Source organism: Paenibacillus flagellatus, assembly GCF_003217775.1.
In the GTDB taxonomy this organism is placed as follows: Bacteria; Bacillota; Bacilli; order Paenibacillales; family NBRC-103111; genus Paenibacillus_AB; species Paenibacillus_AB flagellatus.
Window position 1 is genome coordinate 57,512 of sequence record NZ_QJVJ01000003.1, and the last position, 115,343, is coordinate 172,854.

103 protein-coding genes and 1 pseudogene (2 of these 104 running past the window's edge) are annotated in these 115,343 nt (G+C 58.4%); 52 read left to right on the forward strand and 52 right to left on the reverse strand.

Translation table 11 applies throughout. From position 1 onward, the window contains the following. From DLM86_RS06885 to DLM86_RS06905, 5 genes are all read right to left on the reverse strand, one after another. Positions 1 to 22, reverse strand: the 5' portion of a protein-coding gene (locus DLM86_RS06885; RefSeq protein WP_211326492.1) for a hypothetical protein. The gene continues 293 nt to the left of window position 1, outside the view; 22 of the gene's 315 nt are visible here — the first part of the coding sequence; it begins with the start codon at positions 20 to 22; its stop codon lies off the left edge, out of view. After that, on the reverse strand, positions 22 to 234 hold the full coding sequence (locus tag DLM86_RS06890; protein ID WP_110839258.1) for a hypothetical protein: 213 nt from the start codon (positions 232 to 234) through the stop codon (positions 22 to 24). Before DLM86_RS06890 ends, DLM86_RS06885 begins: the two co-directional genes overlap by 1 nt. Before the next feature lie 11 nt (positions 235 to 245). Continuing rightward, entirely contained in the window at positions 246 to 758 is a 513-nt protein-coding gene (locus DLM86_RS06895) for an Hsp20/alpha crystallin family protein (RefSeq protein ID WP_110839259.1), read from the reverse strand. Positions 759 to 883: 125 nt separating this feature from the next. Beyond that, positions 884 to 2,047, reverse strand: a complete 1,164-nt coding sequence (locus tag DLM86_RS06900; RefSeq protein ID WP_110839750.1) for a pyridoxal phosphate-dependent aminotransferase — start codon at positions 2,045 to 2,047, stop codon at positions 884 to 886. Positions 2,048 to 2,090: 43 nt separating this feature from the next. Further along, positions 2,091 to 3,548, reverse strand: a complete 1,458-nt coding sequence (locus tag DLM86_RS06905) for an aminotransferase-like domain-containing protein (protein ID WP_110839260.1) — start codon at positions 3,546 to 3,548, stop codon at positions 2,091 to 2,093. A 262-nt stretch (positions 3,549 to 3,810) separates the two neighbouring features. Here DLM86_RS06905 and DLM86_RS06910 point away from each other — a divergent pair, with 262 nt between their 5' ends. Beyond that, positions 3,811 to 4,272 (forward strand): DUF2269 family protein, encoded by a 462-nt coding sequence (locus DLM86_RS06910; protein ID WP_110839261.1) that lies wholly within the window; start codon positions 3,811 to 3,813, stop codon positions 4,270 to 4,272. 349 nt (positions 4,273 to 4,621) lie between these two features. Continuing rightward, positions 4,622 to 5,245 (forward strand): class I SAM-dependent methyltransferase, encoded by a 624-nt coding sequence (locus DLM86_RS06915; RefSeq protein WP_110839262.1) that lies wholly within the window; start codon positions 4,622 to 4,624, stop codon positions 5,243 to 5,245. A 90-nt stretch (positions 5,246 to 5,335) separates the two neighbouring features. On the opposite strand, the gene DLM86_RS06920 is transcribed toward DLM86_RS06915, so the two are convergent. The 3 genes from DLM86_RS06920 to DLM86_RS06930 form a co-directional block, all read right to left on the reverse strand. Then, positions 5,336 to 6,691: a sensor histidine kinase gene (locus DLM86_RS06920; protein ID WP_110839263.1), complete on the reverse strand. Its 1,356-nt coding sequence runs from the start codon at positions 6,689 to 6,691 to the stop codon at positions 5,336 to 5,338. Beyond that, positions 6,688 to 7,374, reverse strand: coding sequence for a response regulator (locus tag DLM86_RS06925; protein ID WP_110839264.1), 687 nt, complete (start codon positions 7,372 to 7,374; stop codon positions 6,688 to 6,690). Before DLM86_RS06925 ends, DLM86_RS06920 begins: the two co-directional genes overlap by 4 nt. Before the next feature lie 237 nt (positions 7,375 to 7,611). Beyond that, positions 7,612 to 7,905, reverse strand: a complete 294-nt coding sequence (locus tag DLM86_RS06930; RefSeq protein WP_110839265.1) for a hypothetical protein — start codon at positions 7,903 to 7,905, stop codon at positions 7,612 to 7,614. Between the two features lie 255 nt (positions 7,906 to 8,160). On the opposite strand from DLM86_RS06930, the gene DLM86_RS06935 reads away from it, so the two are divergent. From DLM86_RS06935 to DLM86_RS06995, 13 genes are all read left to right on the forward strand, one after another. Then, positions 8,161 to 9,222 (forward strand): M20/M25/M40 family metallo-hydrolase, encoded by a 1,062-nt coding sequence (locus DLM86_RS06935; RefSeq protein ID WP_110839266.1) that lies wholly within the window; start codon positions 8,161 to 8,163, stop codon positions 9,220 to 9,222. Positions 9,223 to 9,259: 37 nt separating this feature from the next. Continuing rightward, positions 9,260 to 10,357 (forward strand): metallophosphoesterase family protein, encoded by a 1,098-nt coding sequence (locus DLM86_RS06940; RefSeq protein ID WP_110839267.1) that lies wholly within the window; start codon positions 9,260 to 9,262, stop codon positions 10,355 to 10,357. A gap of 243 nt (positions 10,358 to 10,600) precedes the next feature. After that, positions 10,601 to 11,107, forward strand: a complete 507-nt coding sequence (locus tag DLM86_RS06945) for a hypothetical protein (RefSeq protein WP_146250167.1) — start codon at positions 10,601 to 10,603, stop codon at positions 11,105 to 11,107. Then, positions 11,104 to 11,490 (forward strand): hypothetical protein, encoded by a 387-nt coding sequence (locus DLM86_RS06950; RefSeq protein ID WP_110839269.1) that lies wholly within the window; start codon positions 11,104 to 11,106, stop codon positions 11,488 to 11,490. Before DLM86_RS06945 ends, DLM86_RS06950 begins: the two co-directional genes overlap by 4 nt. A 149-nt stretch (positions 11,491 to 11,639) precedes the next feature. Next, positions 11,640 to 12,155, forward strand: a complete 516-nt coding sequence (locus DLM86_RS06955) for a hypothetical protein (protein WP_146250168.1) — start codon at positions 11,640 to 11,642, stop codon at positions 12,153 to 12,155. Positions 12,156 to 12,469: 314 nt separating this feature from the next. Next, the gene (locus DLM86_RS06960; protein WP_245954388.1) at positions 12,470 to 13,810 is read left to right on the forward strand and encodes an extracellular solute-binding protein; all 1,341 of its coding nucleotides are present in this window, start codon (positions 12,470 to 12,472) and stop codon (positions 13,808 to 13,810) included. 129 nt (positions 13,811 to 13,939) lie between these two features. Then, positions 13,940 to 14,746, forward strand: coding sequence for a sugar phosphate isomerase/epimerase family protein (locus DLM86_RS06965; RefSeq protein WP_110839272.1), 807 nt, complete (start codon positions 13,940 to 13,942; stop codon positions 14,744 to 14,746). A 61-nt stretch (positions 14,747 to 14,807) separates the two neighbouring features. Further along, positions 14,808 to 15,938, forward strand: a complete 1,131-nt coding sequence (locus DLM86_RS06970) for a Gfo/Idh/MocA family protein (RefSeq protein ID WP_110839273.1) — start codon at positions 14,808 to 14,810, stop codon at positions 15,936 to 15,938. Continuing rightward, on the forward strand, positions 15,935 to 17,116 hold the full coding sequence (locus tag DLM86_RS06975; protein WP_110839274.1) for an MFS transporter: 1,182 nt from the start codon (positions 15,935 to 15,937) through the stop codon (positions 17,114 to 17,116). The genes DLM86_RS06970 and DLM86_RS06975 overlap by 4 nt, the downstream gene beginning before the upstream one ends. An 18-nt stretch (positions 17,117 to 17,134) precedes the next feature. After that, entirely contained in the window at positions 17,135 to 18,016 is an 882-nt protein-coding gene (locus DLM86_RS06980) for a carbohydrate ABC transporter permease (protein ID WP_110839275.1), read from the forward strand. Further along, positions 18,013 to 18,840, forward strand: a complete 828-nt coding sequence (locus tag DLM86_RS06985; protein WP_110839276.1) for a carbohydrate ABC transporter permease — start codon at positions 18,013 to 18,015, stop codon at positions 18,838 to 18,840. The genes DLM86_RS06980 and DLM86_RS06985 overlap by 4 nt, the downstream gene beginning before the upstream one ends. 118 nt (positions 18,841 to 18,958) lie before the next feature. After that, positions 18,959 to 20,749: a cache domain-containing sensor histidine kinase gene (locus tag DLM86_RS06990; protein ID WP_110839277.1), complete on the forward strand. Its 1,791-nt coding sequence runs from the start codon at positions 18,959 to 18,961 to the stop codon at positions 20,747 to 20,749. A 2-nt stretch (positions 20,750 to 20,751) separates the two neighbouring features. Further along, positions 20,752 to 22,383 (forward strand): response regulator transcription factor, encoded by a 1,632-nt coding sequence (locus DLM86_RS06995; RefSeq protein WP_245954467.1) that lies wholly within the window; start codon positions 20,752 to 20,754, stop codon positions 22,381 to 22,383. 107 nt (positions 22,384 to 22,490) lie between these two features. Here DLM86_RS06995 and DLM86_RS07000 read toward each other — a convergent pair whose 3' ends face one another. Beyond that, positions 22,491 to 23,615 carry an RluA family pseudouridine synthase gene (locus DLM86_RS07000; RefSeq protein WP_245954389.1) on the reverse strand — a complete coding sequence of 375 codons (1,125 nt, stop codon included), beginning with the start codon at positions 23,613 to 23,615 and terminating at the stop codon, positions 22,491 to 22,493. A 174-nt stretch (positions 23,616 to 23,789) separates the two neighbouring features. Here DLM86_RS07000 and DLM86_RS07005 point away from each other — a divergent pair, with 174 nt between their 5' ends. The 21 genes from DLM86_RS07005 to DLM86_RS07105 all read left to right on the forward strand — a co-directional run bounded on the left by DLM86_RS07005 (position 23,790) and on the right by DLM86_RS07105 (position 49,190). Then, complete coding sequence (locus DLM86_RS07005; protein ID WP_158289366.1) at positions 23,790 to 24,263, forward strand: helix-turn-helix domain-containing protein; 474 nt, start codon at positions 23,790 to 23,792, stop codon at positions 24,261 to 24,263. Positions 24,264 to 24,290: 27 nt separating this feature from the next. Beyond that, positions 24,291 to 25,079 carry a Cof-type HAD-IIB family hydrolase gene (locus DLM86_RS07010; protein WP_110839280.1) on the forward strand — a complete coding sequence of 263 codons (789 nt, stop codon included), beginning with the start codon at positions 24,291 to 24,293 and terminating at the stop codon, positions 25,077 to 25,079. Further along, positions 25,076 to 25,630 (forward strand): ribonuclease FAU-1 family protein, encoded by a 555-nt coding sequence (locus tag DLM86_RS07015; RefSeq protein WP_110839281.1) that lies wholly within the window; start codon positions 25,076 to 25,078, stop codon positions 25,628 to 25,630. The genes DLM86_RS07010 and DLM86_RS07015 overlap by 4 nt, the downstream gene beginning before the upstream one ends. Positions 25,631 to 25,812: 182 nt before the next feature. Further along, positions 25,813 to 26,790, forward strand: coding sequence for an RluA family pseudouridine synthase (locus DLM86_RS07020; RefSeq protein ID WP_110839282.1), 978 nt, complete (start codon positions 25,813 to 25,815; stop codon positions 26,788 to 26,790). Positions 26,791 to 26,962: 172 nt separating this feature from the next. Further along, on the forward strand, positions 26,963 to 28,711 hold the full coding sequence (locus tag DLM86_RS07025; protein ID WP_158289367.1) for a sensor domain-containing diguanylate cyclase: 1,749 nt from the start codon (positions 26,963 to 26,965) through the stop codon (positions 28,709 to 28,711). A gap of 211 nt (positions 28,712 to 28,922) precedes the next feature. Continuing rightward, on the forward strand, positions 28,923 to 29,534 hold the full coding sequence (locus tag DLM86_RS07030) for a carbohydrate-binding family 9-like protein (RefSeq protein WP_146250169.1): 612 nt from the start codon (positions 28,923 to 28,925) through the stop codon (positions 29,532 to 29,534). 16 nt (positions 29,535 to 29,550) lie between these two features. Continuing rightward, a complete protein-coding gene (locus DLM86_RS07035) occupies positions 29,551 to 31,506 on the forward strand; it encodes an alpha/beta hydrolase (RefSeq protein WP_110839285.1) in 1,956 nt (651 codons plus the stop codon). A 148-nt stretch (positions 31,507 to 31,654) separates the two neighbouring features. Further along, positions 31,655 to 32,383, forward strand: a complete 729-nt coding sequence (locus DLM86_RS07040) for a ZIP family metal transporter (protein ID WP_110839286.1) — start codon at positions 31,655 to 31,657, stop codon at positions 32,381 to 32,383. Between the two features lie 146 nt (positions 32,384 to 32,529). Further along, complete coding sequence (locus DLM86_RS07045) at positions 32,530 to 33,474, forward strand: MsnO8 family LLM class oxidoreductase (protein WP_245954469.1); 945 nt, start codon at positions 32,530 to 32,532, stop codon at positions 33,472 to 33,474. 23 nt (positions 33,475 to 33,497) lie between these two features. Further along, positions 33,498 to 34,226 (forward strand): NAD-dependent protein deacylase, encoded by a 729-nt coding sequence (locus DLM86_RS07050; RefSeq protein ID WP_110839288.1) that lies wholly within the window; start codon positions 33,498 to 33,500, stop codon positions 34,224 to 34,226. A 171-nt stretch (positions 34,227 to 34,397) separates the two neighbouring features. After that, a complete protein-coding gene (locus DLM86_RS07055; RefSeq protein ID WP_110839752.1) occupies positions 34,398 to 35,075 on the forward strand; it encodes a response regulator transcription factor in 678 nt (225 codons plus the stop codon). After that, entirely contained in the window at positions 35,072 to 36,448 is a 1,377-nt protein-coding gene (locus tag DLM86_RS07060; protein WP_110839289.1) for a sensor histidine kinase, read from the forward strand. The genes DLM86_RS07055 and DLM86_RS07060 overlap by 4 nt, the downstream gene beginning before the upstream one ends. Before the next feature lie 286 nt (positions 36,449 to 36,734). After that, positions 36,735 to 38,435: a hypothetical protein gene (locus DLM86_RS07065; RefSeq protein WP_110839290.1), complete on the forward strand. Its 1,701-nt coding sequence runs from the start codon at positions 36,735 to 36,737 to the stop codon at positions 38,433 to 38,435. Positions 38,436 to 38,664: 229 nt separating this feature from the next. Continuing rightward, entirely contained in the window at positions 38,665 to 40,377 is a 1,713-nt protein-coding gene (locus DLM86_RS07070) for an efflux RND transporter periplasmic adaptor subunit (protein ID WP_110839291.1), read from the forward strand. Positions 40,378 to 40,379: 2 nt separating this feature from the next. Beyond that, entirely contained in the window at positions 40,380 to 41,090 is a 711-nt protein-coding gene (locus DLM86_RS07075; RefSeq protein ID WP_110839292.1) for an ABC transporter ATP-binding protein, read from the forward strand. Beyond that, positions 41,087 to 42,268, forward strand: coding sequence for an ABC transporter permease (locus DLM86_RS07080; protein WP_110839293.1), 1,182 nt, complete (start codon positions 41,087 to 41,089; stop codon positions 42,266 to 42,268). The genes DLM86_RS07075 and DLM86_RS07080 overlap by 4 nt, the downstream gene beginning before the upstream one ends. Positions 42,269 to 42,291: 23 nt before the next feature. After that, entirely contained in the window at positions 42,292 to 44,451 is a 2,160-nt protein-coding gene (locus DLM86_RS07085) for a hypothetical protein (protein ID WP_110839294.1), read from the forward strand. Positions 44,452 to 44,569: 118 nt separating this feature from the next. Then, positions 44,570 to 45,346: a stalk domain-containing protein gene (locus tag DLM86_RS07090; protein WP_158289368.1), complete on the forward strand. Its 777-nt coding sequence runs from the start codon at positions 44,570 to 44,572 to the stop codon at positions 45,344 to 45,346. A 161-nt stretch (positions 45,347 to 45,507) separates the two neighbouring features. After that, the gene (locus DLM86_RS07095; protein ID WP_110839296.1) at positions 45,508 to 46,215 is read left to right on the forward strand and encodes a sulfite exporter TauE/SafE family protein; all 708 of its coding nucleotides are present in this window, start codon (positions 45,508 to 45,510) and stop codon (positions 46,213 to 46,215) included. Positions 46,216 to 46,275: 60 nt separating this feature from the next. After that, positions 46,276 to 46,920, forward strand: coding sequence for a phosphatase PAP2 family protein (locus DLM86_RS07100; protein WP_110839297.1), 645 nt, complete (start codon positions 46,276 to 46,278; stop codon positions 46,918 to 46,920). Between the two features lie 206 nt (positions 46,921 to 47,126). Beyond that, positions 47,127 to 49,190, forward strand: coding sequence for a transglycosylase domain-containing protein (locus DLM86_RS07105; RefSeq protein WP_158289369.1), 2,064 nt, complete (start codon positions 47,127 to 47,129; stop codon positions 49,188 to 49,190). A 113-nt stretch (positions 49,191 to 49,303) separates the two neighbouring features. Here the strand turns inward: DLM86_RS07105 and DLM86_RS07110 are convergent, their stop codons facing one another. Next, the gene (locus DLM86_RS07110) at positions 49,304 to 50,734 is read right to left on the reverse strand and encodes a PASTA domain-containing protein (protein WP_110839299.1); all 1,431 of its coding nucleotides are present in this window, start codon (positions 50,732 to 50,734) and stop codon (positions 49,304 to 49,306) included. Positions 50,735 to 50,891: 157 nt separating this feature from the next. Here DLM86_RS07110 and infC point away from each other — a divergent pair, with 157 nt between their 5' ends. Beyond that, complete coding sequence (infC, locus tag DLM86_RS07115; RefSeq protein ID WP_110839300.1) at positions 50,892 to 51,365, forward strand: translation initiation factor IF-3; 474 nt, start codon at positions 50,892 to 50,894, stop codon at positions 51,363 to 51,365. A gap of 42 nt (positions 51,366 to 51,407) precedes the next feature. Here infC and xerS read toward each other — a convergent pair whose 3' ends face one another. Next, positions 51,408 to 52,493, reverse strand: a complete 1,086-nt coding sequence (gene xerS, locus DLM86_RS07120) for a tyrosine recombinase XerS (protein ID WP_110839301.1) — start codon at positions 52,491 to 52,493, stop codon at positions 51,408 to 51,410. Positions 52,494 to 52,708: 215 nt separating this feature from the next. Between xerS and DLM86_RS07125 the strand changes: the two genes are divergently transcribed. From DLM86_RS07125 to DLM86_RS07165, 9 genes are all read left to right on the forward strand, one after another. Continuing rightward, positions 52,709 to 54,322, forward strand: coding sequence for a plastocyanin/azurin family copper-binding protein (locus DLM86_RS07125; protein WP_110839302.1), 1,614 nt, complete (start codon positions 52,709 to 52,711; stop codon positions 54,320 to 54,322). Between the two features lie 206 nt (positions 54,323 to 54,528). Next, a complete protein-coding gene (locus tag DLM86_RS07130; RefSeq protein ID WP_110839303.1) occupies positions 54,529 to 55,080 on the forward strand; it encodes a DUF1697 domain-containing protein in 552 nt (183 codons plus the stop codon). A 79-nt stretch (positions 55,081 to 55,159) separates the two neighbouring features. Further along, positions 55,160 to 55,519: a hypothetical protein gene (locus tag DLM86_RS07135; RefSeq protein WP_110839304.1), complete on the forward strand. Its 360-nt coding sequence runs from the start codon at positions 55,160 to 55,162 to the stop codon at positions 55,517 to 55,519. A gap of 204 nt (positions 55,520 to 55,723) precedes the next feature. Next, entirely contained in the window at positions 55,724 to 56,722 is a 999-nt protein-coding gene (locus tag DLM86_RS07140; RefSeq protein WP_110839305.1) for a beta-ketoacyl-ACP synthase III, read from the forward strand. Between the two features lie 58 nt (positions 56,723 to 56,780). Further along, the gene (locus DLM86_RS07145) at positions 56,781 to 58,010 is read left to right on the forward strand and encodes an ATP-grasp domain-containing protein (protein ID WP_146250170.1); all 1,230 of its coding nucleotides are present in this window, start codon (positions 56,781 to 56,783) and stop codon (positions 58,008 to 58,010) included. Further along, complete coding sequence (locus DLM86_RS07150; protein ID WP_342773057.1) at positions 58,007 to 59,008, forward strand: NAD-dependent epimerase/dehydratase family protein; 1,002 nt, start codon at positions 58,007 to 58,009, stop codon at positions 59,006 to 59,008. Before DLM86_RS07145 ends, DLM86_RS07150 begins: the two co-directional genes overlap by 4 nt. 69 nt (positions 59,009 to 59,077) lie before the next feature. Further along, positions 59,078 to 59,983 carry an MBL fold metallo-hydrolase gene (locus DLM86_RS07155; protein WP_245954390.1) on the forward strand — a complete coding sequence of 302 codons (906 nt, stop codon included), beginning with the start codon at positions 59,078 to 59,080 and terminating at the stop codon, positions 59,981 to 59,983. Beyond that, entirely contained in the window at positions 59,980 to 61,335 is a 1,356-nt protein-coding gene (locus DLM86_RS07160) for a F390 synthetase-related protein (protein WP_110839308.1), read from the forward strand. The genes DLM86_RS07155 and DLM86_RS07160 overlap by 4 nt, the downstream gene beginning before the upstream one ends. Further along, the gene (locus DLM86_RS07165; protein ID WP_110839309.1) at positions 61,307 to 62,467 is read left to right on the forward strand and encodes a GNAT family N-acetyltransferase; all 1,161 of its coding nucleotides are present in this window, start codon (positions 61,307 to 61,309) and stop codon (positions 62,465 to 62,467) included. The genes DLM86_RS07160 and DLM86_RS07165 overlap by 29 nt, the downstream gene beginning before the upstream one ends. 12 nt (positions 62,468 to 62,479) lie before the next feature. On the opposite strand, the gene DLM86_RS07170 is transcribed toward DLM86_RS07165, so the two are convergent. The 3 genes from DLM86_RS07170 to DLM86_RS07180 all read right to left on the reverse strand — a co-directional run bounded on the left by DLM86_RS07170 (position 62,480) and on the right by DLM86_RS07180 (position 64,582). Beyond that, on the reverse strand, positions 62,480 to 62,911 hold the full coding sequence (locus DLM86_RS07170) for a hypothetical protein (RefSeq protein WP_110839310.1): 432 nt from the start codon (positions 62,909 to 62,911) through the stop codon (positions 62,480 to 62,482). A 99-nt stretch (positions 62,912 to 63,010) separates the two neighbouring features. Beyond that, positions 63,011 to 63,961, reverse strand: coding sequence for a magnesium/cobalt transporter CorA (gene corA, locus DLM86_RS07175; protein ID WP_110839311.1), 951 nt, complete (start codon positions 63,959 to 63,961; stop codon positions 63,011 to 63,013). Positions 63,962 to 64,258: 297 nt separating this feature from the next. After that, positions 64,259 to 64,582 carry a hypothetical protein gene (locus DLM86_RS07180; protein WP_110839312.1) on the reverse strand — a complete coding sequence of 108 codons (324 nt, stop codon included), beginning with the start codon at positions 64,580 to 64,582 and terminating at the stop codon, positions 64,259 to 64,261. 223 nt (positions 64,583 to 64,805) lie between these two features. On the opposite strand from DLM86_RS07180, the gene DLM86_RS07185 reads away from it, so the two are divergent. Continuing rightward, positions 64,806 to 65,525, forward strand: coding sequence for a YebC/PmpR family DNA-binding transcriptional regulator (locus tag DLM86_RS07185; protein ID WP_110839313.1), 720 nt, complete (start codon positions 64,806 to 64,808; stop codon positions 65,523 to 65,525). 151 nt (positions 65,526 to 65,676) lie between these two features. Further along, a complete protein-coding gene (locus DLM86_RS07190; protein WP_110839314.1) occupies positions 65,677 to 67,392 on the forward strand; it encodes an ankyrin repeat domain-containing protein in 1,716 nt (571 codons plus the stop codon). 177 nt (positions 67,393 to 67,569) lie between these two features. On the opposite strand, the gene DLM86_RS07195 is transcribed toward DLM86_RS07190, so the two are convergent. Next, positions 67,570 to 68,601 carry a DJ-1/PfpI family protein gene (locus tag DLM86_RS07195; RefSeq protein WP_110839315.1) on the reverse strand — a complete coding sequence of 344 codons (1,032 nt, stop codon included), beginning with the start codon at positions 68,599 to 68,601 and terminating at the stop codon, positions 67,570 to 67,572. Positions 68,602 to 68,698: 97 nt separating this feature from the next. Continuing rightward, positions 68,699 to 69,325 (reverse strand): DUF2306 domain-containing protein, encoded by a 627-nt coding sequence (locus tag DLM86_RS07200; protein WP_245954391.1) that lies wholly within the window; start codon positions 69,323 to 69,325, stop codon positions 68,699 to 68,701. A gap of 220 nt (positions 69,326 to 69,545) precedes the next feature. On the opposite strand from DLM86_RS07200, the gene DLM86_RS07205 reads away from it, so the two are divergent. Beyond that, positions 69,546 to 70,094, forward strand: coding sequence for a TetR/AcrR family transcriptional regulator (locus DLM86_RS07205; protein WP_425453946.1), 549 nt, complete (start codon positions 69,546 to 69,548; stop codon positions 70,092 to 70,094). 260 nt (positions 70,095 to 70,354) lie between these two features. Beyond that, on the forward strand, positions 70,355 to 71,860 hold the full coding sequence (locus tag DLM86_RS07210) for a copper amine oxidase N-terminal domain-containing protein (RefSeq protein WP_158289370.1): 1,506 nt from the start codon (positions 70,355 to 70,357) through the stop codon (positions 71,858 to 71,860). A 314-nt stretch (positions 71,861 to 72,174) separates the two neighbouring features. Here DLM86_RS07210 and DLM86_RS07215 read toward each other — a convergent pair whose 3' ends face one another. The 8 genes and pseudogenes from DLM86_RS07215 to DLM86_RS31715 all read right to left on the reverse strand — a co-directional run bounded on the left by DLM86_RS07215 (position 72,175) and on the right by DLM86_RS31715 (position 77,636). Continuing rightward, positions 72,175 to 73,005 (reverse strand): NmrA family NAD(P)-binding protein, encoded by an 831-nt coding sequence (locus tag DLM86_RS07215; protein ID WP_110839318.1) that lies wholly within the window; start codon positions 73,003 to 73,005, stop codon positions 72,175 to 72,177. Next, positions 73,002 to 73,412, reverse strand: a complete 411-nt coding sequence (locus DLM86_RS07220; protein WP_342773058.1) for a MerR family transcriptional regulator — start codon at positions 73,410 to 73,412, stop codon at positions 73,002 to 73,004. Before DLM86_RS07220 ends, DLM86_RS07215 begins: the two co-directional genes overlap by 4 nt. Before the next feature lie 299 nt (positions 73,413 to 73,711). Next, positions 73,712 to 74,068, reverse strand: a complete 357-nt coding sequence (locus DLM86_RS07225) for a VOC family protein (RefSeq protein WP_342773066.1) — start codon at positions 74,066 to 74,068, stop codon at positions 73,712 to 73,714. Between the two features lie 68 nt (positions 74,069 to 74,136). Then, positions 74,137 to 74,694, reverse strand: coding sequence for a nicotinate-nucleotide diphosphorylase (locus DLM86_RS07230; protein ID WP_245954393.1), 558 nt, complete (start codon positions 74,692 to 74,694; stop codon positions 74,137 to 74,139). Between the two features lie 36 nt (positions 74,695 to 74,730). After that, on the reverse strand, positions 74,731 to 76,344 hold the full coding sequence (nadB, locus tag DLM86_RS07235) for an L-aspartate oxidase (RefSeq protein WP_110839320.1): 1,614 nt from the start codon (positions 76,342 to 76,344) through the stop codon (positions 74,731 to 74,733). Positions 76,345 to 76,433: 89 nt separating this feature from the next. Continuing rightward, positions 76,434 to 76,562 (reverse strand): annotated as a pseudogene (locus DLM86_RS33175) (HD domain-containing protein); the annotation flags it as partial. 82 nt (positions 76,563 to 76,644) lie between these two features. Next, entirely contained in the window at positions 76,645 to 76,962 is a 318-nt protein-coding gene (locus DLM86_RS07245) for an NIPSNAP family protein (RefSeq protein ID WP_170143696.1), read from the reverse strand. A gap of 371 nt (positions 76,963 to 77,333) precedes the next feature. Beyond that, complete coding sequence (locus DLM86_RS31715) at positions 77,334 to 77,636, reverse strand: MFS transporter (protein ID WP_146250171.1); 303 nt, start codon at positions 77,634 to 77,636, stop codon at positions 77,334 to 77,336. Between the two features lie 102 nt (positions 77,637 to 77,738). Between DLM86_RS31715 and DLM86_RS07255 the strand changes: the two genes are divergently transcribed. Further along, positions 77,739 to 80,309 (forward strand): helix-turn-helix domain-containing protein, encoded by a 2,571-nt coding sequence (locus DLM86_RS07255; protein WP_110839324.1) that lies wholly within the window; start codon positions 77,739 to 77,741, stop codon positions 80,307 to 80,309. 726 nt (positions 80,310 to 81,035) lie between these two features. Here DLM86_RS07255 and DLM86_RS32975 read toward each other — a convergent pair. The 25 genes from DLM86_RS32975 to DLM86_RS07375 form a co-directional block, all read right to left on the reverse strand. Then, positions 81,036 to 81,170: a hypothetical protein gene (locus DLM86_RS32975; protein ID WP_281272083.1), complete on the reverse strand. Its 135-nt coding sequence runs from the start codon at positions 81,168 to 81,170 to the stop codon at positions 81,036 to 81,038. Beyond that, positions 81,167 to 81,562, reverse strand: coding sequence for a cytochrome P450 (locus DLM86_RS07260; RefSeq protein WP_281272097.1), 396 nt, complete (start codon positions 81,560 to 81,562; stop codon positions 81,167 to 81,169). Before DLM86_RS07260 ends, DLM86_RS32975 begins: the two co-directional genes overlap by 4 nt. Positions 81,563 to 81,601: 39 nt before the next feature. Then, positions 81,602 to 82,758, reverse strand: a protein-coding gene (locus DLM86_RS07265; protein ID WP_110839326.1) for an IS3 family transposase whose coding sequence is annotated in 2 segments (ribosomal slippage) — positions 81,602 to 82,506 and positions 82,506 to 82,758 — 1,158 coding nt in all. Because the reading frame shifts where the segments join, the coding sequence is not laid out codon by codon here. A gap of 56 nt (positions 82,759 to 82,814) precedes the next feature. Continuing rightward, complete coding sequence (locus DLM86_RS07270) at positions 82,815 to 83,600, reverse strand: cytochrome P450 (protein ID WP_110839327.1); 786 nt, start codon at positions 83,598 to 83,600, stop codon at positions 82,815 to 82,817. Positions 83,601 to 83,926: 326 nt separating this feature from the next. Continuing rightward, positions 83,927 to 84,490: a hypothetical protein gene (locus tag DLM86_RS07275; RefSeq protein ID WP_146250172.1), complete on the reverse strand. Its 564-nt coding sequence runs from the start codon at positions 84,488 to 84,490 to the stop codon at positions 83,927 to 83,929. 312 nt (positions 84,491 to 84,802) lie between these two features. Further along, positions 84,803 to 85,075 carry a CD3324 family protein gene (locus DLM86_RS07280; RefSeq protein WP_110839329.1) on the reverse strand — a complete coding sequence of 91 codons (273 nt, stop codon included), beginning with the start codon at positions 85,073 to 85,075 and terminating at the stop codon, positions 84,803 to 84,805. A 116-nt stretch (positions 85,076 to 85,191) separates the two neighbouring features. Beyond that, the gene (locus DLM86_RS07285; RefSeq protein WP_110839330.1) at positions 85,192 to 86,226 is read right to left on the reverse strand and encodes a Cfr family 23S rRNA (adenine(2503)-C(8))-methyltransferase; all 1,035 of its coding nucleotides are present in this window, start codon (positions 86,224 to 86,226) and stop codon (positions 85,192 to 85,194) included. A gap of 552 nt (positions 86,227 to 86,778) precedes the next feature. Further along, positions 86,779 to 88,860, reverse strand: coding sequence for a discoidin domain-containing protein (locus DLM86_RS07290; protein ID WP_158289372.1), 2,082 nt, complete (start codon positions 88,858 to 88,860; stop codon positions 86,779 to 86,781). A 289-nt stretch (positions 88,861 to 89,149) separates the two neighbouring features. Next, positions 89,150 to 89,599: a VOC family protein gene (locus DLM86_RS07295; RefSeq protein WP_110839332.1), complete on the reverse strand. Its 450-nt coding sequence runs from the start codon at positions 89,597 to 89,599 to the stop codon at positions 89,150 to 89,152. A 164-nt stretch (positions 89,600 to 89,763) separates the two neighbouring features. Beyond that, positions 89,764 to 92,382 (reverse strand): phosphoenolpyruvate synthase, encoded by a 2,619-nt coding sequence (gene ppsA, locus DLM86_RS07300; protein WP_110839333.1) that lies wholly within the window; start codon positions 92,380 to 92,382, stop codon positions 89,764 to 89,766. Between the two features lie 273 nt (positions 92,383 to 92,655). Next, positions 92,656 to 92,871, reverse strand: a complete 216-nt coding sequence (locus tag DLM86_RS07305; protein ID WP_110839334.1) for a hypothetical protein — start codon at positions 92,869 to 92,871, stop codon at positions 92,656 to 92,658. Positions 92,872 to 92,952: 81 nt separating this feature from the next. Then, positions 92,953 to 93,399 (reverse strand): DUF5662 family protein, encoded by a 447-nt coding sequence (locus tag DLM86_RS07310; RefSeq protein ID WP_110839335.1) that lies wholly within the window; start codon positions 93,397 to 93,399, stop codon positions 92,953 to 92,955. Positions 93,400 to 93,591: 192 nt separating this feature from the next. Beyond that, entirely contained in the window at positions 93,592 to 94,032 is a 441-nt protein-coding gene (locus DLM86_RS07315) for a DUF5946 family protein (protein WP_110839336.1), read from the reverse strand. A 189-nt stretch (positions 94,033 to 94,221) separates the two neighbouring features. Beyond that, complete coding sequence (locus DLM86_RS07320) at positions 94,222 to 95,331, reverse strand: M14 family metallopeptidase (RefSeq protein WP_110839337.1); 1,110 nt, start codon at positions 95,329 to 95,331, stop codon at positions 94,222 to 94,224. A 22-nt stretch (positions 95,332 to 95,353) separates the two neighbouring features. Continuing rightward, positions 95,354 to 96,886 (reverse strand): extracellular solute-binding protein, encoded by a 1,533-nt coding sequence (locus DLM86_RS07325; protein ID WP_110839338.1) that lies wholly within the window; start codon positions 96,884 to 96,886, stop codon positions 95,354 to 95,356. Between the two features lie 50 nt (positions 96,887 to 96,936). After that, complete coding sequence (locus DLM86_RS07330) at positions 96,937 to 97,797, reverse strand: carbohydrate ABC transporter permease (RefSeq protein ID WP_110839339.1); 861 nt, start codon at positions 97,795 to 97,797, stop codon at positions 96,937 to 96,939. Then, positions 97,791 to 98,651 (reverse strand): ABC transporter permease, encoded by an 861-nt coding sequence (locus tag DLM86_RS07335; RefSeq protein ID WP_110839755.1) that lies wholly within the window; start codon positions 98,649 to 98,651, stop codon positions 97,791 to 97,793. The genes DLM86_RS07330 and DLM86_RS07335 overlap by 7 nt, the downstream gene beginning before the upstream one ends. 232 nt (positions 98,652 to 98,883) lie before the next feature. Continuing rightward, positions 98,884 to 100,392, reverse strand: coding sequence for a response regulator transcription factor (locus tag DLM86_RS07340; RefSeq protein ID WP_110839340.1), 1,509 nt, complete (start codon positions 100,390 to 100,392; stop codon positions 98,884 to 98,886). Beyond that, positions 100,392 to 102,161, reverse strand: a complete 1,770-nt coding sequence (locus tag DLM86_RS07345; protein ID WP_110839341.1) for a sensor histidine kinase — start codon at positions 102,159 to 102,161, stop codon at positions 100,392 to 100,394. The genes DLM86_RS07340 and DLM86_RS07345 overlap by 1 nt, the downstream gene beginning before the upstream one ends. A 231-nt stretch (positions 102,162 to 102,392) precedes the next feature. After that, positions 102,393 to 104,654 carry an ATP-binding cassette domain-containing protein gene (locus tag DLM86_RS07350; RefSeq protein ID WP_110839342.1) on the reverse strand — a complete coding sequence of 754 codons (2,262 nt, stop codon included), beginning with the start codon at positions 104,652 to 104,654 and terminating at the stop codon, positions 102,393 to 102,395. 214 nt (positions 104,655 to 104,868) lie between these two features. Then, the gene (locus tag DLM86_RS07355) at positions 104,869 to 105,291 is read right to left on the reverse strand and encodes an SRPBCC family protein (RefSeq protein ID WP_110839343.1); all 423 of its coding nucleotides are present in this window, start codon (positions 105,289 to 105,291) and stop codon (positions 104,869 to 104,871) included. Further along, the gene (locus tag DLM86_RS07360; protein WP_110839344.1) at positions 105,288 to 105,617 is read right to left on the reverse strand and encodes an ArsR/SmtB family transcription factor; all 330 of its coding nucleotides are present in this window, start codon (positions 105,615 to 105,617) and stop codon (positions 105,288 to 105,290) included. The genes DLM86_RS07355 and DLM86_RS07360 overlap by 4 nt, the downstream gene beginning before the upstream one ends. 157 nt (positions 105,618 to 105,774) lie before the next feature. Then, positions 105,775 to 108,027 (reverse strand): ABC transporter permease, encoded by a 2,253-nt coding sequence (locus DLM86_RS07365; protein ID WP_110839345.1) that lies wholly within the window; start codon positions 108,025 to 108,027, stop codon positions 105,775 to 105,777. Continuing rightward, positions 108,021 to 108,719: an ABC transporter ATP-binding protein gene (locus DLM86_RS07370; protein WP_110839346.1), complete on the reverse strand. Its 699-nt coding sequence runs from the start codon at positions 108,717 to 108,719 to the stop codon at positions 108,021 to 108,023. The genes DLM86_RS07365 and DLM86_RS07370 overlap by 7 nt, the downstream gene beginning before the upstream one ends. 15 nt (positions 108,720 to 108,734) lie before the next feature. Beyond that, positions 108,735 to 109,406 (reverse strand): TetR/AcrR family transcriptional regulator, encoded by a 672-nt coding sequence (locus DLM86_RS07375; protein WP_158289373.1) that lies wholly within the window; start codon positions 109,404 to 109,406, stop codon positions 108,735 to 108,737. Positions 109,407 to 109,581: 175 nt separating this feature from the next. On the opposite strand from DLM86_RS07375, the gene DLM86_RS07380 reads away from it, so the two are divergent. Beyond that, a complete protein-coding gene (locus tag DLM86_RS07380; RefSeq protein WP_110839348.1) occupies positions 109,582 to 110,769 on the forward strand; it encodes a DHH family phosphoesterase in 1,188 nt (395 codons plus the stop codon). A gap of 122 nt (positions 110,770 to 110,891) precedes the next feature. On the opposite strand, the gene DLM86_RS07385 is transcribed toward DLM86_RS07380, so the two are convergent. The 3 genes in view from DLM86_RS07385 to DLM86_RS07395 are tightly spaced (at most 27 nt apart) and all read right to left on the reverse strand, a layout consistent with a single transcriptional unit that may run on beyond the window. Further along, entirely contained in the window at positions 110,892 to 112,094 is a 1,203-nt protein-coding gene (locus DLM86_RS07385; RefSeq protein WP_110839349.1) for an enolase C-terminal domain-like protein, read from the reverse strand. Next, positions 112,091 to 112,930 carry an SDR family NAD(P)-dependent oxidoreductase gene (locus DLM86_RS07390; protein WP_110839350.1) on the reverse strand — a complete coding sequence of 280 codons (840 nt, stop codon included), beginning with the start codon at positions 112,928 to 112,930 and terminating at the stop codon, positions 112,091 to 112,093. The genes DLM86_RS07385 and DLM86_RS07390 overlap by 4 nt, the downstream gene beginning before the upstream one ends. A gap of 27 nt (positions 112,931 to 112,957) precedes the next feature. Next, positions 112,958 to 115,343, reverse strand: the 3' portion of a protein-coding gene (locus tag DLM86_RS07395; protein ID WP_110839351.1) for a sugar-binding protein. It continues 893 nt past the right edge of the window; 2,386 of the gene's 3,279 nt are visible here — the last part of the coding sequence; its start codon lies off the right edge, out of view; its stop codon occupies positions 112,958 to 112,960.

The following is a 115,343-nucleotide window of genomic DNA, read 5'->3' on the forward strand; positions in this document are numbered from 1 at the left end:
GGGAGAAGAGCGACGCCGCCATCAGTCCGCACCTTGCGTACGTGGTGCCGGCCGGCCCGTCCGGACGGCGTGTCGACCGCCCTCCGCCCGGTTGCCGCAGCCGCCGATCGAGCCGAACCCTTCGTTCGTTTCGTCGCGGCTCGTACGTCCGACGATGACGTTCACGCCCGACTGGATGGACGAGCTGTCGGACAGCTTTTCGACTTCGATCGATTCGAAACGGATACGTACCATGAGCCGCCTCCTTATTCGGAATAGAAGCCCGCCGGATCGGACGGTTCCGAACGGACCGGCTCGGCGTCCCGGGCCTCCGCCGCCGGCTCCTCGGACTCGATCGCGATGTCGACGGCGTTATCGGGCTCGGTTCGGCGGACGAACTCGACCGTCAGCAGCCCGTCGCGGTATCGGGCTTTCATCCCTTCCGCCGAAATGCCGGAAGGCAGGTCGATGACGCGGTGAAACTGCCCGAAAAACCGTTCGGCCACGATCCGGTCGTCCTCCTCGATCGGATATCGGCACGGGATGTCGCCCCTGACGTGCAGCGCGTTTTTGTGCACGGACAGCTTGACCGATTCCTCCGGCCTGCAGCCCGGAAGCTCGATGACGACGTACAGCCGGTCCGCGGTGGCGTATACGTCCGTTCGCGGCTGCTGGGTCGGCAGCAAGCCGGACATATCTTGCCAAAATTGCTCCCCCAACGTCCGGTCGGCCTGGGAGCGGAGCTTCTTCCAAAACGTCCGGTCGCGAAAATCGTTCACGGAAGCCTCCTTCCGGCGCTTCGGCCGATGATGGCGATAATGGTGCTTCTACCTTACCATCGTATGAGCATGCCGGTTCGTCCCATTCGCGCCCTCTTGCAAGCGGGGTTATCGGGCGGTCGATATTATCGGGAAGAAGCTTGTTCCGGTACGCTAACGAACCGTTCCATGCGCGCAAGCGCTTCGGCAAGCTGCGGTGCGGAAACCGCATACGAACATCGGATATGGCCTTCTCCTCCCGTTCCGAACACATGACCCGGAACGACCGCTACTCCCGCTTCCTCCAGCAGCAGCCGGGCGAATCGTTCGGAGGTTAGCCCCGTGTGCGCGATGGAAGGGAACGCATAGAAGGCGCCTTGCGGCTCGTGACACGGCAGTCCGATTGCTCTCAAACCGCCGACGAACGTCCGCCTGCGCTCGTCGAACGCCGCTTTCATCGCTTCCTTCGCGGCCTGTCCGTTGCGCAGCGATTCCATGGCGGCGATTTGTCCGAGAACCGGTGCGCACATCGCCGTGTATTGATGGATTTTGAGCATGCCGCCGATCAGCTCCCGGCCGCCGCACGCATAGCCGATCCGCCATCCCGTCATCGCGAACGCTTTGGAGAAGCCGTTAATGACGATCGTCCGCTCCTTCATGCCCGGAAGCGAAGCGATGCTGACATGCCGCGTTCCGTAAGCGAGCTCGGCGTACACTTCATCCGAGATGACGATCAGGTCGTTTCGCACGGCCAACTCGGCAACCGGCCGCCAATCGTCCTCCGTCATCACCGCGCCCGTCGGGTTGTTCGGGAAATTGACGACGAGCACCTTCGATCGGGGCGTCAACGACTCGGCCAGCGCCCTAGCCGTCAGCTTGAATCGCTCCTCCGCGGTCGTTTGCACTTCCACGACTCGAGCGCCATGAAGATGGGCGAGAGGGGAGTAGGCGATATAACAGGGAGTATGAATCAGCACTTCGTCGCCCGGCTCCACCAGTACCCGAAGCGCCAAATCGACCGCTTCGCTCGTGCCGACCGTGACCAGCATCTCGTTCGCGGGTTCATAGTGCAGACCGAAACCGTCATGCAAATACGAAGCGATTTCCTCCCGCAGCTCGTACAGACCGGCATTCGGGGTGTACTTCGTTTTTCCTTCATGCAGGGCGCGAATGCAGGCCGCCCGGACATGCTCCGGCGTAACGAAATCCGGTTCTCCGATCCCGAGCGAAATCGTATCCGGATTCTCCCCCGACCGTTCGAAAAAGGCGCGAATGCCGGAAGGCGGAATGTCCCGGACGCGCCGCGTCATATAGTTCTGGCTCACAACAAGTCACCATCCGTTCCGAGTTTCGTTATTCCAACATCCGTCTGGCCGTTCGGCCGATGATGGCAAGCCCTCTCGCGATATGCTCATCGCTCACTCTCGAAAATCCGAGCCGCATCGTATGCCGGCCCCCGCCGTCGGTGTAGAACATATCCCCCGGCGTAAAGATGACGCCTTGGTCCGCGCAGGCGCGAAGCAGCGCCGTCGTATCGAAATGCGCCTCGAATTCGACAAACAGATGCAAGCCTCCGTCCCCCGATAGTCGTTTGTAAGGGAGATGCGTTTCGCAGCAAAGCTTCGTCCACTCGTATTTTCGTTTATATTCGGAGCGGGCCTTTTTCAAATATTTCTCGAAATTGCCGTTTTGCAAATATTGATAAAGCAGCGACTGATCCAGCGTCGAGGTGTGGATGCTGCGGGAGCGTTTGATGCTTTCCAGGCTGTCGACGAGCCGGCGGTCCGCCAGCACCCAGCCTACCCGGAGGCCGGGGAAGAGCACTTTGGAGAAGCTGCCGAGATAAATGACGCCGTTGCCTCGCCCCGCCGTTGCGATTAAAGGAGAAACGTGCGAGCCCGAATATCGCAGCTCTTCGTTAAACCCGTCTTCGATGACCGGAACGCCGTGGCGGGCCATCAGCTGCATGACCGCCATTCGTTTGGCGGGGGACGTTACGATTCCGGTAGGATTGTGATAGGACGGGATCAAATAGGCGCAATCGTACGTCCGTTCCGATAAGGCGCGTTCCAGCGCGCTCAGATGAATGCCGTCTTGCTCCATCGGAATGCCGGTAATGTCGTAGCCGTTCAGCTTGAAGTTTTTGATCGCGGTGTAGTGGGTCGGGTTTTCGCATAGGACCGACCCGCCTTCTTTTCGGCGCAGGGCGGACAGGACGATGTCGAACGCTTCCGTGAAGCCGCTCGTAATCAGCATATCTTTCCCGCTCAGATCGACGCCCTTGCGCTCCATGTAGGTCAACAAATAATCGATAAGCGGCTTATAGCCTTTCGCGTAGCCGTAATTGAGCAGAACGTTCCCTTCGATCGCCATGCGGTCAAGAAAAGCGCGCTTGACTTGCTCCAAATCGAACAACTTCTCGTCGGGCGCAATGCTGGTGAACGATATCACGTTTTTGTCCGCGCGAATGCCGTTTTTCATTCGGTCCAGCTCCACGGCTTGCCGGGCGTATCCGTTAATGCGGGAAAGCCAGTCGATTTCGAAGGGCGGAGCGGCTGCTTCCGGGGGTGCGGAAACGGCCGCGACATAGCTGCCTTTTCCCCGTACGGCATAGACGAACCCGTCGCTCTCCAGCTCGGCGTAGGCGGCGATCACGGTGTTGCGGCTGACGGAGAGCAGCAAGCCGAGCTCGCGCGTGGAGGGCAGCTTCTGTCCGGGTCGCAGGGAGCCCTTACCAATCAGACGTTTCAAGTAATCTTTCACCTGGATATAGACCGGCCGGTCGTCCGTGAGCTCGAAGTCGTTAAACATAAGCATCCCCCCGCCTTCATCATGACACAGACCGGGGAGGGAAAGAAAGAACCACGCTCCGGCGTTTTTCGTCGGGAGGTGGTTCCGACATCGGTTCCGGAACATCCTGGAGGAGGGACCGACGCGTTCGTCACGGCTCATCCGGCTCGAACGAAGCGAAGGTGACTTTGGTCACCGCGTCCCGCTGACTTGCTTCACCTTCCCGCGGCTGCCGTTTCGATTATAATGGGAATAAATCGACAATAGGCAGGGAGGAACTCATATGAAATGGCTGCTGCTTCTTCATGTGCTTGGGGCGGTGATGTTCATCGGGAACGTAGTGACGGCCGCGTTTTGGAAAATACGGGCCGAACGGAGCGGAGAGCTGTCCCATATTCACCGGACGGCGAAAAACGTCATGATCGCGGACTACGCGTTCACGCTGCCGGGAATCGTGCTCCTGATCGGTACGGGAGAAATGATGGCGGGCCAGCTCGGCTATTCCCACGCCGACTGGAACTGGATGACCGTGTCGCTCGCCCTGTTCGTCTTGACCGGGCTGCTGTGGGCGGCGGTGCTCATCCCGAATCAGCGGATCATGATTCGGGAGAGCGAGCGGTCGCTCCGCGAAGGAAAGCTGACGCCGCGATACCGGAAAGCGTCCCGGACGTGGGACAACGTCGGGCTGCTTGCATCGCTGATGCCGCTGGCCGTACTCGTCCTGATGGTCGTGAAGCCGTTCTGAGGACCACGGCGGACGCGGTTGCATGCGGAGAAAGGCAAGGCGTCGTCCGCCTTGCCTTTTCGCTCGTTTCGGGGAGCGGCGTGACGTTGACACATTCGAAATGTAATGATACCGTAGTAAACAAACTCCTATGTTAACGTTTACAACCGGACGAGGGCTCCTTGCCGACAAGCGCTTCGGCCGGCTCGCGGTCCCGATCGATCGGGGTTGCGGCCGCTCGCCGCGCCGACGGACCGGGGGCCGGAAAGCCGTATTCGCCGGCCGCGTATTCGTCTTCATCCGGCGCCGTGCTTCGCTTCCTTTTTCGCCATCTACTCTTTGTTGGAAAAGAAAGTAGGGATCGATTCGAATGAAGAAGCCGTCGTTTTTCAGCGAATTTTTGGCCAATGCGGGGCAAGTGGGCAGCATCGTGCCGAGCTCGGTTTTTTTGACCCGCACCATGCTCCCGGCAACGCTGCCGTGGGACAAGATGCTCCGGATCGCGGAGCTGGGACCGGGGACAGGCGTCTTTACGCGCCATCTTCAGCTTCATCGCAGCCCCGACAGCCGGCTTTACCTGTTCGAGCAAAACGAATCGTTCCGCGAAAGCTTGCGCCACCGCTATCCCGGCCTTCCCGTGCTGGACGATGCGCTCCGGTTGGACGAGGTCGTGCGGGAGGAAGGCCTCCCCTTCGATTTGATCGTATCCGGCCTTCCGTTCGCCAACTTCTCCGACGACCTGCAAAGTCGGCTGCTCCAAGCGATTCACGATGCGCTGGCGCCGGACGGATCGTTCGTCGCCTTCCAATACACGCCGCTGCTCAAAAAGAAATTCAAGACGTACTTCCCGTCGATGGAGACGGATTATACGTGGATGAACGTGCCGCCGGCCTGGGTGTTCCGCTGCAAAAAAACGGACGACGCCCGTCAGCCGGTGCCCCATCGTTCGTCTCGTCCGTTCGGCCCGTTCGGGAGCCGGCCGGAGTCGGAATGAAGGCCGGCTTCCGGTACATATCGCCCGTCGACGCTATTGGCGCACCGCCACCGATTGGATTCGGCAGGGGCGCTTTTATTGTGCAATAAATTATTGGGGCCGAGTCTGCGGCAGCCGGACGACGAACGTCGTCCCGCGATCCGGGACGCTTTCCGCCTCGATCGTACCGCCGTGCAGCTGCACGAGCTCCTTGGCGATGGCGAGTCCGAGTCCCGTGCCGCCGCTGTTGCGGGCGCGGGCTTCGTCGGTCCGGTAAAACCGGTCGAACAGGAGGGGGAGATGCTCGGGCGCGATGCCGATGCCGGTATCGATCACCCGGATTTCCAGAAAGCCGCCGCCTTCATTCGGCAGCCGTTCGATCGCGATGCGGATGGAGCCGCCAGACGGGGTGTATCTCACGGCATTCATGAGCAAATTGAGAAACACTTGCATGATCCGGTTCGGATCGACCCATATCGGCTCGCCCTCGTCCGTACCGGAAAGGGTGACGTCGATCCGCTTGCTTTCCGCCTCCGGAGCGATTCGGTCGACGACGCGCCGGAGCAAAGCCGGCATTGAGGTCGGCTTCCGTTCGAACGGAAGCTTCCCGGCCTCGGCCAGCGACAGCTGATGCAGATCGTCCACGAGCCGCGTCAGGCGGATCAGCTCGTCCTGCAGCGGAAGCAGGTTCTCCGGCTCGACCGGTCGGCCGCTTTGCTGGACGAGCTCGAGCTTGCCGCGCAATATCGTGATCGGCGTCCGCAGCTCGTGAGCGACGTCCGCGACGAGATGGCGCCGCGCCTTCTCGGTCCGCTCCAGCTGCCGCGACATCAGGTTGAACGCGGCGGCGACTTTTCCGTACTCGTCGCCGCTCCGGACCGGTGCCTGCACGCCGAATTCCCCTTTGCCGAGCCGTTCGATGGCAGGCAAAAGCCGGCGGAGCGGAGCCGTCAACGTTCTGGACAGCGCGTAGGCGACGATCAGGGAGACGAGGACGAACGCGATGCCGCCCGCTGCGAGCAGAAACGTCATCGAATCCCGGACCCCGGTTCGCAGTTTGGACAAGTAGGCGACGTCCGGATCGTAGTAATAAAGCAGGCCGATCGACCGATCCTCCAGGCTCAAAATCGTTCTGCCGCCCCATCGTTTGACGATCGCCGCGCTTTCGCCGCCACCCGCGTACAGCACTTCTTGACCCGTGGAAAGGAGAAGGAAGGAGGCGTTTCCTTCGGCGTTCCACGATTCGTCGGCCGGCCGGAATTGCTCGACGCCTGTCCAGGAACGGCCGTTATGCTCGTAATAGTCGATGAGCGAATCGGCCAACGCTTCGGCTTTTTTCCATCCGACGGCGCCGACCATGACGTCGAGCACGTCTTTTTGGACGACTTGCGTCACGAAAGCGAACAGCAGCGTCATGGCGGCGATGAACGAGGCCATGGCGACGAACAGCTTGCGGCTGACGCTCATCGGCGGTCACCGAACCGGTAGCCGAACCCGTACACGGTTTGGATATAAGCGGGATTCGAGGGATCGTCGTCGATTTTTTTGCGAATCCGGCTAACGTGGGCGTCCACCGTTCGTTCGTCGTTCCACAGGTCGTCCTCCAGTGCGGCCTGCAGCAGCTGCAGCCGGCTGTAGACGATGCCCGGCTTGGCCGCCAGCGTCAGCAGCAGCTTGAATTCCGTCGGCGTGAGCGACAGCTCCCGGCCGCCTTTCCAGACGCGGCACTCCGATTCCGAGATCGTCAGCTCGCCGCGCCGGATGTGCCGCTCCGGCTCGTCCCGGCCTTCGAGCCGGCGAAGCACCGATCGGATGCGGGCCGACAGCTCCCGGAGCGAGAACGGCTTCGTCATGTAGTCGTCGGCGCCGACCTCGAGTCCGACGATTTTGTCCGTCTCCTCCGCCCGCGCCGTCACCATGATAATGCCGACGCGGCTTGTCGCGCGAAGCTCCCGGCACACCTCGATACCGCTCGTCTCCGGCAGCATCCAGTCGAGCACGACGAGATCCGGCTTTTTGTCTTTCGCCAGCCGGAGAGCCTCCTTGCCCGTCGTGGCCGTATGAATCGCGAACCCTTCCTGGCGCAAAAACGACTGCATCACCTCGAGCACTTGCTCCTCGTCGTCGACCAGCAATAACGTTTGCGGCATGCCGCCCATCCTTTCCGTTTGCGAATCGTAATGCCTTATTTCCCACATTATACACGGCTTAGGGCGGGAGATGAAAAAAGTCGTCAAAGTCGCAGCGAATCGCAACAAGTTCACAACAACTAGCGGCAGGCGGCAGGGGGAACGGTCCGACCGTCCCGGCCGTAGCAACTTCAAAAAAAGGGAGCCCCGGCATCGCGCCTTCAGGCTCCCTTTCGCTTCGGTAAGGCCGTTCTTTCGTCAAATCAGCTTGACCAGATGAACGATCTGCGACTCCGTCCACACTTTGATAATATGGTTGGACGGATCGTACTGCACCTTGCCCTCGCCGACCTCGATGGAAGGCTCGGTGCCGAGTCCATAGAAGATGTCGTCGGCCAGCGTGCGCATGAACTCGATCTGCTCCTCGCGGTCCAAGGCGTCCCAATCCGCGCGCTCCATCTCGAACGCTTCGTAGCAATTGTCGATTTGTCCGATCGCATGCCCGAGATCGCGGACGATATCCCGGTATTCGCGGTTGTACTTGACTCCCATCGGTTTTCACGACCTTTATCAGCAATGTATTCCCATCTTACCAAAAGTTCGGTGCCGGGCGCCACCCGCGATTCGCCTTGTTCCAGTCCGAATTCGCGTCCGGACAGTGGCAAAACGAACCAAATGCGGCTATGATGGGGATAATGCATAGGAGATCCGTCCGCCTCCTGTGAACAATACCGCCATGCCGGCGGCTGCGCCGGCGTCGGGCGGGAGGACGATGAATTCGGGCAGAGGAAAGGAAGTATATACGCGATGAACGAACAAGCGAAACAATTTTTGCTCGACTTGCTGGCGACGCCTTCGCCGTCGGGGCAGGAATGGGGCGTGCAGCGGAAATGGATCGAATACGTGAAGCCGTTCGCCCACGAAGTGCGCACCGATTTGGCCGGGAACGCGATCGGCGTGCTGAACCCGGATGCGCCGTTCAAAGTGCTGCTCGCCGGCCATTGCGACGAGATCGGTCTTATCGTCAGCCGCATCGACGACAAAGGATTCGTCTACGTCGACGCGCTGGGCGGCATCAGCCAAAAGCTGGCGGTCGGCATGAAGGTGGACATTCTCGGAACCGGGGGCCGGATCGTCGGCGTCATCGGCGCGAACGCCCAGCATCACGGCGGGTTGAAGGACGATTTCGAATTCGGCGATCTGTGCATCGACTGCGGCGCGAAAAGCAAGGAAGACTTGGCGGGCATCGTGCAGGTGGGCGATTTGGCGGTATACAAGCGGGAACCGGAGCTGCTCCTGCACGACCGGGTCAGCGGCCGCGGCCTCGACAACCGGACCGGAGCATTCATCGTGGCGGAGACGCTGCGGCGGGTGCGCGAGCGCGGCGCCCAGGTCGGCGTCTACGCGGCGAGCACGGTCAACGAGGAGACGAACATGGGCGGCGCCTACTTCGCGGCCGCGGGCTTGAACCCGACGATGGCGATCGCGACGGACGTCACGTTCGCGACCGATTATCCGGGGTCGACGTCCAAGCACGAGACGATCGAGCTGGACGGCGGGCCGGTGCTCGCCAAGGGGGCGCCGATCAACCGGAAAATCAACCGTCTGCTCGAACGGAGCGCGGCTCGGCTCGGCATCCCGCTGCAATACGAGCTGACGCCGCGCAAAACCGGTACGGACGCGGACATGATCCGCACGACCGGCCGCGGCGTGCCGATCGCGCTCGTCTCGCTCCCGCTGCGTTATATGCACGCGCCGGTGGAAACGGCGAGCTTGCGCGACATCGAGCAGGAGATCGAGCTGCTGGCCGATACGATCGCGCATTTGACCGGACGCGAAAACTTGAACCCGATCGACGACGAGCTGTGATCGAATCGGTCGGACGATCGCCCCGGAGGAACGGAAGATGAACAGACGCACCTTTCTAAGACGAATGCTGGCCGGGTTCGTCGTCGCGGCCGCGGCCGCCGGCGGATGGTGGAAGTTCGGCGGCAAGCGGCCCGAGCCGGACGAAACGGCGTCTTCCTTGCCGGGAGGCGGGGAAGACGGACAGACGCCTTCGAAGCAGCCGGTCGTGCTGGGCAACAAGGACGACGCCTCGGGCGCGCTGCTGTCGTTCATGATTTTGAGCGACCTGCATATCAGCGGCGGCGTATCGTACCCGAGCGAGCATTTGCGCCAAGCGTTCGACGACATGCTCGCGTTCGAATCGAAGATCGAGTCGATCGTCATTACGGGAGACATTACCGAGGCGGCCACGGACAGCGATTATAAGGAATTCCGCAACGTGCTGAAGGGATACAAGCTTCCGCCGATCTACGCGAACATGGGCAACCACGATTACTACAACATATGGATCAGCCCGGATAAAGGGTGGAGCAAGGAGACGATGCCGAACAGCAAGACGGACGCCGGCTCGCGCGAAACGTTCATGAAGCAGTTCAACCTCGAGAAGCCGTATTCCGAGGCGACGCTGAACGGATATACCGTCCTGCTGCTGTCCCAGGAGGCGTATGTGCAGGAGAAGCCGGAGGTGGGCGAAGGCGCGTGGTATTCGGACGAGCAGCTGGCGTGGCTGAAGGAGCGGCTTGCGGCGCGCAAGGACGACAAGCCGGTGTTCGTCATGATCCATCAGCCGCTGCCGCCGGCGGGTCAGAACGGCGGGAACCATACGTTGATCCGGGCGAAGGAGTTCCGCTCCATCTTGAAGCCGCATGCGAACGTATTCGTCTTTTCCGGCCACAACCATCAAGATTTTCAGAACGGCCGGGCGCATTACTTCAAGGAGACGTTTCACTGGTTTCATAATTCCTCGGTCGGCCGGGTGCTCAATACGAAGTACGAGCACGTCCGTCAGGACGCGGCGCAAGGACTCTATGTCCAGGTGTTCGCCGACAAAGTGGAGCTTCGCGGGCGCGAGTTCAGCAACCGGACGTGGATCCGGGAAGCGAACTGGACCGTGCCGCTGCAGCGCAAGCAGACGGCCGACTCCGCGCGGAGCTGAACCGGCGTAAGCCGGCTCGCCTCGTCGAGCGTGAGCGGAATCGGAGCTTGTCGCAACGTGGATGCGTTCCGGATTTTCGACGCGGCGTTGAACGTTTTCCCGGTTGGCCTTTGGCCGGCCGGTTTTTTTTGCATGGAGCGGGTAGGAGCGGTTGGGATTATATGGTATGGTATCGTAGAATGGATCGGAAGAGGCGGCGGATCGAACGCGGCTCGGGGAAGACTCGTTAAGCGAGTCAATGCGATGCGACAATACGTGAAGGTTTTCGGCGTCCTTACGGCGATTGCGATCGTTTCGCTAGCCGTAGTCGGACTCGTCCACAAGATGACGACGGCAAAGGCGGGGGATAACGCCGCTCCGCGGTACGACACGATCCTCGTCCAATTCGACCGATTCGACTTTGAGCGGATGAACGGTTTCATGAAGCGGTTCGCGGACGGGAGGGACGGTTATCTGATGCTGATTCCGCCGATCGTCGACGGCGGCTATTCGATTCATGACGTTCGTTCCGACGGTGGAACGATCGATTGGACGATAGACCGTTCGCGGGACGACGGCATGCGCGGCGGCGATCCGGACAGCAAGCAAACGCTGCGCTGCAGATCGCTCGAGAGGACGGAGGACGCCGAACGGTATTGGTTCGTCTTGAGCAAGTGCGACGGTTATGAGGAGCATGCGGAATTGCCGATCGTGTCGTTCGAGAAGGAGCGCGTGCGGAAGCGAATCAAGGAAGGCGGGGGACGGGAATGACGTTTATCGGCTTTATTTTGGCGGTCGTATTGTCTTTTTTGCTCAGTTGGCTGGCGGGAGAGTTCGGGCTGTTGCTAATGGGTGCGCTGCTGTTCGGCATGATATTCAGCATGTTGATGAAGCTGAACCAATTGACGGCGGACATTCGTCAGATCAAGCGCCGGCTCGGTTTGGAGCCGGACGTCAGCCGCGATTACGAGCTGTCCGACGCGGAGATTGAAGAAGAGCTGGAGCGGGAAGGCGGCTCGCACGACGAGGTGTCCGACGAAGATATCGAGCGGGAGCTCGATCTGCTGCTGGAACGGGAAGAGGAACGAAATGAGGAACGGGAGAAGGGGCGGCGTCTGCCGAAGGACGGGAACCAACCGGACTCCGATCCGTAAAGGAGCGAGCTATGAATAAATGGTCGATCGCAACCCTAGCGATACTGGCAGGCGTTAAGGCTTTTTCCCTGGGCTGGAATCCATTCGCCGCCGCGTCCGCCGACAAGCGATTGGAAGAAAAGTTGGCCGCCCTCTACGAAAAGAATGATATGTCGGTCAGCTCCAACCCGTACGACGCCACAAAGAACAACCCGGATTTCGAGAGCATCGTCGGTTTGGGAATCGATGCGCTTCCCGGCCTGCACGACAAGCTGGCCGTCAGCCCGGACAACGGCTTGCATGCCTATATGCTGGCCATCGCCATCGAGACGATCGCGAAAGTGAACCTGAAGCGGGCGGAAGCCACCCGCTGGGCCACGGCAAAGGAGTTCGAAGCCGTTTGGACCGAGCATCTCCGATCCGTCCCCGCCTCGGTGGAGGCGATTGCCTCCGACCTTGCGCTCGAGCCGGAGCAACGAAGGAGCAAGCTGGTCGATTTGGGCATTCCGGCATTGCCGTTCCTTATGGACCACGTGGAATCGGGGGAAGAACCGTTCTTTTCGGCAGTCGTCGAACTGACGAAGCATACGGCTTTCGAAGCGTCCCCGGAAACGGATCCGAAGGAATGGGCCGCTCGTCACAAAGCCCGGCTTTCCGATCTGAAGCAGTATGTGTTAAGCCGGTAATCATTCGTCATCCCTAGCCATCCGTGCGGAACGGATGGCTTTTTTCTTTAGGTCGATCGGTCCGCACGCGAAACCTAGTCGAAAAGAAGCGTAACGTGTCGCGAAATCCGAAACCGTATCGACTTTTGCGCTTGCCCGGGAAATGGGAAAAGGGCGATCGGGCGAATATCCGTTAAAAATTTCGGACATTTTTAATATTGAATCGGATGGTATCGCTTTCATGTAAGCGTTTATAATGGGAGCAACACGGCAAACCCTGCAGGCAAGCGTGGAACCGGAACGACTACGGAATATCGAGAGAAGAGGGGATTCGATTGGCAAAACGGTGGCTCAAAACGACTCTCATAGCAAGCGTCGCGTCCGTGCTGGCGCTGACGGCGGCCGGCTGCGGCTCGTCCGGCACGACGGACAAAGGCGCGACCGGATCGACTTCGGGCACGACCGCTCCGGCGAACAACGCGAAGAAGGAACCGGTTACGCTGTCCATCATGTACAACTGGTCGAGCCCGAACGTGGATAACGGCATTTATAAAGACCGCATCAAAAAGTTTATGGCGGACAACCCGGATATCAAAATCGAAGAGGAAAGCGTGCCGTCCGAGCAGTACCGGACGAAGCTGCGTACGCTCGCGGCCGGCAAGAAGCTGCCCGACATGTTCATCCTGTTCCCGGGCGTCGATATGGATCCGCTCGTATCGGGCGGCGTGCTCATGCCGATCGACGACATCATGGATACGTGGAAAGGAATGCTGCCGGAGGACGCGATCGCGGGCTTCAAGGTGAACGGCAAACAATACGCGATTCCGACGAAGCAAACGTTCGTCGACATCGTGTACTACAATAAAGAGCTGCTGGCGAAGGTCGGCTACACCGAGTTTCCGAAGACGTATGCAGACCTGCTCGAGCTGATCAAAAAGCTGAAGGCCGCAGGCATTACGCCGCTCGCGCTCGGCAACAAGGACCGGTGGCCGCTGCAATCGTCGTGGATGTCGGCGATCGCGGACCGGTTCACGGGCAGCGACTTCCTGTACAAAGTGAACAAGGGCGAAGCGAAATATACCGATCCGGAATTCGTCAAAGCGCTCGGCGTCATCGAAGAATTCGCCAAGCTGGACGCGTTCAACCCGGACATGAACACGATGGACGTCGTTCAAGTGCAGGATTACTTCATGCAGGGGAAAGCGGCCATCCACATTACGAGCTCGACCATCGACGCCAAGTTCCGTCACGAGAATCCGAAGGGCGACAACATCGGCATCGCGCTGTTCCCGGCGGTCGAAGGCGGCAAGGGCGATCCGAAGAAGAGCGCCAGCGCGGTTCAGTACGGCATCGGCTTGAACAGCCAGCTGGAAGGCGCGAAGAAGGAAGCGGCGCAAAAGTTTCTGAAATACTTTTACAGCAAAGAGCTGTACCAGACGCTTCTGTCGAAAGGCATCGTCGTTCCGGCTCGCGTCGAGATGCCGGCGGACGCGAACAAATACTTACGCGAAATGATCGAGCTGACGAACAAAGGGACGTCCCCTGTATTCGACGCGGTCGCGCTCATTCCGGTCAAGGACGTCATCGAGAACGGCCTGCAGGCGATTACGACAAAGCAGAAGACGGCCGAGCAGGTCGCCAAAGAAATGCAGGCCGCGCAGGAGAAAGCGAAGTAAGGCGAAGCCGGGTTATCGACTCGCCCGTACGCCAATCAATCAGGCGCCGGTTCCGCCGGCCGAATCCGATCACCGCGCGCCGCGCCCGATTCCGGGACGGCGCGCGGGCACGACGGGAGGAAACGAACGATGAACGTGTCGCTTGGCGGCTTTTCGTTTTACGGCTTGTTGATCGACGGAACGATGGATGTATTCGGCTACCTCGAAACGGCCAAATACCGGTACGGGCTCGATACGGTCGACTTGTGGAACGGCTTTTACGAGGACCGGGCCGAATTCGTATGGAAGCCGGCGGACGAACCGCTCGTACGCAAAATCAAACATGCGCTGGACGAGCGGAAGCTCTCGGTCGCGAACGTGGCGGTCGACCGTGCCCATATCTGGGACCCGGACCCCGAGATGCGCGCCGCGCTGCGCCGAAACGCGCTGGCGCAGCTGAACGCGGCTGCCCGGCTCGGGGCCCGTACCGTGCGGATCGACGCCTGTTATCGCGGTACGGACGACATGTCGGAGGAAGCGTTCGCCTATACGGTCGAAACGTACCGCGAATATGCCGCCATCGCCGACGCGATGGGGATGAAGGTCGGCCCGGAAAACCATATGGGCGTCTCGCTCGACGCCGCATGGATGAAGAAGCTGGCCGATGCGGTCGGCCATCCGGCGTACGGGATCTTGCTCCATGCCGGACGGTGGAAGGAAGGAACCGGCGGCGACGCGGACGCCGTTCCATATGCGTACCATGTCCATGCCGATGCGAAGCTGCTCGGGGCGCCCGATGCGGCGGAGCGAATACGGGCCATTGTGGACGCCGGATACGCGGGCGATTGGGCGGTCGAATACAATCCGCCGTCCCGTCCGTATTCGGAAATCGGCTGGGCGCTCGCATCGCTGCGGCGGCTGGTGGAAGCGGCAGCGGAGCCGACGTCAATGAATTAACTATATTAAATATTAATGAGATGAAGTAGTAGAACCGTTCGATCGGAGGGAGAGAATCGGGATGGAGCGAATTCGGGTAGGCATCATCGGTGCGGGCATTATCGGCAAAACCCATATGGACAACTACGCGGCGATTCCGGCCGCCGACATCGTCGCCGTCTGCGACATCGACGAAGCGGCCGCGCGCCGGTCGGCGGAGCAGTACGGCATCCCGCACGTCTATACGGACATCCGCCGCATGCTCGAGCGGGACGATCTGGACGCGGTGGACGTCTGCTTGCACAACAACTTTCATGCGCCCGTCACGATCGAGGCGCTTCGGGCGGGCAAGCACGTCTACTGCGAGAAGCCGATCGCGGGCTCGTACGCCGACGGGAAGGCGATGCTCGACGCCGCCGCGGAGACGGGCAGGAAGCTTCATATTCAACTGAACACGCTATACAAAAAAGAGACGAAGGCGGCGAAAGCGCTGATCGACGACGGCGCGCTCGGCAAGCTGTATCATGCCCGCTCGAACGGCTTCCGGCGCCGGGGACGGCCGTACGTCGACGGCTTCGGAGCCGCTCCGTTCACGCGCAAGGCGACCGCCGGGGGCGGCGCGCTGCTCGATATGGGCGTCTACCATATCGCCCAGCTTCTGTATTTGCTCGGCTGTCCCGAAGTCACCCGCGTCACCGGCAAGCTGTATCAGGAGATGGACATGGACGCGGCGCGCCGGCAGGCTAGCGGCTTCGACGTCGAGGAGCTGGCGCTCGGCTTCGTCACGTTTGCGAACGGCGTGACGATGGACATCCAGGAGGCTTGGTCGATCCAACTCGGCGGCATGGAAGGAAGCAGCATCGTCGGCTCCAGGGGCGGCATCCGGCTGCCGGCCTACGATTCCGCCAAGCCGACGGCGCCGTTCAGCTTCCATACCACGGTCGCCGATCTCGATCTCGACAGCACGCTCGATCTGGACCGGATGGACGTCCGCCGCCACCGGATGAACCCCGACGAGGACGCCTACGATTCGTCGCAGCAGCATTGGATCGCCGCGCTTCAGGGTCGTGTAGAGTTGCTGCCGACGGCGGACATCGCCCTGCTGACGATGCTGATCAGCGAAGGGGTTTACGTCGCGGACGCGCTGAGCGGCGAAGTGACGGCCGACGACATTCGCGCACGCTCGGTCTCGACGGCGGTACCGCTCGGATGAACGTCCTGAGAGGATTTACGTTCGCCGTTTACGGGGCGATGGCGGTGCTGTTCACGTTTTTGCCGCTGCACTTCAAGGAAATCGGGCTGTCGAAAATCGAGATCGGGCTCGTCATGGCGGGAGGACCGCTCATTTCCGTCATCGGCAACCCGTTCTGGGGGTATTGGAGCGATCGGCTCCAGCATATCCGGCTCGTCCTGCTGCTGATGCTCGCCGGCAATTTCGCGGCGGCGCTGCTCGTCTTTCGGGCGGACGGGATGCTCGGCGTCGCCTTCGCGATGCTGCTCTTTTTCTTCTTCCAAAGCTCGCTGTTCTCGCAAAGCAACAGCCTCATTCTCAATGCGATCGAAGGGACGGCGCACCGGTTCGGCTCGTTCCGCTCCTGGGGGTCGCTCGGCTGGGCCGTCATGGCGGCGGCCGCCGGCCCCGTGCTCGCCTCGCTTGGCATCGGCAAGCTCGGCATCGTATACGGCGTCATGCTGCTTGCGGCGATCGCCGTCGCGTTATGGCTGCCGCGAGGCGGCGCGAAAGGGGCGAAGGGCGGTTTCTCGTTCCGCGATTACGGACGGCTTTTCGGCGACCGGACGCTGCTCGCCTTTCTCGGCCTCGGCGTCCTCATCTCCGTGCCGAACTCGGTCAATTCGACGTTCGTCTCGCTGTACATGGCGGAGCTCGGCGGATCGGAGACGTTGATCGGCTGGTCGGTGTTTCTGTCCACCGCGTTGGAGGTTCCCGCCTTTTTGTTGTACGACAAATGGTTCGGGCGGAAAACGTCCGCGCTCGTCGGCACGCTGTCCGTCGTCAGCGTCCTGTTCGCCGTCCGATGGCTGTTGATGGCGACGGCCGGCGGGGCGGCGACGGTCATTTGGATCCAGATGACCCATTGCCTGACGTTCGGCGCCTACTATTACATCGGTACGCAGCTGACGGCCAGACTCGTGCCCCCGCAATACCGGGCGTCCGGCCAGGCGGCATACGCCTTGACGTGGAACGGGCTGTCGGGCATCGTCGCCGGACTGATCGGCGGCTGGATGTTCCAGTCGCTCGGACCGGGAACGGCTTATACGGTAGGAGCGGCCGTATCCGCCGCCGGGGCGGTCGGGTTTTGGCTGCTGTGGAGAACGATGAAGCGGGCCGAATCGCCGTCTCGGGACGGATCGATGGCGGCCAATCCGTAATAACAGGGGGAGACGGTCATGCATACGTTGAAACGCACGTCCTGGGCGATCGCCGTCGGCTTGCTGCCGGCGCTCGTCATCTACATCGGCATCGCCGTCGTCCCGATAGCGATGTCGGTTTACTACTCGCTCGTCGATTGGGACGGATTGTCCGACGTCCGTTACGTCGGGCTGGACAATTTCAAGGAGATTTTGACGGACCCGGTCTTTTGGAACGCGGTCAAAAACAACGTGATCATGATGGCGACCGGCTTGGCCGGCCAGCTGCCGCTCGGTCTGCTGCTCGCCTTGGCGCTTAACCGCACGATGCGGGGCATCCCGTTTTTCCGGACGGTCGGGTTTTTGCCCGTCGTCATCTCCGCGGTTATCGTCTCGCTCATTTGGAGCAAAATGTACGGCGTCGAAGCGGGCTTGATCAACCAGTTTCTCGGCCTGATCGGCCTGGACGCCTGGAAGCAGAACTGGCTCGGCAGCGCGGCGTGGGCGATGCTGTCGCTCGGCGTCACGTATATTTGGCAAAACTGCGGGCTGTATATGGTCATTTACTTGGCGGCACTGCAGAACATCCCTTCCGAAATCAACGAAGCGGCCGTCATGGACGGCGCCACCGGCTGGAAGCGGGTATTGTTCGTGACGATCCCGATGATCCGGCCGACGATTTGGGTGACCGTCGTGTTCGCGATCAGCAACAGCTTCCGCGTATTCGACCTCATCTACGTCATGACGGCCGGCGGCCCGGCCCACAATACGGAAGTGATGACGATCTACATGTACATCAACACGTTTACGAACATCCGATTCGGCTACGGCAGCGCCGCCTCCGTCTTGATCCTGCTGTTCAGCCTGATCGTCATCTACGCGGCCAACAAGCTGACGGGGAAGGAGGGGAAGACGGCATGACCAGTAAACGACTGAAGACGTTCGCGATCGTCCTGTTTCTTGCGGCAGGAAGCGCCGTCAACCTCGTCCCGCTGCTCTGGATGGCGATCAACTCGTTCAAGTCCGAGCAGGAGTATGCGACGCACCCGGTCGGCCTTCCGCGCGTCTGGACATGGAGCAACTTTTCCAAGGCGTGGGAGATCGCCCACCTCGGCACGTATTTCTGGAACAGCGTATTCGTGACGCTGGCTTCGGTTGTGTTGACGGTATTTTTGGGAGCGCTCGCGTCGTACTTCCTGTCCCGCTTCGAGTTCCGCGCCCGCAAATGGGTATACGGCTCGTTCATGCTCGGCATGGTCATTCCGATTCACGCGACGCTCATTCCGATCTTCCTGCTCATGCAAAAAATCGGCCTGCTCGACACGCGGCTGTCGCTCATATTGCCGTACACGGCGTTTCATCTGTCGATCACGATTTTCATCCTCGTCGGCTTCATGAGCACGTTTCCGAAAGATATCGAGGAGTCGGCGGTCATGGACGGCAGCGGAGTGTTCCGCATCTTCTGGTCGATCATTCTGCCGATGACCCGGCCCGCGCTCGCCACCGTCGTCATCTTGAATTTCATCTACAACTGGAACGAGTTTTTGTTCGCGCTCGTGCTCATCAACGATTCGGCGCTGAAGACGCTGCCGCTCGGACTGGCGAACTTCGCCGGCCGGGAGACGACGAACCAGACGCTGCAAATGGCGGCGCTGACGATGGCGCTCGTCCCGATTATCGTCTTCTATCTCGCGCTGCAAAAGCAGCTCGTGCAGGGGATGACGGCGGGAGCGGTCAAAGGCTGACGCGCTTGCCGGCTGTTGGCGGCAGTTTCCAGCCCGGCCCGCCCCCGGTTTAGGCGACAGCGGAGGACGATCTGTATTATAATCGACTTGAAAGCGCTTGCCGGAGGGGCGGTCCACGATGCGGTTTTTCAGCCTGAAATGGAAATCGACGGCCATCTTCATTTTGCTCGTCACGTTGCCGACGCTCATGGTCGGCAACTTCGTGCTTTCCGAGTACGATCGCATATTGCGGCGCCAATTCGCCGATTCGATGGACAAAAACTTGAACACGGTCGAGATGAACTTGTCCGAAAAAATCAAAACGGTCGAAGATATTTCGGATTACATGATCTACAAGGACATCTTCCGCGAATTCATGACGACGCCGCAATCGCCCGAGACGCTGAAACGGATCGGGGACATCAAGAAAGAAATCGAAGGGTTCGTCACGTTTCAGCTGATGTCCAAAAAGGATATCAAGTCGATTTCGATCCGCGGCTTCGGCGGCAACGTCTACGACTTGGGCGAGCCGGTCGCGGGCGAGGAAGGCCGATGGACGAACGAAGCGAACGGGCGCAAGGGCGCTCCCGTATGGAGCGACGCTTACCCGATCCATAGCGGCTGGTCGGGCGACAAGCGGGTGCTGTCGATGTTCCGCGTCATCAATTCGTACGACGACGGCTATACGCCGCTCGGCATGGTGACGATCCGTCTCGACGAGGCGGATATCGCCCATCTGCTGGAGGTGGCGGTGCCTCCGGAGCTCGGCACGGCGTTTTTGCTGCGAAAGGACGGGCGGGTGCTGCTCGACCGCGACGCCGCCAACGTCGGCCGGCCTTACCCGGATGCGGGCTTGACGGAGCGTCTCGGGTCGGCTGCGAATGCGCCGTTTCGGTACGAAAGCGGCGGCGAATCGTATCTCGTCTTCGCGAGAAGCATGAAAGCGACCGGCTGGAGCGTCGTGGCGATGATCCCGGAAGGCAGCATCGTCGGCCAGACGCAGCACGTCAAGTCGACGCTGCGCACGCTGCTGATCGTCATGCTTCTGCTCGGCCTGATCGCGCTCGTCGGGTTCGAGTTCGCCATCATCCGTCCGATACTCGAGCTGCGCAAAGAGACGCACCGGCTGAAAAAGGGCGATTTCACCGCCAGGGTCGAAGTGCGCTCCCGCGACGAGATCGGCGAGCTCGGCCGCCAGTTCAACCATATGGTGCAGACGATCAAGGAGCTCATCGACAACAAGTACAAGCTGGAAATTCGCCAGCGCGAATCCGAGCTGAAAATGCTGCAGCAGCAAATGGCCCCGCATTTCCTGTACAATACGCTCGACATGATCCGCTGGACGGCCCGGCTCGAGAAAGCGATGGAGACGAGCCGGATGATCGAGCTGCTGTCGCGGTTTTTCCGCACCGGGCTCGATCGCGCCTCGACGTGGACGTCGCTCGAGCACGAGCTCGAGTTCGTCCGGTCGTACTTGGATTTGCAGCAAAAGCGGCTCGGCGACAAGCTGACGTACACGATTTATATGGAGGCGTCGCTAGAGGCGGCCGTCGTGCTGAAAAAAATCGTCCAGCCGCTCGTCGAGAACAGCGTCAAGCACGGCTTCACGCCCCGTCGGGGCGGCAGCGTCAACGTGCGCTGCTTCCGCGAAGGCAACGACTTGCGGATCGAGGTGTACGATTCCGGCTCCGGCTTCGCGCCGGAGACGGTCGACCGTTTGCGCCATATGTTCGCGACGGGCAAAGCGGCGGACGATCTGCTCGGACACGCGCTGTGCAACATTCACGAGCGCCTCTCGATCGTATACGGGCAAGGCTACGGCGTCACCTTGATCGAAAACCGCGGCGCCGGTGCCGGCGTACGGCTGACGATGCCGCTGACGTTCCCGCTTCCGTCCGGCGGGACGCCGGAGGAGGAGCGCGTCTCTTGAGCGTGAACACGAAAACGATGACTTCGACCGGAGGGGGCATGAGGATGAACGTCAAGGTGCTGATCGTCGACGACGAACCGATCATATGCCGCGGGCTACGGGAAACGGTCCCATGGGACGAAGCCGGCGTGACGGTCGTCGGGGAAGCGTACGACGGCGAGGAGGCGCTTCGCCTCGTCGCCGAGCTGGACGTCGATCTCGTGCTGACCGACATCTGTATGCCGGAGATGGACGGCTTGCGGCTCGCGGAAACGTTGAAGGAAACGATGCCGGACGTCCGGATCGCCATTTTGAGCGGATACGGGGAGTTCGAATATGCGCGGCAGGCGGTACGGCTCGGCATCGAAGATTTTTTGCTGAAGCCGGCGGACATCCCGGAGCTGCTCGCCATGGTGTCGCGCATGGCCGAGGATATCCGGCGGGAGAGACGGCAGGCGGCCGATCGGTGCCGGGAGAAGCGGCTCGCCTGGCTGCACGAGCTGCTGCTCGGCTGCACGGACGCGTCCTTGCCCGAGCCGGCCGGGTTCGGCGAAGGGCGGACGCGCGGCTGCCGCTTCGTCGCCAGCGCGATGGCGCACGGCGCAGACTTCGTGGAGCGTGCCGAAGAGGTGCCCGACGCCGAATCGATGGAACGGTGGAGACGGCGCGTCGACGAGTCGCTCGGCGGAGTGCCGGGCGTCGAGCCGCTGTCGGTTTACGTTCATACGAATGTGCTCGTCACGTTTTGCCGCGAGACGGAGCCTACGCCGGACGACCGGTACGAAGCGGCGCTGGCCGCGGCGGCCGATGCCGGTTCTCCGGGGGAGCCGCTCGTTTTCACCGTATCCGATCGTTTCGTCGACTTGAAGGAAGCGCGTCGTCACGGCATCTCGGCGATGCGGTCGCTCCCGTTCTGCGCGAACGATCCGGGGCGACGGGTGTGGTTTCGGGCGGATGTCGCATCCGTGAGCGATCGAGCGGGCATGAGGGAGCTGTCCGCAGAAACGGAGAAGAAGGTGCTTCAGTCGTTCGGCCAAAACGATAAAGCACGGCTTTCCGCCGACATCCGCGATTGGGTCGCCGGGCTGCGTCGGGACGGCTGTACGCTGATGGAGCTGTTTCGCCTGTACGAGGAGCTTCGTCTGCTCGTCCTGCGCCGCATCCGCGGCGGATGCGCGAAAGGGGCGGAGCCGTCGGACATTCCGCACGTAAAGTCGTTCGATCTCCATCTGTACAATACGTTCGAGGCGGCCGAAGCGGTCATCGCGGGCGAACTTGTCGCCCTGATGGGCGCCGGACAGCCTGGAGGAGCGGGCAAAAACCGGTGGCTCGTCGAACGCGCAAAGGCGTATATCGCCGAACGGTACGCAGCCGATCTGAAAGCGTCGGAGGTGGCCGCTTGGCTGAAAATTACGCCGAGCTACTTCAGCCTGCTGTTCAAGCAGCACGAAGGACGCGGGTTCACCGATTATTTGAACGAGCTGCGCATCGAGCGGGCGAAAACGTATTTGAGCGAGACGCACGACCGCGTCTTCGAAATCGCCGACAAGGTCGGGTACAAAGATTACAAATATTTCGTCGCGGTATTCAAATCGGTAACCGGCGTTACGCCGACCGACTATCGGAACCGCGAACAAAACGGAAGGGCGGGCTAGTCCCGCCCGAACAAGCGAAAAAAGCGCATCGAAGGCCGGACTAGCGTTCCGGCGGTTCGATGCGCTTTCGTCAATTGCCGGTCCTGCCGGCGGCCGGAGACTTCCCGTCACCGTTTCCCGTCGGCTTCGCGCAAATCGCGCAGCAGCTGGACCATGTCGTCGGGCATCGGCGCCTTCGCTTCCATCCGCTCGCCGGTCCACGGATGGCGCCATACGAGCTTCTCGCCGTGCAGCGCCTGCCGGTGGATGTACCGCCGCGTGCCGCCGTACATGCCGTCCCCGGCCAAAGGGTGGTTGATGTGGGACAGGTGCACCCGAATTTGGTGCGTCCGTCCGGTCTCCAGCCGAAGCCGCACGAGGGTATGGTCGGCGAACGTCTCGACAACCTCGAAGCGGGTGACCGCCCGCTCGCCGGTTTCGCTGACGCGGCGTCGCGTCGAATGGTGGCGGTCCTGGCCGATCGGCGCCTCGATCGTGCCTTTGCGTTCCTCGAACGCGCCTTCGGCGACGGCGATATAGATGCGTTCGATTTGCTTCTCGCGCATCGCCTTGTCGAACTCGTAATGGGCGAGCTCGTTTTTGGCGTAAAGAACCGGGCCGGTCGTTTCCTTGTCGAGCCGGTGAATGTGCCGCACCCGGCAGTTTTGGCCGGTCGCTTCGTAGTAGGCGGCCACCGCATGCGCGAGCGTGCCGCGCTGCCCTTGGGCGCTCGGATGCACCTCGACGCCGGCCGGCTTGTTGACGACGAGCGTGAAATCGTCCTCGTACAGCACGTTCAGATCGACCCAATCCGGCGGAAACTCCGGCTTCTCGTTCGGAAACAGCTTCAGCCGGATGGAGCCGCCCTGCTTGACCGCGCCGCCGACGGAGTATAGCTTGCCGGACAGCTTGGCCGGAATCGGGATGTGCTTCAAGATGACGTTGACCGGCGCGCCGGCCAGAAAGTCCGGCAGCTTCAGCTCCATCCATTCTCCTTTGCGCCGACCCGATTTCAAGCTGACGGCCGGCGCCGCGCCCGGTCCCGTTTGTCCTCTCGGGGCGGAGGCTTGGGGCTTGCCCGGTTGGCGTCCCGGGGCCGATTGTCGGAAGCCGCCCGACTTGCCGGGCTTGTCCGGCTTGCCGGCGGCTCGGGCCGGCTTGGCGGAGGCGTCCCGCCGTTTGGAACTGCGCCGATCCGATGGGTCCGAACGGCCGTTTCGATTCGACCTTCCCGCGTTTTTCACTCGATTCATCACCGCGTTTCTCGTTTTTTCCAATACCGCTTATTGTACGACAAAACCGGCGCAAATAAAAATGAACGTTGCGCCGTGTCCGTTTTGTTACGTTTTGGTCCCTATTGTTACATATTAATTATTGACTAACGTCGAAGGCGTATTTACAATAAAGGAAAACATGGAAAACGATGGGTGGTGGGTGCGACCTTGTACACGGTCGATCAAATCGCGGAAACGCTCGATATGCACCCGAGAACGATACGCCGGTATATCCGCGAAGGCAAGCTGAAAGCATCCAAGGTCGGAGGCGAATGGAGAATTCGGGAGGAGGACGCGGCGATGTTTACGGGTGGCGCGGTACGCAAGCTGCATGAAGGGACGAAACGGGAGATCGGCCGTTTTTTGGACGGTCGTCCCGACGAGGCGGAGGACGGGTTTCCGGTATGCGCGGTATTCGATTGCCGGGTCGCCGCGGAAGAAGCGGCGCGGATCTCGCAGCGGCTCGTCGCCTTCATGAACGAGGACGATCCGGAGCGGGGCAAGGCGAAGTTTCAATACTTGTATGTCGAAGAGGAGAAAAAAAGCCGGTTCGTCCTATGGGGCAGCCCGTCGTTCGTCGGCAAGCTGCTGGGCGCGATCGGGGACATGACCGCACGGAAAGGATGAACGGCATGGCGGAATCGGGGCGATGGCGTGAGCTATAAGCTGCTTGCGCTCGATATCGACGGCACGTTGTTGAACGAACGCGGAGAGCTGTCCGACAAGACGGTCGATAGCGTGAGGGCGGCCTGCGAATCGGGGGTGACGGTCGTCCTCTGCACCGGCCGCAGCTTCGGTCCATGCGTTCCGATCTTGAACCGTCTGGGGCTGTCGGCGCCCATCGTCACCGTCAACGGAGCGGCTACGATCGATCCGGCGCACGGGACGGTCATTCACGAGCATTCGTTCGCCATCGGCGAAGCGGCGCCGCTCATCCGGCATTGCCGGGCGCACCGCATCCCCTTCCACGTCTGCACGGCACTCGGCTTGTACGTGGAAAAGACGAACGAAGAGCGGATCGACGAGCTTCGCCGCCAAGGGCTGATCTTTACGATCGTCGACGACGTTCTGGCGCATCCGCTGAACGTCGTCCGAGTATCGATCGACGACCGGCGGCGCGTCGGCGGCTGGCACCGCATCGACGTCCCTCCGAGAACGATCGTCCGGGGCTGTGCCGTCGACGTCGTGCATCCGAGCGCCGGCAAAGCCGAGGCGATCGCCCGAATCGCCCGCTCGATGGGCATCGGCCGGGAGGAGGTGGCCGCCATCGGCAACCATTACAACGATCTCGGCCTGATCGAGTACGCCGGACTCGGCATCGCGATGGGGAACGCGCCGTGGCCGATCAAGCAGCGTGCCGACGCCGTCACCGGCACGAACCGCGACGATGGCGTCCATCGGGCGATCGTCGACATGATAAGGAAGGGGCGTCGTCCGACATGAAACGTAAATTCGCCGACCGGCCGTTCTGGCCCCGTATCGAGAGCAGGCGTTATGCGCAAAAGCGGGTAGACGACGAAAGCTTTCGGGGGTATACGTCGCTGCTGGCGTTGGATCGGGTAAGGGAGCCGCTCGTGGTCGAGGCGGGAGGCCGGCCGCTGCGCGTGGCGGATGACGGCTACGTCTGGCTGCAGCTGTTCCCGGACGGCGGCAAGCATACGCTGACGGCGATGTTCGACGACCGCCGCACGGTCCGGCAGTGGTACTTCGATATCGTCAAGCGCGTCGGCGTCTCGGCGGAAGGAATCCCGTACTGGGACGATCTGTACTTGGACGTCGTCGCCGCGAACGAGCGGGAGCCTTATTTGATCGACGCGGACGAGCTGGACGACGCGTTGGCGCGGGGGCTCGTAACCGGGGCGGATTACCGGGCCGCGCATATGGAAGCGGAGCGCGTCATGAGCGACCTTGCCGCGGGCGTGCAGCCGTTGCCGGCGCTATGTCGCCGCGAGCTGGGCGATATGCTGGCCCGTTTGCCGGAGAAGGGAAATTGATCTAGCCGTGGTAACGGGAAGGCCGGAGGGTCGAACGTGCGGATCCATCTCGTTCGGCCGGAAACGGACGGACGATTTTTCCAACGGCATCAAACGTGGTATCATGATAAGGATGACCGTCGCGAAGCCCGAGGGCGAAGAGACGGTTGCGACGATCCGAACCGGGGAGTGTAGACGCGACCATGATTACCCGTATCGTTACGCCGTCCGAAAGCGGCAAGCGGCTTCACCGATATGTGCGGAATTTGATGCCCAATTATCCGCTGGGACAAATTTATAAAATGATCGAGCAGGGCAAAGTGAAAGTGAACGGCAAGCGGAAAAAAGATACATACGAGCTGGCCGCCGGCGACGAGCTGACGATACATATGGAGGACGAGGCGTATAAGGAAGCGAGCATCGGCGCGGCCGACAAAAAGGTCAAATACGCGGGCGTCAAGACGGACATCGACGTCGTCTACGAGGATGCGGAGCTGCTCGTCGTCAACAAGCCCGCCGGTCTCCTGACGCATCCCGACCAGACCGAGCAGAAAGATACGATGATTACTCGCGTTCACGCCTATTTGCACCGCAAAGGCGAGCTCGACAGCCGGATGTTTTTGCCGGCGACGGCGAACCGGCTCGACCGCAATACGAGCGGGCTCGTGCTCGTCGGCAAGACGGCGGGGATGCTGCACCGGCTCAATCAAGCGATCCAGAAACGGGAGCTGGACAAGTATTACGTCACGGTCGTGGAAGGAAGATTGGCCGCCGGCGGAACCGTCACGGCGAAGCTCGTCCGCGACGAAAGCGGCAACCGGACCCGCGTCGTGAAGGAGCCGGACGCCGCTCCCGGGAGCGAAGAACGAAGCGACGCCCCGGTCGAGAAGGACGCGACGACGCACTATCGGCCGCTCCAAGCCGGAAGAGGCTATACGCTCGTCGAGATCGAGCTGATCAGCGGGCGGACGCACCAGATCCGCACGCATATGCAAAGCATCGGCCATCCGCTGCTCGGCGACATCAAGTATGGAGGGAAGCCGTTCGGCGACGTCCGTCATCAGCTGCTGCACGCTTGGAAAATCGCGCTGGACGACGGCCGGACGTTCACCGCGCCGCTGCCGCCGCTGTTCCGGTCCGTCCTTCGCAGGACGGGAATCGACTTCAGTCTGCCGACATAACGGCGGCGGCTCGACGGACGGTGCCCGCATCCCGAAACGAAACCGCAAACGCGCTTCCCGCTTGGGAAAGCGCGTTTTTTGTTAATTAATTCACATACTGTTTTCCGTCAAAGTCTGGTAAACTGGGGGAGCCGAAATAAACGCACCTAGACGGCCGATGGAGATGAGAGACATGAACATGCGGGCGTTACGGTTCCTGATCGTCCTGGCGTTCGGCCTGTTCGCGGCGTTGCCCGCGGAGGCGCAGCCGAACGGGGACATGACCCTTGCCGACAGCCGGATCGCTTACGATGCGAGCCGATACATAGAACTGCTCGAAGACCGAGACGGAAGCTTGACGATCGATCGAATGGCCGACCCGGACGTGGCGACTCGTTTCGTACGCAACGACGGCCGGGTTCCTTCTTACGGGTATTCGAATAGCGTGTACTGGGTACGGCTTTCGCTGCGCAACGAATCCGAGCAGCGGGAATGGCTGCTGAACGTCCATCAGCCGCCGATGGACAAGATCGACCTGTATGTCGCCAGGGAAGGCGGAGGCTGGACGCACAAGCGAAGCGGTGACGCTTATCCGTTCGCCGAGCGGGAGGTGCGCGATTCCGATTACTCGTTTTACCTCGATCTCGCACAAGAGGAGCGGAAGACGGTTTACCTCCGTTTCGAAACCGAGGGCGCGATGATTTTGCCGATCACGATCGAGACGCCGGTCGTTCATGCGGAGAGCGGCAGGACGACGGATCTGCTGATGGGCGGGTTTTTCGGCATTATGGCGGTCATGATCGTATACAATACGATACTGGCCTTCTCGCTCCGCTCGCGCGCCTATTTCGCCTACGTGTTCATCAACGTGACGGCGGCGCTGCTCTATTCGTCGCTGAACGGAATCGCGTATCAATATTTATGGCCGGAATCGGTTTGGTGGAACAACCGGTCGATCGTCTTTTTCATGTGTCTGGCCCATATTGCGGCGTTGTTCTTCACGCGTCAGTTTTTGAAGCTGAACCGGCAATTTCCGACCATCGACCGTCTGTTCCAGGCCTTCATCCTGGTCGAGCTGATCAACATGGCGGTGCTGTTCGCCAGCTACAATGCCGGATTGCGCATGGCGGCCTGTACGCTCGTCGTCATCGATTTGACGATCGTCCTCGTCGGGGTGGCCAGCTGGCACCGCGGCTATTTGCCGGCACGGTTTTTCTTGACGGGCTGGGGCGTATTCATGATCGGCACCGTTCTGACGCTGCTCGCCGACGCCGGGATCATCCCGCAATGGGGCCATGTCCGATACGCGTCCCAAATCGGTTCGCTGTTCGAGGCGGTCGTCCTGTCGCTCGGCCTTGCCTCCCGGATCCAATCGATGCGGATCGAAAAGGAACGGGCCGAGGCGCTCATGAAGGAAACGAAACGACAAGCCGAATCCGATTACTTGACCGGGCTGTACTCGCGGCGGTATATCGTCGGCACGTTCGAATCGCTGCAGAAGCGACCGGAAAACGTGCCGATGTCGATGTTGCTGCTGGACGTCGACCATTTCAAGCGGATCAACGACACGTACGGCCACGATACCGGCGATACGGTGCTCCGGGACATCGCCAATCTGCTGCGGAGCGAGCTTCGTTCGATCGGGATCGTCGGCCGGTTCGGCGGGGAGGAGTTCGTCGCGCTGCTTCCGGGACAAGGGCTCGCGGAAGCCGAGCGTACGGCGGAGCGTCTGCTCGAGACGGTGCGGAATTATCCGTTCCGGATTCGGGACGCCCGTTATCCGTGCACGGCGAGCGCGGGCGTCGCGGAATGGCGGCAGCGCGAGCGGGAATCGTTCGAGAGCTGCATGCGCCGGGCCGACGGCGCCTTGTACGAGGCGAAGCGAGCGGGGCGGGACCGGGTGAGGATCGCGCGGGACGCCCTGGATGAAGCGATGGGATGACGAGCCGGCGACCGGCGAAGACGAAAGACGAGACGGGAGCGATCGGCTCCCGTTTTTTTTGCAACATGACGATGTTCGCAAGCCCATATATCGTTGAAATCCCGGGAGGACGCCGATATAATGAACGTGTACTGGTAATCGATTACTATCGACGATCGCGCAATAAGGGAAAAACCGAAGCGGCCGGGGCCGGGAATAGGACGTGGGAGCGATGAGCAACGACGAAACGAAGTATGTGTACCGTTGCGGGTACGAGGCGGGACCCGATATCCGCTGGGACGAAGTCGAGCCGGTCGGGCTGTCCGATACGGCGACGGGAGAAGCGCCGCGATTGAGCACGATCGTCCGGATGCGCCGGTCGGAAGCGTATGTGCACGTCCGGTTCGAATGCGAGGACGACCATGTGGTGGCGACATACGAAAATCGCGACGATCCGATTTACGAGGAGGACGTGGTCGAAATTTTCATCGATACGGCCGGCGAAGGGACGTCGTACAGGGAGTACGAGTTCAGTCCGCGCGGCGTTATTTTCGATGCGTTAATCGCGAAGGCGCCCGGCCAAGGGCCGAAGGTCGACACGTCGTGGGACGATGAAGGACTGCTTCTGCGCATCGAACGGCCGAACGAGCGGTTGACCGTCTACGATATCGCGCTGCCGATCGCGTCGATGGAGCGTCCTCCCGAGCCGGGGACGACCTGGAGAATGAATGTGTACCGGATCGACGACGACAAGGACGGACGACGCCATTTCTGGGCTTGGTCGCCGACGGGGGCCGTCAATTTCCACGTGCCCGAGAAGTTCGGGACGGTCGTATTCGTCTGAGAGACGGAGGGAAACAATGCGGATCGAGCAGCTGGAGCGGTTCGAGCTGGGGTTGTACGACTTGAAGGATCAATTCAAGCGTTGGGTGTACGACCGGTCGAAAGCCGCCTTCGACGCGGGCGACCGGGCTAGAGACGAAATCCGCACGGTCGGGGAGATGGACGCGAGGCGAAAACGGATGCGCGACAAGCTGATCGAGTCGGTCGGCGGGCTGCCGTCGTCCGATCACCCGCTTCGTCCGGTCGTGACCGGGACGACCCGCTTCGACGGGTTCCGGGTCGAAAACGTCGTATTCGAATCGAGGCCGTCCACCTATGTCACGGCGAACCTGTACGTGCCGGACGGCTTGAACGGCCCGACGGCGGCCGTCCTATTTTTGTGCGGCCATGCGGACGAAGCGAAGGCGTATCCGAGATATCAGTCGGTATGCCGCCGGCTCACCGCCGAAGGGCTCGTCGTGCTGGCCGTCGATCCGATCGGACAAGGGGAGCGCCTCAGCTACTACGACCGCGGAGGAGGGGAGCCGGACGTCGGCTGCGGCACGAAAGAGCACGACCACGCGGGCAGCCAATGCTTGCCGCTCGGCGACGGGATCGCCCGCTATTTCATTCACGATGCGATGCGGGCGATCGACTATTTGGCGTCGCGGCCCGAGGTCGATCCCGCCCGTATCGGCGTCACCGGCAACTCCGGCGGGGGGCTGCAGACGACGCTTGTCATGGTGTGCGACCCGCGGGTCGCGGCCGCGGCTCCCGGCACGTTCGTCATGAACCGGGAGTCGTACCTGTACGCCGGACAAGCGCAGGACGCGGAGCAAATATGGCGCGGCATGACGAAGCTCGGCTTCGACCACGAAGATTTGGTTATGGCGATGGCGCCGCGCCCCGTGATCGTGCTTGCGGCGACGTCCGATTTTTTTCCGATCGAGGGAACGCGTCGGACGGTCGCCCGGACAAGGCGGTTTTGGGACATGTACGGCGTGCCGAATATGCCGGCGTTGGCGGAGGACCGGTCGGTTCACCAATATTCGCCGCCGCTGGCGGATGCGGCGGCCGCCTTTTTCGCCGAGCATTTGCTCGGACGCAAGGACCAAGGGCGACCGCGGGTTTTCCCCGAGCCGTCGCCGGAAGATGCGGCGCGGTTAAGCTGTACGGCTTCGGGACAAGTGAGGGGCGATTATTCGGACGCCCGCGCCGTCTACGAGGAAAACGTCGACCGGTTGTCGGAACTGGAGCGGGGCCGCGATTCGTTGCCGGAGGGCGAAAGGAAGCGGCGAGCGCTGGAATGGTTGAACGAGGCGGTGCGCGGGTCGCGCGAGACGACGGAGTTAAATCCGCGACATTTGCCCCTGGCCCCGATCGAAGGTCTGGCTGTCGAAAGCAACGTCTGGTGGAGCCAGCGGGGCATATTCAACCACGGCTTCGCTTTCCGCGACGAGAAGCGGGCGGGCGAGGAGCTGCCCGTATCGATCGGGCTGTGGGAAGGCGGGACTAGGAGGCTGAGGGAGCGGTTCGACTGGATCCGCGCGACGTGCGCGCAAGGGCGCATCGCATTCGTATTGGACTTGACGGCCGATGGCGTCTGTGCGCCGCATCCGGTCAATTCCCACCCGCTTCACAATCGGTTTGGGACGATTCATAAACTGACGACGGATCTGTTCTGGCTGGACGACAGCTTGGCCGCCGTGCGCGCGTTCGATCTTCTCCGGGCGGTCGACATGGCGCGGATGCTGCCGGAATCATGCGCGGACCGCGTCAATTTGTATGCGCACGGACGATTCGGGTTCTACGCGGAGCTCGCCGCCGCGTTGGACGCCCGGATCGGCGCGCTGCACGTCGAAGACGGACCGGAGAGCGTCGCCGGCTGGGTTCGCTCCAGACTGTACGATCCGCGCGATTCGCTCGGCGTCGTCCTTCCGGGAATGCTGCGGTATTTCGATTTGCCCGATTTGCGCCGGTGGCGCGCCGAATAGCGAATGCGGCGCCCACCGTGCTTCCGGTGCCTCGTCCGATGCGACGAGGCATTTTTTGCCTGGAAATGGATTACGATAAGAGAAGATGGGGAAGGAGTTCGGCTTCCGAGGGCGAATAGGTCATGCAGGGCAGGTGAATGGCGGGAAGATGGAAACGATGTTGATCGGAAGCGTTCTCTCCGCGCTATCGACCGGATTCGGCGCGCTGCCGATCCTGATTTTCAAGCGGGTGAGCCACCGGTGGCGCGATTGGCTGATCGCGTTCACGGCGGGCGTCATGGTGTCGGCCTCGATGTTCGGCCTCATTCCGCAAGCGCTCGACGTATCGGACACGATCGTCGTATCGCTCGGCGTTCTGCTCGGCGTCGTCGTGCTGAGCTTGCTGGAGACGTACATCCCCCATATCGATTTGGAAAGCCGGCCGGGCGGCGCGACGTCCGACAAAGCGTTTTTGATCGTCGCGGCGCTGTTCCTCCATAACATTCCGGAAGGACTGTCCGTCGGCGTCAGCTTCGCAAGCGTCGATCAGGAGCTCGGAGCGGTCGTCGCCATCGGCATCGGGCTGCAAAATATGCCCGAAGGCTTGCTCGTGGCGCTGTTCCTCGCCAATCAATCGATCGGGCGGATGAAAGCGTTCTGGATCGCCACGCTGACGGGTTCGGTTGAAATCGTGGTGGCGATCGTCGGCTACGGCTTGACCAATTACGTGTCCGGACTCGTGCCGTACGGCTTGTCGTTCGCAGCCGGCGCGATGATGTTCATCGTGTACAAGGAGTTGATTCCGGAAAGCCACGGCGACGGGAACGCGCGCACGGCGACGTTCTCGTTCATTTTCGGCTTGCTGTCGATGATCGTGCTGATGGACTTGTTCGGATAAATAGCCGTAGCGACTGCAGCGAGCCCCGATCGATTGGCGATCGGGGCCGTTTGCCGTGGTTCGCATAGGCCGAAGCTCCTTTGTTCCGTTAGGCGAGCTTGTACGATATAATGGGTGGAAGCAAAGGAGTGCTGGGATTGAAACGTATCGAATTAAGCGTACTGGATCTCGTCCCGTCCTGGGAAGGAGCGGATCCGGGCACCGCGGTCGGGCATGCGGTGACGCTTGCGCGGACGGCCGAGAAGCTCGGGTTCGTCCGGTATTGGGTGGCGGAGCATCACGACATGCCCGGCATCGTCTCGTCGTGCCCGGAGGTGCTGCTCGCGCATATCGGCGCGAGGACGGAGCGGATCCGCATCGGCTCGGGCGCGGTGCTGCTTCCTTACTACAAGCCGTATAAAGTGGCGGAGGCGTTCCACATGCTCGCCACGCTGTATCCGGGCCGGATCGATCTCGGCATCGGCCGGGCGCCGGGCGGGTCCGCCCACGTCTCGATGGCGCTCGCGGACAACTATTTGGAGCAGGTGCGCCGGCTCCCGGAATCGGTCGAGGCGTTGGCGGCGCTGCTCGCCGACGCCTATCGCGTCGACGGTCAGCCGGTGACGGCGCGACCGCTGCCGGACGTCCCGCCCGAGCTGTGGCTGCTCGGCACCGGGGACAAAAGCGCGAAGCTGGCATCGCGCACCGGCGCGGGGTTCGCGTTCGGCTATTACATGAGCGAGCGCGACGGTGCGGACATCTTGAATGCGTACCGGAACGAATATGCGCCGTCCCGATTGGCCCCGCGGCCGAAGACGATCGTCGCCGTCGGCGTCGTATGCGCGGAGACGGAAGCGGAGGCGAGGCGCTTGGCGGCGGCGGGGCTGCGGTCGATTCCCGGCGCGGACGCCGCTGCGGCCGATGGTGCGGAACGGCCCGCACACGCCGGTCGGGCCGTCGTCGGAACGCCGGAACAGGTGCGCGCGCAGCTGCTCGACATCGCCGGCCGGCTCGGGGCGGACGAGATCATGGCCGTCACCGCGGTGGCGGACTACGCCGCGCGGCTGCGGTCGTACGAGCTGCTGGCCGAGGCCGTGCAAGGCCCAACATGAAACCCGGATGGAGGAGTGCCGACATGGATTTCGATACGCTTAGGCGGATCATCGGGGACAGCCCGAATATCGTTTTTTTCGGAGGGGCGGGGACGTCGACGGAGAGCGGGATACCGGACTTTCGGTCGAACGCGGGACTGTTCCGGACGATGGCCGGCAGCGAGCACCCGCCGGAGGAGATGCTGAGCCGGACGTTTTTCGACAACCATCCGGCCGAGTTTTACCGGTTTTACAAAACGCATATGCTGCATCCCGGCGCCAAGCCGAACGCGGGCCATCTGGCGTTGGCCGAGCTGGAGGCGCAGGGGCGGCTCAAGGCGCTCGTGACGCAAAATATCGACGGCCTTCATCAAGCGGCGGGAAGCCGCAACGTGCTGGAGCTGCACGGTTCCGTCCACCGGAACGGCTGCATGGCGTGCGGCGCCTTTTATACGCTGGACGAGCTGCTCGCGCTGGAAGGGCCGGTGCCGCGCTGCGTCCGCTGCCAAGGGATCGTCAAGCCCGACGTCGTCCTGTACGAGGAGCCGCTCGACGACGACGTCTTCGCGAAGGCGGCGCAAGCGATCGCGGAAGCGGACGTCCTCATCGTGGCGGGGACGTCGCTCAGCGTCTATCCCGCGGCGGGACTGCTCCGGCATTACGGCGGCGATCGACTGCTGCTTATCAACAAGTCGCCTACGAAATACGACGGCTACGCGAGATACATCATCCCCGATTCGTTCGCGCTCGTCATGGACAGGCTCGTCCGATAACCGGACGAATGTGACGATTTTCGGTCAATTGGCGATCGCCGCATCGATTTTAAGATTGGTTTAAGGAGAAGGTGATACAATGGGCGAAGCTTGCCGTCCATTCTCCGCGGCGGCTGGAACGGACGCGAGCGGACGTTTCTCATCCCCAATCGAAAGGACATGCGGAACGTTATGAGCAAAATTTTGATCGTCGACGACGATTTGGCCATCCGGAAGCTGGTCAAGGCGTTTCTGCAGCAGGAAGGATTCGCGACCTTCGAGGCGGCCAACGGCGAGGAAGCGATGGACGTGCTCGCGAACGTGAAGATCGACCTCGTCGTGCTGGATATTATGATGCCGGTCATGGACGGCTGGGATTTTTGCCGGGATTTGAAAAAAACGATGGACATTCCGGTCATCATCGTATCAGCCAAAGGCGAAGTCGCCGAACGGCTGAAAGGGTTTCAGCTCGGCACCGACGACTACATGGTAAAGCCGTTCGATCCGATGGAGCTGGTCATGCGGGTGAAGGCGCTGCTCAAGCGATACCGGATCGAGCATTCGGAGACGGTGCAGGTCGGCGACTTGACGATCGACCGGAAGACGTTCGAGATGACCGTGGGCGGGCAAAGCGCGATGATTCCGCCGAAGGAGTTCGAGCTGCTGTTCAAGTTCGCGAGCAACCCGGGCCACATTTTTACGAGGGCGCAGCTGATCGAGCAAATATGGGGCGTCGACTACGAAGGCGACGCCCGCACGGTCGACGTCCACGTGAAACGGCTGAGGGAGCGTCTCGAGCAGCAGCGGTCGGACAAAGTGTCGATCGTGACGATTCGGAATTTGGGCTACCGGCTTGAGGTACAGCCGTGATCCGGACGCTGTACATGCGCATCGCCATCGTCATCTTCTTCGTCGTCTGGTGCAGTCTGGCGCTGTCCAGCTTCACGTTCTCCCATTATTTCCGCAGCCAGCTGAACGGACGGGTCGAGGAGCTGCTCCAAAATGCGGCCAAGCTGGTCGTACGGCTCATTCAGGAAACGGAGCCGCAGCAGCTCGGGCAGACGGTCACGATCGCCGCCCGGCTGAACCGGGGGCAGGAGCTGCAGCTGTTCGCGGAGGGAGGGGAGCGATTCAGCTCCGGCCCGGGGCAGAAGACGATGTGCGTCATACCCGACGATACGGTTCGAGACGTGCTCGAGGGCTCGTCGTACAGCAGCTTCCAAAGCGGAGAGAGCGAGCAATGTCCGCAAGGGAGCGTCGGGACGCCGTTCGAATACGGCGGGAAACGGTATGCGCTGTTCGTGTCCCCGATCGGTCCGCGGCCGGTCGGCCGGTTCGACTTTATCGATTTCCGCAACTTGCTGACGATCTTCTTGATCAGCACGTTTCTGATCGCGCTGGCGGCCGTTTATTTGGTCCGCCCGCTCAAGCAAATTACCGAAGCGACGCGCAAAATCGCCGGCGGCGACTTCAACGTGAAGCTGCGCATCCGGCAAAGGGACGAGCTCGGGTCGCTGGCGTCGAGCATTACGCATATGGCGGAAGAGCTGAACAAGATGGAGAAGATGCGGCAGGAGTTCGTCTCGAACGTCTCGCACGACATCCAGACGCCGCTGACGTCGATCCGCGGCTTTTCCAAGCTGCTGCAGCGCGATACGCTCGCCCCCGACGAACGGCTCGGCTACTTGCGGCTGATCGAGAGCGAGTCGGAGCGGCTGTCCCGGCTCAGCGAAAATTTGCTCAAGCTCGCTTCGCTCGACTCCGAGCACCATCCCCATCATCCGAAAAGCATTCAGCTTGACGAGCAGCTGCGGCGATCGGTCGTCGCGTGCGAGCCGCTCTGGTCGGCCAAGCGGCTCGACATCGAGCTGGAGCTGCCGCCGGTGCGCATCGTCGCCGACGAAGATTCGCTCAACCAAGTGTGGACGAATTTGCTGCACAACGCGATCAAATTCACGCCGCCGGAAGGCCGTATCGTCGTCTCGCTGTCGGAGGACGAGCGGCGGGCGACGGTAACGGTGTCCGATACCGGCATCGGCATCGCGTACGACGACCAGCCCCATTTGTTCCGGCGGTTTTACAAGGCGGACGCCTCGCGGCAAAGCTCGGACATGAGCGGCAGCGGACTCGGTCTCGCGATCGTGAAGAAAATCGTCGATCTGCACGAAGGCGCGATCGAGCTGACGAGCGAGCCCGGCGCCGGGACGACGATCCGCGTTTCTTTGCCGAAAGCGGGGGCGTAGAACGTCGGTCGGACGACCGGGCGATTTCCTTCAAACCAGGTACAAATGTGCAAGCATGCGCCGGAAAAGGTTCGACCGGCGACGAGCGGCGCGCGTTTGTGCCTTTTTTTGCGTCCAATCGGGGGAGTCCCGCCGCCGCACTTCCGGATCGATTCGTCTTTTCAGCTATTTTTTAGGTTCATTTCAGCTTGCTTTAAGGCTCCGTTCATCGACAGGACACATTGGCGATCTATACTCCGTCTTGTAGCAACCCATTAGACAAAGAGACGGAAGGATGGAGAGAAACATGCAATTGAACCAATCCGGAACGAGCAAGAACACGATGAAAAAAAAGCTGGTCGTCCTGATGAGCGCCGCGGCCGTATTCGCCGCGACGGGAGCCGCGCTGCCGGCCCGCCCGGCATTCGCGGAAACGGTCCCGGCGGCCGCATCGCCGGTCGCGGCGGAGAAGCCGGCGGCACCGCGAGTCGACTACATCGCGCTGTCGGTCCACCAAAAGCTGTCGTCGATCGCCTCGGACGCGGCGACGGTCGCCGATAAGGCGTATGACGAGCTGATGGACGCGGTCCGATCGGGCCAATCGCTTGCCGCCGCGTCCGGACTCGGCTCCGCGGAGCTGGCGGACAAGCTGGGAGCCCTTTACGCCCAATCGTTCGACGGCGAGGTTGCGGCTGGTTACATGACCCGGGAAGAAGCGGACGAAGCGAACCGACTCGCCGCCGCCGCCGTTCGCGAAACGATCGATACGTCGGGTGCGGCCGTCGGGCCGCTTGTCCGCACGGTAGGTCGGGATATCGTCGACAAGGCAACGGCGGACGTCGTTCAGAACGTCGCCTTCTTGTCCGACAAAAGCTCGATCGAGCTTCGAGCGGCGCTGCGCCAAGGGCAAAGCTTGACCGAGGCATCCGGCCTCGATGCGGCGACGCTGTCGGCCTCGCTGCTCGAATCGGTCGCCTTCGAGCTGGATCGGGCGGTCCGATACGGCCAGCTGGCTGCACAGGAGGCGGCGGACTTGAAGGCGGAGGCGGCCCGGTCGATCGACGAAGCGTTGGCGACGAAAGGGTACGATCCGGAAACGAACGAATGGATGGCACGGTACGGCGACGCGATCATCGACAAACGGCTGTCGAACTTGACGGGGATCGCCGCGGCGCTCGCGGATAAAAGCTACGCGGATGTGGAGGATGCGCTAGCGCAAGGCGGGACGCTGCTGTCGGCGACGGGACTTTCCGAAGCCGAATTGCTTGACCGGCTCGCCGCTTCCGTCGACGTTTCGATCGAGCAGGCCTGGCAGAGCGGCACCTTGTCGGCCCGAGCGGCGGACGCGCTGAAGGCGGAGGCGGCCGACCGGCTGAAGGAGGCGATCGCGACGGCCGGCTACGGTACCCGCGCGCAAAGCGGAGCGAAGAGCGACAGCGCCATCGCGAAGGAGAGCGTCGATCAGCTCGTGCGGCAGGCGGCCTCGTACGCGGGCAAGACGGCGGCGGAAGTCCGGGAGGCGCTAGGAGCCGGACAAACGCTTGTGCAGGCGACCGGCATCGATCAGGCGGAGCTGTATGGCGTGCTGCAAGGAAACGCCGGCGCCTATATCGAGAAAGCCGTAGCAAGCGGGCGGCTCGCCGCGGTGGATGCGGATGCGACGAAGCAAGAGGCGAGCGAACGGATCGGCTCGGCGATCGCGAAGCCGGGGTATGTCGGCGAAGCGGATGCGGACGCCTACTTGAACCGGCTTCGCGGCACGCTCGTCGATCAGGTCGCCGATTGGGCCGGGACGACGCGAGAGGAGCTGCTCGAGAAGCTGGCGGGCGGACAGTCGCTCGCCCAGGCGGCCGGCACGGACGCGGACACGCTGCTCCACGCGCTGCTTCGCGGCGTCAACCGGGATTGGAACGAATACGCGGCGGAAGGCCGGTTGACCGCGCAAGAAAGCGCGCCGATCAAGGCGAACATGGCGGCGGAGCTTCTGGCGCTCGTCACGAACGGATAATCGATGCGACGGGACTGCTCCCCGAACGGAGCGGTCCTATTTTTACCTCGTTTTAAGGTTTTGTTCATAAATGGTTCATATTCTCCGCCTATAATCGCCTCAGGCAAATTGCGATGAAAGCGCATCCTCATGCGGTCGCTTTCGTCATCGGGAGCCCGATCGGCCCACGGTACCGGCAGTTGTACATAAAATGAGGCAAGAGAAGCGTAGACGGGGAAGGAAGATGGTTATGGCATGGAAGCGCGGAGCGAAATGGGCGATCGCCGCGGCGGTTGTCGTCGTATGCGGGGGAGCGGGAACGTATTGGTTCGTCGCCAAGCCGGACCGCCCGAAGGCGGCGGCGGAAAATCAAGTTTCCACGGTCAAGGTGCAGCGAGGGAACATTCGGCTTTCCGTATCGGGCACGTCCCAGTTCCAGACGCAAAATTTGCAAAACATTACGGCGCCGGCGGACGGAACGGTCAAGACGCTGAACTTGACCCGGAGCCAGCCGGTCAAGAAGGACGATATTTTGCTGCAAATTTCGAACCCGAACCTCGAGGCGAACTTGAAGGACGGGCTGACGAATTTGGAAAATTTGCAGAAGGAATTGGACGATCTGATCAAGCAGCAGCAAAACTTGCGGATCGTGTCGCCGATCGACGGGAAGCTGACGCTGGGCGCCAACCTCGACGTCGGGTCGTCGGTCAACAAGTCGGCGAAGGTCGGCACCGTTTCGGCGGTTTCGACCCTCATCGTGAAGCTGCCGTTTCCGCTGGAGGAGGCGGTCCAATTCAAGGCCGGCGATCCGGTCGATCTGTCGATCGCCGGCTACGCGCTGACGAAAACCGGCACGGTCCAATCGGTCGGCAAGGAGCCGAAAGCGGACGCCGCCGGCAACCGGCTCGTCGACGTGGAAGTCGCCGTGGAGAACGACGGCACGATCGACGCGGGCATGGAAACGGAAGGCTCCGTCGTCCTGAACGGGCGGGAAATTAAAGCCAAGGGGGCGGCGAAGGTCGAAGCGCTGAAAACCGTCGCATTTTTGTCCGAATCGGCGGGGACGATTTCCGAGCTCCAGAAGAAGACCGGGGATACGGTTAAGGCGGGCGAGGTCATCGCGATTCTCGTTAACGATACGCTGAAGGATTCGATCGCATCGAAGCGGGCGGCCATCGAACGGCAAACCGTCACCGTCCAGGAGGCGCAGAAGCGGGTGGACGATTTGACGGTGAAGGCGCCGTTCGACGGCGTCTTCTCCACCGACTTCGCCAACCAGCGGACGAACGTGCTCGCCCGCTTCCCGGTCGGCGCCGCGGTCAAGTCCGGCGACCTGTTCGGCGGCGTCGCGAGCCTCGACGTCATGACGCTGCCGATCCAGGTGGACGAGCTTGACTTGACCAGCATCAAGCCGGGTCTGAAGGTCGAGGTGAGCGTCGACGCCATCTCCGGCCGCAGGTTCCAAGGGGAAGTGCTGCAAGTGTCCACGGTCGGGACGACGACGAACGGCGTGACGTATTACGACGCGATCGTAGGCGTGGAGAACAAGGACCAGCAGCTGAAGTACGGCATGACCGGCACCGCCGAAATTTTGATCCAGGACAAGAAAGACGTGCTGACGCTGCCGATCGAGGCGCTCCGCCTGCAGCGCGGCAATGCGACCGTATCGGTCAAAAAGCCGGACGGCACGGTCGAGGAGAACGTGCCGATCAAGATCGGCATCCGCAGCAAAACGAACGTGGAAGTCGTCGAAGGGCTGAAGGAGGGCGACGAGGTCGTCGTGCCGACCCGCCAGCGGACACAGAACGGCACGCAGCAGCAGATCGACGCGCTGCGCCAGCAGTTCCAGCAAGGCGGCTTCCCCGGCGGCGGAGCGGGTGGCGGCGGAGGCGGAGGCTTCCAGATCCCGCAAGGCGGCTTTCCGGCCGGCGGCGGTGGTGGCGGAGGCGGAGGAGGCAGGTAAGCATGAACATCATCGAACTGACCGATATATGCAAATCGTACGGTCGCGGCGCCGAGGAAGTGCAAATATTGAAAAACGTTTCGCTTACCGTGGAGACCGGCGACTTCGTCGCGATCGTCGGACCGAGCGGCTCGGGCAAGTCGACGCTCATGAATACGATCGGCCTGCTCGATACGCCGACCTCCGGCACGTATAGGCTGGACGGCACCGCTACCGAGAAGCTGAACGACAGCCAGATGGCGGTCGTCCGGAACAAGAAGATCGGCTTCATCTTCCAGCAGTTCAACCTGCTCCCGCGCCTGTCGGCGCTTGAAAACGTCGAGCTGCCGCTTATCTATGCGGGGGTCGGCAAGAGCGAACGGCGCGAACGGGCGAAGCGGATGCTCGAATCGCTCGGCATGGGCGCCCGCATCGACCATCGACCGAGCCAGCTGTCCGGCGGCCAGCAGCAGCGGGTGGCGATCGCGCGGGCGCTGGCCGGCTCGCCGTCGCTGCTGCTTGCGGACGAACCGACCGGCGCGCTCGATTCGAAGACGGGCACGGAGGTGCTGGAGCTGATGATCGAGCTGAACGAGCAGGGCAATACGATCGTGCTCATCACGCACGATTCGCACATCGCCGATCACGCCAAGCGGGTCGTGTCGATCCGGGACGGCGAAATCGTCGACGACAGACGCAACGTCGTCGCGCCGAGAGAGGCGGTGCGCGTATGAGCTTGCTGGAACTCGTCGTCATGGCGATGCGGACGATTATGGGCAAGCCGATGCGGACGCTCCTCACGATGCTCGGCGTGATCATCGGCGTCGGGTCGGTCGTGACGCTCGTCTCGATCGGCCAAGGGACGACGGCGCAAATCGAGAAGCAGTACGAGAGCTTGGGCACCAACCTGCTCGTCGTCAACCTGCTCGGCAACGGGCGGGCGACCCAGCTCGATTACGATCAGCTGATGGAGCTGGAAATATTGCCGGAAATCGAGTCGATCGCGCCGACCGTCACGAAGAACGGCTCGAACGTCAAATTCGAGCGCACCTCGGAAACGTTCAACGTCATCGGTACGAACGACCGGTACTTTTCGCTCATGAAGGTGGATGTGGAGAAAGGCGGACGGGCGCTCGTCCCGGCGGACAACGAATTCCGCAACCAGGTGGCGGTCATCGGCAGCGAAGCGGCCAAGACGCTGTTCGGCAGCGCGAACCCGGTCGGCCAGGACGTCAATATCGACGGGATCGTCTTCACGATCGTCGGCAAGCTGAAGCCGAAAGGGTCGAACATCGGCGGGACGTCGCCGGACAGCTCGGTCATCGTGCCGCTCGAGGCGGCGCGCAGGTCGTTCCGGCTCGGCCAAATCCGGACGACGTACCTGGAGGCGCCGAACGTCGACCAGCTGTCGCGCGCGCAGGCGACGATCACCCAATTTTTGGCGAGCAAGTTCAAAAGCTCGAACGGCTTCCGCATCCAGAACCAAGACGAGCTGCTGAACGCGAGTAAGGAGGCGTCGAGCTCGCTGACGAACCAGCTGATCAGCGTCGCCTTGATCTCGCTGCTCGTCGGCGGCATCGGCATTATGAACATCATGCTCGTCACCGTCAGCGAGCGGACGCGGGAAATCGGCATCCGCAAGTCGATCGGCGCCCAGCGCCGGCACATCCTGATGCAATTTTTGATGGAGGCTGCGGTCATCAGCGGACTCGGCGGCTTGCTCGGGCTTCTGCTCGGCGTCGCGGCATCGCTCAGCTGGCCGCTGTTCAACCCGAAGCAGCCGACGCAGCTGTCGATCGAAATCGGCTTGTACGCTTTTCTCTTCTCCGTGCTCGTCGGCATCGTATTCGGGCTGTATCCGGCCAACAAAGCATCGCGCCTGAAGCCGATCGACGCGCTGCGATTCGACTAAACGACCAATGGGAGGTACTTCTTATGATTCGAAACCGGCGCGGCGGCCTGCCCCGAACAGCGCGCAAGCTGCTGCCTGCGATCGTAGCCGCTTGTCTCGCGCTGGCGCCCTGCTCGGCGCTAGCGGGCAAGGAGGGCGTCTACGTCAGCGACAGCGTCTATTTCACATTGGATAAGGTGCGGTTTTCCGCCGCTTCCGACGATTCGATCCTCCGTTTCACCGTCAATTTGCATAACGGCGGCAGCGGATTCGTCGACTACAACGGGTACGGCGTGCGGGTGACCGATTCGTCCGGGTACAGCTATTCCGCTCAGTTGACCGGGAAGCAAAGCGCCCGGGTGCAGGCCGGCAAGGAGCAGCCGTTCGCTTACGAGGCGCGTGTCGCCAAAGGTCTCGACCCGAAGGATTTGCGCGTGACGCTGTTCCGGTGGAACTACGGCGGCGGCGTCTCGATGTCCGACATCGGCTCGCTGTCGGTCGCGTCCGCCATGGAGGAGAGCGCCGCCGCGGAGCCGGAGGCGGTCGTTCCGTTGGCGCAGGTCGATTCGGCGCTGTCCGCGGATGCGAAAGTCTCGTTCCGGCTCGGCGGCACCTATACCGTATACCAAAACGACGAATGGAACGTATACGCCGACTTGATCGCCGTCAATTCCGGCGACACCGGGCTCGTCCTGCCCTCGGGGCTCAAGATGAGGCTGGAAAATGCGGACGGCGAGACGGTCGCCGTCACGGCGCTCGACGGCGCCGACAAATCGCTGCTTCCCGGGAAAGCGCAGCGCATTACGGTTCACGCGGCCGTTCCCGATTCGGACGCCGCCGGAAGCTGGTCGCTGCAGTTTTATACGGCGAACGGAACGAACGTTTCGATTTGGGACAGCTTGGAGCTTGGCGGCCGGACGAAGCTCGCGGCGATCGGCGAAGCGCGGCCGATTACGGACGCGCAAGGCCAAGAAGTGGCGGCCGTCCAAGTGACGTCCGCCGTCGTTTCCCAATCCGACGACGGGCAGTCGGTCCGGATGGACGTGCAGGTCGCCAATAACGGCAGCCGCGTCGTCGCCGTACCGAGCTTGTCGGCCGTGTTCCAGTCGGGCAAAGGAGGCATAGCCGTGCAAGGGACGGACGCCGAAACGCACGCCGCCTATTTGTCGCAGGGCGAGACGGAGACGTTCTCCTTCACCGCGCTGCTGCCGAAAGGACTGCCGCTGGACGAGCTGCAGGCCGCGCTGTTCGAGAAGCGGGGCGGTTCGACAAGCGCCGGTGCTTCCACCGCCGGCGCAAGCGGCAGCGGCAATGCGAACGCAAACGCCAACGCCAACGCGGGATCGAACGGCGCTTCCGGAACGAACGGCACGGCCGCCGCATCCGGCAAATCGGTTCCCGTCCTGATCGCCGACCTGAAGCGGGCGGACGCCTACGCGCTGGGCGACGGCGAAATCTATACGATCGGCCAGCCGATCCGGCTCGCCTTGGAGAAAAATACCGAGGTGTCGGTCGCGGAGCTGAAAACGTACGACAACGAAAATTACGGCTTCAAAACAGTCGTCGCGAAGCTGCGGATCGCGAACTACGACAAATCCGCGCTGGCGCTGCCGGAGCTGAATCTGGATCTGCGGGACGAAAGCGGACGCGTCTACACCGGCACCCGCCAGACGAACGTCATCGCCCAGCTCGCTTCGAACAGCAGCTACATGGTGACGTATTCGTTCGCCATGTCCGACGCCGATCTGGATAAGCCGTTCACGCTCCGGGTGTACAAAGGAAAAGAAACGATCCCGCTGGGCGCGGTGAAAGTCGGCGTCGAGCAGGAAAACGACCGCGACGACGTATGGGACGTCTATCCGTACAAAATCAGAGTGAAGGAGTCGGATCTGCTGAACGGCGTTCTCAACACGACGTTCTCGTATACGATGACGCTCAACGTCGACCTGCAGCGGAAGGCGCTGATCATCTCCGACTCGAGCGTGTCGAAGCTGCAGTTCGATATCGTCGATCCGCTCGGGCTCGTGCTGTCGAGTCAGACACTGCCGTTCCTGGGTGCGACGCGGCTTTTGAACGGGGAAAACTTCCTGACGTTCGGCAACTTGAAGGTCAATCAATTCAGCACCCATAACTACGCGGTCGTCTACGAGGTCGTCGATACGCCGAACGGCGTCGTGAAGCGCAAACTCGGCGAAATCCGGTAACGGCGGGCATAGCAAGGCAAGCTTCCGCGGGATGGTCCATGCGACCATCCCGCTTTGACGTTGCCCGAAGCGGACAAGTGGAATACAATGGAAGGCAGGGAGAGGAGCGATGAATGCGATGAAGAAACGAACGACGGCGCTGCTGACCGCCGTCCTGCTGACGGGGGCGTCCGGCGCGGCGATTGCGGCCGGTACGGACGAGCAATACAAAGGGTTTCCGATCGTCAACGTGGTCGTGAACGGGAAGACGGTGCAGGGCGAGGCGCCCGGCATCAATCTCGACGGGACGACGCTCGTGCCGTTCCGGGCGATCGGCGAGGCGCTGAAGGCGGATATCCGATGGGACCCGGCCACGTCGACGGCGTCGTTGACACTGGCCGCTAACACGGGTACGGGGTCGGCGTCGCCGGAGAAGCCGCAGCCCCAAAAGGATGAGCGCCGGGCGAAAATGGAGGAAGAAGTGCGCGCGCTGTACGACATGACGGAAGCGTATTTCGAGCAGCTCGAAGTGGTGCGCGAGCGCATCCGCATCGCCAAAGACTTTTATGAGGTCAAGAAGAACGATTATTACTTTCAGCAAATGGCGGACCAGTTTTGGCGCAAGTTCGAGGAGCAGTTTGCGGCGATTTTGACGAAAAGCAGCGGCGACCTGATGAACGAGGCGAAGCGAACGGATTTGCCCGCGGCCGCGATCGTGCAAACGGCGGAGAAGGCTCATGCCGCCATGGCTTCGTACAAGCTTTCGTGGACGCAGCTGCAAATGCACTATACGTCGTCCAAGCCGGAGTTTCTCGAATATTATATTATGAACTACAGCAACGCGTTTGAGGACGAGCTGAAGGCGAAAGACATGCTGAAGGCCGCGGCCAAGGAGCTGGAAAAGGCCGTTCGCTAAAGAATGCACGCGATTTACGACATTAAATATTATCGATATTAAGTAATGGATAGAAAGCGCCGTCGCCGACGAAAATGCAAACCGTTCGCCGGAAATGCCAAAGACAAGCCGTTCCCGGATCGGGTATACGGACGAAAACCTTTTAGACGGGAGGGAACGGGATGGAATGGATTTGGACGTTTTTGATCGTCGTCATGTCCGCCGCCGTGCAGACCGGCACCGGGTTCGGCTTCGCCATTATGGCGATCCCGCTTCTGCTGCTCGTCAATCCGGACCATTCGGCCGTCTCGACGGCGCTTGCGCTTTCGCTTCTATCGTCGTTGTCGACGCTGCCCAAGGTCGTGCGGGACGCCGACAGGCGGATGCTCGGCCGGCTGCTGACCGGCAGCGCGTTCGGCCTGCCGCTCGGCGGACTCGTCTTTTTCCTGCTCGACGTGGAAGGGCTGAAGGCGGCGGCCGGCGTCGCGATTCTGGCGTTCGCCGTTCCGCTTCTGATCCGGATGCGTCTGCCGCTCGGAGGCGGAAGGGGAGCCGGGCTATTGTCGGGCTTTCTCGGCGCCAGCGTCGGAATGCCCGGTCCGCCGGTCGTTCTGTACATGCTGTCGGCCGATGTCGGGAAGAACGTCTTCCGCGGTACGTCGATCGCCTACTATAGCGCGGTCAACGCCGTCAGCTTGACGATCCAATTGTCGAGCGGCCGGGTCGTCCCGGCCGAGCTTGTTCAAGCGGCGTTTCTCGTGCCGGCCATCTTCGCCGGCCAATACATCGGAGCCGCGGCGGCCCGACGGCTTAGCCCGGTCTGGTTTCGAAGAGCGACGATGCTGCTGCTCGTCGCATCCGGCGTGCAGGCGCTTCTTACGGGACTGTAAGTATTTCATGACGAACGATCCCCTCCGCGGAACGAAAGAAGGAGAGAGCTCACCCTGGACATGAAGAAGCGATTGTTCGGCCGGGCGTTCGTCGCCGCCGTCTTGTGCGCCGCCGGCTTCGGCTTTATGGCGTTCGCCGTGGGCGGTCCCCATATGGCGAATATCGACCGGGTCGTCACGGCGTATATACGGGGAATGCAGAGCGACTCGTTGACGACGTTCATGAAAGCCGTCACTTGGGTCGGCTCCGGACAAGCGGCCGGCGTTATCACGATTGTCGCGATGGCCTTTCTGTACAAGAGACTCGGGTTTCGCACCGAGCTCGTCTTGCTGGCGGCGGTCGGCCTCGGCTCGTGGCTGCTGAACGTGTCGCTCAAGGCGATTTTCCGGCGGACGAGGCCCGAAGAGGCGGAATGGCTCGTGGACGTATACGGATATAGCTTCCCGAGCGGGCATTCGATGGGCGCGCTCGCCTTGTACGGCATCCTCGCCTACTTGCTGTGGAAGCGTATGCCGGGAAGAGCGTGGCGCGGCGCGCTGCTCCTTCTTGGCGCGTCGATCATTGCCGCGATCGGCGTCAGCCGGATTTATTTGGGCGTCCATTACCCGAGCGACGTCGTCGGAGGCTATTTGGCCAGCGCCTGCTGGGCCTCGGCCTTCATCATGGGGTACGAAGCGTATAGACGGCGGCGCGAGCGACGGTAACGTTTCTCGCGTCCCCTTTCGTCGAAGCGTGCCGCCGGCCGGAAGGCCGGCTTTTTGGCGTACCCGGCTGCATTTCCCGGGCAACCGCGCCGGTCGATCCGATTCGCCATCGGTTTCGACACGGCGGCCGCTCCCCCCTTTAATCGGACTCCCCGCTCGAATACGTATCTGTACGACGGATACGAATGGACCGGGGGAGAGAGATCATGAAGGGTCATGTACGCAAATGGGCGCAAGCCGCCGGACGATATCGGCGTTGGATCGCGATCGGGATCGCAGCGATGTTCCTTCTGGCGATCGCGGGAGTCGGATTATGGGTCCGGTCGCTCGATATAGGCAAGCTGGCGGACCCGCTTCTCGCTCCGACGCAGCTGATGGACCGGAACGGGGAGCCGGTGTCGGAGCTGTCGTCGTCGAAAATCGATCCCGTGCCGCTCGACCGGATTCCGGTTGCGCTTCGGCAGGCGATCGTCGCGGTCGAAGACAAGCGGTTTTACGATCATGCCGGCGTGGACGGTTTCGGCATCGTCCGCGCCTTGTTCCGCAATGCGAAGGAGGGCGGCGTCTCGGAGGGCGGCAGCACGATTACGCAGCAGCTCGCCAAAAACCTGTTTTTGTCGCAGGAAAGGACGCTGTCCCGCAAGCTGAAGGAAGCGGCTTATGCGCTCAAAATCGAATGGACGTACGACAAGGACCGCATTCTCGAGACGTACTTGAACCAGATCTATTTCGGCGAAGGACAGTGGGGCGTCCAGCAGGCGGCGCTGACGTATTTCGGCAAAGACGTCGACAAGCTCTCGCTGGCGGAGTGCGCGATGCTGGCCGCCCTGCCGAAGGCGCCGACCCACTATTCCCCTTTCCGGGATAAAGAGAAGGCGCTCGAGCGGCGCAACCTCGTGCTCGATCTGATGGCCGGGGAAGGCTACATCGGCGAGCAGGAGCGCGCCGAGGCGAAAGCTTCGCCGATCGTCGTGACGCAACGGCGCGACGACGGTCTTCGCGGACGATACGGCTCGTACGTCGACCAGGCGATCGAGGAGGCGATCCGTCAGTACGGTTTTACGGAACGGCAGCTGCTGGCCGGAGGCTTGCGCATCTACACCGAGCTCGACCCGAAGGTGCAGGACGCAGTGGAGACGACGTATAAGAACGACAAGCTGTTCCCCGCGAGCGCCCAGGACCGGATCGTCCAAAGCGGCGCCGTCATCGTCGACCCGTATACGGGCGGGGTGCGCGGCATCGTCGGCGGAAGGGGCGAACGCGTGTTCCGCGGCTTCAACCGGGCGACGCAGCTGAAGCGGCAGCCCGGCTCGACGTTCAAGCCGCTCATGGTATATGCGCCCGCACTCGAGAAAGGGTACCGGCCCGATTCGAAGCTGTACGACGGCCCGCTCGACATTAACGGCTACCGGCCGACCGACTGGGACCGACGCTATCGGGGCGAGGTGACGATGAGGGAAGCGGTCATCCGTTCGTGGAACGTCCCCGCCGTCTGGCTGTTGAACGAAATCGGCCTCGGAACGGGCAAAGCGTTCGTCGCCAAGCTCGGCATCCCGCTCGCCGCGGGAGACGACAACCTCGGTTTGGCGCTCGGCGGCATGCAGGAAGGCGTATCGCCGCTGCAAATGGCGCAGGCGTACGGCGCCTTCCCGAATCTCGGCGTCATGATGCCGGCGCATACGATCGTGAAGGTGACGACGGCGGACGGCCGGGTGCTCGCCGAGCATCGGGCGGCTCCCGTGCAGGCGATGGAGCCGTCGGCCGCCTTCGCGATGACCGGCTTGCTCCTGGACGCCGTCCGTGAAGGCACCGCGTCGAACGGCGCGCTCGATCGTCCGACCGCCGGCAAGACCGGTACGACGGAGCTGCCGGAAACGGCGGAATTCGCGGGCGTCCCGGACGGCGCCAAGGACGCGTGGTTCGTCGGTTATACGCCGGAGCTCGTCGGCGCGGTCTGGATCGGCTACGATCAGACCGACCGGGGCCATTATTTGTCCACCTCGGGCGGATATAACCCGGCGCTCGTGTTTCGCGAGATGATGAGCCTGGCGTTGAAGGACGTTCCCGTCTCGGCGTTCAAGCAGCCAACCGACGCCGGCAAATCCGTCCCGGGGAAAGCGAAGGACGACGATCGCCGGAAGACGCCGCCGGGTCAAGCGAAGAAGAAGGAGGAGGACGACAAGGGCAAACAGGACGAGAAAGAGGAGAAGAAGGGGAAAGGCAAGGAGAAAGGGCGAAACGAAGGGAAGGAAGACGAAGGCGACGATTGAGGGAGGGCCGGATGGCGAAAATGAAAATACGGTCCGGCAACCTAAAGGCGGCCGGCCGGAACGCGGGAGTGCGTTTCGGCCGGCCGTTCGGCTTGCCGCGGTCGCTGAGCTCGTCAAGGATTGGAGCCCTTGCTGACGTAAAACGTCACCCGGCTGCCTTTCGCCACTTTCCCGTCCGGGGCCGGGTCTTGCTTGAATACGGTACCCGCCGCCGCTTGGGCGTTCGCTTCGAGAAAGTACGAGTACCGGAGTCCGGCGGCCAAAGCTTGCTTCTCCGCATCGGCCTTCGACAGCCCGACGAGCGAGGGGACCGTGACGGTATCGCCTTCGGTGGCGGCGACGGTGCCGCCGTTCCCGTTTCCATTCGAACTGCCTTCGCCGCCGGCCGCCGGAGGTTTGGCGGCATCCGCAGGCTTTTCGGAAGCGTTGGACGGACCGGGCTTTGCCGGCTGCTCCGGCTTCTGCGCGCCGCCGGTCTGCGGCTTCTCCTCGACGGCCGCTCCTGCCGGTACCGCCGCTTCCTTATCGCCGCGGGACATCGTCTCGACGAGCAGCACGAACGCGACGGCGAACACGGTCAAGCCGATGACGGCGAACGCCAAGCCCTGCCAAATCCGCTTGCCGACGCGAAGCAGCGGAGAGCGCCGCTTCGCCGGCTCGGACTGGTCCGTTACGCCGTCCTCGGCCGGCTCCGGACGAACTCGCTCCGACGTCCCGGCGTCTTCCGCCGGTTCGTCGTCGATGCGCCGGACGAACGCCCGAGCCGTCTCCGCCGATTCCGCCTTCCGCGGCGCATTCGCCGGCCTTACGTCCTCGATCGCCGGCCGCGCCGCCGTCGTCTCGCGGCCGCGGACCGTCGAGGCTTCGGACAATCGGCCCAGATGCTGGAGAAGCGACGAGAGCGACAGCTGCTCCCGCCAAGCGTTCACGACGGCGGATACCGCCATACTTTTCAGTGCCGGCGAAGCGTCGCGCATCGACTGACGGAGCGCATGCGCGATCCGCTCGCTGTCGGCCGGAACGCGCTCGTCCCCGGTGACGAGCAGGAACAGCAGGCCGGCGACGCTTTTGGACAGCCGCTCGCCCCGTTCGCTCCGGCTCCAGCCGTCGATCAGGTGGAGCTTGCGATCGTCGGTCACCCAGACGTTGTCCGGGTCGAGCGAGACGTCGAGCGCACGGTCTTCCGCCGCATCCAGCAGCGCTTCCCCGAATTCGGCGACGATGGCGGCCGCTTCCTGCACCGGCAGCGGCTGCATCCGGACGAACTGCCGGAAAGGCTGCCCTTTCTTGAAATCGATCGCGACACGGATCGAATCCGCGCCGACCTCCACGTCAAGCAGATGGAGAAACGGCGGCTTGCCCGAGCTGGGCGACGCGTGGCCGATCGCCCGGACCGTTTCGTCGGTCGAGCCGGTTCCCCGGATCGGAATTTCGTATACGAGAACGGGCCGACGCAGCGCCAAGTCTTGACCGGCGTACAGTCGGCCTCCGTTCAGAGGAGACAATAAGGCGTCCAGCGCATAGCGGTCTTGTTCCTTGTTCATTCGAATCACCCCGTTTTCTTCTCTATTCCATAACGTTCGAAAAGATGACTCGTTTTAGGCGCATACGTTCGCGATACGGGTTGAAAAGGGGGACGGTTTCGATCATGATAGGAAGAGCCTGGACCTGACCAAACGAGTAGGAGCGTGATTGCAAGCGATGATCATGAACGAGAAAATAAAAGCGTCCGAAGTGACGCTGACCGGCTTGGACGGCGAACCGCTGGGCGTCGTGCCGACAGCCGAAGCGCTGGCGATGGCGAAAAAGCTCAAGGTGGACCTCGTCTGCACGTCGCTGGCGATCAGCCCGCCGCCGTGCAGGCTGATCGCCGCCTCGGACGCGAAGCGGGAAGCGCAGCAGGCGCGCAAGAGCGAACGGCCCGCCAAGGTGAAGGAGATCCGGCTGACGCCCCATATCGAGGAGCACGATCTCGACACGAAGCGGCGGCAGGCGGAGACGATGCTCAAAGCCGGAGACGCGGCGTTGTTCGTCGTCCGCATCCAAGGCAAAGAAGCCGCCAAGGCGAAGGAGCTGCTTGACGGCTTGATTCGGGAATTGAAGTCGGTCGGGAAACCGAAGACGGGTGTACAGACGAGCGGGAAGCAGGTCCAAGTGCAGCTTGATCCGCTGTAACGGCTGATGGTTTCCATAATATATATTATGTAACGATGAACACTACGAGTCCCGCTCGCGGCGGTCGATCGCTTCGGCCATCGTTTTGTCGGTCAAGTGCGCATAAATTTGCGTCGTTTCCGGCGAAGCGTGGCCGAGCTGCTCCTGTGTCTTGTAGATGTCGTTGCTGAGATAATAATCGGTCGCGAACGAATGCCGCAGCTTATGGACGGACAAGTACGGCTTCCCGAAATGTTTGGCGTATTTCACGACCATTTCCTGAATGGCGCGCTTCGTCATCCGTTTGCCTTCCTTTTGGCCGTTGGCTACGGCCAGGAAGAGCGCCTTTTCCCTTTTGTCGGGATTGTACCGCGCCTGCCGGATTTCCATATACCGGTTCAGCTTGTCGACCGCCTCTTGGCGAAAGTAGACGGGCGTTTTGAACGTTTCGTCGTTTTTGCCCTTGCGGTAGACGTAGACGAGCTTTTTCTTCAAATCCAGATCGTCCACGTTCAAATTGACGACTTCCGACACCCGCAGCCCGGAATTCAAAATGAGGCTGACGATGCAGACGTCGCGGATTTTGTTCAGCTCGTGCGCGTACAGCGCCTGCTTGTTGCGCGAGACGTCCTGGGGATAGCCCGTGGCGACGTAATCGATGAACTCCTCGATTTCCGCCTCCTGCAGCAGCTTGCCTTCCAGCTTCGCGGCCGTATCTTTCGGCTTGTGGGTCCGCTTGATTTCGACCTTCGCCATCACGTTCCGCTTCAGGAGCGGGTAGAAGTCGTCGTCCTCCGCGATTTGGCTCAAGTAATGGAACAGCGAGCGGAGGGAGGAGAGCTTGCGGGAAATCGTCGTTTTCGTATTCGACTGCTCTTTTTTCGTGGACAAAAACATTTTGAAATGATCGATGTTGTCCATGCGCAGCTTCTCCAGCGTTTCCAGCGGAATGTCCCGGATCGCCGTCGCGTCGCTGAGCCCTTCGGCCAGCAGCCAGGAAAAAAACGTCTCGTAATCGCGCACATATTCGAGCAGCGAGGACGGGGACAAGTCCGGCAGCTTGTAGTTGATGAATTTTTCGACGTACCAGGGCATGGAGGGCACTTTTTTATCGAGCTCGATCCGGTCTTTCTGTTTGATTACGTTCATCGGGCAACCCTCGCTTTCCGTCTTGTCACAAATAGAAAGTTTACATAAGAAATATTACGTAACGTTTGGTGGCCGGACGATTTCGAACCGTTCTCCTCTTACCACTATACAAAAGCCGAAACGGGGAGGCAAACGGAAAACCGTTTCGGCGGCCCGTCCGTTTCCTCCTTTGCAAGCCTTTTCAATCATACGAGGAAACGGGAGGGAATGGACGAATGCGTGTACGAAGCAAACTGGCGGCCATCGCGATGGCCGGGACGATGATGCTGTCGTCCGTGCAAATGGCGCTGGCCGCGAACGAACCTGCGGCCGCCAACGTGAAGACGGACTCGCAGCTGGTGACGGAGCTCGGCGTGCTGCAGGGGGACGGGAACGGCGTAACGCCCGCCTACCTGGCGAAGACGACGACTCGCATCCAGGCGGCGATCTTGTTTTTGCGGCTGAAGGGGTTGGAGCAGGAGGCGCTCGCCTTCAAGGGCGCCGACAATTTCTCCGATGCGGATCTGGTCGGGGACGCCAATAAAGCGATTATGGCGTACCTGAAAGCGAATCCGGGCTTGGGCTGGACCGGCACGGGGGACGGCCGGTTCGATCCGCTGTCGGGCGTGACGGCGCAGCAGTATTACAAGGTGCTGCTGGATGCGCTCGGCTACAAGCAGGATGCCGATTTCGCTTACGCCGACACGATCGGCTTCGCGGCAACACGCGGATTGTCCCAAATCGCCGATGCCGGCGCATTGCGTAACGGCCATATCGCGGCCGCTACCGCTGAAGCGTTAAAGCTTCGCGTGAAGGGCGGAGACCGCTCGCTCGCGGAGGTGCTGGCCGAACAGAAGGCGATCGACGCCGGCCAGGCGTCGCAGGCGCAGGCGGCCCGCATCGAGGTCGTAACCGACGATAAGCTCGGATCGCATTTGGTCGACGAGAACGGCAAGACGCTGTACACGTTCGCGAAGGACGGCGACAACGCGAGCGCCTGCAAAGACCAATGCGCGGTCAATTGGCCGATCTACTATGCCGAGAACATCCTGGTGCCCGATTGGCTGAACGCCGCCGACTTCAAGACGATCGTGCGCGAAGACGGCGGCAAGCAGACGACGTATAAGGGGAAGCCGCTCTATTATTTCGCCAAGGACGTAAAAGCGGGCGACGCGAACGGGCAAGGCGTCAACGATGTCTGGTTCGTCGTCCGGTTCTCCTCCGCAACGGTCGCGAAAAAGGAAGGATTGGGCTCGTACTTGACCGATTCGAACGGGAGGACGCTGTACTTGTTTACGAAGGACGGTCAAGGCAAGAGCGTATGCTCCGGCACGTGCGAAGCGAACTGGCCGATCTTTTATTCCCCCTATCCGTCTGCGGCTGACGGACTGAAAGCCGAAGACTTCGGTACGATCGTCCGCGACGACGGCACGAAGCAGACGACGTACAAAGGCAGTCCGCTCTACTATTTCGCCAAGGACGAGCGGGCCGGGGATACGAAGGGACAAGGCGTCAACAACGTCTGGTACGTCATCCAGCCCGCCGGTGCCGCCGAAGAGGAGAAGCCGGGCGCGCCGGCCGGGACCGTGCACGAAACGGACATCGCAAACTTCGCTTTCGTCCCGGAAATGACGATCAAAGCCGGCGACAGCATCAAGTTCACGAACCGCGACCCGGCCGAGCACAACGTCGTATCCGATGCGACCGTCGACGGGAAGCCGCTGTTCGAGACGCCACTGTTCGGCATGAACGAGTCGTACACGCTGACGTTCGACAAGCCGGGCGAGTATACGTACTACTGCGAGCCGCACAAATCGTTCATGAAGGGAAAAATTATCGTTCAACAATAGAAAGCGCCTCGTTGGCTGTACCCAAGCTCTTGCATCGGAGGATGCCGAGAGCTTGGGTGCTTTTTCGATTGAATAAGTAGACATAATAAATGTTATGTCTTCTACAAGCGATGGGACGATCGTTGTGCTACAATGGACGAACGTCGGAACGCGGTCGGCTCATGATCGTGTCCGCAGGACGAGTGCACGGTGAGAGGAGACGCGCCATGATTTATATCGCGCTGCTGCGCGGCGTGAACGTCGGCGGCAAACATAAAGTCAACATGGCCGAATTAAGGTCGATGCTGGAGCGGATGGGCTTCCGGCGGGTGCAGACGTATATCCAGAGCGGCAACGTGCTGTTCGAATCGGACGAGGATGCGGACAAGCTGCGTTCTCGTATCGAGGAAGGCATCCGGGAGACGTTCGGCGTCCCGGCCGCCGTCGTCCTGCGAACGGCCGACGAATTCGACCGGATCGTTGCGGGCTGTCCGTACGCGCCGGACACCTTGCCGGAAGGGGCCAGCCTCCACGTGTCGCTGCTCGTCGAGCCGATTTCGCAGGACGACCTCGATTCGTTGACGAACGCCGCTGTCGGAGGAGACGAGTTTCGTCTCGACGGCTTCACCGTTTACTTGCTGTTCCGGCAAAGCGTGCTGGACTCGAAGCTGGCCGCCCGGCTGCAAAAGCTCGGCACCCTTTCGACGTCGCGCAACTGGAACACGATCGTCAAGCTGAAGTCGATGGCCGACGCCATGGGTCGCGAAGCGACCGGATAAAATTTCCTCGGGCGCGACATGCTAATCGGTAGACGGCCGCCGATCAGACGGCCGCACGATTAGCGATGGAGGGATCCGCGTGCAATTTCAAGACAATCCGGTTCAATCGATGAACGGCACCTCGCAAGGCTTGACCTACGAGCAATTCGTGCAGCAGAAAGCGAATCGCGAGATGATGCAGGCGAGACAAGCCCAACAAGCGTTGTCCGCGACGGGACTGACGAATTCGGCTCAGCAAATGGTTCAAGTGCAGCAGCAGCTTTCGCAAATCTCCCGCGAGGTGCAGCAGGCGCAAAATCAAGTGCAAATGCAGGCCGACGCGCAAATTCGCCAGCTGCAGCAGCTGAATCAGCAAATCCAGTCGGCGATTCAGCTCGTGCAGCAGACGCAGCAAGGACGTCCGGCCGGCATGCAGGGGCAGCCCGGCATGCTGTCGTAATAGCGACAAAGTAAATACGGCAACGAACAACCCGCGAGCGGCGCTTGCGGGCTTTTTGCCGTTGCAGGCCGGTCTCCTCCGCGTGGGTCATGCCGCCTCCGCAAGCGGGCTTAGAAAAAGTTAGTACTTCCTCCTCGCGCGTTTTCCATTACAATACAAGTAACCGACATCTTGGGGCTTGACGCCGGAAAGCGGAGGTGCAATGTGCAACATCGCCAAGTACGAATCGTCGGAACCGGCAAATATGTGCCGAAGCGACGCGTTTCCGATACGGAGATGGATAGGGCGCTCGGCGTTCCGGAAGGGTGGAGCCGGCAAAAAACGAACGTGATCGAACGTTATTTCATAGAAGACGAAACCGCCTCGCAGATGGGGGCGAAGGCGGCCTATGCGGCACTGGAGTCGGCGGGCTTGACGTTTGCGGACATCGATTGCCTCGTCTGCACGAGCGGCACGATGGAGCAGCCGATTCCCTGCACGGCCGCCCTGATCCAGGAGGCGATGGGGCAGCCGCATGCCGGCGTCCCCGCCTTCGACATCAATACGACCTGTCTCAGCTTCGTCGCCGGTTTGGACGTCATGTCCTATATGGTCGCCGCCGGACGGTACCGGTACGTGCTGCTGGTATCGACCGAGGTGGCGTCCAAGGGGCTGAACTGGCGGCATAAGGAGAGCGCCGCGCTGTTCGGCGACGGGGCGGCGGCGGCGGTGATCGGACCGGCCGGAGCGGAGGAGCCGTCGAAGCTATTGTACGCCCGCATGGAGACGTACAGTGCGGGCGCCCGCTACTCGGAAATACGCGGCGGCGGCAGCGCCTTGCACGCCTCGGCTTATTCGGCGGATACCGCCGACCGTTTTTTGTTCGACATGCAGGGCGACGCGCTGTTCCGGATGGCGTCGCAGAAGCTGCCGGCCTTTCTGGACAAATTGCTGGCCGGAGCCGGCTGCGGGCTGGACAGCGTCAAGCTCGTCGTCCCGCATCAAGGAAGCGCCATGGCGATGCGGCTGCTCGCCCGCAAGCTGGGCATCGCCGACGATCGGCTGATGAGCATTACGCCGGACCACGGCAATACGATCGCGGCGTCGATCCCGATGGGCTTGCACGAAGCGATCCGGCAACGCCGAATCGAGCGCGGGGACCGGGTGCTGCTGATCGGCACGTCCGCCGGCCTCTCGTTGGGGGGCGTCGTCCTTGACTACTAAGCCGTCCGGGGGACGACGAGAGGGGCCTAGCCTTTCTCGGTCCCGGCCGAAGGTGCTGTTGACGGGCGGCCGGGCACCCGTCGCCCTGGAGATGGCCCGCCTGCTCGCGGCGGCCGGGTGCGAGGTGCACGTCGCGGAAAGCTTGCGGTACTATCTGTGCCGCGTCTCGAACGCCGTGGCGAGCCGCACCGCAGTGCCGGCTCCGGCGATCGACCCGGAAGGGTTTTTGGCCGGACTCGAGCAGGTCGTCCGGCGGGAAGCGATCGACTGGATCGTTCCGACGTGCGAGGAGCTCTTCTACGTATCCGCCGGTAAGGAACGGCTCGAGCGGCTATGCCGCGTATTCGCGGCGCCGATCGGCCAGCTGCGCCGGCTGCACAGCAAATGGTCGTTCATCCGGCGGACAGAGGAGCTCGGTTTTGCCGTGCCGGCGACGCGTTTGCTCGCCGATCCGTCGGAGTGGCGCGACATGATGGAGCTTTCCGTCGACGCTCCGCCGGCGGACAAGCGGGAGCGGGAATGGCCGGACGGCTGCGTCCTGAAGCCGGCGTTTTCCCGCTCCGGCACTCACGTGCGCTTCGTAAAGCCGAGGACGGACGGGGACGCCGGCCGACCGGCCGAGCGCGCTCGGTGCGGGTCGAGGCTCCCTGCGGAGAGCGGCTATCCGTGGGTCGCGCAGCAGTATATCCGCGGACGCGGCTTGTGTACGTACAGCATCGTGCACGAAGGCAGGCTGACGGCTCATGCCGCCTATGCCGTCACGTATGCGGTCCCGGGCGGGGCGTGCTACTATTTCGAGCCGCTGCGGCATCCGGCGCTGATGGAATGGGTGAGCGCGTTCGCCCGGCTGGAGCGCTTCACCGGGCAGCTGGCCTTCGATTTTATCGAGACGGACGACGGCCGGCTGTATCCGATCGAATGCAATCCCCGCGCCACGAGCGGCCTTCATTTGTTCGGCAACGGCGAGCGGATCGCCGACGCGCTGTTCGATCCCGATTCGCTCGGCGGCACGATCGTCGAGCCGCAGCCGTCGGCGAGCACGATGCTCGCCCTGCCGATGCTCGCTCTCGGCTGGAGGAGCGGAACCGCCGCAGGCGGCTGGCGGACGTGGCTCGGGAAGCTCGCTTCGGCGCGCGACGCCGTATACCGCCGGGACGACCCGCGGCCTTTCTTCGAGCAGCCGCTGATGCTGAACGAGCTTCGCCGGATCGCCCGTGCGCGGGGACGGTCGATAATGGAGGCCATGACCGCCGATATCGAATGGAACGGGGAAGGGGAGTGGCCATGAAGGCGCTCGTGACCGGCGGGACCGGTTTTTTGGGCAAACGGCTTGCGTCGGCGCTGCGGGACAACGGGTGGGACGTCGCCGTACTCGCTCGGCAGACGGCCGAGCGCGAGGAGCTGCGTCGGCAAGACATCCGTTTCGTTCAGGGGGACATCCGCGATGCGGAAGGCGTCGAGGCCGCCTGCGCCGGACAAGACGCCGTCTTTCATTGCGCCGCTTTGTCCGCGTCTTGGGGCCCGTATTCCGCATTCTACGACGCCAACGTCCGGGGGACGGAGCATGTCGTGGCGGGCTGCCGGAAGCACGGGGTGTCGCGGCTTATCCACGTTTCGACGCCGAGCGTCTACTTCGGAAGCTCGCACAGGGTGAACGTGCGCGAATCGGACCCGCTTCCCGCCCGGCAGGCGAGTCCGTATGCGGCCACGAAGCGGCTGGCCGAGCTGCGGGTGCTGGACGCGTGCGCGCTAGGCTTGCCGGCGGTCATCATTCGCCCGCGGGCGCTGTTCGGCCCCGGGGACCGGTCGATCTTGCCCCGGCTGCTCGAAGCGAACGCGACGCGCGGCATTCCGCTGATCGACGGCGGCAAGGCGCTCATCGACTTGACCTTCGTCGACAACGCGGTCGACGCGATGCTGCTCGGTCAAGCCGCTCCGGCGTCGGCGGTCGGCGGCATATACAACATTTCGAACGGCGAGCCGATGCCGTTCGCATCGGCGGTCGACAGGCTGTTCGCCCTGCTGCGGCAGCCGGTCCGGTACAAGCCGATGCCGTTCGCGGCGGCTTATGCGGCGGCCGCGCTTATGGAGCTGGCCGCGCGGGCGCTGCCGGGCAAGCGGGAGCCGTTGTTGACCCGGGCAATGGCGGGCATGATCGGCCGCAGCCAGACGCTGGATATCGGAGCGGCTCGCCGCGATCTCGGTTATGCGCCGACCGTAAGCGTGGAAGCGGGCATGTCGGCTTACGCCGAATGGCTCGACAGCCGCGGCGGCGAGCCGAGCTGATCCGCAAGCCCGATAGCCTCCGTCCCACCATACATAAGGCATCGCAGCGAAGGAGTGGCTAATCAACCTATGATGCAGGAACATGACGACGATCGTCGCGACGATACGGGAGATCGGCCATTGCGCTCCATGCCGAAAGTCCGGCTGCGGCTGTTCGCGACCGGCTACTGCACGCATCCCGAATGGGTGACGATACGGGGAGGAGCGCTGCGCGCCTGCCGGATTCCGGCGCTATTCGCGTGCATCGAGCACCCTTCATTCGGTACGGTGCTGGTCGATACCGGCTATGCGGACCGGTTTATGAAGGTGACGGACCGTCTGCCGGCCCGGCTGTATCGCGCCGTAACGCCGGTTACGTTTCGCGGGGAGGATAGCGCCTGGCTTCAACTCGAAGCTTGCGGCATCGATGCGGAAAGGGTGAGCGCGATCGTCGTAACGCATTTCCATGCCGATCATATCGCCGGCTTGCGCGATTTCCCGAACGCACGGTTCATTTATTTGCCTGAGGCGTACGAGGCGGTGAAACGGCTGCGCGGCTTGTCCGCACTGCGCAGGGCGTTTCTGCCGGGGCTGCTGCCGGAGCGGTTCGAGGAGCGGTCTGCGCCGATCGGGCCCGAGCGGCGCTTGGCGGCGCCTCCCGGCTTTCCGTTTCCGCACGCATGGGACGTGCTGGGGGACGGCAGCGTGCTGGCGGTCGAGCTTCCGGGACACGCCGACGGACAGATCGGGCTGCTGCTCGCGACCGATCGTCACGATTACTTGCTGTGCGCCGATGCGGCGTGGTCGGGCAAGGCGGTCCGCGACAACCGCCCGCCTCATCCGATCGCGGGCTTCCTGATGCCCGATCGCCGCGCCTACGCGGACAGCTTCGGGAAGCTGGTCGGGCTGCGGCGCCGTTTTCCGCACTTGCGCATCGTCGCTTCGCATTGCCCGGACGTGTGGCAAGACTGGGTACAGGGCGGTGAACCGTTATGATCGGGAAACGGCTCGATCGGTTGTTCGTCCTGTATCGGTATTGGCTGACGAGACGGCGGATGAGCGGCTGGACCGACCGTGCGTCGCTCGAGCGGTGGCAGGAAAAGCGGGTGACGGCGCATTTGGCGCGCGTCAGGCGCGAATCGCCCTACTTCCGGGAGCTTTGGGCGAATCGGGACTTGTCGCAGTGGCGGGAGTTCCCCATCATCGACAAAACCGCGATGATGAACCATTTCGACCGGTTGAATACGGCCGGCATCCGCAAGGAAGAGGCGTTCGCGCTCGCGCTGCGGGCGGAACGAACGCGCGACTTTACGCCGATGATCGGCGGGGTGACGATCGGCCTATCCTCCGGAACGTCGGGCAACCGAGGGCTGTTTGTGGTCAGCAAGGAGGAGCGCCTCGCATGGGCGGGGACGATGCTGGCGAAAGTGCTGCCCGGCTCCGTCCGGGACGAACATCGCATCGCGTTTTTTTTGCGGGCGGACAGCAATTTGTACGGAACGGTGAAAGGCGGGAGGCTGCAATTCGCCTTTTACGATTTGCTCGACCCGCTCTCGTCGCACTTGGCCCGGCTCGGGGAGCAGAAGCCGACGCTGCTCGTCGCGCCGCCGTCGATGCTGCGGCTGCTGGCCGACAAGCGAAGAGACGGAGCGCTATCGATTCGGCCCGCACGGATCGTCTCGATCGCCGAAGCGCTCGATCCGCTCGATCGTATCCGCATCGAGGAGTCGTTCGGTCAAACCGTACACCAGGTGTACCAATGCACCGAAGGCTGCCTCGGGTCGACCTGCGCTTACGGGACGGTCCACATCCATGAAGATCTGGTCGTCATCCAAAAAGAATACGTCGACCGCAAGCTGCGGAAGTTCGTCCCGATCGTCACCGATTTCTCCAGACGGACCCAGCCGATCGTCCGGTACAGGCTGAACGATCTGTTGACGGGACGCGAGGAGCCTTGTCCGTGCGGTTCGCCGTTCCTGGCGATCGAGTCGATCGAAGGGCGTTGCGACGACCTGTTTTATTTCCCGGCGTCGGACGGGACCGGTTGGGTTCGCGTCTTTCCCGATTTTATCGCGAGAGCCGTCCTCTCCGCTTCCGAGCGAATCGAAGCGTATCGCGTCGTACTCCATGCGCCGGACCGGATGACCGTCCAATTGGGCGTGGATCCGGCCTATCGGGCCGAAACGCGCGGGCTCGTCGCGCAGTCGTTCGCCGCCTTGTGCGCGAGGCTGGGCTGTCGGATGCCGGCCATCGAATTCGACGACTACGACTTCGTCCCGGGAAGCGTGAAGCTGCGGCGGGTGGAAAGGAGATTCGAGCATGTGCCCGAGCCCGATCTTGTTCGATAGCCACTCGTTCGAGCGGATCGACTGGCCCCGGACGCCGGACGGAGACTACGCCAAACGGTTCCTGCTCCCGTTAAGCCGGAGGCCGATCGACGCGTTCGTCCCGAACATTAAGGCGGACCTGTACGCGCTGCGGCTGAACGATACCGTCCTGCCGGTTACGGTCAACGACACTGAATACGATAACTCCTACGTTTGCTCGCCGTACACCCATTATGCGAGCTATGCCCGTCAGGAGCTGTACCTGCTGCGCTCCGGGGCGGCCCGATTTTGGCTCCGCGGGGCGACTCACGCCCTCGCTCTGCTCTTGAAGGCGAGCCGCTTCAACCGTGCGGTTCACGTCAACAATTGGCTGCTGTCGACGAATCTGTACCCGGAGCTGGGCGCCGACGAGACCGAGGAAGCATTTCGGCTGCTGCTCGCCCGGTTCCCGCAGCATACGATCGTGTTTCGCTCGTTGTGCCGGACGATCAACGGCGATTTGATGGACCGGCTGCAGCGGAGAGGCTTCCGGCTCGTGCCGAGCCGGCAAGTTTACTTATGGCGCGGCTCCGGGCCCCTGGCGCCCAATGCAAAAGCCCGATGGCTGCTGAAGCGGGATTATGCGCTGCTCGACAAGCACGGCTACGAGCCGGTCGGTCCGGAATCGCTTAAGCCCGAGGATATGCCCCGGCTAGCCGAGCTGTACCGGGCGTTATATTTGGACAAATATTCGTATTACAATCCGCAATTCGGCGACGCCTTCTTCGAGCTCGTCCGCAGCGGCAAGCTGCTGGAGCTTCACGCGCTCCGCCACAAGGAAAGCGGACGGCTCGACGCCGTGCTCGGCTGCTATGACCGCGGCGGCGTGATGACGACGCCCGTATTCGGGTACGATACGTCGCTTCCGCAGCAAACCGGCTTGTACCGCATGCTGTCCGCCGTCCTGCTCGACATCGCCGCGGCTAAAGGCCTTCTGCTGCATGAAAGCTCGGGCGCGGCGCAATTCAAACGGAACCGGGGAGCCGTCGCGGAAATCGAATACAGCGCCGTGTACGATCGGCATTTGCCCGTCGACCGACGGATGGGCTGGTTCGTGCTGGAACGGTTGTTGAACGGCGTCGGAGTCCCGCTCATGGAGAAATACAAGCTGTAGGAGCCGCGGCGGTCAGCGAAACCGGAAAAGACCGAGCAAAAGTACGAAAAACGGCGTTTTTTTGCGAGCGGGGTGGCGGACGGAACGCGGAATGAGTATCGGCTGAGGGGCGTCCGAAACGGTGTCGTTCGAGTCGTTATGGATGGAGTTTCGGCTGCCGCTTTCCGATTCCGGATGAATGCCGAGAGCCCCGTTCGAACCCGGCGGCGATTCCACGGCTGCCGCCGCTTCGCTTTTGGCCAGCTGCTCCTCGACGATCCGGCTTTCCAGCAAAAGCAAGCGTTGGGCGAGCGCACGGTTTTCTTCCTGCAGATCGCGAATATGCTGCTGCAGCACTTTCATCGACAGCTTCGGCTTTCGCGCCGCTTCCTGCGCCATGTCGGCACGATCGGGGTGATGCGGCGGCAACGTTTCCGACAAGACGGCGGCTTCCGGGTGAATCATCGTTCGGCCTCCTTCGTTTTAAGAGATTGCTAGTTTCCCTCATTGTAAGCCACGCCGTCCGAGGATGCTGTCGAAGACCGCTGTCAAAAAGCGGCTTCCTTACTCGAACCATCCCTTCCGGCGGAACCAGACGAACATGCCGGCGCCGATGCCGAGCATGACGCCGAGCACCGCAAAATATCCCCATTGCCAACGAAGCTCGGGCATAAAATCGAAATTCATCCCGTAGATTCCCGCGATGAACGTCAGCGGCATGAAGACGGTCGTAATGACGGTCAACCGCTTCATGATCGCGTTCATCCGGTTCGAGCTGAGCGACAAATAATTGTCCCGCATATCCGCCGTCATTTCGCGGTTCGCCTCGATCATTTCCGACAGCTTGAGCAGATGGTCGTAGATGTCGGTGAAATAAACGTGCTGCTCCTTCAGCCCCGCAACCCGCTCCGAGTTGACGATCCGGTACAGCAAGTCCCGCATCGGCATGACGGTCTTCCGAAGCTTCAACAGCTTCGAGCGAATGTCGAACACGTCGTTCATGAGCGTCCGGCTGGCGCTCGGCCCGCCTGTCGTTTCGATTTCGAGCAGTTGGTCCTCGATCAAGTAGACGGCCGGGAAATATTGATCGACCAGCTTGTCGACGACCGTATACATCGCGTACAGATGCCCCCTGGTCCATAACGAGCGATCGCTCGTGATCCGTTCCCACGCATCATCCAATTCCATGAGCTCCTGATGGTGGAACGTGACGAGGAAGCCCGGTCCGACGAACGCGTCGACTTCGCGGGCGGACAACGATTTTTGATCGAGCGCATGCAGGACGAAGAAGTGAACGTCGCCGTAATGATCGAGCTTCGGCCGCTGGAGCAGATGGTAGCAGTCTTCTATGGCAAGCGGATGAAAGCGGAAGTGAAGCTCCAGCGCGCGGGCTTCCTCCTCGGTCGGCGCGTTGAAATCGACCCAGTACCAGCCGATGTCCGGTCCGTTCAATTGTTCCAAGGGCAAATCGGCCATCCGGTTTCCGTCCCGTGTTACGGCAAACGTACGAAGCAAGCGCGATCCTCTCCAATTCGGATATTTTTACCATTATACCGCGCGTCCGGCATTTTGCCCAACGCCCTTTCCTTGAATCGGCCACCGGACTCGTCTCGTCGGATATTTAACGGGAGTTAAAGGGGCGAGCGGTCTCGTCAAACGATTTATGGCATGTAATATTAATGAGATTAACGAATAGTGGAGTTTATGGAGATTGTTGACCGATAACGGCCGTTTTGCGAAATCGAAAGAACAGTCCCGGGAGCGCGAACTCCCGGGACTGTTCTTTGGACTTATTGGGCTGCGAATGATGCCCTAATTCGTCTTGGAAATCAGAAACGGTATGACGGTTCTTTGGGTTGCCGTCGGATTGTGGAGAATCAAAACCCAGTTCGTCGTGCTGCTCGGGAAGCTATCCGTCGCATACGCCTCATTCAAGCCGCTGATCGTCCAGCCCGCATTGACGACGACTCTTCCCGGCGCCGGCGTCAAATTGATCGTCAGAAATTCGCCGGGTTCGATCGTCCGGGACGGAAAAACGGAGCGAAGAAAACCGTTTCCGAGGTCTTGCTGGATGCGCGCTCTGCTCAACCGGATCGTTCTCGTCTTTCTCATGACTTTCGCTTTTGCTTTTTTCATAGGATCACCATCCTTCGTGGATTTGCTAATAGTAAATGCTAGAGGCCGCACCCTTGACTGGATGGATCGTCTCGTTGATTCAACTATTTTCAAAGAATTCGAGATGATAGTTTACGTAACATTTGTTATGTATACTAAATTCGACGCTGTTTTCATGTTCGTTCTAAAGCGGTATAATGGACAAGACGACTGAATCGAGAACAAACAAGAAAGCGGGAAGAGAATGGGACGCAAGTGGAACAATATCAAAGAGAAGAAAGCTTCCAGGGATGCGAACACGAGTCGGATTTATGCGAAATTCGGAGTCGAGATTTACGTTGCCGCCAAGAAGGGCGAGCCGGATCCGGAAGCGAACCGAGCGCTGAAGGTCGTGCTGGAACGGGCGAAGACGTACAACGTGCCGAAATCGATCATCGACCGGGCGCTCGACAAGGCGAAAGGAAGCGGGGAAGAGAGCTACGAAGAGCTTCGTTACGAAGGCTTCGGTCCGAACGGATCGATGATCATCGTCGATGCGCTGACCAACAACGTGAACCGGGCGGTGTCGACCGTACGCTCCGCGTTTACGAAAAACGGCGGAAGCTTGGGCGTTAGCGGCTCGGTCGCCTATATGTTCGACGAGACCGCCGTTATCGGCTTGGAGGGCAAAACGAGCGAGGAAGTGCTGGACATATTGGTGGAAGCCGGAGTGGACGTACGCGATTTGGTCGACGAGGACGACTCCGTCATCGTCTACGCCGACCCCGACCAGTTCCATGCGGTTCAGGAAGCGCTCAAGCGAGCCGGCGTAACGGACTTTACCGTTGCGGAGCTGACGATGCTAGCGCAAAATTACGTGACGCTGCCGGAGGATGCGCAGGCGCAATTCGAAAAGCTGATCGACGCGCTGGAGGATTTGGAGGACGTTCAGCAAGTGTATCATAATGTGGAATTCGGGGAGTGATGCGGGCCACCCGCCGCCCCTTCCTAAGAAGCCCGATCCGGACAAGCCGGAGTCGGGCTTCTTTTCCGTGCATCGTCCTGCCCGTTTTTTTTCGGGAAGAAGCTTGCCTTTGACGTTACGTCACAGGTTATGATGAATACGCGGAATTCAAATGAAGGGGGCGGATGGAATCGTGCGGGAAGACGAGACGTTGTACCGAACCGGAGCGTTCGCGGAGCTGGCGGGCGTAACGACGCGTACGCTGCGATACTACGAGCGCATCGGTTTGATGAAGCCCGGACGCCGGTCCGAGTCGGGGCAGCGGCTTTACGCGAAAGAAGATTTGATCCGGCTGCAGCACATTACGACGTTGAAGTTCGTCGGATTTTCGTTGAAGGAAATTCGTCGAATCGTCGATAGCAAGGATATCCGACTGCCGTCGCTGCTCTCGATGCAGCGGGAGTGGATCGAGCGCAGCATTTGGAAGCTGCAGCTGGCCCTTCAAGCGATCCGCGAGGCCGAGCGGGCACTGGAGGAGGACGCGGGCAAAGACATGAACGTGCTTCCGCTTCAATCTTATATAAGGGTGATGGACGTGCAGCGAAATCGGAACTGGTCGGACGAATTTTTGCAGGCGGTTACGGAAGGGAATGAAGCGTTCGCCAGGGCGATACTGGTCGCTCATCCGGAATTGCCTCGATCGAGCATCTACACGGCCGCGGCGACGGGGGATGCGGATGCCGTTGCCGCCATACTGGCGCGGGACCCTGCATCAGCAACGAAGCCGGGAGGACCGTTGCACGCGGAGCCGATCCTGTATCTATGCTTCTCCCGGATGCTGAAAGATGCCGAGAAGAGCGTTAGCTTTGCGCAAGCCGCCCGCATGCTTCTCGCCGGCGGGGCGAATCCGAACGCTTCTTTCACGGATCCGGACGATCCGGATGAGCGAAAGCTGCCTGTCCTATACGGAGCTTTGGGGATAGCCGGGCATATGGAGGTTGGCCGGGCGCTGCTCGAGGCCGGAGCGAATCCGAATGACGGAGAGACGCTCTATCATGCGGCCGAACTCTCCCGAATCGACTGCCTGGACCTGCTTCATGCCTACGGCGTCGACGTCAATGCGACTCCCGCCTTGTTTCGGAAGCTCGATTATGAAGACGAAATCGGCGTCCGTTGGTTTCTGGAGAATGGGGTCGACCCGAACCTTACGCTGGGCGAGCAGCGTCATACCCCGCTGCATTGGGCCGTTTACCGGGGGAGATCTCTTCCGATCGTCGAACTGCTGCTGAAGCATGGAGCCGAATGCGATGCCCGGAGGACGGACGGCAAAACCGCATACGTTCTCGCGGTTCGGTTCGGAGAGTCCGACGTCGCGGAGCTGCTGCTTCGTCACGGCGCCATGCGGGAAGAGGGGAAAGTCGACCGATTCCTCGGTGCCTGCGCTGCTTGCGACGAACATCGCGTGCGCCGTATGCTTGAGAAGGATCCGGATTTGCTCTCGATCTTAACGGCGGACGATCGCGAAATGCTGCTGGAGTTTGCCGAACGGGGAAGGGCGGACGTCGTACGGCTTATGCTTGAGGTCGGCTTCGACGTAGCCGTAAGTCGAGAGACGGGAACGGCGCTGCATATCGCGGCTTGGTTCGGTCATCTCGACACGGTTCGGGTGCTGCTGTCTTATGGTGCTTCGGTCTCGGCGCAGAACGGATACGGCGGAACGCCGTTGGACAGCGCCATCCACGGTTCGTTGCACGGCAACGGTTCGCACGAGAAGCGTCACGCCGCCGTGGTCGAAGCGCTGATTCGAGCGGGAGCGGTCGTACCGGACAAAGCGGCGGGGAGTCGGGACGTATTCGAACTGCTGCTGAAGCACGGTGCGTCCTTGTAAGCTGCAAGCGCGTTTGTGCCAGCCGTGTCCGTGTTAGTCCGTGTGCAGATTCGGTCGAACGGCAAGCCGGGAGTACCACATGTTTGCCCGCCATTCGAAAACGGGATCAACTGGTTGTCGCATATCGGCAACGATGCCTGATCCCGTCTTTTGCACCCGATGTCTGGAATTCGAAGATTACTCTTTCCTGCGTACCCCCTCCACTTTCGAAGAAGGCAGAAGGCCCGCCTTGCTAACCCCTGTCAATCTATCTCCCTGAACGGTGAGGACAAATTTCAAGTGTAGACGCATCGGTTTCCTGACGGTTTGCGACCACGTCATCCGATCGTCTTGTATGCGAGGATCGATCAGGGCGGCTACTTCATCCCCTTGTTGCATGGTGCCCTGAACAATGCCGTCGGTTGTATGGATCGTCAAGACGGACGTTAGCTTGCCGACCGGCGTGAAGAGAGTGAGATCCCACGTTCCGTCGAAGCGAGCGGAGGAGTCGTGCTCAGCCATAGGAGGGACCAGGGTATCGTCGGGCGCTTCCTCGAGATCGTTCCGTGCTTGCCGCGATGCAAGCGGCGGGATCCCAGTCGCGTGCCAAACGGTGCCTCTTCGCTCGTATTCAAACAGTTTCTCGACGGCGTGAGCGATTTGCGGCCCCAGCTCTCGTTCGATCAAATACAAGGCGACGTCGAGCCCCGAAGTGACGCCGCCTCCGGTCACCAGATTGCCGTCCGTGACGACTCTTGCAGGGACGGGCTTGGCTCCGGTCGCTCCTAGCACCTCCATTCCCAAGTGATGGGTGACGGCATAACGATTTTCAAGCAAGCCGTCCATAGCGAGCAGCAGCGCGCCGCCGCAAACCGTCGCGACCGTCAGTTGTTCCCGTTCCATGGCTTGCCTCAGAGCGGCCTTCAGCTCGGTCTCCGTCGCTTGCTTCAGTCTGGTCGTGACGGCATCCGGATCGGAGTCGTCGAGGTCCACGGTGCCCATAGCACCGGGAACGATCAAAATGCCTCCGCGAGCGGGATCGATTTTGCCGACAGCCGCAAGACCGGGACCGTTCATCCCGCTTTGCACCGTCCTCGCGCCTTCGGCGCTTACCAAGCTCACGTCGATTTCGGCGCCGCTCAGCATCTTGGCGGCGACAAATACTTCATATGGACCGATGACGTCCATCAAATCAAAGCCGTCGAATAACACGATTTGGACGTGAAGCATCGTTCACATCTCCTTTGCATGGTCGAGTATTAGGCCCCCGATTGTCCCGATGGCCCCAAAATCACGCGAGGCTCGACTCCAACCGGATAGATGAAAGCTAGGCCAACCATTTTTTGCGGATGAAGACTTCGGCCAATCCGAGATTGAGCAGCATGCTTCCCCATACGGCGATCGCATACGAGGTCGCGTATGTAAAGCCGAATGCGTGTTGACTGATCGGCAGCAAAATATGAATGACCAGGTTGGCATAGGTTAGAAAAAAGCTCCGAGTTATCCAACGCGTATGCTTCTCGATATTTTTGCGGCGAATATTCGAATATCCGAACCATGTCGTCGCGAGCCAGAGCAAATTTAGAATAAGGAACCCGACTACGGTCATTCCGCCCGGCGCGAAAAACGAAACATATAGCCCAGGAATGAAATTGAGCGCGATGGATACGACATATATCCGCCCATTCCAACGATGCAAGGCGATCGATTTCGTCCGTACGTTTCGCAGTGAGCCGATCGGGCCGGTTACAAGCGAGACGACGGCAAGCGCAATGTGCGCCCGCAGCATAAACGTCCATAACCAACGGTCGGCGGTGAAGGAATCTTTGGCTTCGATTAGCTTGACGAATCCGGGATCCGACACGAAGTTTTTGGTCAACGTGTGCATGATCCACATTAAAGCGACGACCGACAACAAAATGGCGGCTACTTTCGTTTCTTTTCGATTTTTCACATCGATGTACCATCCTTTTTGAATTGATGTATAATAGAAAATAACGGACCGGACCGTCCGGTCCGACTTCTTCATTATAGAATGACTGCCGCCAATTTCAAATAGACAACTTTGAGCGATTCGTGACAAAATGAAGGAAAAGCGGAAGACGAGCATCACGAGGGAGTGGAAGCGGTTGAAAAAGTCGGACGAGATCAGAGAAAGCATCGTAAATCACGCTATGCTTTTGTTTAATACCAGAGGGATCGCGCAAACGTCCATTCAGGAGATCATGCAGGCGACCGGTCTTCCGAAGGGGGCCATCTACCGCCGATTCGAAACGAAAGAATCGATCGTGCAGGCCGCCTTTGAAAGGGCGGGGCACATTCTTCAGGACTGCTTTATTCGAGCGGAGCGGGAAGGGACGAGCGCGTTCGATAAGCTCATGAACATCTCGGCCGTATATCAAGACGCCGTCGATAATCCGCCGATTCCCGGCGGTTGTCCGTTACTGAATACGGCGGTGGAGAGCGACGGGACGTTCCCCGAGCTGCGGCAGAAGGCGGCGAATGCTTACAACGGCATGGCCCGCTTCGTCCAATCGATCATCGAACAGGGAGTTCGGAACAACGAATTCCGTCCGGACATCGACGCTGCTGCCATGGCGTCGTTTTTGATCGATTCGATGGAGGGAGCCATCATGGCGAGCAGACTGACAGGCAGTAACGATCCGATCGAACGGAACATGAAGTATACGGCCGTTTTGCTTAGGAGCTACATGACCGCTTAATCGCCTATACGAAGCCGCATTTCCAAGCCGGGTGGTTAGGGATTAGGGACGTTCATGGATCGACACCTTTTTTGAAGTTTGCCGGGATTTTTAGCAGGAAATTGTGTCCAACCGGAGAATGAAAGGGAGTGGGAGCATCATAATCGATTAGTGGGGAGATGAAGAACATCCGAAAATCTCGTTTTGGAAGCTGGTCCAAATGGCTCATTCTAGCTCTGTTTGTTATTGCGGTCGGCTGTCAATCGCTTGGCGGACTGGATTTGAACCGAGCGTTGGTTGCCGGGATGGATACGAACTCGATGCAGCAAAGCGTCACGGTCTCGCTGCATATGAAGGCGGACCCGTTTAAATTGTCCGAAGAAGCGAAGGCGATGATCGAGCTGTGGAACGACGCCAAGCTCGACATTCGCAGCATGAAGATGGAGAGCTGGGACCGGATGTCGCTGCAAGGCCAACTGACTTTGGCCAAGGGCGTTATTCCGTTCCAGGCGTATATGAGCGGCGAGGAGCGGCTCGTGTTGAAGGTGGAGGGGCTTTCCAGGGCAATCGTCATTCCGCTCACGGAGCCGGACGGTTCGACAACCGCATTCACGGCGTTAACCGATAAGCTGCAAAAGGAGTATCAGGCGAAAGGGATCGACAAATCGATGGCGTCGCTGATCGTATCGAATTTGCCGAACCCGAAAACGATTAAGGTGACGTCGGGATCGGAAACGATACATAACGAAAACGTCAACGTCTATAAGCTGGAGACGAGCTTGGACGGAACCGAGCTGGTTCCGCTGGCCAAGACGTTTATTCGCAACTTGACGAAGGATGACGACAACTTCAAACGGTTTATCGGCGAATTGTACGACGTATTGTGGCCGGTGCTGAAGCCGTATTTGGAGAAAGACGCGATGCCTTCAGCCATGCTGCCGGAGTCGCCGCTCGGAGCATCGTTGGGCGATAAGCTCGGCGGCTTGAAGGAAAGCTTGATGGAGGCGGCGTCCGACAAAGAGCTCGCGGTCGACATCATTCATAATACAGCCAAGCAGATTCTGTATTTCGCCTTGATCGGCATCGACAGCGCAAGCAGGTCGGAGGAGCCGGCCATTCAAACGATGCTCAGCAAACAGACGCAGGTTAAAGCGCGGCTCGCTTTCGATCAAAGCTTGAATCTTCGCAAGTCGGACTTGGAGCTGACGATTCCGGCGCCGGATGGGGGGAAGGAAGGGATAACGGCCATTCAGTTTAACGTTCAATCGGAAACTTGGGATAGGAACAAGCCGGTAAAAGCGGATGTTCTGGATGCCGGCCAAACGCCGTTCGTCATGGGGCAGGGCCGTTCTCCGTTTGAGCTGCTGGAAGAAGTCGATCCGGAGTCGCTGCTCGGTCAGTTGATCGCCTTCGAGAAGAAGCAAAACGAGCCGAAAGTCGTCAACATTCCGTTACACTCGTTGGAACAGTACGCTCCAGACGGCGCCTATATGCGCGATGGCGTTTCTTATATTCCGTTGGACGAATTAGCTTCTTACTTGGACGCGGATGTCGTCTACAAGGACGATTCGATTACGATAACCGGTATTTGGGATACGATAATCGAGCTTGCTTCCGGCAGCTCCGAAGCGATCGTAGACGGCGAAGCGTACGAGATGGACGGCGTCGTAATCAAGCAAGGCGAGCGGTATGATGTGCCGCTGCGATTTGTTGCCGAGCAGTTGTACTGCGAGGTCTTTTATGACGCCGACCAAGAAATGATCGAGCTCGTACTGCCGGAAGATTGATTTACTGAAAACAAAATTAAAAGCGCCCTAGAGTTGGGCGCTTTTAATTTTGTTGGAAGCCTGATTTTGATTTGCGGAAACACCGAACACTTACCCGGGGCCAATACTTCTAAAACTTTTTCACAAAACCCGTATTTTGTACATATGTATGTAAAACGACTTAGTCCGTAGGAGCAGCTGTCGCTGCGGCAAACTGCTCCAGGATCGCAGGATCGCAAGTTCACCCCCTTGCGCGGACGAACCCCTGACCCTCACCGCTGCCAGCGATGCATTCGGACAAGTTTGTCTATTTCATTCCCTCAAAGATAATAGATTTAAGAGATACCCAAATTTATAAAAAGTCCTGCATTCTCCTTAACCCACTCTGCGAAAGTATACGGCTTGTGTCCTGTTACTTCCTCAACTGTCGGCAAAACCGTATAAGCAGATTTAGGCGGATTAAGGTGCCAACTAATCACGTAATCAATTACATCCTCCTGAACACCCATTCTTCTCATCTGTTCACGTTCTTCTTCTTCAGAGCTCTCAATAAATTGAATTTCACGTCCGATAACCTCACTAATTATCCGGACTTTATCTTGAACCGACAAACTCTCAGGACCCGTTAGTGTATATATTTTACCTGCATGACCTTCCTCAGTTAGTGCAACCGCTGCGACCCGTCCAATATCCGCTTCATGAACAGAAGTAATTCGTGATCCTCCAAACAGATCTCGAACAACCCCCTCAGAGCGTATTGAGTTTGCCCATTTTCGTGCATTTGCCATAAATTCAAAGGCTTGAAGTTGAGTCCACTCCAGACCACTTGCCTCAACTGCCATCTCAAAAGGGCCTTTCTCACCATTCCATAAAATGGTAACCCTGCGCACCCCAGCCTTCTCAGCAAGTTCAACGATTTCTGGACCCGTTTGTAACGGGGTATATTCAGCGCCTGTTGTAATTAAATGCATCCCGCTTATGCCAATCAACGCAGAAATTAGCGTACTTGGATCACTTAAATCTCCCGCGACAACCTCTACATCATTAGGAAGATTGGCTTGCAGCGGATTACGTGTCAATGCACGTACCTTTTGCCCCTTTTGAATAAGTTGGCCCACGACGTGTCGCCCTACGGTTCCCGTTGCCCCTGTAACTAATATAGTCACTCGTTTTCCTCCTCCCGTTTTTGTACCATCTGATTGATTTTTTCGGCCAAATTGAACTTCGCTTCGGTTAATGCAGCTATTTGTTGGTTGATCTCATGCATTTTCGACTGATACATAAGCAGTAATTCCTCACAATAGACGTCCTTATCTTTATGCTCCTGATGCTCAGGATATTTGCAGAAGATGATGTCTCGAATTTGTTCCGTTGTCAGCCCTAAACCTAGATAAAGTTGAATTGCGTTTATGGAATCGATCACCTTTTCGTCATATTCCCTGTAATTATTTTCTTGACGAGATGCTTTGATCAATCCTTTCTCCTCATAATAGCGAATCGACCGGGCGCTAACGCCGGTTATTTTTCTTACCTTTCCTATCTTCAAAACGATCACCTCACAGATTTGGAGCACTAAATTTATTATAAAGTTTCACATTAGTGTAAAGGTCAAGAAAGAAGGTTAAATAAAAAACAGCCACCTCAGGGGCCTTAGTCTAGACATAACAGACTGGATGGTGTTCCGCACGAAATATTTGCTGCGTTAAACTGCCCGTTAACGCAACAAAGCTGCCGTTCAGCGTGGCAGCTTTTTCATGGTGTAAACGATTGCGCTATCGTATCCGTTAGCGTTATGGCGCGATGAGGTAAAGTGCTGCAGGGATGTCTGCCTGACTCCTCTTCCGCTAGACTGATCATAACAATCGCGGCACGTTAACGCAATTTTAGAACATATTTCATGGCTTCGATATATTCTTTTTGCGCAGCACGCTTGGACATCTCTTCGCAATCAATTTCTTCCAGCCGTTGATGTATCCACCATATATTACCGAGAGGGTCACGTACACGCCCAACTCGTTCGCCGAAGGCAAGTTTCGTCATTGGAGTGACCGCAGTCGCCCCCGCCTGTAAAGCTTGCTTGAATACAGCATCGCCATCTTCCATGTAAAGTCGAAGGAAGCTCGGTGTATCCGGCCACTTTTCTGTCGCATCAAACATCATAACGACGGCATTGCCGATCCGGATCTCCGCATGTCCAACAGAACCGTCTCCGTTATATATCCGAGCGATTTATCTTGTCATTCAATTTTGACAAGAGTTATATCCCATAATGCAAAAAGCCGCGATTTACACGGCCTTTAATGAGATAATGTTCTTGTCATCCGACAATCAGTGACACAAACATCACGGCGTACCGCGTCACTGATGTTGTGAATCCGGATGATAATCAGAAACTTGTTTAACTTGCTAAAAACACTTTTGGCGGTGTCGAAAGTCATCTTATTGAACGCTGGACTCATGCCTCCCACCGACCGAACCACATATTTCTCCAGCTGGCGGTGGCCCCGGCGTCGTCTTCTGGTGTCCACAAGCCGCGTCAGGAGGCGGCCAAGCGCCTCTGTACATTCCCGGGTGACGGTGGCGATGCTGGACAAGCGCTGCATCAAATTGAGGGCGAGTCTCTCTCCAAGCAAAATGCTGCGGGTAGAGCCTACTATTTCGGCTACCACCGTACCCTTCCGGACAACCGCTCCTTCTTGAACGAGGGCCTGATAATGCAAAGCGGGATCTACGACGCCGAACACGAGCTCGGCTGCCGGGAAGCCAGCTACCAGCCCGTCTTCTTTGACGGATGGTCCACCGGAATGATCGTCATGGTCGTAATATCGCCGTTTCCGTTGTCTTCCTCCAGCCATTCCGCAATGCTGCGTTACAAGCGTTCGCGGTTAATCTCAAGCATCTTGAATGCACTCCTCCAAATGGCCTTCCTCTAGCCGGTAGACGATATGCTTCACCCAGGCATCGCTTCGCTGCGGATAATCCTCGCGGAAATGGCCGCCGCGGCTTTCCCGGCGCAGCAGCGCCGCTTTCGTAGTTAGCATTGCACAGATGAGCAAATTGGCAAATTCATACTCCTCGCGCTTCATCAAAGCATATTCGAAGTAGGCCGACTGCCGCTTGAGCTCATCCAGCCCTCTTTGCAGCCCGGCGGCGTCGCGCTTCATTCCCGCTTGGCGAAGCATGACTTTCTGCAGCTTGAGCTTTTTCTCGACGACCGCTTGCTGCGGCTGCTCTTTCCGGTGAACCGCAACCTGCAGTTCACTCGGTGTACGGTTCAGCGGCGGCAGCTCGGCGATCCGTTCGATGATGCGGCGGCCGAAGACGATCGCTTCCGACAGCGAGTTGCTCGCCAGCCGATTGGCGCCATGAACGCCTGTCGAGGATACTTCACCACAAGCAAACAGCCGCTTGACGGCTGTTTCCCCGTGCAGGTCCGTTTTCACGCCGCCCATCATATAATGTGCCGCAGGAGCGACCGGAATCCAGTCCGTCGTCAAGTCGAGCCCATACCGCAGGCAAAATTCGTAGATTGTAGGAAACCGGTGCTTGATCAGTTCTTCGGTTTCATGCGTAATATCGATGTAAACGAACGAGACCTTTGTCTCTTCCATCTCGGTTAGAACCGCGCGGGCGACGACATCGCGGGGGGCCAACTCCAGCTGCGGATGATATTTACCCATAAATCGCTCGCCTTTGATGTTCCGCAGAATCGCTCCTTCCCCACGGACAGCCTCGGAAATGAGAAAGCGCGGTGCGCCAGGGTAACACAATGCCGTCGGATGGAACTGAATGAACTCGACGTCCCGGATTTCCGCACCAGCGCGAAGCGCGATGGCGATGCCGTCCCCTGTGGCGATGTCGGGATTCGTCGTATACCGGTACAGTTGGCCTGCGCCTCCGGAGCATAGAATCGTCGCATCCGCTTCCACGAACACGCGCTGCCCGTCCGGCTTCTGTACGAGCGCCCCGCGGCACTCCCCGTCCTGAGTAATCAAGTCGATAACATAATGGTCGTCCCACAGCTCGATGTTCGGATCCTGTTTCGTCCGTTCCGACAGCGAACGCACAATCTCCGCACCCGTCGCATCCCCGTGTGCATGCAAAATGCGGCGATGGCTGTGAGCGCCTTCTTTGGTCAGCGCCAGCTCGCCATTCTCGATGTCGAACTGCGTCCCCATCCGAATCAGGTCCTTGACGCCGTCGGGGCCCTCATGCACGAGCACATTGACCGCTTGTTCGTCGCAAAGTCCCGCACCCGCTACCAAGGTGTCCTGCATATGATACTCCGGCGAATCTTCGTCGGAGATGACCGCCGCGATGCCTCCCTGCGAATAACGGGTATTGCTGTCGAGCAGCGACTTCTTCGTAATCATGATTACTTTCTTCGTTTCGCTAGCCTTGATCGCGGTGAACAGCCCCGCGATCCCGGCTCCGATGACGATGACATCCGTCCGGACGCGGGGAAGCCGCTGCAAATCGAAATCGACCAAATACCGAGGAAACATCGCAACCACACCTTTTAGTTCAATTGGGCATTACATATTCTAAGGCTCCAAAAAACCCTTCTCAACTGCATCATTAACATTATTTTCAATCAGGATGGTAGAACCGTTCTCAATTTTTCTACTTGGGCAAATCTTGCTTCAGGAGTTTCTGCTTCTTCATATTCATTCCAGATATCCATTAACTGATTAGCTTGGTCATTTGGTACTATTCCAAATAATCTTTCTGCGGCATTTTAGCTGTTTCCTGCCACTGCCAGTCCGTTCCTGTATTATCCCGTTGAGAGGCAAGTGCCAAACGCGCTATCGTATAAAAAAATCGGCCCGATTCATAAATATTCCTTCAATCTTCTCAATTATGGGCCCGCTTTCCTCGGATGTGCGTTTCACCTCGATCCATTCCGGGTCTTGTAGAAACGCACCCCACAGCCGTTGCCGTTCCTCCATATCCTTATATTCCATCACGTAATATAACTTCGGAAGCCCCGTCTGATCGATCCAGAAATCGTACACCTTCATTTCCAACCGCTCGAAAATACTAAGTGTATGCTGGCGGAAACGTTGCAGAATCGCTTCCATTCTCCCCTCATGCATAGTATAAATGCGCAACTCGTAAAGCATACCCATTCCCTCTCTTTCGGTAAATCGTAGAGTTTTTTCGTTGATCGTTGCCTACTCTCAGTACTATTTTACCATTATATGCGCTTTAAAATCGTCGGCCATCTTGGTGTTGGCCGGCACATTTTCAATGCTATCATTAACTTTAACTCAACATAAGTGTGATATAACATTATGAATTATTCTTAATCTTACGGGGTATTCCTTGTACAACTCATGGAGCGTATTGTCCTCTCTTGGATCGCCTTCATCTTGCCGGGATGAATATGATAGATTCGCAGTTCGTATAACATTGTTCTCACCTCCTCGTGCGGATTCACTACTATAGATGTCTTCAGATGTCCAGCCGATCATCGCTTATTCAAACATTTCGTTTACCTTCTTGTATTGCCGTCACGATAGGCCGAATCCGGTCCATCTGTTCCTCCTAATCGCCGATCTGGCGGTCCAAAATCTCGATCCGTTGAAGCAGCGTCTGCGATACGTAGCCCGAGCGAGGTTGCGATCATGAGGCCGCCGATCAAGGCCCCGCAAGCGTTGCTGAAGTTAAAGGCGCTGATGTTCAGAATCGAGGCTAGATTCGGGGCCTTCTCCCCTGTCCGCAAGATGTTCATCAGGAACGTGGAGATAATGCCCATGGTCGCGATTCCGAGGAAAAAATCACGCTTATCCGGCATGTTCGGTATGATTGAATCCTAGCACGATAACGCTTATGCTAAGAATGCAGGCGAGTTCGTACGAAGCGTTCGTGTAAGTTCGTGTTATCGGGAGGAGAATAAATGGCGGGTAATCCAACGGAACGGGTATGGCCGGAAGAGATAATTCGCAAACTGCGGCAGAGACCGGGCCCGGCCGGAAAGGCGAAGCTGCGGCAGATTGATTTGGCCAAGCGGATCGGGGTGGAGACCAGGACGATTCAGCAGTGGGAGAATGGTGAACGGCTGCCCAGTGCTCATAATCTGCAATTGCTGATTCAACTCTTTGTCGTTGAACAAAAGTTTCTTCGCGGTTCCGAGCGCGCGGAGGCTCAGTTACTGTGGGAGACAGTCCGTCGATTCCATGACGACAGGTCAGGAAATAATCGGATGTATCCCCTCTTTGACGAACAATGGTTCGAGGCGATTCTCGCGGATGCTTCTGCAGGTAGCGATTCTAGCGTTCTCTCCGGATTCCGACCGGAAGGTTCGCCGGTTCACAGGACCGATGAATCGCCGCGAAATGCAACCGCGCCATACGGGACAACGAATCTACCAAGCAGAATGTCCTCGTTTATCGGCCGCCTCGAACAGATCGGGGAGATTCGGCAATGGCTTGCCGACTCCCCTCTTGTCACGCTTGCGGGTCCCGGGGGAAGCGGCAAGACGCGTCTGGCGTATAAGGTCGCCTCGGATGCCTGTCTTTCTTATCCCGACGGCGTCTGGCTGTTTGAGCTCGCGTCGGCGATGGATACGCTCTCGGCGCTGAGAACCATCACGTCGGTATTGGACGTCAAGGAACAGAAGGAAAGGCCGCTCATCGAGTGCTTGCTCGACCATATCCGGAACAAATGCATGCTTCTCGTATTCGACAACTGCGAGCACTTGATCGCTTTCTGTTCTTCTCTCATCGAGCGATTGTTGTCGGCCTCCCCTAGGGTCGGCATTTTGGCTACCAGCCAGGAGCCTTTGAACATCGGCTTGGAGCGCGTATGGAGGATTCCGCCGCTCACTTTCCCCACGGATAACGAGCTGCGGGATCATATAGGACATGATGCCATTCTTTCCTGCGAGTCCGTTCAGCTGTTTATCGAGCGCGCGACCGCCGTATCTCCCACATTCCGCGTTACGGGAGAGGACGTGAAGATCGTCGGACGGATCTGCAAACGCCTGGAAGGTATCCCGCTGTCCATCGAGCTGGCTGCCGCCCGGACGAACGTGCTTAGCATCGAGCAAATCGACGAACGGCTGTCCGATATGTTCGCCGTCCTTACGGCTGGGAAGAGAACGGCCGCCCCCCGTCATCAATCGCTTCGGGCCACCCTGGAATGGAGCTTCGCCCTGCTTACGGAGCAAGAGCGGCAGCTGCTGCGGAAGCTGAGTGCTTTTACCGGGGGATTTGAGCTAGAAGCGGTCGAACATATATGCACGGATGAAGAATCAAACCCTTCCCTCGGACAGTTCGATCGTCAGGAAACCTTGAACTTGGTTGCTAGCCTATACAATAAATCGTTTCTATCTGTTGATTCGGCAAGCAGCGGACCTAGACGCAGATTTGCGATGATCGAAGCAATTAAACAATTTGGATGCGAACAATGGGAGCGGTACTCCACCGATGAGGAACGCGAACGGATGATCCGTCGCTTCGTCGAGCACTACTGTCGGTTCGTAGAGAGAGCGGAACGGGGATTTCGCAGTCGAGACCGGGATGCCGCATTCGTTGCGATTCGGCGGGAATACGCCAACATTCGCTCCGCGCTGCGAATAGCCTGCGATCATCCGCGGGAGGCGGGAGCTGCAATACGAATGGCATCCTGCCTCTATTATTACTGGCTGCATGAAGGAACTTTGCAGGAAGGATGCGCGCAGCTTCAAACGGCTCTGTCGAAGCACAGCCAAGCTTCCGTTCAAGAACACGTGGTCAAAGCGAAGCATGGTCTTAGCGTGTTGTTATGGGTCATGGGAGAAGTCGAGAAAGCCGAAGATTTGGCCAGACAAAGCGCGGATGAAGCTCGCAAGCTCGGACATCCGGCGCTCCTGGCATCTCAGCTTCGCATGCTGGCTCAGCTGGCATCGCGTTCGGGCTTGGCAGACGAAGCGATCCGACTAGCGGAAGAGAGCGTGCTTCATGCCAGGGATTCAGGTGACGATTGGAGCCTCGCGTCATCCTTAAGCTGTCTGAGCAACATTCTGGTGGTGCAACAGCTTTGGGAACGGGCTGAGCCCTTGCTGGCCGAAAGTGCCATGCTATTCGAGAAAGTAACAGACGATTTGGAGTTGTCGGGACCTCTGCGGGCACTGGGATATATTGCTTTAAACCGGCGGAAGCCCAAAGAGGCGTTGGCACTCTTTAAGAGAAGCATCGCCATCTGTCAAACGTATCAGGGAACGTGGTTCCTCGATCGAGGAGTCGAGGGACTAGTAAGCTCGTTGTGCGGGCTGGAAGAATACCAGGCGGCCGCTACGCTTATCGGAGTCTCTGAGAAATTACGAGCGAAGCTTGGCTCCGCAGCTCAGCCCAAGTTTCAATTGATTTACGAACAGGCGAAACGAACCTGCAGACTAGAATGCGGCGATGAGCCGTTTAACGAGGCCATTGCGATTGGAAGAGGAATGACGAGAGAGCAGGCCGTTTCTTATGCGTTAGAGGTATAGGGGGCTCTCTCGCTTGGCTTCTCCATCGTATCCCTCCCCGCATGTTCTTCCTGTTCCGGTTCCAAAACGTTAGCCCCATTATAACATCGCGGGCCGATCTAAAGAATGGGAGTAACGAAAAACCGCCCGCTGTCGGGAGGTTCCCGTAAATGCCCCGAGCACATGTTTGTGTCATTAGACTATTTATATAACGTGTCAAAACACCTCATACGTTCTCCACTTCGATCAAAAAATATTAAGTGGATGTACGATTGCAGACAGACAGATAGAGCAGCTGCCGTACCTACAAACTGCTATTGGATCGTTGAACTAAAGGTGTTTCCCGATAGTGGAATAACACTCTGTAGCAAATTTCATGGCGGCGATGCTATCGGAACACGCCAAAGCCACGAGGCGCCTTTGCGGCTTTCTTAAGAGCGATTTCAACGTATTGCAAAATAAGGTCAGCTATCTTCGTCAACCACTCTCTCATGTAGAACAAGAAGCAAGATCTCTGGCGATCTTGCTCCTTGTTTGTTGAGTTTGGTGTTTTGGAACGTGTCTCGGGATTTGTGTCATTCAACTTTATCCTGGCTGATTGCATGTCGGCTGCCGCGGTGTACATTCAACTGATGTTGTCGATTCGAAGTCCATGTGACGAGGATGGCGGGCCATTCGGCCCGCTTTTTCCATTCTTTGGAGGGGGGGGGCCCTCTCCTCCACCGAACGTCCACGCTCCTAGCTTCCTTACGAATCAAGAGCGATGTAGATGCCGTCGACATCCGGCGGGTCGGTATGGCTTCCCCCCGCCTGGAGATGATAACCGAACAAAAGGAAGAGCGCCACAATTGCGCCACTGACGGCGAGTACCTTTACTTTCATGCTTCGAACGCCTCCTGCTTAACGGTAAGGGGCAGTTTACTTAAACCATGAACCACAAAGGTCGAAAGCGGCTCCATCGTCCTTCCCTCTGTGATATGGAAGTGTGGCATACGCTCGCTTAACTCCTCAAACACGATACGTGCCTCCATACGGGCGAGCGGCATCCCCATACAATGATGAATCCCGTGACCAAATGCCATTTGACCCGTAGTTTGTCGGGTAATATCAAACCGATCGGCATGCTCGAACTTGCTCTCATCCCGATTGGCGGAACCCAGAATGACCGACACGAATTGACCTGCCTTCAGGCTTTGTCCCCTAAACTCCGTGTCCCTTTTGACAATTCGGTTCATCATTTGCACGGGCGAACGGAAACGAAGCACCTCTTCGATGGCTTGTGTGGACCTCTGTCAATATAGTAGACACAAATTTTAACGATTTACCGTATTAACGTAGTATTGCCGTTCAAAATCAGTTGGCGTGCAATAACCAATCGTCGAGTGAATACGCTCATTGTTGTAAAAAACTTCAATGTACTCAAAGATGCTTTTTTCGGCTTCTGTACGGGTCTCATATATGTTCAAGTAGATGAGTTCCTTTTTAATGATGCTATGAAAAGATTCAATGCAAGCGTTATCGTAGCAGTTCCCTTTTCGACTCATGCTTCCGATCATGGAATAGACCTGAAGCTGCTTCTGGTAGTCCTGGGAGGCGTACTGGCTGCCGCGGTCGGAATGATGCAACACTTCTCCATCGGGCTGCTGACGGCCATAGGCTTGCTTGAGTGCCTGCAGCACCAGATCTTTTGTCATACGATCACTCATATGCCATCCGACGATCTTGCGGGAGTATAGGTCCATTACGCTTGCCAGATACAGCCAGCCTTCCCCGGTCGCGACATACGTAATGTCCGTCACCCATTTTTCATTCGGCTTACTTGCCGTAAAGTCTTGGTTCAACACATTATCTTGTACCGGCATGCTATGCTTGGAGTTCGTTGTGGCTTTATATTTCTTGACGGTTCTAGACCGCCACTGTTGCCTCCTCATGATCCTTGTCACGGTCCGTTCCGATACGCTGACTCCTTGCTGATGCAGCTTCTGTGTGACCTTTGGACTCCCATAAAGCTGACGGGAATCGTCGAACACTTCCTTGACCAGCTCTGTCCATTCTTTGTGCCGGCGCTCTCGCTCACTTTCGGGGCGATCACGCCATTTGTAATATCCGCTGCGAGATACGTTCATTACTTTGCACAACTTCTCCAGCCGGTACTCGGAGCGGTATTCGTAGATGAAAGTATATTTTACCGACGGTCTTTCGCGAAGAAGTGCATGGCCTTTTTTAAGATTTCGTTTTCCTCTTGCAGTTCTCGTATCTGTTTTTGCATTTCCCGCAATTGGTGATCTTCCGACTTGAACGCTTGATGCTGAGCGATTTCCGGCTCTTCGCCGAACTTCTTCATCCAGCCATACAACGTGTTGTCCTTGATCTTCAGTTCGCGGGCGACTTCCGCCACCGCCTTACCGCTCTCTTTCACATACTGTACGGTCTTCTTTTTGTAGGTCTCATCGTAGAGAGGTTTTTTCATCTTTGACACAGTCCTCCGATATCAGTCGTTTCATCAGTGTAATCTGTGTCTACTATTTAGTCTAGCATCAGTGGAATAAGCTCTTTCTTTTCGCACAACAACCGCCACTGATCGGGAAACTCCAGAAACGTGCGGACCGCGTTTCCGAGAAGGTTCGTCGTGGTCTCGTTGCCGGCAACCATAAGCAAGACGCAAAACTCGACAATCTCCAGGTCGGAAAGCCGGTTCCCCTCTATTTCCGCGATCGCAAGCCGCGAAATGAGATCCTCCTTTGGATTTTGTTTACGTTCCATGCTTCGCTCCAGGAAATACTGCTTCATCTCTCGAATGGCGGCGATATGTTCGGGCAATTCTTCCGGATTCCCGTGCAGGAGCCGTAACGAAGCGGCAACGATAGTATTCGACCAGTGCTTGAACCTCAAACGGTCGACCTCGGAAACGCCCAGCATCTCGGCAATAACGTTTACTGGAAGAGGTATAGCGATATCATCGACAAAATCGAAGGATCCTTTGCGTATGGCTTCATCGACTAAATCGCGGGCCATCGTTCGGATGCGGGGCTCGAGAGCGGCGACCGCCTTCGGGGTAAACGCATGCTGCGCGAGCGACCGAAGCTGGGTATGTCTTGGGGGATCCATGCTGCTGAGCTGATTGTTCAAGCCCAATTCGGATGAGAAGCCTTCAAAGATTGCCGACGAAAACGTATTGTGGTCGGCCATGACTTGGCGCACATCGTCATACTTCGCAATGAGCCAGCCCAACTGTTCATGCCGGCTAATTCCTTCCTTGCTTCGCAATTCCGCATACCACGGATAAGGATCCACTCGTAAATCTACCGTCATAATAACCTCCAACTATCTTCAAATTGATGTTAACAGACTTTCCAATGAGCATTATACGCTTACACCTATTCCCATCGATAGGGAATGTTGTCACGAAGACACGGGAAGTGATTCCCGATATCGGAGGGAATGTCTTAGACTAAGCGGATGTTGGGTTACGGCGTCCGTACAGCCCGTTGTGGCCGTAAGTGAACCGTTGGACCTGGCCTCGTGGCTTCGTTTTTATGCTGCAGAGCAGCAATAAAAAGGGCATGTTGGAGTGATGTCCAAGCATGCCCTTTAAGCTATCCCCTATTTGGCGCGACGAAAATCTCCCTCGCCGTTCGTCACGGTTCAACCGTCCTTACCCAAACCCGAAGCGGTCCGATTGATGTCCAACCCGCACTCAACGCGGCCTTCAGATCCCCGCCGCGTTCATATCCAACGATCGGAAGCCCCGGAAACTCCATCGAAGCCAGAGCCGTAATCTCCTCCCATAGGCTTTCGTCGGGCGGATCGGCCGAAAACACGTTGGAAACCCCGACCGCACCGCCGCCCAAACTTGCGATGAACCCCGACAGCCCGCCGTCGTTCTCGCGTATGAATATTTTCAAATCGTCGCGTCCAAGCAGCTCCGGCCGGATGATCGTTTCCGTACCATTGGCCGCGTTCCACCGCAATAGACCATCCGCCGCCACAACCCGATGCCATGAGGCTAAGAGGGGTTGTTTAGCGAAAGAAACGGGATCGTGGCGAATCCATTCCGCTTCGAAAAGGACGCGATACCCGGAGGATTCCAAGTCGAGACGGTTCTTCCTTCGACTAACCGATGGATGACATTGGCGGATGCTTCCCTGCTTAACGTAACGACATCCGGGTAATAGAGGGGCGCTTGCTTCCTTGTTCCCCATGCATCCCTCGTCGACACATGGGGGATGCCGTGCGTATCGCATACGAGTCCACACCAAACGGCATTATTTTGCGCGGCCCGATCGACAGGTGATGTCTCTCCCATTTCGCTTCACTCCATTTAACCGTTAATTCCGCTACATAGCCTGATTACGGTGGGCTATCCGTCAACCCGTTCAATAGGAATGCGAACAATGGTCTTCCATTTTTCAACCGGATTCCAGCTCGGTGGATTCATGTAGATTTCGCGAGTCTTCCCCCGACTCCAGCGGCTCGTTTCTCTTTGATGGGTTCCCGGTAGCCTTTCAGGCAAGCTACTTTTTCAACGTAAAATGATGAATGATTTTTTGAATCGCATAAATCGAAAGCGTGTAAGTTTGTGCAAGTTCTTCAACCGACATGCCGGATGTATAAGATTGGATAATTTCGCTGTTTCGCCTATCGATTTCTGCCCGTTTGCCGGATCTTGCTTCTCTGCTCCGACAGTCCTTGCGTGCTGGGATGAAGAGATATTCGCCTTGCACAAACTGCTGCACCTTTTCAACCAGTTCTTTTGGGAGAATAACGGTAGCGTCGGTATATTCCATGTGGATTCACCCCTTGAAAAAAAGCATGATTTGGCGACGGCCGCAGTCCATGCAAGAACCAAAAAAACGGCCTATGCATGGACCGGAACGTCAAACGCGTATTCACCTTCGTATTCTCATTGGTTTCGACCGTACAGTTGACCGCAAGCCGCATGAATGTCCGTCCCGAATTGGGTTCGCACCGTGACGTTGATTCCTTTTGCCTTCAAAATACGAACAAACATGGCAACCTGGTCCCGGTCCGATTGCCGGTAGCCTTCGGGCGTAACATCGGTCGAATTGTAGGGGATCAAATTCACGTGGTAGAGATGGTCTCCGGGTCCCCTTCCCCTCAGCAATCCGGCGACCGCCTCCGCATGCTCGATCGAGTCGTTTACCCCTCGAAGAAGAATATAGGCGATATAGACCTTTCTCCCCGTATGCCGGATATGGTGATCCAACGCATTCAACACGTCACGGACCGGGAACCGGTCGTTGATCGGCATCAGCTCGCTTCGCTGATCGTCGAAAGGCGAGTGCAGCGAATAGGTGAGATTAACCTGCGGAAACTCCCGAGTCATCCTCTCGATCCCCGGTAACAGACCGATGGTGGAAATCGTAATTCGTCGATGTCCGAAACCAAAGAGAATCGGGTCGGTCAAGATCGTCAGCGCATCGAACATGTAAGGATTGGCCAGCGCCTCCCCCATACCCATAAAAGCAACGCTGTCCAAAGCATGGCCGTTGAAGTGAAAGTGCAGCAGCTGGTCGGTAATTTCGTCGGCGGTCAAATTGCGCTTCAGGCCGATGGTGCCGGTAGCGCAAAATGTGCATCCGAACCCGCAGCCGCACTGGGTGGAAATACAATACGATTTCCATCCGCGTTCGTAAGAAAGTCTTACCGCCTCTACCCGTTCGTCGCCCGCAATGGCAAACAGCACTTTACTGACCTGTCTGGACTGGAGCTCCTTGACCGGAACGATGCTGCAGACGTTCGGACCGAGTGTCCGGATATACGCGTCGCGCAAAAAGGCGGGCAGCATGGTCATCCGCTCGAATTCGCGAATGTTTTGCTTGAATATCGCATCCATCGTTTGCTTATACCGATACGCAGGCTGATTGAAGTCGGATACGATTCGCCGAATCGTTTCATATTTGGATGTCGGTTTCATGTCTTCTCCTTACTGCCGGAGAAAACGTAAGAAGCAACCGCTAGCCGGCGCCCTTATACGTCATGAGCCACCTACGCATAAGCACGTTGCGCCGCAGACGGATCGCTACGTGCATTTGTCGATAGAAAGGTACCCCTCCGGCAACCGATTCTTTGTGTGGTAAACCTCTTTTCTTGGCAGGAACCGGTTGCCCCGATCATCTACGACCTCAATCAACATTACATTCATCCTCCCGGAATGGATGGTTTCGCTTCCCGTAACGACAAAAAAGAGCTGCAAGAAAGTTACCTTTCCTGCAGCTCAAAAAATACGGCAAATTCAACCCCTTGCGGAGTATGAAAAGGTTATATTTTTGAGTGAAAAGAATAAGGTAACGTTCCTGCCTATTCCGAATAAAACAATATGCGCTTTATTCTTGTATTCGAAGGCAAGACTTATTACATTATCCTTTTCATCTCCGATCGTGACGTGTTAACGGAATTTTAGCATAATCGCCTCGGCAAGTCCAGAATTTCCAAGCGGCTTTATCGGCACGATATATGCGTCTCTTGCTTAATATACGCCGATTTCCGCCAGCTGCATCCGGTATTCGCCTCCGAACGATCGTAAAGACGTCGCTTCCACTTTCACGTAGCGGATGTCGGTCTGTGCGGGAAACGAAAAGCTCTGCGCTTGGTTTCCGGGTTTGGCGTATCCGGTCTTCGTCACGACCGTCGTCCAGTTCGTATTGTCGCGGGAAACTTTAATGGTGAAATCGACCGGAAAATATTCACCGACCGAGCCCGCATCATTTCTCGGGAACAGATCGACTCGGCTAACCGTGCTTGCCGCGCCGAGATCGACCTGCACCCATTCCGTGTGATTGACGGACGTGCTGCCGCTGCTGGACCAGCCGAGGGAAGAAACGTACGTTTCCGAAGATCGGACTCCGTCCACGACTCCGTTCACGCCCCATCCGGTATATCCGTTTTCGTAGGAACTGGATGCGGCGGCCGACTTATGTGCTGCGAGATTGCCCCCGAGCACTTCAATTTCGGCAAATTGCATCCGGTATTCCCCGGCATCCGGTCTTAATGCGGTTCCTTCAATTTTAACGTATCTTGCGGGAACGGTCGTAAACCCGTAGCCCTGCGCACTGCCGTCCGGCTTCGCCTGCGAGGTTTTGGCAACAACGGTTGTCCAGTTCACAAGATCCGTCGATACTTGGATCGTAAAGTCGATCGGGAAAAACTTGCCCACATTTCCCGCATCGTTCCGGGCGTACAGGTCGACTCGGCTGATATCCCTTATAACGCCAAGATCAACGGTCACCCATTCCGTATGATTGGACGTCGGCGAATTGCTGCTGCTCCACCCCATCGAAGAGGAGGTGGAGGCTCTGTTGTTGTCCGCCGCTCCCTGGAGAGACCATCCCCAATTGTCCACCGAGCTGGAGGCCGTTACACTTTTCCATTTCGCGAGGTTGATTCCGGAATAGTCCGTATTCGCGGCGGGGATCGGGACCGTCATGCCGTCAACAATCGCTCCGCTTCTGTTCAGCGTGCTTATTTTTATCTCGCTTGCATTGACGTGAACCTTGTTAACTTCGTTTTGTCCCAGAATCACGAGATTGTAATCGACACTTTGATCGGGCGGATAGATGCTTCGGAGATGAGTGTGTCCGGCCAATGCCAGTTGAACGCCCGCATCGCTCATGACGGTTTTGTACTGGTTTCTTACGTAATAATCAAAATTGGGCTGATGCATCAAGCTGATTTTAACGGGCGATCTTTGGAAGTCGGCGGAGTTCACGTAATGCTGCACCCACGGAAACTCGGTATTTTGATAAGACTGGCAGGCGTTGAGTCCCGAATATTCGGGATGCTCATCCGCTTTGTCCTCGCAGCCGTCGGTCACGATGAAGCTGGCCGGGCCATGCTTGAAGCCGTAATACCATTCCCCCGTCTCCGTCGGTACGTAATCGAACAAGTACCGGCTGTAGCTTCCCCGCAGCTCATGGTTTCCGCGCACGAATACGATGGGTACCGTTTTTGCAAAATGGTTGACAACCGGGTCGATAAACGTGCTGAAAACTTGACTTTCGCTTGAAACGTCGCCCAGGATGTCGCCGGTAAAAGCGACAAAGTCGGCTTGGGATAAATTTACCCGGCTGAGCAGCTCGTTCATGCGCGCGGCATCCGTATGGGTATCCGTAATTTGATAAAACGTGATCTCCGGTTTGCTCGTATCGAATGTTGTAAAGGTGTAGCCGGGGCTGGTTACGGTTTCTCCGATTACAGGGTTGTTCGGCAGCAAATTTTCCACTTCGGTGGAAACGACGCGATAATTGTAAGTGGTACCGGGAGTAAGCCCCGTGAGCCGGACGCTATGACGCTTGCTTACCGTTTTCAGCCCTTTCTCCTCTTCGTACTTGGAGTTTGCGTAGCTGCCCCCCGTTCCATATTCCACCTTCGACGTGCTGGCCAGGTCGGTAAACCACATGATGGTGACGGCTGTCTCCGTCATATTGATCAGATAAGGACCGTGATTGATGACGGGCGCCGGCGCTGTTGCATAAGCCGGTGTGGATGCGGTTAGGGGAAGCGACAACCCCCATACAACCAACAGCAGCATGCTCAACCATCTTTTTTTCATCAACATACCTCCTTGGATCTGCCGTCTCTCGGAAGAGAGAGGCGTTATTTGATTGCGCTTTCACTATACGGCAGCACGGTTCCCTCGAACTATAGTAATCTTTCGAGATTCCTTGTATTTTTTGCACTATTTTGACTTCATTCTCCATTCCTTTAGCGGTCGCCGGGCTGTCCATTGTACTGTTTTCATAAAAAAAATCCGCGATTTACGCGGACTCGTGCGGATATAGATGGCTTTCCTTCGCTCAAGAACCTCGAAATCCCGAGACTGATGGAGCTAGCCGTCGATTTTATTGTAGATAAGCGCCTTTTTCTTCGACCGCCCGAATATAATGCCCATCCGGATCAAAAAAGGTGAAATACCCGAAATCATTAGTAAATTCGGGTTCTTTATCGACGTGGACTCCCGCTTGTTTCATTCGTTCATGCAAAGCAAGCAAATCATTCGTCAATAGCTCAACCATCGTCACGTGCCCCGAGCCGTTTGTAATAAAGAAAGAACGAGGAAAGGCAAACTTCAATGGCGTGACCTCTTCCGGCCTGGTTTCCATCAAGAAAATACCCGGACCGTTTCCGCTTTTCAATCCAACATGTGCCTCTCCAAACGAATAATCGGCTGAAATCAAGGCGAAGCCCAATACGTCGCAATAAAAATCCACCGATTTTTTCAAATTGGCGACTGGAAATCTCAAGCTGCAGTAACCGATCACATCCGCACCGTTCGTCTTTTTGTTCGACATGCGCTACATGCCCCCTTCTTCAATAGACTTGCCTAGCATGCATGTATTCGCCAAAAAATCCCACAAACCTGCCAGTCCCTACAAATTAATAAGAGGAACCGCCCTGAAGCAGCTCCTCCCCGCTCGCCATTCCCCTGTTCCACATGTTTCCCACCATGGATGCCTTACAAAATCTCGATGTACCCTTCCGTTCCATTCACGCGAATGCGCTGCCCGTCTTTGATCCGTTTGACGGCATTTTCGACTCCGACAACCGCCGGCAAACCATACTCGCGGGCGATGACGGCTCCGTGGGTCATCAGTCCGCCGACTTCGGTGACGAGTCCTTTGATGGATACGAACAAGGGTGTCCAGCTTGGGTCGGTAAACGTGGTGACCAATATATCCCCCTCTTCCAAATCGGCAGCTTCCATGTCCAAGATGACACGTGCCCGCCCCTCCACAACTCCGGCGGAAACAGGCAGACCTACAAGTGCCCCGTCCGGCAAGTTTTCCCTCTTGTACCGGCCTGCGACGATTTCGCCATCAGACGTCATCACGCGCGGCGGAGTTAGTTTTTCATATAGTTTGTACTCGTCTTTTCGCTTGCCGATGATCCGGTAGTCCAAGTTCTTTGATCGTACGACTTCATGAAGCTCTTCGAAGGTGAGGTAATAAATATCTTCTTTTTCCTGGATAACGCCCGCTTGTACGAGTTGTTCGGCTTCCTTCAGCAAAGCCTGCTTGTAGATGAAGTAGCGATTCACCATCCCGTATTTGGGATATTCCCGGTAACCGATGAAATTCCGGATCAGGTCGATCATTCGTTTCGTTTCTTTCGCTTTCCGTTCGCCGTCCGGCAATGTCTTTAAGCGCTCCAGCAGCTCTTGTTCTTTGTTCGAAGCTTCCTGTCGCCCTTGCTCCAATTTCCGCTTGCTTGCATGGGGCTCAAAGTTCTTGATATTGCCCAGAATGACGGGGACAAGCGTAATTGGTTTTTCGCTCCAACGGGTTCTCGTAATATCGATTTCTCCGGCACAGCGCATTCCGTACTTGCGGAGAAAATCTTGGATCGCGTTTTGAGCTTCCTTTCCGCCGTCGAACTTACCCAGTACGTCCAAGAACTGATCGTCCGCTGCATGCTGCAAATATTCCACGATGTCCGGGTAAGGACGAATCGCATCCGCGACGTCCAGGAGAGCGAGACCCATCTCCGAAGTAATATTGTTGGGGACGGATTGGCAAAGGGTGTCGGCTGCGTTTTTTTCGCCCAGCCACTCGTTCATTTTTTCATTGATCCAAGCCGAAGCATTCATGGCGGTCATAATCACAGCAGTGCTTTGCGGGTCAAATAAAAGTTTCTTTAGCTGCTGCTGGATATCTTCCAGAATAAAATCAAATAAATCCGATCCCGATTTCGTTTGGATGTTTTGCTTTAACTCGTCTATCGATGTTTGACTGCGTTGAATCAAGTCGGAAACGATGGCCGGGTCGTTTTCGATATGGGCTTGAGCATTCGGGAGCGGCATATCTTTACCGCTTTTGCGCGGGCTTTGTTCGTTTATATCGCTTGGTAACGATTTAATAAAGTCTCCTCGTTCGATTATGGTCAGGAATGCGTCTTTAATGAGCGGATCGTATTGTCCCCAATTACGGATGAAAGCTTCTCTGCTGACAGGAGAGGCCAGTATTGGTGTAACATCGACAAACAATCTTCCTCCAGCTTTACGCATGGGCGCGGGCGTCGTTAACAGGTAAAAGGACAATCCTAGCGGTTTGATGGGATCGGTCATCATTTGTTGGTGGCCGACCGATACGTAGACGCGATTTTCTTGATCATCGGCTTCAGGGATCGGAAATAAAGTCGTGATGGGCCGGCTTTGGACAATATAAAAGGAATCGTCGACCAAACACCATTCGATGTCTTGCGGTTGGCCGGAATAAGCTTCGATCTGTCTTCCGATGTGTGCCAGTTGCAAAATTTGCGGGTCGGTAAGAGTTTGAGCCTTTTGCAGATCGGAATGAAGCTGCTTCGTCTCGGTTCCTCCTTCTTTTCGTCCATAAATAGCCAACGTTTTGGTCGCTATTCGTTTACCGACGATTCGTTCTTCCCGAACTTGATAATTATCGGCAGACACCAAGCCGGAAACCAGCGCTTCTCCTAGTCCAAAGCTGGCATCGATCGACAGCAGCTTCCGGTTGCCTGTAATGGGATCGGCTGTAAATAAAATGCCCGAAGCCTGCGGGAAAACCATCCTTTGCACGATAACGGACAAATAAACTTGGCTGTGGTCGAAGCCGTTTTGCATACGGTAAATGATCGCGCGATCCGTAAAGAGGGAAGCCCAACATTTGCCGATATGCTCCAAGATCGCTTCCATGCCGATGATATTTAAATAGGTGTCCTGTTGACCGGCAAAAGAAGCATGCGGCAAATCTTCGGCGGTCGCGCTGGAGCGCACGGCATAAGCATGCTCCTCGCCAAGCCGGGAGAGATAGTGAGCGACGGCTTTCACAACATCGGATGGAATTTCGACTTCCATTAAGATTTGACGAATCTTTCCGCCGATATCACCGATTTGATCTCGATCTTCCGCCTTTAGCTTGGTCAGTTGATCCAGTAACGCCCGAAACGTTTCGTTATGTTCGACGGCTTTCCGAAATCCCGCGGTTGTGATACAAAAACCTTCCGGTACTCGTACGCCTTCAACTTTTAATAATTGTCCTAAATGCAATCCTTTCCCGCCGACGAGCGAAAGCTGCGATTGCTCCAATTCCTCAAACCCGAGAACCAGTGAACTCATTCCACATCTCCCCTAACCAATAAATTGAGAAAAACATTTGACAAGAGTTTTTCGGCGTGGTACACTAAAGATGTAAGATGAGGTAACTTTGCGCTTATCATCGGATAAAGTCGCAGACCCATTGTATCACTATGTCTGTTTATATGCAATAGAAATAAAGAACCTGGTAAAGCTGCCAGGTTCTTTTTCGACGTTAAACAAAAAACGTCCCTCATTCATTTGAATGAAACGGACGTATTCGTTAGCGGAAGCCGCTACAGAAGCAAGTTTCCGTCATTTGGGCTTTGAATGTTTCTCCTCGCGATGATCACCCCATAGCGGGCCGATGTATTGTTCCAATATTCGTACGACGTCCTCTCTACGGCTCTCCTCGACATTTGCGGTGTCGTTTGAAATCTCGTTTCTGAGTCGTATGAGCACAAATAAAGGAGGCAATTCGGCCTCGCGGAGCGCTTGAATCATCATTTCTTCTTGCGGCGTGACGTCCATGACGCGGCTCCTTCCTTTCTGCTTGGGATCGTCCCATTATAAACCCTGACATTGGTGTTAGGGTCAAGGGGAATAAATGATTCAACGATCGGAGGACATCAGAAGCTCCAGTTCTTTTTTTGTTTCAGGATGCACGATAATTTTATCGGTTAGATTAAGAGTGGATTTTTTTACTTGTCTTCCCCACCTCCTGGAGAAGGAACGCCAGTCGCATACCATCTCGACCACATATTTCTTTGGCATGGGCAATGCCTCTTTTGCATGGGGGTTAATTACCCAATATTCCCAATGGTGCTTATTTTTATGCTGGTGACGCAGCCATGCGTATTTCCATTTCAATTCCTCTTCCGGAGTTAACGGTTTTCCCGAGTAAAATTTTTTGGCGTAGGGAAAGAACTCGGTCGGCGAAAACTTCGAGCAATCATGAATAATCCCTTGTATGTACAAGCCTTCCTTCCAGCATTCGACCATAACGTTAAGCTTGTGATTCAAAATGTATAAGAAATAGTTCCAACATGCTCGGACCATCGGTTTTATCTCTCCTCTCCGGTTTTTTTGAGAAACAAAAAGAATCCCGCCTCCAAGAACGAGTCTTGGGGACGAGATTCGTCGAGGTAACAGGAGCTCCTGTCGCACCACGCCCCGAAGGTCAGGTCCGATCCGATGCTCGGAGACTCGGTTCGGTAAGGGTTCTCTTCTCGCCATAGCAGTTGATTCATTTTACCAACTTTTCAAAAGGAGCGGTCCCATTTCTTTCAGCGTCGTACGTCCCCATTGCTCAATGAGCCTGCAGTAGCTTTCCGCGTCATGCATCTGCTCGGCCACGTCGACAATCGTCATGGTCCAATCCACTTTGGGGAGAGGCGGCGCATCCGCCTGCCTGCGAATCCCTTTGCTGCTTCCCGGTCCTTGGGAGGCATCCTGGCGAATCATTTCCGTAGTGTAGCCTTCTTCCAAATAGTTCCGCAGCGCGGATTGCATCCAGACATACATTTCGTCGCTGTAGCCCTCATGTTGAACCATGTAGCAGGCGACAGTAAGAAAGTGAACCTTTCCGTAGCCGGGATCCGTGAATTCGAGTGCCATTAATTCGCCGAAAATCGATTCGCACGTTTTCTCCTCGGGAAGATCGGCACCGCATTTAGCGCAAGTATCCGACACGACATACCCTCCTAATCCAAACAAACGTAAACTTCCATAGTATGGTCTCATACCTCATTATCGGGCATCATCTTAATCACTATAAACGATAACTTTACGTAAAAGTCAATATCCCGGGCGAGGAAAGAGGCAAAAGGAGGTCTGCCATTACCGGCGGTGACCTCCTTTTTGGGCAGCTCGTACACTGCTTCAAATGTCAACCGACACGTACGCGTCCAGCGCTTCCGCAAAGTCGGAGCCGAAGCGCCGCAGCGAACCGATCGAATACGGGACGGGAACGCCAAAGTACGGAACTTCGAACGAAAAACAGAGAAACGCCCCCGCCCGTTCGTGCATGGACGCGCAGTCCGCCGTAATGTTCACGTTCCAGTCGGAGCCGTGTTCGAGATCGTTCGACCGGAAATAACGGATGGCATCGCTTTCGGCTCTGCGGCCCGTCGTTTCCTCCAGCCTCGCGGAGAACGTCTCCATGCGCGACTTGAGCGGCTCCCTCCGCTTCACGACAAACGGAATATCGTTCAAGCCGCCCCACTTGAACGGGCAATGTAAGTCGATCCCGATGTAATTCGCCGGCAGCTGACGCACGTATCGTTCCAGCGCCTCGGTCGTGCGGTACCGATAGCGCCCCGTTCCCGCATAATCGCGATTGTGGTCGTGAGGCAGACGATGTTTCCCTTGATCGCCGTTTTCCACGCCGTCGATATCGATGAACGGAACGACATGAAAGCGGCAATTCCGGCTCAAGCCGCTGTCCGGATGGGCGAATACCCAATTGAGGATGCCTTCCGCGACATAGTTCGCCGTCGATTCGCAGGCGTGATGCCGGCAGGTCAGCACGACGTGCCATGCGGCTTTCTCGCCGCCGATTTGCAGCAAGGGAACGGCTCGCAGCTGCTCGCTCAGACAGAGCACTTGACGACTCACCCCGGGCCGGCCCGCCAGCCGGGCGTAGAACGATTCGAAATCGTGAACCTGGTAAGGGATGGAGAAGCCGAAGTGAACCGACTCCCCTTCCTTGAACGTGTATTGAAACGATTGCGGCGAGAGCCGGCCGGCGGCAAGCCAGGTCCAATTCATTCCGTCGGAGCTGACGGCCGGTCCGTACGGACCGACCACCTCGCCGTTGTCGAACGTGAAGACGACCGTCTGGGCAACCGCGGAACGAGCGGCGAACCGCCAGTAAAACCACCAATCTCCCGAGTCCCGTATTTCTTGCTCCAGCCGGACGAGTCCGTCCGCTTGCGAGACGACCCGAATGTTCGCGCCCGCAAATCGATGTTTGATGGCGATCGTTTCCATTTCGCCCCCCACCTTCCCCGTCTTATGGAATGACTTTGTATTCCTTGGCCGCAGCGTTGGCCGCCTCGATCATCATGCGGAATTGGAACGTCCCTTCCAACGTTTTGAGGAAGCTGTCGTACTCCGCAAGCGGCCTCGTTCCATAAAGAAATTTGGCGAGCTCTTCGTCGATATAACGTTTGGCGTCGGCAGGGTTATACCCGTTCGGAATCGTAATAAACGAGTTGATCGCCTCGACTCTCGGCGTCTTCGCCGCCAACTCCACGTCCTGCGCCGGGTAGCCGGGCTTCAAATAGTCGAGCTCGTTGCGGCCGAGCAGCTGATACGCCCAAAAGTGCTCCTTGACCCTCGCTTCGAGGCGGACAACCTGGCCGTTTTCCAGCTTCCAATGACGGTTCTCCACGCCGTTGGCGACAAGCTGCGCTCCTTCGGACGAAGCGATATAGTTCAGCAGGTCGATGATCGCCTGCAGCTTCTCGGGCTGCTTCTCCAGCGATTTCGGTACCGCGTGAAGCCCGGGGGTGGATCCGATGTCCCATGTGCCGGAAAACGATCCCTTGGGCCCTTTGGGCGGCGCGACCTGCACCCACTCCGCATTCGGATTGATCTCTTTGTACTCGCGCACATATTGTACCGAAGTCATGTTCGGAAAGCCGACGTACAACATTCCGACTTTCCCCTGAAAGCCTTTCTTCGCCGCATTCACTTCCGTATTCGTTACGAGCAGGTCGGGATCCGCGTAGCCGGTTTTGATAAACTTCGCGACAAAGTCGATCGCCGCTTTCATATCGGGATCGTACAGCGTGTTGATGAGCTTGCCGTCCTTCACATAAAAATTGCTGACGGCCCCGCCGACCCCGACGCCATAGGCTCCGAAAATCGGCGCAAGCGCGGAAATCCCGACCCCGCCGTAGCCATACGTATCCTTCTTGCCGTTCCCGTCGGGATCTTGCTCCGTGAACGCCTTCGCGACCTGGACCAGCTCGTCCAAAGTCGTCGGAACCTGCAGGTTCAGCTTGGCTAGCCAGTCTTTCCGGATCCACAAATTTTGATACGGAATTTGCGGCTTTTTCGGGAGGGCGTATATTTTTCCGTTGACCGTACCTTTTTTCAGCTCGTTTTCGCCCAAATAATCTTTCACCGGCTTCATCTTGCCGTTTAAGTACGGGGTCAAATCCAGCAGAAGCCCTTGATCGGAATATTGCTTCAATTGATCTTTATCCAGCATGAACAAATCCGGGAAATCGGAGCCGGCCATTCGCGCGTTAAGCAAGTTTTTGTATTCGTTGTCCGGCGGATTGGTCATGTCGACGATTACGCCCGTCTTCTCTTTCAAAACCTTTTTCACCCAATTGTCCTCTTCCGCCGGCATCTTGGATCCGAACGACTGGGTAAGCACTTGAATGGTGACCGGCTTCCTCTCTTTCGGATCGGTGCTTCCTGCGGCGGGAGAAGACGGGCCCGGCTCATTCCCTCCTTCCTTGCCGCATGCGGCCAACATCGAACCGAGCAGCGCCAATGCCGTGCACGAACCGACGAGCGATCTTCTGTTCATCTAACGTCCCCTCCGTATATGGTTCTATTGAGAACTCGCCTGGCGAGTATTCAACCTTTGATGGACCCGAGCATCATGCCTTGCGTAAAATAACGCTGAATGAACGGATAGACGACAACGACGGGCAGCGTGGCGATGATGACGGATGCCATCCGGATCGCTTCCGACGGCAGGGCGCCGTCCACGTTCTCTACCGGGGCCAACGCTTGCATCAAAATTTGCCTGACGATGACTTGCAGAGGATACAGCTTGGAATCGGTTATATAAAGAATGGCCGCAAAAAACTGATTCCAGTTGCCTACCAGGTAAAAGAGGCCGACCGTCAGCAACACCGGGACCGAGAGCGGAACGACGATGGAACGAAGCAGGCGGAGCTCCTTGGCCCCGTCCATTCGGGCCGACTCGAACAGCTCCTCCGGCAATTGTTCAAAGAAGCTTTTCATGATCAGCATATTGAACGCCGAGAGAAGGCCCGGGACGATCAGCGCCCAAATCGAGTTCAGCAGCCCCGTCGCTTTCACGACGAGATAAGTCGGGATGATCCCCCCGCCGAACAGCATCGTAAAGACGATCAGCAGCAGAAGCCCCTCCCGGCCGACCAGCTGTTTACGGCTCAGCGGATACGCCATCAGCGTCGTAACGCCCAGGTTCAACGCCGTCCCCGCTACGGTTACGAAAAGAGTGACGCCAAACGCCCTGCGGATGCTTTCGTCCAGCAGCAGCTCCCGATACGCTTCGAACGTGATCCGTTTCGGAACTAGGATGAACCCGCCGTTTTTCATGACCTCGGAAATCGGCGTGATGGACACCGTCGCCACATACATCAGGGGGAGAACGGCGGATAACCCGATCAAGACCAGAATGGCGGCGATCAGCACGTCTCCGGCTTTCTCCCATCCGCTCTTTACCATATTTGTCCCCCCCATCGTTTGGCCAAGCGGTTGGATCCCAAAACCAGGAGCAAGCCGATCGCCGACTTGAACAACCCGACGGCGGCGGCCAAGCTGAAATTCATCTGCTCGAGGCCGGTACGAAATACCCAGGTATCGATAATGTCGGCGACGGGATAAACGTGTATGTTATACATGATGTAGATTTGCTCGAAGCCTGCGTCCAGGAAGCGCCCCAGGCGCAAAATCAGAAGAAGGAACACGACGTTCCGGATTCCGGGCAAGGTGACGCTCCACATCGTCCGCAACCGCCCCGCTCCGTCCACTCTCGCCGCCTCGTACAAGGACGGGTCGATTCCGGCGATCGCAGCCAAGTAAATGACCGCCCCCCAGCCGAGGTCCTGCCAAATTTCGGAGCCGACCAGAATCGTGCGAAACCAATCGGGGGACTGCAGAAACGGGATGGCGGCGTGCCCGGATCCGGTCAGCCATCGATTGACCAAGCCGGTCGTCTGCGAGAGTAAGGCGATCAGAATCCCGTAGACGATCACCCAGGACAAAAAGTGCGGCATGTAGCTTAACGTCTGAACGAATCTCCGGATCGGGACGAATCGGCATTCGTGAAGCAGCAGCGCCATCGCGATCGGCGGTACGATTCCGAATACCAGCTTGTAGAAGCTGATGATCAGCGTGTTGCCGAGCAGCTGGGTGAAATACGGGGAATGAAAAAAGAACAGAAAGTGTTTGTTCCACGGCTGCGCCCACGGACTTCCCAGGATCCCTTCCGACACGCGAAAATCTTTAAAAGCGATGACGGCGCCGTACATGGGGACGTATTTGTAGACGATCAGCCATAGAAGACCGGGAAGCAGCATGGCGTACCAGACGCGCTGGCTCCATATCAACGATATCCATCTCGTTCGTTTCACGACCGTTTCCCCCCGCCGGCTAGCGTATTCCTTTTATGTCCCCATCATAGCATCGCCCGGAGGCTGTACCTATGCACGGCGTCGTGAAGTTCGATTGCACGATTTTGGGCTTTTTTCGCTTTCGGTACGAAAATGCCCGGACCTTCGCGAGGACCGGGCCGGATCAGGCCGGTTCCCTTTATCCGCGATTTCGTTTTCTGAACTCGCCGGGCGACAGGCCGACCAGCTTCTTGAACAGCCGGTTGAAATAATGCTCGCTCGCGAAGCCTACCGATTGTCCGATCGTCTGGACCGAAAGCCCGGTTTCTTTCAGAAGCTGCATCGATCGGTGGATGCGGTACCGGTTGACGTACCCGACTACGTTCATTCCCGTCTTCTTCTTAAACAGGGCGCTAATGTAGCTCTCCTCCATCGACACATGCCTGGACAGCGCATGCAGCGTAATCGTCTCTTTGAAATGCATGTCGATATAGTCCAACATCGCATTGACCTCCGCATGATCGGTAATCGGCCGGACGAACGGAAACGAAACGGGAAGATGCTCGACGAAGCAGGCCATCACCCCTTCCCATAAACGCTCGTGATGGATCGCACGCGATGCGTTCGTCCGCTTCTTGCTCCCGTCAAGTCCCCGAACTCGGCTCACGATCTGTTCCACCCGCTCGGCAACGTCTCGATCCGTCAAGAAGGAAACCTTCATTCGTTCCATCGTTTTCCCCGTCTTCAGGATCAGCTCCTCGCATGCGTCCCACCGCCCTTCCTCGAGAGCATGGATCAGCTCCGCTTCCTGCTTCCAGCTCCAGACTGCCGCCTCCGCGTCGGACAAGCTCTTGGAACGACCGGCCGAACCGGCGCGAATGGGCACCCATCCCGTTCGGGCTTCGTACCAACCGCTCGTCAACGTATCGATTGCTTGGCGCCAAAGCATGCCCCAATCGACTGTCCGTGCCGTCCCGTATACGGCCAAATACGAATCGTTCTCTCCGGCTTCCGCGGGAGGGACGAGCGGCTCGGGAGCCTTGGACCAGATAAACGAAGTCGTTACGCCCGATGCTCTAAAAGCGTGCGTCAGCACGGAGCTGCGGAGTGCGAAAAGGCCGGCCGTGTCAAGCCGAGGCTCGTCCACTTCCTCTTCGCGGACATCGATGAACGAGACGATGCCGACATGGGCGTACCCCTCCTCCGCTGCCTGCTGCGCCAGCTTGCCGACCGCGCAATCGTCCGGGTTCGGTCTCCGGATATCGTCCCACGCCTGCTTGTACGCCGGCAGCCAATTCAAGTACAGTCGCTCCGACTCCGCCTTTTTCCTTTTGGCCAGCTCCTTGCCTACCGCGATCAGTTCGTCCTGCATCTCCTCGACACCCATCGACAGCTTTAACATATAGTTGAACGCTCCGAGCTTCAACGCCTGCTGCGCGTAAGCGAACTCGTTCGCGCATGTCAGCATGACGAACAGCGCCGGAGAGCCCGACTCCCTGCATCGCTCCAGCAGCTGAAGTCCGTCCATGATCGGCATGAAAATATCGCACAGCACCGCATCCGGCCGGTGCTTGCGGATAAGCTCCCAAGCTGCCCTTCCGTTACCCGCTTCCCCGATAACCCGAAATCCGCAGCGCTCCCAATCGACATGCTTTCGCAAAAAGCTGCGCACCTCTTCCTCATCTTCCACGATGAGCAGGCTCCACATCAGCGCTCGCCTCCTTTGTCGTATGGCTCCGATAGCAATAACGGCATGGACATTCGGAAGCGGCTGCCTCTCGGCTCGACCGGGAACGCTTCCAGGCGGCCGTTCTCCTTGAACAGCAATTCCAGCCGGCTTCGAATGTTGGTCAACCCGATGCCGGTTCCTCTCGATTTGCCTCTGCCGGGGGCCGGGCCCGTGACGGACCCGCCTTGCCCGTTGTCCTCCACGTCCACGATCAGCATGTTCCGCTCGGTCCTTACCCGAACCAGTATGATCCCTCCGGTCTCCAGCTCGGAGAAGCCGTGCAGAATCGCATTTTCGATCAGAGGCTGAATGCAGAACTTGGGAACCAATGCGTAGTCGAGCCGCTCCCCGATATCGTAGCGGATGACGAACAGATCCTTGTAGCGCTTCCTTTGGATTTGTTCATACGCCCGAACGAGCCCCAGCTCGTCCTTCAAATAAATCATTTCGATTTCCGAGGAAAGCGACATTTCGAGTATTTTGCCGAGCGCCAAGGACGTTTCGTAAATGGACGTATTGCCTTGATCCAGCGCCATCCACTTGATCGAATTCAACGTGTTCAGCAAAAAATGAGGATTGAGCTGATGCATGAGCATGCGGAAGCGGGCCGCTTCCTTTTGCCTTTCTTCTTGACGCCATTTCTGGATCAGCTCCGCGATTTCGGAGGTCATTTGATTGAACGCTTTATGCAAGTCGTAAATTTCCCCGCGGACGCCCTCCTCCGGAAGCTTGATTCTCATGTTGTGCCGGACCATCGCGTTCATTTTTTTGCGCAGTACGCGCAGCGGTCTCGAGACGGATGCCGCGATAAAGAAAGTGAAGACGATGAAAGCGAGCGTCGCCGAGTAGAACACGATATCGATGCTTTGCCGGATCGTTTTCAAGCCGCCGATAAAGACGTTGAGCGGGTAGAGGCTGACTACATAGCAGTCAAGAGCGACGATATAACGGGCTTGAACGAGCTGAAGCAGCCGGTCGTCGATGTGATGGTAATCCGAGGGGGACGCGAGAATGGCGTTCCGGGACGTGTCCGTCAGCGTCGCTCCGCTCGTCCTGGACTCCGCAATCGTTGCTCCCGATCGATCCACGATCAAATATTGTTGGCCGGACGCATGTTGGCCGTACAGCCAGTCCTGCAGATCGACGGTGACGAGTACGGCGGCGTAAGAGGCTCCGCCCTCGTCGATAAAGTGAGCGTAATTGCCCAATACGGGATAGTCGTTGCCTTGGCCGCTCCCGCCCTGCGGCTCCAAAAACCAGCGACTGGCCGGACTATGCTCGTCTCGGGACAAGCGGGGGTCGCTGCGTATTCGATCGTACGGTTGGGCGGGCGAAAAGGAGTGCGTGCCGTACAAATTGCCGAACCGATCGATGACCGCAATTCGGGTACGTTCCCCAAGCAGAAGATGATTTCTTAATTGGTGCAGACGATCCTCCATGAAGACGGAGCGATCGGTCATCGTTGCACCGTCCTGCTGCTTGAGAATGTCCTGCACTCTTTTGTCGTTTTGAAGCGTAAGAATCAACAGGGTGATGTTGGTCTCCAAGTTTTGGAACGAGTCCGCCACTTGCAGAAGCTGGTTGGAGTAGAAAGCTTTCGCGTTGCCTTCGAGGAACGATTCGAGCTTGTCGAACGCATAGCTTTGGAGAGCGGTGTAAGGCAGCAGAATGAAGCAAAGAATGGCGATAAACAGGCGGGCGCCCAAACTTCCCGGGTAAAGCCGCTTGAACGTGGCGGCCAGTCTCACCTTCCCGCCCCCCTTTCCGATTTTCTAAGAATATCATCCTACAAATCCGGAAACTATGCACGATTTTGTGTTCAAGCCTTGCACATTTTTGGAATCGGGCGAAACACTTCGCTTTCAACGAAGTGGAACATAAAAAAACGCGAATCCGATAAAGTCGATTCGCGTTACGGTGTCTAGCTTTGCGTCAGCCTATTTTTGCCGAAGCTCCTTCGATAATGTGGTTTTCTCGGGTCAGCTTGGCACCAAATATTTTCCCGTGATCGACTGCTCCGCATGGATGATCTGCGCCGGTGTCCCCTCGAACACGACCTGGCCGCCCCTGCTTCCTCCGTCCGGCCCCATATCGATGATCCAATCCGCTTGACTGATCACTTCGAGGTTATGCTCGATAACGATCACCGTATTGCCGGCATCCACGAGGCGGTTCATAATCCCCAGCAGGTGACCGATATCCGACATATGCAGGCCGGTCGTCGGCTCGTCCATCACGTAGATGCTGCCTTTCTTATGCAGCTCGCTCGCCAGCTTGATGCGCTGGCATTCCCCACCCGAGAGCGTGCTGAGCGGCTGGCCGAGCGTGATATAGTTCAGCCCCACATCGCACATCGCCTGAAGCTTGCGCCCAACCTCCTTCAGCTGAAAGAAGTCCAACGCCTGTTCCACCGTCATCTCGAGCACTTCCGCGATGGACTTGCCGTTCAGCTTGTACGCGAGCACTTCCTCCTTGAACCGTTTGCCTCCGCATACTTCGCACGGAAGCTTGACGCTGTCGAGATAGGCAAGGTCCGTATACACGACGCCCAGCCCTTGGCAGTTCTCGCAAGCCCCCTTGGAGTTGAAGCTGAACAAGCCTTGGTTGACTTTGTTTGCGGAAGCGAACGCCTTGCGCACCTCATCCATGATGCCCGTGTAAGTCGCGGGATTCGACCTCGTCGACACGCCTACCGCCGATTGGTCGATGACGATCGCATCCGGATGCTGGCCGAGGAACACATCGTTAATGAGCGTGCTCTTGCCCGAGCCGGCGACGCCGGTAACGACGGTCAGCACGCCGGTTGGAATATCGACGCTCACGTTCCGCAGGTTGTGCATTGTTGCATCTTTAATGGACAGCTTGCCGGACGGCTGCCTGCAATCGTGCTTCAGCTGGAGCGGGCGTTTCATATGGGTGCCTGTCAGCGTATCCGACTCCAGCAGCCCCTGGAAGCTTCCTTCGTATACGATCGTGCCGCCGCGGCTGCCGGCATGAGGCCCGACATCGACAATGTGGTCCGCCACCTTGATTACATCGGGATCGTGCTCGACGACAATGACGGTATTGCCCTTGTCGCGCAGCTTCTGAAGCAGCTCATTCAGCCGATGGACGTCGCGGGGGTGCAAGCCGACGCTCGGCTCGTCGAAAATGTACGTGACATCCACCAAGCTTCCGCTCAGGTGCTTCACCATCTTGACGCGCTGCGACTCGCCGCCGGACAACGTATCCGTCTCGCGGTCCAGCGTCAAGTAGTCGAGACCGATGTCCACCAGATGCTGCAATCTCTCCGTCAGCGACTTGACGAGCGGCACGGCGACAGGATCGTTGATTTCCCGGATGACGCGGATGAGCTGTCCGACCTCCATGGCGGACATTTCCGCGATGTTGAGTCCGTTGATTTTGCAGCTTAATGCGGCCCGATTGAGCCTCGTGCCGCGGCAGCTGGAGCACGGTCCCTCGGAAATGTACGGCGCGACCGCTTTTTGGGTACGCTCGGACTTTGTCTTTACATCCTGCTTGATGTATTTGTTGGTAAATTTCTCGATGACGCCTTCCACGGTAATATTCATGGCCTTGCCGGCAAAATCCATCTGAACTTTTCTCGCCTTGCCGTACAGCAGCTGCTCCAGATCCTCATCCGAGTAGTCGCTCAGCTTCTTATCGGGATCGAACGGTCCCGACTGTACGATCATGTTCCATTCCCAGCCCCCCACCGAATAGTCCGGCAGCATGAGGGCCCCTTCATTCAACGACTTGGACATGTCCACCGCCTTGCTCATGTCGACGCCCAGCTTGCGGCCGATCCCGTTGCATTCGGGACACATCCCTTTCGGATCGTTAAACGAGAACATGAACGGTTGTCCAACGTAAGGCTGACCCACTCGGGAGAAAAGAAGACGAAGAACGGGAGAAATGTCCGTAATGGTGCCCATCGTGGAATGGGAGCCGCCGCCCAGCCGCTTCTGATCCACGACGACGGCCATGCTCAGGTTCTCGATCGCGTCTGCGTCCGGCTGCGGAAAACGCGGCAAAAAGTTGCGGACGAACGTGCTGAAGTTTTCGTTCAGCAGCCGCTGGGATTCGGTGGCGATCGTATCGAAGACGATCGACGATTTGCCGGAGCCGGATACCCCGGTAAATATTGAAATTTTTCGTTTCGGAATGCGTAAGGATACGTTTTTGAGATTGTTTTCCCGTGCTCCCGAGATGACGATATATTCCTGATTCGATTCGCTCATGCTTACCGCCCTTCCGATCGGTTTTCGACCCATATCCACATTGTACCATATCTCGCAAGCTTAGAAAGGCGAGTGTCCGAAATAGCTCCCGGCAATGGCCGCCGACGTTGGAGCCGGGCCTATCATAACTCGACAAAATGGTCCGAACGAACGCAAACCGGCTGCTACCTGCACGCAGCCGGTTTATGTTCGTTCGAATCAAGCGCGAATGCGATTATGGTTCCAATACCTTTTCAAGCTCGCCGCACCATTTGCTCCAGCCGTACTTGGCGCCTTCGAGTCCTTGAACGTTCGCGAATCCGGTTTGATCGAGATGAAGGTTAACTTTACCTTCTCCCAGCTCCTGCAGCGTCCAGGTGACGGTGTGCTTCTCCCCTCCGCTGGCCCACGTATAGGACAAACGGTTCGGCGCTTCCACGACGAGCACTTCGCCTTCGATAATGCCGTCCCACCATTCGGACGGCTGCGTGCGGAACTGAAACCGATGTCCCACGACCGGCTTGAAATCGTTCTCCATCGCCTGGCCGTTATGAATATTGACTACCCATTTGGCGAGCTTGTTCGAATCCGTTATGGCGGACCAAAGCTTCTCGATCGATGTCGCGTACTGAAAATCCAAGGACAACGCTAAGCTCATTCTTCTTCCTCCTCCAAAAATTGGTTCAAGCGCATCAGATTCACGCTCCAAAACTTGCTGTAAAAAGCGACCCAATCTTGAATTTCTCGGAGCGGAGCGGCGTTTAGCCTGAATCTCGTCTCCCTGCCGACTTTCCGGTCAAGGACCAGTCCGGCTTCTTTTAGAATGGTCAAATGTTTGGATACCGCCGTACGGCCCATCGGAAACTGTACCGTTAATTCATGAAGCGGTATCTCGTCTTTCTCCGCCAATAGTCGAATGAGGCGACGCCTGGTCGGATCCGCAATCGCGTCAAACACGTCCCGCAATTGGTTGTTTTCGCTCACAACACCCTCTCCTAAGGAAATGGTTGGCTCCTCGATTGGACACCATTTGGTGACTATTTAATAATAAGACACCATTCAGTGTCATGTCAACAGCATTTTCAACGGTCTGACGGCAAAGCCATCCACAATCGGTAGGATGCCCATCGGCTCCAAACCGTTAGGATTCCGTTCCCGCTTTTAAAGCTTCGCTCATGGAAACGGCGTTGACCTTTCGCTTGCAAAGCAGCTTCGACAGCTCATAGGAAAGCATGACCGCTGCGAACCCGACGCCGATGTAAAGCGGATCGATTTTTACGGGCATGGCGAAAGGAGCGCTGTTTTCGAGCGTTTGCATCAATCCCCCCATCGCCGCAAAGCTGATCGGTATTCCAACGATGTACCCGATCGCGACGACAAACGTCGAGCTGTTGAGAATCAAGGAATTGATCTCACGCTTTCGGTAACCGAATATTTTTAACAGGGAAATCGTACTCTTATTTTCTTCAATCATCATGGAGGTGACGACATAAATGATCATGACCGCGATCATAAACGCAACGGCCGATACGAAAACGACCATCGACGTCAAAGGCGCCATCGACTCCCGAACCGCGTCGATCTTGTCGTCCAGAGACAGCGCGCTGATCAGCTCGTCGTCCGGGAGATCCAGCCGAGCTTTGCTGAAGAGCGCCGAGTAGCTTCCTTTCGGCATTCCGAACGTCTCGTTATACTCCTCAAGCGGCATCAGGATGGACTTGTTGTACGAATCCGCGATGCCCCCTACCCGGAGCGAAAACGGCCGATAGTCCGCTTTCCGAATGACCGTGATCGTATCCCCCGGCTTGACCTTCAGCCGCTCGGCGATCGGCTTCGTGATCAGGACCCGATCGATCCAGAGTTTGGCGCCGGTTGCGTCCTCGACGTTCAGCATGGCGGAGTCCGGCAAGACGCCGATGACGTTGAAAGCCCGGCTGTCGTCGCCTTTGGCCGTAAAGCTCGATACCGCATATGGCTCGGAGCCTGCCGGCGTCGGCCCGGTGCGCAAGCTTTTGAACAAATACTCGTACTTGAAGTTGGATGCGTTCTTCAGCTCGGCCGTAAGAAAATAATCCATGCCGCTCTTCAGGAAGAAGCCGAAGAGCAGCAGCAAGGTCGCCGCGGCGACGCCGGCCAGCAGCAGAGTTAACCGGGACAGGCTGCGAAGCTGTTCCCTGATTTGGAATTTGGCGGCGAACTTGAGGCTGTCGAGCTTGAACATCCGCTCCAGACCATGGACCTTGCTCTTGTCCCGATCGCCCTTCATCAGCTCGACGGGCGGACGCTCGAGCTGCTTCCGGATCACGAACCAGCCGCTCGATCCGAGCAATGCGACGGGCAGAAGCAGGCTTAGGATGATGACGAGCGGGTTGTAATCGATTCCGGTCAGCGGGATGTCGAAGGAATCGAGCATGACCAGCAGCCCGGGACGTACGGTCAAGAGACCGAGCGCCGTTCCGAGGATCCCCCCCATTGCGGCGATCGCAAACGGGAATCGCAGATAGTGGCGGTAAATTTCCTTTTTTGTGTAACCTAACGCGTACAAGGCGCCTGCGATCGCGGATTCGCGCTTGATCATCCGTCCCAGAATGTTGCCGATCAATATGGAGGCCAACAGCAAAATCGCGGTCGGTACGACCCGGCCCATCGAATCGATGGAAGCGAGCTTGTTCGTCACGGCTCGGACCCTGTTGTTGCCGTCGATATCCGTCCATTGCACGACCTCGATGCCGCGGCTCCTCAACAGCTCGATGAATGCCGCAGACCGGGCGCGGGGGTTAATTTCGGAAGGATTGAATTTGATCGAGTAGAAACGGTTTCCTTCCCACAGCGAAGCGAAATCCTCCTTGCCGATGACGGCTATGCCGAATCCCAGCTGCGGCAGGATATCCGTTTCCGATCGCAGCGGATAAATGTAGTTGGGCAGCGCCATCAGACCGGCAACCGTAAACGATCGATCCGCGATCTTCAGCACATCGCCGATCTTCACTTCATGAGCGGCGGCAAAGGCCGGGTTGAGCAAAATGTCGCCCTTGCCGCCGAGCGGCTTCCCCTCGAGGACGGCAGGAAGATTGATGCGGTCGTTCTTGCTGAAAAGGCGCAGCGTGATCCCTTCCGACAGCGTGTAGTCGAACATTCGCCCTTCTTCGATCCTTGCGTCAGCCGCCGCCTCCAGCTCCTCCAGCCGGCCGATGCTCCGGACCGTTGTAAAGGAGGCGTCTTCCTGGGCGTATTTCGTTTCGAATTGGTACGTCAGCCGACTCAAGTTGCCGCCCATCGCCACCAAGCATGTAAACAGAAAGCAGCTGAGAGCGATCAGCAGCATGGAGCCGATGTAAGGGGCTTTGTTCTCCAGGAATACCCTCTTGATTCGTTTGTCGATCACCATTACCATTCAATCCTTTCCGCCGGTACGGGGTTCGGATTCACCGATTGGTCCGCGATTTCCCCGCTGCGCACCTTGAATACCCGGTTCGCCATGGCGGCTATGGCGGCATTGTGGGTGATCATCAAGATCGTCGTGCCGTATGTCCGGTTCACCCGCTGCAGCAGCTGCAGGATGCTGCGCGACGTATGGAAGTCGAGCGCGCCGGTCGGCTCGTCGCACAACAGCAGCTTCGGATTTTTGACGATTGCTCGCGCTATGGAAACTCTCTGCTGCTCGCCGCCGGAGAGCTCCCTCGGGAAGCGGTGCTTTTTGTCCTTCATGCCTACGGCTGCCAACACTTCGTCCGTATCCAGAGGCGACTTGCCGATGTTGGATACCACCTCTACGTTTTCCACGGCGGTCAGATTGGGAACCAGGTTGTAGAACTGGAAGACGAACCCGATATCGTGGCGTCGGTACTCGGTCAGCTGGTCGTCGTTCAGACGGCCGAGCTCGATCCCGTCGACGAAAACCCGCCCGCTGTCGGCGCGGTCGATGCCCCCCAGAATGTTCATCAGCGTGGACTTGCCGGAACCGGACGGACCGAGGATGACGCCGATTTCGCCCTTGTCGAGCTTCATCCCGATCCCTTTCAAAACCTCGGTTATGACCGTGCCCGTCGCATAGCTCTTTTTTACGTTGGCCATATCGATCAACATCTTCATTCCTCCCGGTTAGCGGTACAAAATTTGGCGAAGCATTTGCAGGTACGCCTCCAGCTCGTTAGCCCGATCGTCGTATTGAGCCCGGAATTCCTCGAGATCGTCGCCATGCCGGAACAGGCTGTCGATGAACCCGTTGATCGTCCACATGATGATGTTCAAAGCTTTTTCCCGTTCAATCCCTTCCTTGAACAACGCCTTGTCATTATTGGATTTTCGACAAACCTGCTCGATCCCTATAAGCGGGGAACTCGGCACATCGTCCGGCGGCCCCCCCGGAAACACTTCCTTCATGGCGAACTGCGCCTTCACCAGAAACCCGAACAGAAGCGGGGAGCGAACGGACAGATCCGCCTTTTGTTTGGATACGATTCGGATATTGTCCAGGAAGTCGCGGCTTTCCGAAATGTATGTCTCATATTCGGTCATGATCAAGTCCGAGGCATACTTGACGAGGAACAGGAACAGTCCTCTCTTGGAACCGAAGTAATGAAAGATCAGTCCTTTGGAAATGCCGGATTCTTTTACGATGACATCCGTATTCGCCGCCGCATACCCTTTGGCAAACTCCTTCAGCGCCGACTCGATCACACGCTCGCGCTTCTCCTCTTCCATCGTCATAAACTTGTGTTCCTTGACGTCGTAGGGTTGGATATATTCGGAATCGTCAATCTTTCTGGGCACATGCATCACCTCGTTCGGACATTGACGTTGACTTCAAGTCAACGGTTACACTCATTATATCACTCGTTGACTTGAAGTCAACGGTCGAAATGGATACAAGCAAGGAATGAACCGGAGCGATCGCGGGGAACTCTATTCCTTACGTATGCCATTTCAAGGAAAGGACCGGGACGCCATGCATCATCTCTTTACGCATAACGATCTGGACGGCGTCGGCTGCGGGATCGTGGCGCGCTGCGCGTTCGGGGAGCAGATCGAGGTTCGTTACCATTCCGTGCAAAGTCTGAATCCGCAGGTGGAGCGATATGTGGAGGCGATCCGCGACAAACCGAAAAAAGACGAGCTGCTGTTCGTTACGGACTTGTCCGTTTCCGAGGAGAACGCCCAAAGACTCGATCGGCATGTGCTCGAAGGGGGCAAGGTGCGGCTGCTCGATCACCATAAGACGTCGCTCCATTTGAACCGCCATCCTTGGGCGACGGTACAGGTCGACTACGACGACGGCAGCTTGGCGTCCGCCACCTCGCTCTTTTACGAATATTTGGTGCAGCACCGGATGTTGAAGCCGACCCCGGCGCTCGCCGAATTCGTGGAGCTGGTTCGGCTGTACGACACTTGGGAATGGGAAAAGCACGATAACGTGCAGGCCAAACGTCTGAACGATTTGTTTTTTTTGATGTCGCTCGACGACTTCGAGGAGCGGATGGTCGAACGGCTGCGGCAGCAACCGTCGTTTGCGTTTACCGATTTCGAGGAAAAGCTGCTCGAGGTGGAGGAAAGCAAGATCGAGCGTTACGTCCGCCGGAAAAAGAGAGAGCTCGTGCAGACGTTTGTAGACGAGCATTGCGTCGGCATCGTTTATGCGGAGTCGTACCATTCGGAGCTGTCGCATGAGCTCGGAAGAAGCTATCCGCATCTCGACTACATCGCGATCTTGAACGTAGGCGGGAAAAAGCTCAGCTTGCGAACGATTCACGACCATGTGGACGTGTCGGACATCGCGGCGACGTTCGGCGGCGGCGGCCATGCGAAAGCGGCGGGCTGCCCGATGACCGAGAAGGCGTTCCGGCTATATGCAACCGAGCCGTTCTTCATCGAGCCGCTGCGTCCCGATGCTGTCCGCAACGAGTACAACGCCAAAGGCTCGAAGTTCGGCGTGTTGTATGAGAATCGTCGCGGAGACGACCTGTTTCTGTTCCCGGTGGACAACCGGTGGCATATCGATGCGAACGGGGAAACGCTGGAGCAGTCGTTCGAATCGTTCGAGGATGCCGAGCGGCATATGAAACGGCACTACGCCGCATGGCTCGCGCGCGACGACGCGTTCGTGCGCTATTTGATGCGTCATGCGACCAAACGGTAGTCGGGCCGCTTGATGAAAATAAAGAGGCAGCAAGCCCGCCGCATTCGCGGGCTTGCTGCCTTGGCTTGTTGGGAAAGTCCCAAAAGCTTTATGAGAGACGGCCGGCTTTCTCAACATCCGGTTTACGGTCGAGCCCAGCTGCCGTCCGGCGTACGGGCGAGCGTCCATTCGGGAAGACGGTTGACGCAAGGAAATCGGGCGGCGAGCGATTCGTCCACATCGATGCCCAAGCCGGGGCTATCGTTCGGATACGCGTATCCGTCTCTCAGCTCCGGGCAGCCGGGAAACACCTCCCGGATCGTATCGGAGAAGCCGTACCACTCCTGAATGCCGAAGTTCGGCGTACAGAGATCCAAATGCAGATTCGCGGCATGCCCGACCGGCGACACGTCGCCGGGGCCGTGCCATGCCGTCCGCACCCCGAACGATTCGCAGAACGCCGCCAGCTTCCGGGCGGGGGTCAGCCCGCCGATGGCGCTCAGATGGACGCGAATGTAATCGATGAGCGATCCGGCGATCAGCGGCGTCCATTCCCGCGGATGCGTGAACAGCTCCCCGATCGCGAGCGGAGTGGCGCTTTGCCGGCGGATCATGCCGAACCAGTCGAGCTGCTCCGGAGGCAGCGGGTCTTCGAGGAAAAACAGCCGGCAAGGCTCGAGCCGCTTGGCCAGCCGGACCGCTTCGATCGGCTGCACCCGCTCGTGGATATCGTGCAGCAGCTCGACCTCGTCCCCGATCGCACGGCGGATATGCTCGAACATCCGGGGGACGCTTCGGGCGTAGGCGTCGGGGTCGTAATAGGCGCCGGGTAGCGCGTTGTCGGGGGAACGGACGGTATGCCCGCGGCCGCCGTACCCTCCCATCTGGCATCGGATATAGCGGACGCCTTCCTCCATCCATTTTCTGACGTTTTCCTCCACTTCCCGCTCGTCTTTGCCGTCGGCGTGCCGGTAAACGGCGGCCGCTTCACGGCATTTTCCGCCGAGCAGCTCATACAGCGGCATGCCGGCCATCTTCCCCTTGATGTCCCAAAGCGCCATATCGACGCCCGACAAGGCGTTGTTCAGCACGGGACCGTTGCGCCAATACGAGCTCACCATCGCCGTTTGCCAAATGTCTTCGATGCGGCGGGGGTCCTTCCCGATCAGAAACGGCTTCAAATAATGCTCGACCGCGTTCGCCACCGTCAAATATCGCTGCGTAAACGTTGCGCAGCCAATTCCGTACAGGCCCGGCTCCGACGTCTCGACCTTCACCACGACCAAATTGATGCCTTCGGGCGCCGTAAGAATCGTCCTCACATCGCGTATCGTTATCGACTTCATGGATGCTTCCCCTTCCGATCAAGTTCCGCGGGAGGCTTCCCCCAGCCGTATCCCGCTTCCGGGCTGACGTCTTCGGGCATGCCGGGAAGGATTAACCCCCCGTCCACTTTCAAAGTCGTCCCCGTCACATAGGACGCCTGCTCGGAGACCAGCCAGGCGACGGCCTCGCCGATATCCGCGGTCGTGCCCGTTCGGCTCAGCGGGATTTTCCGGCCCAACGCTTCGTAATGCTTCTCGGCACCCGCCCCTTCTCTCGAAGCGATGGCGCCCGGCGCAACGCAATTGACGCGGATCCCGTATGGAGCCAAATCGAGGGCGGCCGACTGGGAAGCCCGGGTCAAAGCCGCTTTGGTGGCGCCGTAAAGCGAATCGCCGGGATAGGCCCGTTCGGCCCGCGTCGACGTGATGTTGACGATGCTTCCGCGAATGCGGCGGTCGATCATATGATTGGCCGCGGCCCGTATGGCCAGAAGCGGCGCCCGGAAATTCAGATGGACAAGATGATCGAGCTCGGCGGCGTCCAACTCCGTCACGCTTCCGATTGCCGTCAAACCGGCGTTGTTGACCAGGACGTCCAGCCTTCCCATCTCCCGTATGGCGCGCTCCACAAGCAGAGCCGGCGCCTCCGCGTCCGTCAAATCGCTCTGGTACACCCGGCAGCGCCGGCCGAAACGGCTTGCAACCGTATCGGCCAATACCCGGGATTGCGCGTCCTCGGCGAAATGGCTGATCGCCAAATCGTAGCCGCGCGATGCCAGCGCGAGCGCAATCCCTTTGCCTATTCCGACGGCGCCTCCCGTTACAAGCGCCGTTCTGCCCGAACCCGATTCGCTCATCGTCGGAGCTCCCTTCGCCGCATTATGTCAAGGCTGCGGGAGGAGTCGAATCGGCTTGAACAAGCCGTTATCCTTGCTGCCGCCGATGCCGGCCCCCCATTCGATCCATCCCTTGCGTCCCTGTCCGTCGTTGTCGTTGACGAGAATCGAGAACGCGAGCATGCCGTCGTTCATATGCGCCGGCTTCAGTTCGGTCCACGGAAGCGCAAGCTCGTAAACCGTTTCCTTCGCGGCCTCGTCGCGAACGATGCGGAGATGCGCATTCGCGACCGGCCCCGTCGGCAGCCCTTGCGCGGCAATCCACCGGTACAGCTGCGGCCCGCTGCCGGTCAACGCGATCCCGTACTCGTACCAGTCCCTGCTCTCGCCCGGCGTGCCCGGCGAAACGGCGAACTGGATGCTGTCGCCCTGCCAAATCCCGTCGCCGGCATCGTTCTGCGAGAAGACGTCGTCGCGGATACGGGCGGACAAATACAAGTGCTGTTCATCCGAAGTGCCCCATATTTCACCGCTCAAATCGGCCTCGCCGGCATATTCTTTGATCTTCACCGTGCCTTCGCCGGTCAAGGAGACAGACGGAACGCCCGACAAATCGTCGAGACCGCCGTCCACTACGATCGATTTCCGAGCGAACGGCTTCATGTCGGAAAGGCCGATCAACCGGAGCTTCCCGCTATATGCGACCGGATTCGCATCGGGGGAATGAAGCGTCAACGATAGCGGATACGCTTGGTTCGCCGGCAAGGCCGGGACGGGCACATCCACGCCGACTCCCGAGCCGGCGGGAACGACTTGGTCGGCATCGAGCACGCCCGACGCGCTTCCGATTTTCCAATCGATGCGGTCCAGTCGGAACGGGACGTTCAAATCGTTGTATACGCTGACGGTTACCGTATCGACGCCGTTTTTCAGCACATGCTTGACTTGCAGCCTGACGGGGTCGACGATTCGGATTTCCGTTTGCAGCATGCCGACTTTTTTTCCTTTCGAGACGATATAACCGGTGGCTGTTTTCGATTGAGGGGCGCCGACGGCGGGCAGCGAGACGGATAAGGTTTCCGTCTTGCCGGGCATGACGTCCAAGGGGTACGAACGTCCTTCCATGTCCAGCGCCGCCTGGATCCGTCCGCGAGGCGGCTCCGTATTGTCCGCGGTCAAGCCGATCGACAGCGGCATGCCGGCCGGCGTCGGGCTGCTCGTAAGGGAGAATTTGCTCCCCTCCTCGATGCTCGTGACGGAACCGCGCAAGTATATCGGCGATTCGGTCAAGGTCAAATAGACGTAGCCGTGCAGCGGATGGAACGTATCCGCGACGCCGACCAGGTCCGTTACCGTAATCGGATCGTCCGTCTTCACCCGCACTTGCTTCGGCTCCGTCGACCAAAGAACGCGGGTATGGCCGTTTGCGCCGCCGAACAAGTAGCTGCGGATCGTCTCGCCGATTTGTTCCTTGTGCACGAAGGAAGAACCGGTAAGCTGTCGGGTCATCGTCGCATAAGCGACATAAGCCGGCTTGGGCGCGTATTTGCCTTTGGCGTCCCCCGGATTGCGCACGATGCCGAAGTTATGCTCGTTGTGCGTATCCGTTAAGCCGTCATTCATGAAATCGTACCAGAACAGCTTCTCCACGCCTTCCGACAAGGCGATGACGTGGCTTCTTACCGTATAGCGGGCTTGCGTGCTTTCGGTGACGCCTCTGGCGTCGAGCTGGGTCGGCCAACCGATCTCCGAAATCCAGATCGGCTTCGGCTGCCCGTTATTATACCGTTTGATCAGCTCCTGCAGGTTGACCAGATCGCCGGCCAAGCTTTCCGGCGCTCCGGGGTACCGGTACGGATGGATCGAAACGGCATCCATGTATGGCAGGCCGCCCAACCGGAACACTTCCTCCAGCCAACTCCAAGGAATGCCCGCCGTAGCCGCTCCGACGACCGTCACGTTCGGGTCGTGGGCTTTGATCGTCTGATACGTTTCTTTCAACAGCTTGAAGTAGTATTCGGGCTTCGAATCGGCCGGGCCGTCGCCACGGTCGCCGAACGCGATATTGAATTCGTTGTACACCTCGACCCAATCGAGAGAGCTCCCGTAATGCTGGACGACGGCTCTGCCGTAGCGGGCGAAGCCTTGCCGCCCTTCATCCGTATAGGGGGTGCTGTTCTGATCGTAGTGCGGGTTGGTGTAGCTGAATATTAGAAACGGCTTGATCCGGTGCGATTGCAGCTCGTTCATGTATCGCTCGAGTTTGTCCGGGAACGTGTACACCCCTTTTTGCGGCTCTACGGTCCCCCAATACATCTCGTCGCGTATCGATTTGACCCCGGCCTTCTGAAGAAGCGGAATGAGCTCCGGACTCCAAGCTTGACCGAAATGCGTCGCCATGCCGAACGGGGAATCGGGCGCTTGGCTCCAATCG

Excerpts from the sequence above, each read along its gene's own strand:
- DLM86_RS07075 (WP_110839292.1), top strand. The coding sequence starts at position 40,380 with ATGAACATCATCGAACTGACCGATATATGCAAATCGTACGGTCGCGGC.
- DLM86_RS07030 (WP_146250169.1), top strand. The coding sequence starts at position 28,923 with ATGAGCAACGACGAAACGAAGTATGTGTACCGTTGCGGGTACGAGGCG.
- DLM86_RS07035 (WP_110839285.1), top strand. The coding sequence starts at position 29,551 with ATGCGGATCGAGCAGCTGGAGCGGTTCGAGCTGGGGTTGTACGACTTG.
- DLM86_RS07330 (WP_110839339.1), bottom strand. The coding sequence starts at position 97,797 with ATGGTAAAGAGCGGATGGGAGAAAGCCGGAGACGTGCTGATCGCCGCC.
- DLM86_RS06945 (WP_146250167.1), top strand. The coding sequence starts at position 10,601 with ATGCGACAATACGTGAAGGTTTTCGGCGTCCTTACGGCGATTGCGATC.
- DLM86_RS06980 (WP_110839275.1), top strand. The coding sequence starts at position 17,135 with ATGCATACGTTGAAACGCACGTCCTGGGCGATCGCCGTCGGCTTGCTG.
- DLM86_RS07015 (WP_110839281.1), top strand. The coding sequence starts at position 25,076 with ATGAAACGTAAATTCGCCGACCGGCCGTTCTGGCCCCGTATCGAGAGC.
- DLM86_RS07055 (WP_110839752.1), top strand. The coding sequence starts at position 34,398 with ATGAGCAAAATTTTGATCGTCGACGACGATTTGGCCATCCGGAAGCTG.
- DLM86_RS07085 (WP_110839294.1), top strand. The coding sequence starts at position 42,292 with ATGATTCGAAACCGGCGCGGCGGCCTGCCCCGAACAGCGCGCAAGCTG.
- DLM86_RS06935 (WP_110839266.1), top strand. The coding sequence starts at position 8,161 with ATGAACGAACAAGCGAAACAATTTTTGCTCGACTTGCTGGCGACGCCT.
- DLM86_RS06920 (WP_110839263.1), bottom strand. The coding sequence starts at position 6,691 with ATGAGCGTCAGCCGCAAGCTGTTCGTCGCCATGGCCTCGTTCATCGCC.
- DLM86_RS06915 (WP_110839262.1), top strand. The coding sequence starts at position 4,622 with ATGAAGAAGCCGTCGTTTTTCAGCGAATTTTTGGCCAATGCGGGGCAA.
- DLM86_RS07100 (WP_110839297.1), top strand. The coding sequence starts at position 46,276 with ATGAAGAAGCGATTGTTCGGCCGGGCGTTCGTCGCCGCCGTCTTGTGC.
- DLM86_RS07065 (WP_110839290.1), top strand. The coding sequence starts at position 36,735 with ATGCAATTGAACCAATCCGGAACGAGCAAGAACACGATGAAAAAAAAG.
- DLM86_RS07025 (WP_158289367.1), top strand. The coding sequence starts at position 26,963 with ATGAACATGCGGGCGTTACGGTTCCTGATCGTCCTGGCGTTCGGCCTG.
- DLM86_RS06925 (WP_110839264.1), bottom strand. The coding sequence starts at position 7,374 with ATGCCGCAAACGTTATTGCTGGTCGACGACGAGGAGCAAGTGCTCGAG.
- DLM86_RS07320 (WP_110839337.1), bottom strand. The coding sequence starts at position 95,331 with ATGGAAACGATCGCCATCAAACATCGATTTGCGGGCGCGAACATTCGG.
- DLM86_RS07040 (WP_110839286.1), top strand. The coding sequence starts at position 31,655 with ATGGAAACGATGTTGATCGGAAGCGTTCTCTCCGCGCTATCGACCGGA.
- DLM86_RS07245 (WP_170143696.1), bottom strand. The coding sequence starts at position 76,962 with ATGCTTTACGAGTTGCGCATTTATACTATGCATGAGGGGAGAATGGAA.
- DLM86_RS06890 (WP_110839258.1), bottom strand. The coding sequence starts at position 234 with ATGGTACGTATCCGTTTCGAATCGATCGAAGTCGAAAAGCTGTCCGAC.
- DLM86_RS07080 (WP_110839293.1), top strand. The coding sequence starts at position 41,087 with ATGAGCTTGCTGGAACTCGTCGTCATGGCGATGCGGACGATTATGGGC.
- DLM86_RS07295 (WP_110839332.1), bottom strand. The coding sequence starts at position 89,599 with ATGTCGAACAAAAAGACGAACGGTGCGGATGTGATCGGTTACTGCAGC.
- DLM86_RS07070 (WP_110839291.1), top strand. The coding sequence starts at position 38,665 with ATGGCATGGAAGCGCGGAGCGAAATGGGCGATCGCCGCGGCGGTTGTC.
- DLM86_RS06950 (WP_110839269.1), top strand. The coding sequence starts at position 11,104 with ATGACGTTTATCGGCTTTATTTTGGCGGTCGTATTGTCTTTTTTGCTC.
- DLM86_RS07350 (WP_110839342.1), bottom strand. The coding sequence starts at position 104,654 with ATGAGCGAATCGAATCAGGAATATATCGTCATCTCGGGAGCACGGGAA.
- DLM86_RS07190 (WP_110839314.1), top strand. The coding sequence starts at position 65,677 with ATGAAGGGGGCGGATGGAATCGTGCGGGAAGACGAGACGTTGTACCGA.
- DLM86_RS06975 (WP_110839274.1), top strand. The coding sequence starts at position 15,935 with ATGAACGTCCTGAGAGGATTTACGTTCGCCGTTTACGGGGCGATGGCG.
- DLM86_RS07340 (WP_110839340.1), bottom strand. The coding sequence starts at position 100,392 with ATGTGGAGCCTGCTCATCGTGGAAGATGAGGAAGAGGTGCGCAGCTTT.
- DLM86_RS06955 (WP_146250168.1), top strand. The coding sequence starts at position 11,640 with ATGTCGGTCAGCTCCAACCCGTACGACGCCACAAAGAACAACCCGGAT.
- DLM86_RS07385 (WP_110839349.1), bottom strand. The coding sequence starts at position 112,094 with ATGAAGTCGATAACGATACGCGATGTGAGGACGATTCTTACGGCGCCC.
- ppsA (WP_110839333.1), bottom strand. The coding sequence starts at position 92,382 with ATGAGTTCACTGGTTCTCGGGTTTGAGGAATTGGAGCAATCGCAGCTT.
- DLM86_RS06900 (WP_110839750.1), bottom strand. The coding sequence starts at position 2,047 with ATGACGCGGCGCGTCCGGGACATTCCGCCTTCCGGCATTCGCGCCTTT.
- DLM86_RS07270 (WP_110839327.1), bottom strand. The coding sequence starts at position 83,600 with ATGACGGTAGATTTACGAGTGGATCCTTATCCGTGGTATGCGGAATTG.
- DLM86_RS06970 (WP_110839273.1), top strand. The coding sequence starts at position 14,808 with ATGGAGCGAATTCGGGTAGGCATCATCGGTGCGGGCATTATCGGCAAA.
- DLM86_RS07170 (WP_110839310.1), bottom strand. The coding sequence starts at position 62,911 with ATGATTCACCCGGAAGCCGCCGTCTTGTCGGAAACGTTGCCGCCGCAT.
- DLM86_RS07000 (WP_245954389.1), bottom strand. The coding sequence starts at position 23,615 with ATGAATCGAGTGAAAAACGCGGGAAGGTCGAATCGAAACGGCCGTTCG.
- DLM86_RS07370 (WP_110839346.1), bottom strand. The coding sequence starts at position 108,719 with ATGTTGATCGATATGGCCAACGTAAAAAAGAGCTATGCGACGGGCACG.
- DLM86_RS07150 (WP_342773057.1), top strand. The coding sequence starts at position 58,007 with ATGAAGGCGCTCGTGACCGGCGGGACCGGTTTTTTGGGCAAACGGCTT.
- DLM86_RS07325 (WP_110839338.1), bottom strand. The coding sequence starts at position 96,886 with ATGAACAGAAGATCGCTCGTCGGTTCGTGCACGGCATTGGCGCTGCTC.
- DLM86_RS07090 (WP_158289368.1), top strand. The coding sequence starts at position 44,570 with ATGAAGAAACGAACGACGGCGCTGCTGACCGCCGTCCTGCTGACGGGG.
- DLM86_RS06940 (WP_110839267.1), top strand. The coding sequence starts at position 9,260 with ATGAACAGACGCACCTTTCTAAGACGAATGCTGGCCGGGTTCGTCGTC.
- infC (WP_110839300.1), top strand. The coding sequence starts at position 50,892 with ATGATCATGAACGAGAAAATAAAAGCGTCCGAAGTGACGCTGACCGGC.
- DLM86_RS06905 (WP_110839260.1), bottom strand. The coding sequence starts at position 3,548 with ATGTTTAACGACTTCGAGCTCACGGACGACCGGCCGGTCTATATCCAG.
- xerS (WP_110839301.1), bottom strand. The coding sequence starts at position 52,493 with ATGAACGTAATCAAACAGAAAGACCGGATCGAGCTCGATAAAAAAGTG.
- DLM86_RS07310 (WP_110839335.1), bottom strand. The coding sequence starts at position 93,399 with ATGGTCCGAGCATGTTGGAACTATTTCTTATACATTTTGAATCACAAG.
- DLM86_RS06910 (WP_110839261.1), top strand. The coding sequence starts at position 3,811 with ATGAAATGGCTGCTGCTTCTTCATGTGCTTGGGGCGGTGATGTTCATC.
- DLM86_RS07255 (WP_110839324.1), top strand. The coding sequence starts at position 77,739 with ATGGCGGGTAATCCAACGGAACGGGTATGGCCGGAAGAGATAATTCGC.
- DLM86_RS07180 (WP_110839312.1), bottom strand. The coding sequence starts at position 64,582 with ATGAAAAAAGCAAAAGCGAAAGTCATGAGAAAGACGAGAACGATCCGG.
- DLM86_RS07020 (WP_110839282.1), top strand. The coding sequence starts at position 25,813 with ATGATTACCCGTATCGTTACGCCGTCCGAAAGCGGCAAGCGGCTTCAC.
- DLM86_RS07275 (WP_146250172.1), bottom strand. The coding sequence starts at position 84,490 with ATGGGGAACAAGGAAGCAAGCGCCCCTCTATTACCCGGATGTCGTTAC.
- DLM86_RS07355 (WP_110839343.1), bottom strand. The coding sequence starts at position 105,291 with ATGAGCTTAGCGTTGTCCTTGGATTTTCAGTACGCGACATCGATCGAG.
- DLM86_RS07195 (WP_110839315.1), bottom strand. The coding sequence starts at position 68,601 with ATGCTTCACGTCCAAATCGTGTTATTCGACGGCTTTGATTTGATGGAC.
- DLM86_RS07285 (WP_110839330.1), bottom strand. The coding sequence starts at position 86,226 with ATGAAACCGACATCCAAATATGAAACGATTCGGCGAATCGTATCCGAC.
- DLM86_RS31715 (WP_146250171.1), bottom strand. The coding sequence starts at position 77,636 with ATGCCGGATAAGCGTGATTTTTTCCTCGGAATCGCGACCATGGGCATT.
- DLM86_RS07185 (WP_110839313.1), top strand. The coding sequence starts at position 64,806 with ATGGGACGCAAGTGGAACAATATCAAAGAGAAGAAAGCTTCCAGGGAT.
- DLM86_RS07110 (WP_110839299.1), bottom strand. The coding sequence starts at position 50,734 with ATGAACAAGGAACAAGACCGCTATGCGCTGGACGCCTTATTGTCTCCT.
- DLM86_RS07280 (WP_110839329.1), bottom strand. The coding sequence starts at position 85,075 with ATGGAATATACCGACGCTACCGTTATTCTCCCAAAAGAACTGGTTGAA.
- DLM86_RS07335 (WP_110839755.1), bottom strand. The coding sequence starts at position 98,651 with ATGCTGCTTCCCGGTCTTCTATGGCTGATCGTCTACAAATACGTCCCC.
- DLM86_RS07290 (WP_158289372.1), bottom strand. The coding sequence starts at position 88,860 with ATGAAAAAAAGATGGTTGAGCATGCTGCTGTTGGTTGTATGGGGGTTG.
- DLM86_RS07050 (WP_110839288.1), top strand. The coding sequence starts at position 33,498 with ATGGATTTCGATACGCTTAGGCGGATCATCGGGGACAGCCCGAATATC.
- DLM86_RS07125 (WP_110839302.1), top strand. The coding sequence starts at position 52,709 with ATGCGTGTACGAAGCAAACTGGCGGCCATCGCGATGGCCGGGACGATG.
- DLM86_RS07165 (WP_110839309.1), top strand. The coding sequence starts at position 61,307 with ATGTGCCCGAGCCCGATCTTGTTCGATAGCCACTCGTTCGAGCGGATC.
- DLM86_RS07155 (WP_245954390.1), top strand. The coding sequence starts at position 59,078 with ATGATGCAGGAACATGACGACGATCGTCGCGACGATACGGGAGATCGG.
- DLM86_RS07160 (WP_110839308.1), top strand. The coding sequence starts at position 59,980 with ATGATCGGGAAACGGCTCGATCGGTTGTTCGTCCTGTATCGGTATTGG.
- nadB (WP_110839320.1), bottom strand. The coding sequence starts at position 76,344 with ATGTTTCCTCGGTATTTGGTCGATTTCGATTTGCAGCGGCTTCCCCGC.
- DLM86_RS07380 (WP_110839348.1), top strand. The coding sequence starts at position 109,582 with ATGCATCATCTCTTTACGCATAACGATCTGGACGGCGTCGGCTGCGGG.
- DLM86_RS07365 (WP_110839345.1), bottom strand. The coding sequence starts at position 108,027 with ATGGTAATGGTGATCGACAAACGAATCAAGAGGGTATTCCTGGAGAAC.
- DLM86_RS07095 (WP_110839296.1), top strand. The coding sequence starts at position 45,508 with ATGGAATGGATTTGGACGTTTTTGATCGTCGTCATGTCCGCCGCCGTG.
- DLM86_RS07130 (WP_110839303.1), top strand. The coding sequence starts at position 54,529 with ATGATTTATATCGCGCTGCTGCGCGGCGTGAACGTCGGCGGCAAACAT.
- DLM86_RS07390 (WP_110839350.1), bottom strand. The coding sequence starts at position 112,930 with ATGAGCGAATCGGGTTCGGGCAGAACGGCGCTTGTAACGGGAGGCGCC.
- DLM86_RS32975 (WP_281272083.1), bottom strand. The coding sequence starts at position 81,170 with ATGAAAGTAAAGGTACTCGCCGTCAGTGGCGCAATTGTGGCGCTCTTC.
- DLM86_RS06985 (WP_110839276.1), top strand. The coding sequence starts at position 18,013 with ATGACCAGTAAACGACTGAAGACGTTCGCGATCGTCCTGTTTCTTGCG.
- DLM86_RS06990 (WP_110839277.1), top strand. The coding sequence starts at position 18,959 with ATGCGGTTTTTCAGCCTGAAATGGAAATCGACGGCCATCTTCATTTTG.
- DLM86_RS07305 (WP_110839334.1), bottom strand. The coding sequence starts at position 92,871 with ATGGACGTCACGCCGCAAGAAGAAATGATGATTCAAGCGCTCCGCGAG.
- DLM86_RS07230 (WP_245954393.1), bottom strand. The coding sequence starts at position 74,694 with ATGGCTGGAGGAAGACAACGGAAACGGCGATATTACGACCATGACGAT.
- DLM86_RS06965 (WP_110839272.1), top strand. The coding sequence starts at position 13,940 with ATGAACGTGTCGCTTGGCGGCTTTTCGTTTTACGGCTTGTTGATCGAC.
- DLM86_RS06930 (WP_110839265.1), bottom strand. The coding sequence starts at position 7,905 with ATGGGAGTCAAGTACAACCGCGAATACCGGGATATCGTCCGCGATCTC.
- DLM86_RS07205 (WP_425453946.1), top strand. The coding sequence starts at position 69,546 with ATGCTTTTGTTTAATACCAGAGGGATCGCGCAAACGTCCATTCAGGAG.
- DLM86_RS07105 (WP_158289369.1), top strand. The coding sequence starts at position 47,127 with ATGAAGGGTCATGTACGCAAATGGGCGCAAGCCGCCGGACGATATCGG.